This window comes from Acidovorax sp. GBBC 1281, from assembly GCF_028473645.1.
Lineage (GTDB): Bacteria > Pseudomonadota > Gammaproteobacteria > Burkholderiales > Burkholderiaceae_C > Paracidovorax.
In genome coordinates this window covers 2585734-2697807 of record NZ_CP097269.1, presented here as the reverse complement: position 1 = coordinate 2697807, position 112074 = coordinate 2585734, and the positions used below count along the sequence as shown (strand labels likewise).

The following is a 112074-nucleotide window of genomic DNA, read 5'->3' as shown; positions in this document are numbered from 1 at the left end:
TAACTCTACTGCACAATCAGCTTGCACAAAAGACATGTGTCCAGTTGAGGAGGGAAAAATGGGACAAGCGAAGCTCAAGCAACGTACCGCCTTTGCGCCAGAGTTGGTCGAAGAATGGGAGTCTGAAGATTGCGTCAATTTTGCGGTCGCCCTCGCACGGCTGACGGGTTGGCTGCTGCACGTGGACTGGTGGGTGCCATCGCTGGACCCTGACAACAATATCTCTCTTGAGCGGTGCAAGCCACTACGCGTTTATGTAGCTGACAATGGATTCGGCGTTTTTGACGTGCGAGGATTAAGGTCCGTGGATGACTTCAATGCCCGAACTATTCGTCCGTTGGCGGTGCGCCATGGACCTGGTGGGGTCAGAACGCGCTACTACGTTGAATCGAGGTTGGAATCACTACCCCTGCGCTTCCGCCCAGACTCAGCCAAAATTGAAAGTGCGGCCAAAGCCATTGAGGCCAATACTGCTTACCTCAATTCAATTCCAAAGAGGACGCCACCCTACATTCCAGCTGCTGATGCTGCTGACTACACTTTTGGGCGATGTGCTGCCTTCGCTGAAGCGCTGCGTGAACAAACAGGGTTGGACGCGGTAGCGTTGCTAGCAGTCCGCTTTAAACCAGGTTCTGAAGGCATGAGGTTCGGTAGTGATGGATTTTTCCACAGCTTGGTTCTGCATCCGGATGGGACAGGGGAAGACTGCTGGGGCAAAGCTCATGTTGATGACATTGCGGGTCGGTTTGGAGTGGCTGAATATCGACTCAGTCGCGAAGCGCATGTGAGTGCGGTGAGCAATCTGCAGCGAACCTCGACCGAGCGATACGAGGCCGCGTTTGCCAAAGCGAAAGAACTGATCCAGACCTATCGCCTGTAGCTTCCCGCCTAACGGTCTACCAACGGGGATATGTTGTCAATGCTTACCGAACAAACAACCGCACAAGTGGCGGCCTCAGTGGTCAAAGATGTGTATTCGGACGCCGTTGGACCTGCGATGCGAGAGTTCGGAAAAATTGGAGCCAATGATGCAAAGGTGGCGCACCTGATACTTTTCCCCCTGCAATACGGCGCCATGTTTCAAGACCGTCTGGCACAACGTTTACAACAGGCCGTGGACCGTGTTCCCCCAGCGCGCCGCATGGCTCCCCGGGAGTCCATTGCATTGCCAGTGGGTGAGCGCCTTCGCTATGAAGACGAAGGTATCAACCCCATTGCAGATTTGTACATAAACCTGCTGGCCCGCGCGATGGACAAAGAGCGCGTGGGCGAAGCACATCCAGCTTTCCTGTCCATCATTGGTCAACTAGCACCCGACGAACTACTCGTTCTTCGCCAACTTGAAGAACAGGAGTACAGAGTGTTTTTTCGGCTTGGCCCCGGAGAGCCTGCCCTATTGTTCTCCGAAGCATGCGCCAAGCTCGACGGTTCTGAGTTTTGGATTTCACACGTGGAAAGGCTGCGGCAGGCAGCGGTACGGCCTGAAGAACTCGCCCAGCCAATGCTTTTCCTCACTTTCTTTGAGCATTTGCAGAGCCTGGGATTGACTGAGTACACCAACATTCCCAGGCAAGCGCTTGACAACGTGGCGAGGCCGGGATTCGAGTATCACTGCATCAAGGCTTTGTTGCACAAATCGCGATGCTGATGCCCGTAGACTGACTGCGTGACAGAGACGAAGAACAGGCAGCGGAGCAAGTACCGCACGACGAACTGGAAGGCGTACAACGCGGCGCTGAAAGCGCGAGGCTCGTTGACGATGTGGCTAGATGAGGGCATGCAGTGGTTTGGCACGCCGACCGGCAGGCGTGGACGCAGCCGAACCTTCTCGGACGCAGCAATCCAGTTCTGCCTGAGCATCAAGTGCCTGTTCGGCCAGCCCTTGCGACAGGCGCTGGGCATGGTGCAGAGCCTGCTGCGGCTGGCAAAGCTGGACTGGCCGGTACCTGACTTCAGCACTGTTTGCCGGCGCCAAAAGACCTTGCAGGTCGAACTGAGCTACCAGCGAACCAACTCGCCGCTGCAGTTGCTGGTGGACAGCACCGGCATCAAGTTCCTGGGCGAAGGAGAGTGGAAACGCAAGAAGCATGGTGCTGAATACCGGCGCGAATGGCGCAAGGTCCATCTGAGCATCGACGCGCAGACGCTGGAAATACGCGCCATCGAGGTGACCAGCAACGCCATTGGGGATGCGCCGATGTTGCCCGGGTTGCTGGCTCAGATTCCCACTGACGAATCCATCGAAAGCGTCAGTGCCGATGGCGCCTACGACACGCGCGCCTGCCTGGACGCCATTGCCGAGCGGCACGCGATGGCGGTGATCCCGCCCCGCAAGAACGCCAGCCATTGGAAGAAGTCGAGTCCGGGCTCGGCGCATCGTAATGAGGCCATTCGGGCGTGCCAGCGCCTGGGTCGCGGCATTTGGAAGAAGTGGAGCGGCTACCACCGGCGCAGCCTTGTGGAGACGAAGATGCACTGCTTCAAGCGACTGGGCGAACGGGTGATCGCGCGCACGTTCGACCGCCAGGTTGTGGAGCTGCATGTCCGCGTGGCCTTGCTCAATCGGTTCAGTCAGATCGGCCGTCCTCACACCGTGTCGGTGACTGCTGTGGCATAGGTCCGTCTGGGGTTGGGGTCATGCCGTCTGCAATTCGATTTGTGCAACAGCGCCCTGCATCAAGCTCACTGACTTCGGGAAGCTTTTTCTCAATGCTTGTGTTCTGGAGGAATCGAAGGTGGTTTAGTCCCTAGCGGACCGTTGGGCATCACGCAAAACCGCCGCTGTCCTGAGGGCACTTCTCGCTGGCTCAACAGCTGCCCTTTTCACTAGCCTTCTGGCGCTTCCACGCCACGCTTTCTACGGGGAGACTTCTGCGCAGGCCTGAACTGTTCGACCAGTGCACGCAAAGTGTCAGCTTCAGCCTTGTGCTGTGCAGTTGCCTGAAGCATTGGCTTCGAGTAGTTTGGCGTGACAGTCCCGTTCGGTTTCCGCTAGCTTGCCGCGCAATTGATCCAGTTGTTTGTCAGCAAGCGCACGAGCGGTGCGCTCACGGTCAATCTCGCGAAGGGCCCGGTGCTCCGCGTCCGTAGCACGTTGGGCTGCTTCATCAATGGCTGCACGTCCCTTTTCCAACTCAGCGCTGAAATGCTGCCGGCTCTTGGATTGTTCCAGCTTTAGTTCACCCACCTGCCGGGATAGCGTCTCGCCACGTGCCGCGCTGCCGGCGTGCGCACGCCGCTCTTGCTCCAATTCTGCAGCCAGGTTCTGGAGCCTGCTTTCCAGCTCGGCACACTTGCTTTGCGTGGTCTGTAGTTGAGGGCAAGCCAGGATACGGCCAGTTTTGACTCATAAGCCTTTTGGTTATTAAAGCACCGTCATTTATTCCCTCTTGTATTGACGCGTCAACCATGACTCGCCAGAAGCCTGCTCACTTGACCTCTGGCGCTTCACCACCACGCTTTTTACGAGAAGATCTCTGCGTCGGTCTGAACTGCTCCACCAGTTCACGCAAGGTGCCAGCTTCGGCCTTGTGCTGTGCAACTGCCTGAAGAACTTGCTGTAGCTCGGCCGATTGCGCTTGGTGCGCCCTGGTGATTTCGGCCAAGGAGGCGCGAGCACCGTCTATCTCTGCCGCCAACCTGCTCTGTGCAGCATTGGCTTCAAGTAGTTTGGCGTGACAGTCCCGTTCGGTTTCCGCTAGTGTCCTGTCCCGTTAATTCGCAGGCACGATAGCTGCATGGTTTCGGGCCATCCTTGAGGTGCCGCCATGCCCAATGCAACGACCCGAACAGAAATTGCGCTTAGTGAAGTGGAGCGCGCGGAACTGACGTCCATGGCGCGATCACGTTCGCTGCCAGCGGCGTTGTCGCTCAGGGCGCGCATCGTGCTGACTTGCGAAGGCACAGATAAAGCCAGCACCGCGGTTGCGCAGGCTCTGGGGATCAGTCGTAGCACTGTCACCAAGTGGCGCGGGCGCTATGCGCGCCATCGCATTGCAGGGCTTTACGACGAGTTGCGCCCGGGTCGCCCCCGCACGGTAGATGACGAGCGTGTTGCTGAGTTGATTACCAAGACGTTGCACACCAAGCCTGCTGATGGGGGTACCCACTGGAGCACCCGCACGCTGGCCGCCGATACGGGCATCAGCAAGAGCACGGTGGCGCGCTATCTGCAGACCTTCAACCTCAAGCCGCACCGGGCCGACAGCTTCAAGCTGTCGACCGATCCGCTGTTCATCGAGAAGCTGCGCGACGTTGTGGGGCTGTACCTGAACCCACCTGACAACGCGCTGGTGCTGTGCGTGGACGAGAAGAGCCAATGCCAAGCTTTGGAGCGTACGCAGCCGATGCTGCCAATGGGGTTTGGCTATGTCGAAGGTGTCACGCACGACTACGTGCGCCACGGCACCACCACCTTGTTCGCGGCCCTGAACGTGATGAATGGCCAAGTGATCGCGCAGTGCCGGCCCCGGCATCGTCATCAAGAGTTCCTTGCCTTCCTGCGCGCCATCGACAAGGCAGTGCCCGACGAACTGGATGTGCACTGCATAGCTGATAACTACGCCAGCCACAAGCATCCAAAGGTGCGCGCTTGGTTGGCCGAGCGGCCTCGCTGGCACATGCACTTCGTTCCGACCTATTCAAGCTGGCTCAATCAGGTCGAGCGCTTCTTCTCGATCATCACCACGCGGGCAATCCGCCGTGGCTCGTTCACCAGCGTGAAGGATCTGATCAACAAGATCGACACATTCATCGCGAATTACAACCAGTCCTGCCAGCCGTTTACTTGGACAGCTACAGCAGACTCCATCCTCGAAAAACTCGCCAGACTATGCGGGCGAATTAACGGGACAGGACACTAGCTTGCCGCGCAATTGATCCAGTTGTTTGTCAGCAAGCGCACGAGCGGTGCGCTCACGGTCAATCTCGCGAAGGGCCCGGTGCTCCGCGTCCGTAGCACGTTGGGCTGCTTCATCAATGGCTGCACGTCCCTTTTCCAACTCAGCGCTGAAATGCTGCCGGCTCTTGGATTGTTCCAGCTTTAGTTCACCCACCTGCCGGGATAGCGTCTCGCCACGTGCCGCGCTGCCGGCGTGCGCACGCCGCTCTTGCTCCAATTCTGCAGCCAGGTTCTGGAGCCTGCTTTCCAGCTCGGCACACTTGCTTTGCGCGGTCTGTAGTTGTTCCTCCAGGGAACTGCTGTGTTGCTGAGTTTCATGCAGCTGCGCCTGTGCGCTCTGGGCTTCCGTGCGGGCCTCAACCCGCAGTGCCGCCAGATCCTCGCGCGCCAACTCGGTCGCTTGCGTCCACAACACGCTGACCGCCTGGCCAGCGGCCTGCTTCAGCGCATCGGGAAGGTCCGGGTGGTCTATTTCCACTCTCGCTTTGCCGCGCAGCTCTTCCCAGAACTTGGCCAGTGCTTCGGCCGGGGCGCTCATGGATCCTTTTCGCACGTGCTGATACAGCTTGCTCGCGGTGGGCGTGATGCCGTATCGGAAAAACAGCAAAGCGCAAACCTCACGGTACAGCGCTTTGGTATCGCTGAATCGCTCCCGCAGGGCCTCCACTTCGGCTTGGATGTTAGATTCCTTATTCATTTTAAAATAATACAACGTATAACGTATGAATCATTGAATTTATTTCTAATTTTTGGACATAATTAATCTAATGTCCATAGAATGCCGCCAATGAGCAGTTTGATCGTCGCAGCGCCAGTTTTTTCGCATCTTGAGCCTTTGGAGGGCTTGGTGCTCCCCCTTCATCTGTCTGGAGAGCGTGGACGCAATCGGGCTCAGGGCCTGCCTCAGGTCGCGGCCAATGACGATCGGTCGGCGGTTTTGGCTTGGCTGGCGCGCTACAAAGATTCCCCCGCCACTCTGGCCAGCTATCGCAAGGAGGCAGAAAGGCTGCTGCTTTGGTGTGTGCATCAGCACGGGAAGGCCCTGTCCGATCTGACCCATGAGGACTTTCTGGCCTACGAGTCCTTTTTGGAAGATCCCCAACCGGTTGGTCTATGGGTCATGCAGGTCGCTCAGAAGGCACCGAGGTCTTCGCCCCACTGGCGTCCGTTCGCCAAGCCGTTGGACCGGCAGAGCCAGCGCCAGGCACTGTCGATCCTCAATAGTCTCTTCAATTGGCTGGTTCAAGCCGGGTATCTCGCGGGTAATCCCCTTGCCTTGCGGCGCCGCAAGGCCGTGGTACGACCCACCAAGACCAGCAGGTTCCTGCCTCATGAGCACTGGGCGCAAGTGCGCGCAACGATTGAGTCTCTGTCAACCGGCACACCTCGCCTTGCCCTCCAGGCGGCCCGATACCGATGGCTCTTCACGCTTCTCTACATCGGGGGCCTGCGGATTTCTGAGGTCTGCAACAACTCCATGGGCGACTTTTACTGGCGCCGTGGCGCTGATGGACGTGAGCGCTGGTGGCTCGAAATTCGAGGCAAGGGAGAAAAAGCCAGAGTGATCCCAGCAACTGATGAGCTGATATCAGAGTTGATGCGATACCGCAAGGCGAACGACTTGGCCTCGCTTCCGCGCGAAGGCGACGCGCTTCCACTGCTTTTGCCGCTTATTGGTGGGGCCAAGCCTATGGGACGCAGTGCCGTGCATGAGCTTGTCAAGAGCGTCTTTCGAGATACCGCAACTCGCTTGCGGGCCCTCGGACCCGACCATGAGGCGGCAGCTGCCCATGTAGAGCAGGCCTCCGCACACTGGATACGCCATACGGCCGGCACCCACCAGAGCGACAACATGGATCTGAAAGCTGTGCGCGACAACCTTGGCCATGCAAACATCGCCACCACCAGCATCTATGTGCACACCGAAGATGATGCGCGCCACGATCTCACTTCCAGAGAACACAGGGTGGGATGGTCGTCGCCTTGAGTCTTGCGTTGCCTCTCACATGACCGACTCGCATCCAGCATGCATTTGTCCATAATATTGGACAAAATATTCAATTTTGAGTAAAACAGTGAACATATGAATTCACAGGAAAGCTCTTCCGTACTCCAGCGCCAATTGCTACTTCAGTTAGGCGACAGGCTGCGCCGTCTGCGCAAGGCGCGCAAGTTGAGCGCTGTAGAAATGGCCAGGCGTGTGGGGATTTCACGCACGACGCTCAGTGCCGTCGAGGCGGGTGATCCTGCTCCTTCCATCGGGACGTACTTGCGTGTCATGTCCGAGTTGGGCATTGGCGCAGATTTGGCCCTGCTGGCAGGTGATGTGATCCACCCGGCGCCGGCCGACTCGGCGGCAGCACGGTCGTTACGTAGCGCGCCTCAGGTGCAGGTGACGGTATCTACGGACAACACGCGTCATAACGCACAGGATTTGCAGAGCTTGGTGCTGCACGAGGAGGCGGTCAAGTACGTGCGCTCGCACCCGTTGCTGCTGCGGGAGGCAAAACAGACCCTCGATACGTGGCTCGGCTCCGGCAATCAGCGTTCTGCAGGCCTATGGTTGGAATGGAAGGACATTCTTGAACAGGGCAAATGGAGCAAGGCTTTGGGTAGGACCCGGCATGCCCAAGAGCTACGTCAGGCTTCGCCTCTGACGCCTGTACTGCCGACCGCTGAGCGTATGAGGATCCTTGCCGAAATCTCCAAACTCAAGAAAGGAATCGTGCTGGGCAAGGGGGCTCCAAGTTGAACCGCCACGAACTGGAGCACCTCATCCGCGCCAGCGCCACCATCACCAACGAATACGAGTTCGTGATTGTTGGAAGCCAGTCAATCCTGGGCCAGATTCCGTATCCAGAGCCTGAGTTCAAAATGTCGGCGGAAGCGGACATTTACCCGCGCAATGCCCCTGAGTTGGCCGACAAGATCGACGGGAACATTGGAGAAGGTTCAGAGTTTCACCGAGTCCATGGTTTCTACGCACAGGGAGTAGGCCCGGAGACAGCCGTCTTGCCCGAGGGATGGCAGACCCGTCTGTGGAAGATTCAGAACGGAAACACCGACAGCCGTATTGGTTGGTGCTTGGACGTCGTAGATCTGTTCTTGTCCAAGGCGGCAGCCGCACGCGAGAAGGATCAGATGTTCTGCCAGGCGTTGCTCAGGCATGGTCATGTCAAGACTCAGCAGGCTTTGGATCTGGTGGATGCAATGCCACTCACGAAGGATGAGTGCAAGCGCCTGACAACACGCATTCGGAGATGGAGCAAGAATCTGGGGTAGCCACCGTCCCTATAATTCACCCACGATGCCACGGCGCTTCATTGCGGTTCTGATTTTCCACTTTCTCCTGTGCGTGGGGTTTTCTGCTGCCGGTTTGAATCCGGCATTTACGCTCTCTCACGACCAAGGGCCGACTGAGCACAGTCTGAATGCTGGATCAGGGATCCCCGTCGCATTCTCCGATGCGGACGATCACGCCTTGATGGACGACAAGGGTGAACTTCCAGACCAGTTGGAGCCGCGCGCTCCGCTCACCTCGTACACTGCCAATCCTGTCGCCGCGGTCCCACTGCGCATAAACAAAGCGCCATCCGCGATCAAGGATCCCCCTCACAAACCGCCGAAGGTGTCAGGCCTCGTCGCTTGATCATCTGCGCGCGCAGGTAACGCGCGGGGCCACATGTCACACGGCCCCCTATGCCATTGGTCAGCTGCAACCACCTGGGCGTCGCCCCAGCGAATGCTTGCGCGCTGAATCAATCACCACTTCCGTTTGAATTCCCTCGGTACAGGCATTGCTGTTCACGCATGCATCTGTGGATGCGCCAGTACCTAACCTCAAAGAACTCCATCATGGAAATTGCCATACTTTTCGCCTTGATCCTCCTGAACGGATTGTTTGCCATGTCAGAGATCGCTCTGGTCACGGCCCGCAAAGTCCGGTTGCAAAAGCTGATTGATGAGGGCGATAGCGGCGCTGCCGCTGCCGTGAAGCTGGGTGAAGACCCCACGCGTTTTCTCTCCACCATCCAGATCGGCATCACGTCCATCGGCGTGCTCAACGGTATCGTCGGCGAGGCCGCGCTGGCTGCGCCGCTGGCATCGTGGCTCTACTCGCTGGGCATGCCCCAGCCCTACGGCAACTATGCCGCCACCGGCTTGGTGGTGGTACTGATCACGTACTTCTCGATCGTGGTGGGCGAACTGGTGCCCAAGCGCATCGGCCAGTCGTACCCCGAGACCTTTGCCCGCCTGGTGGCGCGGCCCATCAACTTCCTGGCGCTGGCGACCAAGCCGTTCGTGCTGCTGCTGTCCACGTCCACGCGCACGCTGCTGCGCCTCTTGGGCGTGAAGGAAACCAGCGGCAGCCCGGTGACCGAAGAAGAGATCCACGCCATGCTCGTGGAAGGCACGACGGCCGGTGTGATCGAGTCGCACGAGCACACCATGGTGCGCAACGTGTTCCGGCTGGACGACCGCCAGATCGGGTCGCTGATGGTGCCGCGCGGGGATGTGGTGTGTCTGGACATCGATGCCCCGTTTGAAGACAACCTCCGACGCATCGAAGAATCCGACCACGCGCGCTTCCCGGTCGTGCGCGGCGGCATGGCCAACATCCTGGGGGTGATCAACGCACGCCAGTGGCTGTCCCGCACCTTGCGCGACAAGGCGCGCGGCGGATTGGCCGACCAGCCGCTGCAGACGGCCCTGTACGTGCCTGAAACCATCACCGGCATGGAACTGCTGGATAACTTCCGCCTGTCGGACGTGCACATGGCGTTTGTGATCGACGAGTACGGCGAGGTGCAGGGCATCGTGACGCTGCAGGACCTCATCGAGGCCATTACCGGCGAGTTCCAGCCGCGCGACCCCGAGACCTCGTGGGCGCTGCAGCGCGAGGACGGCAGCTGGCTGCTGGACGGCCATATCCCCGTGCCAGAGCTGAAGGACCGCCTGAACCTGGACACGGTGCCCGAAGAAGAGCGCGGCCGCTACCACACGCTCAGCGGCATGGTGATGCTGCTCACTGGGTCCTTGCCAGGGGTGACGAACAGTGTGGAATGGGAAGGCTGGAAGCTGGAGGTGGTGGACATGGATGGCAAGACCATCGACAAAATTTTGGCCACACGCCTTTCCCAGAAAGATAGGTCCGATATCTCGCCGGGGACTCCATCGTGACGCTGCAGTGGGCCCGCGCTCACGCGCTGCCTGGCTCTTGCGGCGAATCGCCAACTCGCTGGCGTATTGCGTTCGCAGTGTTGGCGATGACCGCTGGAGCCGCCTGTATGGAGGGCTACCGCACTAGTGAAGCGGCGCCCTCGGCACATGCCTGTACGGTCTAGGTACACCAAGTACCGGATGTGGGTTTCTGGAAGGGAACCGCAGTCTGCGGCTATCATTGCGACCAGTTCTCAATCGCCTGCTAACCATTCAATGCGCCGACTGCTCGCAGTCATTTTGCTGCTCTCCTTCTTCTGCCAGGCCTTCGCAACGGCCCGCCAGACGGTCGCGTTCGACCATGAAGGAGGTTTTCAGGTGGCACACGCCGAGATGCATTTGGAAGGTGCCGCGCACCATCATGACGAAGATGGTGTGATGCACCAGGACGACTCCCAGGAGTCGATTCAGCACATGCTGGCAGAAGCAGGGCCAGGGACCGCAGCACTTTTTCACTTCCCCCAGCTGTCGCTTCCCCTCGACGGCTCGCCCGCACCGGCCGTCTCCGCCGAATCCGTCACCCCGTCCCCCTATCTGGACGGTTTGCGACGACCTCCCCGACTGATTTCCTGATCCACCCATAGCGCCTCGCTTTCCACACGAAAGCGAGGTTGTTCATCGGTGCGGTAGACCTTGTCGATCAGGCGCTTATGCGTCAACGATCCTGGTGTACCGCCTTTGATCGGTCAGGAATCACGTGATTTTTGTTCATTCCGGGCTTTCGGTGCGTTACGCCGCAGGCTGCGCTCTGAGTTGCGCCCTCGTTGGTGCTGCTTTTGCGCAGTCCAACACCGCCCCATTGCTTTCAACCACTGCATCGCCAGTGGCTCCCACACTGGCGCAAGCGGTGGAGGCCGCATGGCAGCGTGCCGCGCAGGCAAGAGAAGCCGAGGGCCAGACACAGAGGGCTGCTGCCGAGCGGTTAGCTATTTCCAGCCCGTGGGCGGCTCCCCCGGCACTGGAGTTGTCCTACCGAGATGACCGTTGGCAAACGTCGGCTGGACGCCGGGAGGCCGAGGTCGGCCTGGCTTGGCCACTGTGGTTGCCTGGACAGCGCACTGCCCGTGGCGCGGCTGTCAATGCGGACGTAGATCTGTCCCAAGCTGCCGTTCAAGCGGGGCGCTTGCATTTCGCCGGGCTGGTACGCGAAGCCGCCTGGGGCATTGCCGCCCAAAAGGCCGAGGCCGACCTGGCGGACGCCCAGGTGCGATCTCTGCAGGATATCTCCGAGGACGTGCGCCGCCGTGTCAAAGCGGGAGATCTGGCCCATGCGGATGGGCTTGCAGCCCAGTCAGAGGCACTGGCTGCGCAGTCCGCGCAGCTGACAGCTCGCCAACGCCTGAACGCCAGTGCGATGCAATGGACGACGCTGACAGGTTTGGCCCTGGTGCCTGACCTTGCGCAGGCCAATGCCTCACCAGACGCCGCCGCAGGCTCCTCCGATTCTCGGGAGTTTTCCGTTGAAACGCACCCAGACGCGCGTGTCGCGGCACTGGCGGTGGAACGTGCTCGCAAGCGACTGGATGTGGTGACCGCCACACGGCGCGATCCCCCTGAGCTTTTGCTGCGCATCCGGCAAGAAACCCCCGGCCGGGGCGAGTCGGCGCAAAACAGCATCGGGGTCGGTTTGCGGATTCCTCTGGGCACAGCGAGTCGGAACCAGCCGCTGCAGGCGGCTGCACTGAGCGAGCTGGACGTAGCGCTGACCACGAAACAGCGAACCGATGAGCGTCTGGCTGCTGACGCCGCGATGGCACAGGCTGCGGTGCACACGGCCGAGCAGCAATGGGAGGCTGATCGCCAGCGCTCGGTACTGCTGCGAGAGCGTGCCGCCCTCATCGACCGGTCTTTCAAGGCTGGAGAAACCCCGCTGCCGGAGTTGTTGCGCGCGTTCGCAGCCGCTACCCAGGCCGAGGCCAGTTTCGCGCGCCAGCAAGCGGCACTGGGCCTGGCCCGTGCCCGTCTCCAGCAATCTCTCGGAATCCTTCCATGAACCCCTTGAATCTATTCCCCTCCCGTTACCGCAGCCCATTGCTGGGTGCGGGCTTTGCCGTGCTGGTGCTGACAAACACGACTGCCTTCGCCTCACCAGGGGCACACGGGCCCAACGGCGAGCATCTGGATGCAGCCACCCAAGCAGGAGCCAACAGCGGCCCGGTGCCCAGTTTTGAGGCCCGCTCGGAGGCTTTCGAGTTGGTAGGCCGACTGCAGGGTGGAGAGCTTTCCATCCTGATCAACCGTTTTGCCACCAACGAACCCGTGCTCAACGCCACGGTTGAAGTGGAGAGCGGGAATCTCAAGGCGCCAGCCAAGTTCCATGCGGACATGGGGGACTACGCCATCGACGACGCCAACATGCTCAAGGCGCTGGCCGCGCCCGGCGATCACCCCATGGTGGTGAGCGTTCTCGCAGGCAATGACACCGACCTGCTGGATGGCACGCTCACCGTGGCAGGCGCAGCGACCGATGCCAACGGCCATGCTCACGATGACGGCCACGCCCACGGGCCGTCCCGCACCGTCTGGCTCGCTTTGGCGTTGGCCGTCCTGGCAGCTGTCGGTTGGTTCTTCGGGCGCAAGCCCAAGGCTGCAGGGACTTCGCCCCAGGGAGGCGCGCTGTGACCTATCCCCTTGCACAAACAAAGGCAACTGGCATGCGTTACGTCCTCGGCCTGTCCGCCATCGCGCTCATCACGGCGGTGTTTACATCGTCTGCCAGCGCGGCGCCGGGGGCTCATGGCCCCAATGGTGAACACCTGGACGCACCCACGGCGGTCAGTGCATCCGGGTTGATGCGTTTGCCGGACGGCAGTGTCAACGTTCCGATGCTCGCCCAGCGGCGCCTGGGCATCCGCACGCAACTGAGCCCGGAAACCCAGGCCGCAGCCACCATCGAGTTGCCAGGCCGGGTGGTCGTGGACCCCAATGCGAGCGGTCGTGTCCAGGCGGTCCATGGGGGACGCATCGAAGCGGGACCGCGTGGACTACCGGTTGCCGGACAGACCGTGCGGCAGGGCGAGGTGCTGGCCTATGTGGCCCACCACGCCGAGCCCTATGCCCTGGCCAACCAGCAGGCCCAGCAGGCCGAGTTGCGCAGTAGCCGGGAGCTGGCTGCACAGCGGGTGCAGCGGCTGCAGTCCCTTGAAGGCACGGTGCCGCGCAAGGAGATCGAGGCCGCACGTGCCGAGCTGCAGAGCCTCACGGCGCGCGAGAAGAGCATTGGAGCGAGCCTGGCCGCCCGAGAGCCCTTGCTGGCTCCGGTGTCCGGCGTGATTGCCAGGGCCGATGTGACCAAAGGCCAGGTGGTCGAGGCCCGCGAAGTCTTGTTCGAGGTGATTGACCCGGCACGCGTGCTGGTGGAGGCCACCACGGCCGACCCGGGCTTGCCCACGCGCACCGGCCAGGCCCACTTGCAAGGGGTGTCTGGCGTCAAGCTGCAGCTGATCGGCGCTGCGCGCAGCCTGCGTGATGGGGTCCTGCCGATGACTTTCAGGGCCGTCTCGGAGCCATCGGGCACAGCCTTGCCGCTGGCGGTCGGACAGCCCGTCACCGTCGTGGCCTCGCTGACCGAGCAGGTCAAGGGCTTTGTCCTGCCTGCGCAGGCCATCGTGCGCAACAGTGCCAACGAACCGGTGGTCTGGATCAAGTCCGGTGCGGAGCGCTACATTCCCCAGCCGGTGCAGTACCGGTCCCTGGACGCCGCCACGGTGGTCGTCACACAGGGCCTGGGTGCTGACAACCGCGTCGTGGTGCAAGGCGCACCGCTGATCGCACAGATCCGCTGAACGGAGCCCACGCCATGTTCAATTGGATCGTAAGGAACAGCCTTCACAACCGCCTGTTCGTCCTGGCGGTCGCGGCGCTGCTGATGGTCTATGGGGCCATCACCGCATGGCGCACGCCGGTCGATGTGTTTCCCGACCTCAACAAACCCTTGGTCACCGTACTGACGGAAGCCGGAGGTATGGCACCCGAAGAGGTCGAGCAACTGGTGACCTTCCCCCTGGAGACCGCGCTCAACGGCATGCCGGGTGTCACGCGGGTTCGCTCCACATCGGGGGTGGGCCTGTCCATTCTCTATGCCGAGTTCGATTGGGGGACCGACATCTACCGCAACCGCCAGCTCGTGGCCGAGCGCCTGGCGCTGGTGCGGGAGCAGCTCCCGGGAGGCATCACGCCGGTCATGGGGCCGGTGTCTTCCATCATGGGCGAAGTCATGCTCATCGCGCTGCCCTTGACGGCAGGCGATGGCAAAGCTGCTGCGGCAACGCCCATGCAGGCCCGCGAGTACGCGGACTTCGTGCTGCGCCCAAGACTGCTGTCGATCCCCGGGGTGTCCCAGGTCATCCCCATCGGGGGCGAGATGCGCCAGTTGCGGGTCGAGCCGGACACGGCGCGCATGGCGCAGTTCGGGGTGACGTTGACGCAGATCGAGCAGGCCCTTCGCGGCTTTGCCGGGAATGCGGGAGGCGGGTTCATCGACCTCAACAGCCGTGAATTCCTCATCCGCCACATCGGCCGTACCAGCCGCGTGGGGGACCTGCAGGGCGTGGCCGTGGCCTGGAAGGACGGCCGGGCCATCTTGCTGGAACAGGTGGCCAATGTCCGGTTCGCTGCAGCCATGAAGCGTGGCGATGCCGGATACAGCGGCGTGCCTGCCGTCATCGTCAGCGTGCAAAAGCAGCCAGCGGCCGATACCGTGAAGCTCACCCACGCCATCGAAGCGGCATTGGGGGATCTCAAACAAGGACTGCCTGTAGGGTTGGCCGCTCCGAAGGTGTTGTTTCGCCAGGCGGACTTCATCGAGGCGTCCATCGGAAATGTGACCGAGGCTTTGCGCGATGGCGCCATCATGGTGGCCATCGTGCTGTTCGCCTTCCTGCTGTCCGCACGAACCACGTTGATCTCGCTGGTGGCGATTCCCCTGTCGCTGGCCGTGACGGCCATGGTGTTCCGGCTCCTCGACCAGTCCATCAACGTCATGACCTTGGGCGGCCTGGCCATTGCCATTGGCGAACTGGTGGACGATGCGGTGGTGGACGTGGAGAACATCCTGCGCAGGCTCAAGCAAAACCGTGCCCAGGGCAATCCGCTGTCCATGCTGGAAGTCGTGCGCCGGGCAAGCGTCGAAGTCCGCTCGGGCATCGTCTACGCCACCGCCATCGTGGTGCTGGTGTTTGTGCCACTGTTTGCGCTGCCAGGCATCGAAGGTCGCTTGTTCACGCCTCTGGGCATCGCCTACATCGTGTCGGTGCTGGCATCGATGCTGGTCTCGATGACGGTGACACCTGTGCTGTGCCTTTACCTGTTGCCGGGGATGAAACGGTTGGACCACGGTGACAGTACCCTGGTCGCCTGGCTCAAACGGCGGGATGCGCAGGTGCTGGGGTGGTCGTTTCCACGCGCCAAGGTATTGATGGCAATTGCTGCCCTGGCAGTGGCTGCGACCGCTGCCAGTGTTCCGTTTTTTCCGCGCGCCTTCCTGCCGGCGTTCAATGAAGGCTCGCTGGTGCTGGGCATGGTGTTCAACCCGGGCACGGCGCTGGCGGAGGCCAATCGCATGGGAGCATTGGCCGAGACGCTGATCGCAGAGGTCCCTGAGGTCACCCAGGTCGGGCGCCGCACAGGGCGCGCCGAGCTGGATGAGCATGCCGAAGGCGTGCACTCTGCCGAGATCGATGTGGACCTGAAGCGGTCCACCCGGGACCGAGAGGCCGTGATGGCGGATATCCGGGCCCGCCTGGCCGTCCTTCCCGCCCAGGTGGCCATTGGCCAGCCTATCTCCCACCGCCTGGATCACCTCTTGTCAGGGGTGCGGGCGCAGATCACACTCAAGATCTTCGGCGACGACACGGACACCCTGCGTGGCCTGGCTGAGCAGATGCGCCAGGGACTCTCGGGCGTTCCAGGGGTCGTGGACCTGACGGTGGAAAAGCAGGTACTGATTCCCCAGATCACGGTACGGCTGGACCACCGCAAGGCCGCGCAGGTTGGCCTGTCTCCGGGCGAAGCCGTGCGGGTATTACAAGCGCTGACGGACGGTGCCCATGGTGCGCAGATCGTGGACGGCCTGCGCCGCTATGAACTGGTGCTGCGCCTGCCAGATGGCAAACGCAGCCCGCAGGATCTGGCGCGCACACTGATCGACACGCCAGCGGGGCAGATCCCGGTATCAGCCATCGCCACGGTCCAGGAAACCGATGGCCCCAACCAGATCGGCCGAGAAAACGGTCGTCGGCGCATCGTGGTCTATGCCAACACGGACGGCTCCGACATGGGCCGTGTCATTTCCGACATTCGTGCGGTGATGGCCAAGGCACCATTGCCACCAGGCACCTTCCTGAGTCTGGAGGGTCAGTTCCAGGCCCAGGAGCAAGCCATGCAACTGATCGTTGGCCTGTCGCTGGTGTCTTTGGCGATGATCTTTCTCGTTCTGTATGTGCGCTACAAGTCTGCGGTCCTGGCCGGAATCATCATGGCCAACATTCCGCTTGCGCTGATCGGTAGCGTGGCAGCGATGTGGCTCGCGGGAGTGAGCCTGTCCGTGGCCTCCATGGTGGGCTTCATCACGCTGGCGGGTATCGCCACGCGCAACGGGATTTTGAAGGTCAGCCACTACATCAACCTGTGCAAGTTCGAGGGTGAGACCTTCGGCCAGGCCATGATCGTGCGCGGCTCGCTGGAGCGGTTGACTCCGGTGCTGATGACCGCGCTGGTGGCGGCCTTTGCGCTGACCCCGCTGCTGCTGGCAGCTGATGCGCCTGGCAAGGAGATCCTGCACCCGGTGGCGGTCGTGATCTTTGGCGGGCTTGTCAGCTCGACCTTGCTGGATACCCTGCTCACGCCCGTGATGTTCTGGCTTTTCGGTGAAAGCGCCACCCAGCGATTGATTGAGGGCAGCGCGCCAGTTGAAATCGAAGCTCCAGGCCAGGAGGCCTTCTGATCGCAGGGCACAGATAAACGCCCTCCAACCTCTCGATAGGCCTTGGCGCGCTGCCTTTTGAAGCGCGCCGGTGAAACAAACCCAACCGAAGGAAACTCAAATGATCATGAAAAAACACTTCTCCCAACTGATGACTGCGGCCGCAATCGTGATGGCCTCTCTGGCCGGCACCTCGGCGGCCATGGCCCACGGTGCGGCAGAGCCCGCGCACGGCGGCGTGGTACAGACCGCCTCCGATCTGTCGTTTGAGCTGGTCGCCACGGGTGATGGCGCGGCCATCTACATCGTGAACCACGACGAGGATGCAGATGCCTCCAAGTTTGGCGGCAAGGTCACCGTGCTCAATGGCACCGAAAAGACTGAGGCGCCCCTGGCATCAGCGGGTGGCAACAAGCTGGAGGCCAAGGGCGTGAAGGTGGTCAAGGGAACAAAGGTGGTTGCACTGATCACGACCCACAGCAAAAAGACGGTCACTGTTCGATTCACGGTGAAGTAAGGCACGCATGGCACGCGAATCTCTGTCCCTGCCGGCTTTGCGAGGCGGGCTGCTGGCCTTGCTGGCCGCCGCTTTGTTCGGCATCAGCACCCCCATGGTCCAGCGGCTGGGTGCAGGGCTGGGAGCGTTCACGACGGCCGCGCTGCTGTATGCAGGGGCGGCTGTTGTCGGTGCCTTGTCCCTGCGAACGGCCGCCCACGAGGCCAGGTTGCAGAGATCCGATGCCTGGCGCCTCATCGCCATGGCAGGGTTCGGCGCCGCCCTGGGCCCTGTCGCCTTGTCCTGGGGCCTGCAACACACGAGCGGCGCCAGCGCATCGCTCATGCTCACGCTGGAAGCTCTGTTCACCGCCACGCTGGCGTGGTGGCTGTATAGCGAAACCATGGATCGCCGCGTTTGGGCCGCCATGCTTCTTTTGCTGGCAGGGGGTATGGCCTTGGTCATGGACCAGGGCCTGCAGGGCGGTACGCAGTTGCTCGGTCTGCTGGCCGTGCTGCTAGCCACCGTGGCCTGGGGCGTGGACAACACCCTGTCCCGGGGATTGGCCGAACGCGACCCCAGCCAGGTCGTGATGGCCAAGGCGTCGCTGGGAGCCGCTGCGACAGCCTGTCTTGCCATGGTGTCAGGAGAGCCTTTGCCTTCCCTGACGGCAGCTGTAGGGCTCTTTGCCGTGGGGGCCACGGGGTATGGCTTGAGTCTTCGGTTCTACCTTCTGGCGCAGCGGGCTTTTGGTGCGGCGCGGACTGGCTCCGTGTTCGCCTTTGCGCCTTTCATCGGTGCGGCTGTAGCGTTCGGCTTCGGTGAGCGATCTGCAGGGTGGTTGATGCTGCTCGGAGGGCTTTTGATGCTCGCGGGGGTGCTGCTGCATTTGGCCGAGAGCCACGGGCATGAACACACGCATGAGCCGATGGAGCATGAGCATGCCCACCGTCATGACGATGGACACCATTCGCATTCACATGAAGTGATGCCCACGGGTAGCCATAGCCATGTTCACTTCCACGAACCGGTGACCCATGCCCATCCCCATGCGCCGGATGTCCACCACCAGCACAGGCATTGAGCCGACCGGATGTGGCGAGACGCTCGTAAGGGAATCGTGATGGTGAAGAAAACGATGCCTTCGCTGGTTGCGGCGTTGGCATCCCTGATGATTTCGGGCTGCAGCACCCCGGTCTACGAGAATCGATTCGCTTGGAACGAAGGCTGGAGAATCGGCAAAGTGACCAAGTTGATCCCAGCAGATGCATTCTTGAAGATGGGCGCCTCTCGCTGCAGACAAATGGATCTCGGTCCCACCGACCAGGTTGCAGTCATCCGATGGCGGCAAATCACCCGAGCCCGTGGGCACTTCGCCAGAGTGGACCCGGGCTCTAGCATCGCCGTGGGCGACGAGGTTTACTTCAATGCCTCGGACTGCAACCAACCACAGATGGTCCGCAAGAGTCCCCATGGGCCCGAGACGGGACGCGACCTTAGACGCTGATGAGATCTTTCACCGGGCCTGTGGCGCCAAGCCGTTCCTGACCGTACCCGCGTACACCATGCTCCCCTGCATCACGGTACTGCAGTTCGTCCCCCATACGCACCACGTCAAAACAAACAGGGGACTCCTTGCTGATCTCGGGCAGCAAGAGGCACCGTTGATTGTTCTGTGCGCAACAGCGTCCACTGCGTGTGCGGCCATTATCCGAACGCTCCAGGCGGCCATCCAGACGGTAGTTATGCCCCCAGTGGCGCCCGTTGGTGACATGGTGCCCGCGCACCGTGGAGCGAATCTGCGCCGTCGTGAGTTTGGTTTCAGGAGGCGCTGCGCACGCCAAGGGCACCAGCATTCCGTACAGGAAATGCGCCCACAGCTCCCTGGTGAAGCGGCAAGGCCGCCGTGCATTACCCACGGTCATGCCGCCATGCTCGGGGGCCAACCATGGATTTCTGCGTGGCAGGATTGGCCCCAAGCATAGAGCGCGTCGTACATCACCACGCCATGCGCGATCATCTCGTGGTCATCATTTGGTAGTTCATGTGGTTCTCGTTCAGATGGCCGGGGTCAGGCGTGGGCAACCAGCGGGTAGACGGCCAGGCCAATCAAGGCGGCGGCAAGCACCACCGCAGGCTCGGGCAGCTTCTTGAACCGCCAGAGCACCGCGGCGCTGGCGAGAAACAGCGCAGCGGTGGTCAGGTCCACGATGGACCGCTGGCCCAGTACCACCACCGCGCCGGTAATCGCGCCCACGGCTGCGGCAGTGACGCCATCCACGAACGCGATCACGCCGGGGTGTTTCCCGTGCTTCTTGAAGTACGGCGCCGGGATCACGGTGAGCAGGTAGCAGGGCAGAAAGGTCGCAGCCGCAGCAACAACCGCGCCCCAAAATCCGCTCGTCAGGAAGCCGATGAACCCAGTGGTAATGACGACCGGTCCTGGGGTGATCATGGCCACGGCCACCGCATCCACGAACTGGCGGTCCGTCAGCCATGCGTACTCCTTGACCACGCCGCCGTACAGGAACGGCACGATGGCCAGGCCGCTGCCGAAGACGAAGGCGCCCGCATAGGTGAAGTACGCGGCAATCTGCCCCAGCTTGTGCCAATCGAGATTCTCCAGGCTGAGTGCCCCGGTGATAGGGGCGACCCACGCCATGCTGTGAAGCTGGCCGCCGGTGCGCTTCAAGGGGCCGCGCATAGCCCATACCAGAAGACCCGCGACCAAAAAGACCCAGATCACCTCGGACTGCGTGACGATGGTCACGCCTGCGCTCACCAGGTAGATGGCCCACAGCAGTCTGTCTTTGCCCACGCTCTTGGTGGTGAGCTTGTAGGCGCTCAAGGCAATGATGCCGATGACGGACGCGCCCACGCCGTAGAAAACCGCCTGCATCCAGGAGATGCCGCCGTAGGCCTTGTAGGCGGCACCCAGCGCAACCACCATCACGAACGACGGCAATACGAACGCCAGACCGACCAGCGTCGCGCCCCACAGGCGGAAATGCACATACCCCAGGTAGATGGCCAGCTGCGCCGCCAGGGGGCCCGGCATGAGCTGGGCCAGGGCCATGCCTTCCTTGTAGTCGGCGTCCGAAATCCAGCCGCGTTGCTCCACCAGATCGCGGTACATGTAGCCGACCAGTGCCACGGGGCCACCAAAGCCCAGCGTGCCCAGGCGCAGCATGTACAGCACCAGTTGCCACAGCGGGTAAACAGGAGCACCTGCAGCGCTGGCATCGGGCGCTTCCGCTACCTTGAGATCGTTCATGTTCATTCCTGAGGTGCTACGGTTTGCGGTGGGTCGAGAAATGCGCATGGAGCGAGTCCAAAACCCCACCCACATCGGTCAACAGGGCGTCGTCGTCCGGCCAGCGCTTGCGCGCACCGGCCAGCACGGCCTCGAAGCCGCTGGCTTCAGGTGTGGTGGTCCCCCCCACGTCCAGGGCATGCACCATGGAGCCCAGGCGCAACAGGCCGCGATCACCGTCCAGGCCAAAGCTCGCCAGCAGCACCTCAAACGTCACCCGGTCGCCCACGTGCGAGAAAGTCGCGCCGTCAAAATCAAAACCCAGCGCATCGGCGGGGCAGTCGGCCGGGGATTCCAGCCAAAGAAAGCGTGCGCTGGGGTCGATGAAGCGCTGGATGAGCCAGGCGCTCGCCACACGGTCTACCCACAGATGGCGGCGTGTTGCCCACAGGCGCCCCTGGTACTGCATTCGGTCACGCCGGGCAATACGGCCCGCTGCGGCCTGGGGTTCGCCGGGTAACTGGATGGATTCGACCGCGTTCGTGAAGTCCCGCCATTGGGCTTCGGCACGGATGGAGGATTCACCCGGAAAGAAGTCGATCTTGTGAATGGCCTCATAGGCGCGCGCGTGCCGACGTTGCAGACGCTGCAGCTCTACAGCGACTAGCGTGGGCAAAATCTGGCGGGCTTTTGCCAACTCATCCAGCCAGGGGGCGTAGTCGGCAGTGCGGTCAAACAGTGCTTGGTAGGCGGCTTGTTCGGCCATGTCCTGGGCATGCACGTGCAGCAGCCAGGCTTGCCCGCCTTCCTGCAGCGCCTCATCGGCCAGCGTTTGCAGCTGCGCTGCCTGTTCCGCTTTTGCGGGCAGCAGGTAGGCCCCGTCGCGCAAGGCGGCACAACCCAGTGCCTTGACGGCACGCCAAATCCGCATGCGCGCAGTGGCTGCTGCAGATGGGAGGCTGACGATGAAGGCCAGCCAAGAGTCAGAGGTGAGAGACATGGCGGCAGCTTAGTGCGCCGTCATGACTGCTGCAATGATGTAGCTATCTCTACAAAATATTGAACTACTAGGCAGTCCGACTAGCTGATTTCAGCTGACCTGGGAGGCTACGTGCGAGGCCTCATCGCGGCGGTCAACGCACCACGCGCATGATCACTGACATGCGCGTGTTCGTTTCCAACTCGCGCGTCGAAAACCGTCTGACTCACCAGAGGCCTCGCTTGTTCACGAGTACGGTGGACAGCGCTGCCAGTCTCTGCGTCTCCGTCAGAGCGTCGGTCGTCGCAAGCACCGGTGGCATCGGAAATCCGGCGACTTCATGGGTCCGCCTGAGCACCTGCTCCACCAAACTGGTTCGCGGAACAAAAACATAGCGCACTTCGCAATCCAGACCGTGAGCCAGGCGCGCCAGAGTGTTCAGCGTAATGCTTCCATTTGCCTCGGCTTGCTCCAGTTTGCGGGCCCCCTGGGCGGTCATACCCAAGCGCTCTCCCAGCGCTTTGGAACTCATGCCCAGTGCCAGCCGAATCGTCTTTGTCCAACCGCACCTGGGCGTGGCATTGCGCTGCAGCTTCGCAAAGTCGCAAAACTGCCGGTCAAGTTCAGCCAAGCGGGTGAGATCCAGGCGGTTTTTCAAGGGTCAAAAGATTGAGACAACAGGCTGGTTGCCTCCCCGAGCGCTTCGGGGCAACCGGATTCTTTCCATTGAGGGGGGCGCGCGCTTGGAATACAGAAATGGCCTTCCTACTCGGCTATCTTCGCACGCCACGGTCCTGAACAGGACCAATTGGTCTCATATTAACTGGAATGAACAATGATGCTGCGTTTGGAAAAAGCGACCCTCGGAAAATTTGGAGCAGAGGACATGCTGGGCCTGATCACATCACGCGGATGGGAAGCCATCTTGCCGGATGCGCTGGATGACAAACACCTCTTGTTGGTGTCAGACCAGTTCAGAGACCTTCTGTCTGGCGTGGATTGGAGCGGGGATCATGATCCCGCTCGTGCTGCCTTACCGCTCACTCTGTTGCTTCTGACCAAAGCGGGTGCCAAACGTTCGGGAGATAGTATGGAAGTGGGCTTGGAGACTCTGCAGGAAGCTCTGTGCTTGCTCAGCACTGCCGTTGATCGTGAGATCGTCAATCGGATGCTGCAACGCCAAGATGCCACGCCCATTGGCACCGGGCTGATACAAGGACTTCAAATACTGGTTCAGCACGCCAAGGAACAGGCAGCATCGGAATGCTACGCCTAGTCTGAAATGATGCCCTTGAAGTCCGCTTTGACGGTCTTGAGGAGTTCATTGACCACAATCGTGTCCAGGTCCGGGCAGTACGCGGCAGCGATCAATGTCAAAGGATGGATTTGCATCTGATCAGCCAACACCTCAATAGTGCGGATACTGGGCACTTGATGTCTCTGCTCGATGCGACTGATGTGGCGGCGGCTGGTGGCCAGCAACATGTCCTCCTGCACCAACCCCCTTGCAGCGCGCAATTGCTGCAGCGCCCGACCAAAGTCGGCTTGGGGTTGGACACGCTTTCGGGAAGACATCCACCCGATTTCCGTCCAATGAGACTAAAAAGACCACGACCAACTAGTCTCATTGGCACGCGAATTCGGTAGAAATTTCGTCCCTGTTGGAAATCTGTTTCTGAAGTCGCGCTGTGCCCATACTCTTCCTGGACTTTGATGGGGTCTTGCACCCAGAGCATTGCCATGCGTCCAAGCACTTTTGCTGTCTACCGATCCTGGAAGATGCGCTACGGCATGTACCAGGGTGCCGAATCGTGATCACCAGCACTTGGCGCCTGGAACAATCCTATGAGGATCTGCTGCAAAGGTTCTCTGCGGACATTGCCGCCATGATCGAAGGCATCACCCCCATATATTGCGATCTAGCGAACGTCCCGAATACGCTGGTGGGGTACGAGCGGGAAGCGGAGTGTCATGCCTGGCTTTGGGCCAACAATCTCCCGCATTGCAACTGGGTGGCCGTGGATGATCGATCGTGGCTCTATCGGCCGTTCTGCAAGTCGTTGTTTTTGGTCAGTGGGCGCACCGGGCTCACGCCCACGTCCGGATCACAACTGACGTCCCGCCTTCAATCCCTTTTGTGAAACATATCTCGGTCCAAAACCGGGGCAAGGGTCAAAATCCGAGCGGGGCACAACCCACATTCCGATTGATTGGGCGCGAGATGGGATCTCTTATTGATGGTGTGGCTAGCAGGAGAAGAGTTCGTTTGGACGCCGCATTCCGAACGTCCAGCTCTAACTCTACTTTCCGGTTTTGCACAAAAAAATGAAAACACGAAATGGCAGGCGCCGCTAAGTCATTGATTCATATAGAACAGCTTTCCGATTTTGCAAAGAAAAATAGAAACCGGAAATGCAACGGCTTTTTGGATTCAATTGGCCCGGGTTCGTTTTGCAGGTGTTTGCTCCCGCAGCAGCACGCTCGCATACCGCTCCACGCTGAAGCTCATCAAGCCCCGAAAATTGATGTGCCCGAAATGGACAGGCCCGATGCGTCGCAGCACATCTTCCTCGATGCGTTGACCACCGGACTTCAACCGATCCACGGTTTCCTGAAGCTTCATGGTGTTCCAGCCGATCACCATATTGGTCAGAAGTGCATGAGCACCGGAGATGGACCGGAGTTCGTCGCGGCGCCGACCGCGCTCGGCAGCGACGCGCCCATAGTAGATGGCGCGTTGCAGCAAGTGAACCGATTCGCCACGATTGAGAAGAGTATGGATCTCCCGTCGGAAGGCAGCGTTGGTGAAGTAGTCACACAGGAAAACGGAGCGAAGCAAGCGGCCGTACTGATCCAGGCAACTACGCACTTCATCTCCAGCCGCCGCGCTTCCATGGCGAGCCAGTGCCCAGGCCACACTGACGCGCCCGGACTTGATTGAGGCAATGAGCCGCATGGTCTGGTCCCAACCATCACGGATGGCTTTTTCGGAAATCGCGGGAATTGCCACTTTCTCCAGGCCCTCCGGCACCTTGATCGAGCGGGGCGTCCAGATTTTGCGATCTGGCAGGCCCGCCAGTTGCGGGCACAAATCGAACTTGAGCAGCTTGGCCACGCTCATGCCGGAATAGGTATAGCCGTGTGTATCTACGGCCAGAAGATCAACCTTGATCCGATCCTCGCTGTTGGAGTTGTAGGCGTCAATTCCATGCACAGCGGGAGCATCCTGGCGCGTCATCAGCACGATAGGCTGATCGAAGATGACGGGGTAGCTGCCCAGAATATGGGTGTAGATACCTGCGGCAGCGGTCTTTCTGCGAGGATCGGTTCGGGCAATAGACAGGTGACGGGTAGCGTCCAGAGCCATCATGTCTGAAGAGGCTTTTTTCCCGTCGCTCCACAGGTTGACGATTGCAAAGCGCTGCTGAAACGCAACCACGCTGTCGTTGGCCGCACGCAGGCGTCCAGGCGCTTCAAGCATGCGCATGGCGGCAGAAACGTGACTCACAGGAACGCCTGGAATCATGGAAGCTGCAGCTTTTGCGTCGATCTCGGTTCCGTGCGCCAACAAGCCTGTATACAGGGCTACAAGCTCCTGTGCCGTCTCAGGCTGGCGCCCCATCAGCATCGTGCTGACCTGGGTGCGACTATCGATCTCCAAGATGATGTCTGACAACTGTGTCGTTCCAATGATTTCGTTCAGGAACTGGTTCGTGCGGCGCAGCGCTGGCTCTTCCTCCATGGCCCTTATGGCCGGGATTCTGACCGAGCCGTCTTCATCGATTTCGAGCAAGCCTTTTTCTAGTCCGGCCTCGACATCCGCAAGTCCCGCTCGCAGCAATTCATACTGGAGAGCAAGAGCTTTTCTTGGGTCTAGCTCCAGGCCGTAGGCTTCGCACAGTGCTTGTTTGTCACGTTCCCATTCTTCCTGTGGGATCAGCAGACTCTCTTTGCTCTGGTATGTCGCACTGTGGTTCACATAAAAGCTACCGCCACGCAGACCTTTGCAAATGCGCCGCAGAGCGCACCCTTCAAAAGCGCGAAGAGCGGCTACGCGGTCTGGCCCCTCCAGCAGTGGCCGCCACTTGGATTCGACCAGCGACGTGTCAAAGTCACTCGGCAATTCTTTGGCTTCTGCCGCTTGCAAGGCCCGCAGTGCGGCAAGAAGCCTGCTGTCTGCATGCGCTGGATCCGCTTGCAGATCAAGGCAGGTCATCCCGGCCAGCAGATTCCGCACTTTCGTTGTCTGCTCCATCAGAGTTTCCCTGACGACCTCAGCATGGCTGACAGGAGGGAGCCCCAAGACACCCTCAGCAAGAGCCATGATGGCCGCCAGACGCTCCTCGGCGTTTATGTCAGTGTTGCCCGCTATGTTCCGCATCGATTCGATGGAGCTGCGGTACTCATGAGCGCGCTGCGCCTGTTTCGCTTGCACACGGGTAGATCCCAAACGAATGATGTCGCTGGTATGCCGGTTGTTGCGAAAGATAGCTTCGTCACTGAGTTCACCGAGCAAATGCTTGAGGAAACAGACAATCTCTACGGAGCGGGTGTCTTCAATTCGGCGGGCAGTCTCAGAGGGCGGCCTGTTCATCACTGCTTGGGCGAACGCGTGGATGCGACCGATGGAAAGCCCTTGCAAGTTCCACGAGTGGACGCCGAGCGCCTTCAGAGCTTCTATACGCGAGTTGACCTCTTTGAGGGCCTTCAAGCTGTGTTTGCCTGCTGATTGCTTGAGCCACTCAAGGACTGAAATTCCAGGGGACATGCTCTCCTCGTGCATGACCTTGAGAATTGCGCGAAGTCGTATAGGGGTTACTGCAGTCCGAATGGTGGCGAGCGCCAATTCCTCAATCACCCGGAAGGCCGACCGAGCACGGTCTTGAATGTGGCGCTTGCCGGGCAGGACAATCTTGTTGTCGAAAAGCCAGTGTTCGGCAGAGCTGAGGAGTTCATCCACCGAAGCGGCATCGATGGCTTGCTGGGAAAGTGCTGCTTGCAAACGCACCTCGGCGCCTGCATCGTAAGCCGCTAAGCCAAGTTTCTCTCGAACCCAGGCGCGGTGGTTGGCGAGCGTGCGATCAGCGTTCTGGTAAAGCGCCTTAAGAGAAGCTATCGCGGTGTTGCTGATGCGAAGCTGTTCACACAGCAAGCGCAGCATTGCCGGCGGCATCCTGAGTTTGCTGTCTGGCTCTCTGCCTGTAAGAGCCAGAAAGGAAAGTTGAACGGCCAGTCCCAAGTGGTAACGCTTGGCATAGTTGCTATCACGAATCTCCTTGACCAAACTGTCAGGCAGGCGACAGTGCAGTTGCACGTCATCATCGTTCAGGCCCGATGGAAGTTTCTCGAACCCAACGAATCTGTACCGGTAGCTCGACATCAGCGTCCTCCCCAATGCAGGAGACACTATAAAACGCTCCTAAGTCGTTGTCGCCAAGGAGTTTTTTGACTCAGGATTCCGATTTTGCACTGAAACCGAGATCACCCCCAGCGCACGGGAAAGCGCATCGTGTGCACGAGCGTCTTGGCTTCGGGAATCTCGATCTTCATCGGCGGCCTCGGTTGGTGCCGGGTGTGCGGAGCGGAACGCGCTGCAGACGGCCCGGCGAAGAATGGCGTCCACCAGCACAGCGTATCGCACGGTAGCTCCTGCACAGCGACCTTTTCCCAAACATGAGTAAGGCGGCCAAAGTCTGGACGGTCGCACGATCGGCTCACGCCTGAAACGCAGTACCCACGCGGTCTCGGAGCCTTATTCCGGGTGATCGGGCTGCCCCGAAAAACCTGAGCGGTAGGCGAGTAGCGCGTCCGGTTTAAAACTGAATAATCCTCAGAAAACGGAGCCCGGCGGCGTTGCCGGGCCACCGCCGTTTCTGGAAAGCCGCCTCCCATGTCCGAGATCCCCGCCTCCCCCGACCCCGCGCCCGCCGCAGCAGCCGCCGCCGCCACCCTCCCCGTGCGCAAGCTCGAAGTGGACCTGCAAAAGGGCTTCGCCCGCCACTGGCACGGCGGCGATGCCTTCCGCACGCAGTTCTTCAACGCGCTGTCGATGAGCTTTCCGGTGGGCGAGCAATTCTTCATCGATTCCGTGCGTGATGTCACGCCGCTGCTGGGCAACCCCCATGGGCCGCTGGCCACCCGCTTCCAGGCCCTGTTGCGCGGCTTCATCGGGCAGGAGGCCACGCACCGGCATCTGCACGGGCTCTACAACGCCGAACTGGAGCGCCAGGGCCTGCAGAACCACTGGCAGCACTGGGCGCGCGGACGCATCGCCCGCCTGCACCTGCGGACCAAGAATCCGCTGCACGCCCTGGCGGTGACCTGCGCCTACGAACACTTCACGGCCCTGCTGGCCGACGGTACGCTGCGCCATGCGCGCTGGCTCGATGGCGCCGACGCCACGCTGCAGACCGTGTGGCGCTGGCATGCCGCCGAGGAGACCGAGCACCGTGCCGTCGCCTTCGATCTCTACCGCGCCGCGGGCGGCAGCAACGCCTGGCGGGTGCGTTGGTACTTGTATGTGGCGCTGGTGTTCACCGTCGATGCGATGCGCCAGACGGTGCTCAACCTGCAGCGCGACGGCACGCTGTGGCGCCCCTCCACGGCCTGGAGTGCGCTGCGGTTCTTCTGGGGGCGCGATGGCGTGGCCTGGCGCTCGCTGCCGGCGCTGGTGCGCTACCTGCGCAGCGACTTCCACCCCGATCAGGAACACGCATCGCCCACGGCCGAGGCGCTGGCCCAGCAATGGCTGCAGGCGAACGCCGAGCGCTTTCGCGTGGTGGGGCGCAGCTGACCACCGTTACTATTATTTTGATAGCAAAATGCCCTAGTTCCCATTGCGCTGGAGGGCAATTTGGCTTGAAGCCCTGCAAAGGCTCACCGCGCGGGTGAACCGGCGAATTCGCCGCGCTGCAGCTGCGACACATCGTTGCCCCGCGCGTCCTTGGCGCCGAGGTCCGCGCCCTTGGCCGCCAGGGCCTGCAGCAGTTCGGTCCGCTGGAACAGGGCGGCGTACATGGCGGCGGTCTGGCCGGCGTTGTTGCGCTGATCGGGGGCGCAGTCGGCCTGCACCAGCCGCCGCGCGATCGCCACCTCGCCCTTGAAGATCGCGCCCATCAGGGCGGTGTTGCCGCGCAGGTCCTGCACGCAGGGGTCGGCACCGGCCTTGAGCAATTGCTCCACCACCTCGCGGTGCCCGTGGTAGGCCGCCAGGATGAGCGCGGTGTAGCCTTTTTCATCGCGGACATTGAGGTCGTAGCGGGCGGCGATGAACTCGCCGAGCATGTCACGCCGGCCCTCGCGGGCCGCGTCGAAGAAATAGCGGCGCAACTGCCGCTGGACCTGGGCCGGATCGGTCGAGGCTGCCGGCTCGGCGCCTGCCGAGGCTGCGGGTGGCGACGCGGGTGCCGCTGCCGCCGTGCCCGGGGCCGCGCTGGAGGCCGCACCCGCTGCGCCGGCCGCCATCGCGCCCGCACACAGCACTGCTAGCACCCAGGGGCACGATCGATGGGAAAGGGACATGCCGATCTCCTTGAAATGGGGGGACGGTCGTGGGAGGGGCACCGCCAGCGGCGCCCCTCGATGCAGCACGCGGGCGCCAGGACGGCCACCCCGTGCGCATCGCATGCCTCGCGTCAGTCTTGCAGCGCGGAGGCCAGTTGCTTCACGCGGGCCAGGTCGCCCTTGGCCACGCGGGCCACGCCCGTGCCGTACTCGGGATCGGCCTTGTACAGGAACGACAGGATGATGTGCTTGCTCTCGGCATCGGCGCCGGCCAGCGATTCGCCGAAGCTCTGGATCAGGTCCTCGCGGTCCTTCTTGCCGTAGCTGCGGTACAGATCACCAGCCTGCTTGAAGTTCTGCTCCTTGCCGATCTTGGCCTGCTGCGTGGTGCCGGACAGCGGCAACTGGCTGTAGCGCGCCGCCGAGACCTGCGGGCGGGGCTCCAGGCGGCTGGGCTCGTAGTTCACGCCGCTGGTGGTCTGGCCGAAGTTCAGCGTGCCGTCCTGGTTGCCGTTGTTCACGCCGACGCGGGGGCGGTTCACCGGCAGGCTCAGGCCGTTGGTGCCCACCCGGTACAGCTGCGTGTCGGCGTACGAGAACACGCGGCCCTGCAGCAGGCGGTCTTCCGAGGGCTCGATGCCCGGCACGACGTTGGCGGGCGCCATGGCGACCTGTTCGGTTTCCTGGAAGAAGTTGTCCACGTTCTTGTTCAGCACCATCTGGCCGATCTTGCGTTCAGGCACATCGGGCCAGATCTTGGTGGCGTCCAGCGCGTTGAACTCGAACTTGTTCAGGTCCTCGGGCTTGAGCACCTGCACGTACAGATCCCACTTGGGAAAATCGCCCTGCTTGATCGCATTGACCAGGTCGTTGGTCATGTGGCTGTAGTCCTTGGCCTGGACGGCGGCGACCTGCTTGGGATCCAGGTTCTTCAGCCCCTGCAGGCTCTTCCAGTGAAACTTCACGTAGTGCACCTGGCCCTGGCTGTTGACCAGCTTGTAGGCATGCACTCCGTTGCCGTCCATGAACCGGTAGCCGGCGGGCGTGCCCTCGTTCGAATACAGCAGCGTGAGCGTGCGCGTGGCCTCCGGCACGTGCGAGAAGAAGTCGAAGCGGCGGGAATCGTCGTCCAGGTTAGTGCGGGGGTCCGGCTTGAACGCGTGCACCATGTCTGGAAACTTGATGGCGTCGCGGATGAAGAAGGTGGGGAAGTTGTTGCCCACCAGATCCCAGTTGCCCTGGCTCGTGTAGAACTTGGTCGCGAAGCCGCGGGGGTCACGCAGCGTCTCGGGGGAATGGTTGCCGTGCACCACGGAAGAGAACCGCACGAACACCGGGGTGCGTTCGCCGGCGCTGAACACCTTGGCCTGGGTCAGCGAAGACAGGTCTTCCGTCGCCACGAACTCGCCGCGCACGCCGGTGCCGCGGGCATGCACGACGCGCTCGGGAATGCGCTCGCGATCGAAGCGCTGCAGCTTCTGGATCAGCTGCACGTCCTGCAGCAAGGTGGGGCCGTTCGGGCCGGCGGTCTGCGAATTCTGGTTGTCGCCCACCAGGGCGCCGTTGTCGCGCGTGAGGGCGGATTGGGCGAACGCCGCGGGCGCTACCAGCGCGCCTTGCAGCACCAGCGCTGCGGTGAAGATTTTTCTGGTTGTCATGGAAACTCCGCTCTAGTCGTTAAGGGAAGCGAATGATCCACGTGGCGGAATGTCGCTCACAAGGGGGGTTTGGCTATGGCCGCGATGAATATTGCCGATGGGCCCCTTACAACCCTTTGGATGGAGTGCAGTAAATGCCGGAAAGCGCGCGGACGCGCGCTATTAAAAAAATAGCAATCTACGAATCGAAACACCCCGCCGGTCGCTTTTTATTACATATCCGAAGCGCTTTCCGGGGTCTTTCGGTTAATTGCCGTGGCTTTGTTGCACAAACCGAATCGAGCGCGTTATGACCCCAGCCCCAGGCGCACTCATGCCACAGCCGCCACCGCGACGGTTTCAGGCCGTCCAAGCTGGCTGAACCGGTTCAGCAGCGCAACTCGGACATGCAGCTCAACCACCTGACGCTCAAACGTTCGTGCCATGACCCGCTCGCCCAAGCGCTTGAAGCAGTGCATCTTGGTCATTTGCGCCAGCAACTGCGGCAGCATGGGCGCATCTCCAATGGCGTTGCTGGTGACCTCGATGGCCCGGATCTCCAGTGTCTGAGCATCGATGCCCAAATGAACCTTACGCCATTCGCGCCGGTATTCGGCCCCGTGCCTTTTGCGCTTGCATTCACCTTCTCCCAGGAACTTAATGCCTGTGCTGTCCACCAGCAGGTGCAGCGGTGAGCTCCTCGGCTGGTAGTTCAGTTGGACTTGCAGATCCTTTTGGCGCCGACAGACCGTGCTGAAGTCAGGGACCGGCCAGTTCACCCCAGCCAGCTTGAGCAGGCTTTGGACCATGCCAAGCGCTTGGCGAAGGGGCTGACCAAACAGGCACTTGATGCTCAGACAGAACTGGATCGCGGCATCCGAGAACGTTTGGTTGCGACCGCGTTTGCCTTTGGGCTCAGCCAGCCACTGCATCCCCCTATCCAGCCACATCGTCAGCGATCCACGGGCCTTCAATGCCGCGTTGTACTGTGCCCAGTTTGTCGTGCGGTAGCGGGTCCGCATCTTCTTGCCTTCACTCATCTGGTCAGACTACCAGCGAGCTGCATCGCTTTGTGCAACAAAGCCGCTCCGACGCATCCGGCGCGTGAATGATTTTGAGCGTCTTGTCGGAAGACACCTCTTTCAGCCAGGTCCAGACCGCCTGGATGCGCGCCTGGTGCTTGGCCTCGGCGGGCATGCTCATCCAGAAGGTTCGCGTGAATCGGGCTTCTTCGGGCAGCACCCGGGCCAGCACCGGATCGCGGTCGGCCAGAAAGGCCGGGAGCACGGCCAACCCCGCGCCGGCGCGCACCGCTTCGTACTGCGCCGTGATGCTGGTGCTGCGAAACGCGAACCGCGCCGGACGGTGCAATGCGTCCAGAAACTGCAGTTCCTTGGTGAAGAGCAAATCGTCCACATAGCTCACGAAGGCATGGTGGCGCAGATCGTCCCGGGTCGAGACCAGCGGGCGACGGGCCAGGTACTCGCGCTGGCCGTACAGGTGCAACGTGTAGTCCGCCAGCTTGGCGACGATGACCGATCCCCGCGCGGGGCGCTCCAGCGAGATGACGATGTCTGCCTCGCGCCGGGACAGGTGCAGCATGCGCGGCAAGGCCAGCAGGTCGATGGTGAGGCCGGGGTTCTTCTGCGTGAGCCGTGCCAGGTGCGGCGCGAGGATGAGCGTGCCGAAGCCTTCCGTCGCGCCCACGCGCACCACCCCGGACAGGCCCGCCGCCGCATTCGCCGGGGCCGCGCGCTCCAGACCGAGCACGGCGGTTTCCATGGCCTCGACGGCGGGCAGCAGTTGCCGGCCCGCCTCCGTCAGGCGGTGCCCGCCGGCCTCGCGTGCGAACAGCGGTGCGCCCATCTGCTTTTCCAGCGACTGGATGCGGCGGGCCACCGTGGTGTGCTCCACGCCCGTGCGGCGTGCCGCGCCGGCCAGTGTGCCGGAGCGCGCCAGCTCCAGAAAGTAGCGCAGGTTGTCCCATTCCATTCGTGTGAGGCCCTCTCATCCATATGTTCTTCGTGGGGGCGCATGCTGATCGGCCAGCCGAAGCCTGTGCAAATTTGCAAACCCAAGGTGCACGCATGCGCCTTGTGCTGGCAATTTCGCACAGCTAGGATGCGCAGGCCACCGGGATTTGCCCGCGGTTGCGGCCCCGGCGCCCTGCCCGGCCGCCCGCTCAGGCCATTGTCCCGGCACCGCATGACAGACACACACAGGAGACAAGACACCATGGACGCATCCATCACCGCTCAAAAGGCCCCACAGGCCGCCCTGGCCCCCACCGTCAAGCTGCTGATCGGCGGCCAGTTCGTCGAGTCACAAACCACCCAGTGGCGCAATGTGGTGAACCCCGCCACGCAGGAAGTGCTGGCGCGCGTGCCCTTCGCCACGCCAGAGGAGATCAACGCCGCCGTCGCCTCAGGCAAGGAAGCCTTCAAGACCTGGAAGAAAACGGCCATCGGCGCGCGGGCGCGCATCTTTCTCAAGTACCAGCAGTTGATCCGCGAGAACATGGCCGAACTGGCCGCGATCCTGACGGCCGAGCAAGGCAAGACGCTGCCCGATGCCGAGGGCGATGTGTTCCGCGGCCTGGAGGTGGTGGAGCACGCGAGCGCCATCGGCAACCTGCAGCTGGGCGAGTTGGCCAACAACGTGGCCGGCGGCGTGGACACCTACACGCTGATGCAGCCGCTGGGCGTGTGCGCGGGCATCACCCCGTTCAACTTCCCCGCCATGATCCCCCTGTGGATGTTCCCCATGGCCATCGCCACGGGCAACACCTTCGTGCTCAAGCCCTCCGAGCAGGACCCCATGGTGACCATGCGCCTGTGCGAGCTGGCGCTGGAGGCCGGCGTACCCCCGGGCGTGCTGAACGTGGTGCACGGCGGCGAGGACGCGGTGAACGCCATCTGCGACCACCCGGACATCAAAGCGATCAGCTTCGTGGGCAGCACCAAGGTGGGCACGCACGTGTACAACCGCGCCAGCCTGAACGGCAAGCGCGTGCAATGCATGATGGGCGCGAAGAACCACGCCATCGTCATGCCCGACGCCAACAAGGAGCAGACGCTCAACGCCCTGGCCGGTGCCGCCTTCGGCGCCGCGGGCCAGCGCTGCATGGCGCTGTCGGTGGTGGTGCTGGTGGGCGAGGCCCAGCAGTGGATTCCCGACCTCGTCGCCAAGGCCAAGACGCTCAAGGTGAGCGGCGGCACCGACAAGGGCACCGACGTGGGCCCATTGGTCTCGTGCGCAGCGAAGGACCGGGTGGAAAGCCTGATCGAGCGCGGCATCGCCGATGGCGCAAAGCTGGAACTGGACGGCCGCAAGCCGCAGGTGGCGGGCTACGAAAAAGGCAACTTCGTCGGCCCCACGGTGTTCAGCGGCGTGAAGCCCGGCATGTCCATCTACGATCAGGAGGTCTTCGGCCCGGTGCTGTGCCTGGGCGCGGCGGCCGACATCGACGAAGCGATCGCCTTCATCAACGACAACCCGAACGGTAACGGCACGGCCATCTTCACGCAGTCGGGCGCGGCAGCCCGCAAGTTCCAGGAAGAGATCGACGTGGGCCAGGTGGGCATCAACGTGCCGATTCCCGTGCCCGTGCCGCTGTTCTCGTTCTCGGGCTCGCGCGCTTCCAAGCTGGGCGACCTGGGGCCGTACGGCAAGCAGGTCGTGCTGTTCTACACGCAGACCAAGACGGTCACGGCGCGCTGGTTCGACGACAGCACCATCTCGCACGGCGTGAACACCACCATCAGCCTGAAGTAGCCCGCTGGCGCGGGAGCGGCCGGCCGGGGCCGCGCGGTGCTACAACGCCAAGGATGCACATTCTCAAGATCACGACGAAACGGTGGGCGGCGCTCGCCTGGGGTAGCGGCGCGACCTGCGCCCTGCTGTTCAGCGCGGGGGCCCACGCCCAGGCGGGCGCACCCTGCCGGCCGGAGGGCACGGTGGCCGAGACCAATGCCTGCGCGGTGCAAACCTACCAGCAGGCGGACACGGCCATTGCGATTCTCTACAGCGACGTGATGCGCGCGCTGTCGGCCCACGAGCGGCCACAGCTGCGGCAAGAGCAGACCGCCTGGCAGCGCCAGCGCACCATGCTGTGCAAGCAGGGCACCCAGTCCACCGAGGGCCTGCCCGAGTGGCCGCGCCTGTACCACGCCTGCCTGACCGCCGAGACCGAGGCGCGCCGCCAGGGCTTGATGCGCTGGCTGACGCTGGACCATCCCTCCGCCAAGCCGTAACGCATCCGCCACCATCCACCCCGCCCCGCCCGCAACGAGACAAAGCAGAACAACGAACGACCGCCAGCGAGACCCGATCCATGGACTTTGAACTGACCGAAGAACAGCGCGCCTTCGCCGAGACGGCCCGCGACTTCGCGCGCGCCGAACTGGCGCCGCACGCGGCCCGCTGGGACGCCGAGGGCATCTTCCCTCGCGAGGCGATCGCCGCGGCCGGCGCCCTGGGCTTTTGCGGCCTGTACGCCCCCGAGAACGCGGGCGGCTTGGCCCTGCCCCGGCTCGACGCCACCCTGGTGTTCGAGGAAATGGCGGCGGTGGACCCCTCCACCACCGCCTTCATCACCATCCACAACATGGCCACCTGGATGCTCGGCACCTGGGCGACCGACGCCGTGCGCGACCGCTGGGGTCCCCTGCTGGCCAGCGGCGAGAAGCTCGCCTCGTACTGCCTGACCGAGCCCGGCGCGGGCTCGGACGCGGCCTCGCTCAAAACCCGGGCGGAGTTGGCAGGCGCTGAATACGTCATCAACGGCGCCAAGGCGTTCATCAGCGGTGCGGGCAGCACCGACGTGCTGGTGCTGATGGCCCGCACCGGCGACGCCGCATCGGGCGCGGCGGGCATCAGCGCCTTCGCGGTGCCGGCCGATGCGCCGGGCATCCAGTACGGCAAGAAGGAAGAGAAGATGGGCTGGAACAGCCAGCCCACCCGCACCATCAGCTTCGACAACGTGCGCATTCCGGCCGACCACCTGCTGGGGCGCGAGGGCGAGGGCTTCAAGATCGCCATGAAGGGCCTGGACGGCGGGCGCATCAACATCGCCACCTGCTCGGTGGGCGCGGCGCAGGGCGCGCTGGCCCAGGCGCAGCAGTACATGCAAGACCGCAAGCAGTTCGGCAAGCCCATCGCGAGCTTTCAGGCGCTGCAGTTCAAGCTGGCCGACATGGCAACCGAACTGGTGGCCGCGCGCCAGATGGTGCGGCTGGCGGCCTCCAAGCTGGATGCGGGCGCACGCGATGCCAGCACCTATTGCGCCATGGCCAAGCGCTTTGCGACCGATGCGGGCTTCAACGTGTGCAACGAGGCGCTGCAGCTGCACGGCGGCTACGGCTACATCCGCGAGTACCCGCTGGAGCGCCTGATGCGCGACGCGCGCGTGCACCAGATCCTGGAGGGCACGAACGAGATCATGCGGGTCATCATCGCGCGCCGCATGCTGGAGGGCGACGCGCCCGACGCCATCCGCTGACCGCATTCACTACCAATTTCATAGCAGCATGCCCTAGTACTTATTGCGCTAGAGGCCTGTTTCATTCAAAACCAAAGGAGACACTTCCATGAAGATCGCATTCATCGGCCTGGGCAACATGGGCGGCCCCATGGCGCTGAACCTGCACAAGGCGGGGCATGAGGTCCGCGCGTTCGACCTGTCCCAGCCGGCGCGCGACAAGCTGGCCGAAGGCGGCGTGGCCATTGCGGCCGATGCGGCGGCGGCCGTGCAGGGCGCCGAGGTGCTCATCAGCATGCTGCCCGCCAGCCAGCACGTGGAATCGCTGTACCTGGGCAACGGGCAGCAGCCCGGCCTGCTGCCGCTGCTGGCCGCCGGCACGCTGGTGATCGACTGCTCCACCATCGCCGCCGCCACCTCGCGCAAGGTGGCCGAGGCCGCCCAGGCGCGCGGCCTGGCGTTCATCGACGCGCCCGTCTCGGGCGGCACCGGCGGCGCCGTGGCCGGCACGCTGACCTTCATGGTGGGGGGCGATGCCGCCGACCTGGAGTGCGCCCGCCCCATCCTGGAAAAGATGGGCGCCAACCTGTTCCATGCCGGCGCCGTGGGCGCGGGGCAGACGGCCAAGATCTGCAACAACATGCTGCTGGGCATCCTGATGGCGGGCACCAGCGAGGCCATCGCCCTGGGCGTGGCCAACGGGCTGGACCCGAAGGTGCTGTCCGAGATCATGCGCCGCAGCTCGGGGGGCAACTGGGCCCTGGAAAAGTACAACCCCTACCCCGGCGTGATGGAAGCGGCCCCCGCCAGCAAGGGCTACGCGGGCGGCTTCGGCACCGACCTGATGCTCAAGGACCTGGGTCTGGCGCAGGAGAACGCCATGGCCGTGAAGGCCGCCACGCCGCTGGGCGGGCTGGCGCGCAGCCTGTATGCGGCGCACAGCCTGGCCGGCCAGGGGGCGCTGGATTTCTCCAGCATCATCCAGGCGGTGCAAAAGAAGGGCTGACCCGGGCGGCGGGGCAGCGACCAGCCCCGGGGCCTGCGCTCAACTGGCCTCAGTTGCGTGGCCGCAGCACCATGCGGTCGCGCCCGATCTCCACGTCGAAGTGCTGCAGGAAGTTCTGGCCCAGCAGCGCGTCCTCGTCGTCGTCGCCCGTATACCCCGTGCCCACGCGCAGGCCGGACACCGCCAGCGAGCGCACGGTGACCGAATCGGCCACCACCACGCGGCCCTGGCGCGTGCCGTTGGCGGTGCGGAACTGCGTCACTTCCCCGCCCGTGAGGCTGGCCTTGCGCGCGAGCGCATCGGTCACGCCCACCAGGCTGGCACCGGTGTCCACCATGAACATCACGGGCTGGCCGTTCACCGTGCCGGCCACGCGAAAGTGCCCGTCGCGGTGACGGGGGATCACCAGGGCGCCCTCCGCCGTCACGCTGGCGCCGCGGGGCTTCAGGTAGTGGTCCATGGCCACGTAAAGCACGCCCATCAATGCGAGCCAAAAGGCCAGGATGCCCCACATGCCCCGACGGGCCAGCGCGCGCGTGCGGCGCTCGCCGGGCACGTGTGCGTCTTCCACGTCGCCACCGCCCCGCAAGCCCAAGCGCTGGCGGTCTTCGCCATCCGATGCCATTCGTTGTCCTTCCGGAAATGTGCTTGGGGCGAGTATGGCCCAGGCACCGCACGTTGCCTCGCCGCGCCAGGCGCATCGCCGCCGTTGTCCTACGCCTTGCGGGCCCGCATGCGGTCATCCTCGGGCCTTCGCCCGCGGCACCGCCAGGGCACCGCGCGACCACGGTTGCAGCCACTGATCCACCCTTGGCGCCAGGGCCGCGCAACGCATCACACGACACCCGTCCCTGCCGCTTCCTTCACCATTCTTTTCGTCGATCCCGACGCACCCTTCTCAGGAGAATTCCATGGCCCCTCTTCTTTCCAGCCCATCCCGCGCTTCGTTCCAACGCCGCGGCACCCTCGCTGCCAGCACCGCCGCCGTGGCGGCCGCCCTGTTCCTGGCGGGCTGCGCCGGCAATGCCTCGGACAACTCCCGCACCGCCGTCGCCAAGACCCCCGTGCCGGGCCTGGAACGCGCCACCGCGACCGCACGCCTGGTCACGCCCGAAGGCGCACCGGCCGGCAATGCCGTCCTGACCGAAACCGCCGCGGGCGTGGAAGTGGCCATCCAGGTGCAGGGCCTGTCGCCGGGCAAGCACGGCTTTCACATCCATGCCAATGGCGCCTGCTCGCCCGGACCGGACGCCACCACCGGCCAGACCATCGCGTTCGGCGGTGCCGGCGGCCACTTCGATCCCGGCATGGCCAAAAAGCACGGCCATCCCGGCCAGCCCTCGCACGAGGCCCATGCGGGCGAACTGCCCAACATCACCGTGGGCGACGACGGCCGGGGCAGCGTGCGTTTCGTGAACGCCAACGTCTCGCTCACGCCGGGCAAGACCTCGGTGGTGGGCCGCTCACTGGTCGTGCACGAAAAGGAAGACGACTACACCACCAACCCTGCCGGCAATTCCGGTGGCCGGCTGCTGTGCGGCCTGATCCAGCCCGCACCGGCCAGCACCGTGGTGGGCGACAAGGCCGCCGCCCCCTCCCTGCTGGTCCGTTGATGCGCCGCGCGCGGCGCGCGGTGCCCCAGGCCGCTTTGTGGTGCTGCGCGCTGGCATCTGCCGGGTTCGCACGGGCCCAAAACCTTCCTCCGCAGGACCCGCCAACGGCCACGCTCCCGGCGGTGCAGGTGCCCGGCCAGGCCGAGGCGCAGCGCCGCTTCGATGCCGCGGCCAGCCACACCAGCGTGGCGGTCGATGCGTTCTCCACCCCCAGCCCGCTGGTGAACCTGTCCGAGCTGCTCGCGGCCCAGGCGGGCGTGGTGGCGCTGGACCGGCAGAACTACGCGCAGGACCTGCAGATCGCGGTGCGCGGCTTCGGTGCGCGCTCCACCTTCGGCGTGCGCGGGGTGCGCATCCTGGTGGACGGCATTCCGGCCACCATGCCGGACGGCCAGGGCCAGGCGGCCACCGCGCAACTGCAGTCGGCCTCGCAGGTCGAGGTGCTGCGCGGGCCGCTGGCCCAGCTCTACGGCAACGCGGCGGGCGGCGTGCTGCAGGTCACCACGCGGGAGCCGCGCGAAGGCGGCGGCGGCGCGTCGGTGGCGGCGGGCTCGTTCGGGCAGCGGCTGGTGGATGCGTCGCTCGACTTCGGCGACCGCACGCTCGGCGGGCTGGTCGACGTGTCGCACTTCGAAACCGACGGCGCGCGCGACCACAGCGCGGCGCGGCGCACGCACCTCAATGGCAAGCTGGTGGCCCGGCCCGATGCCGACACCCGGATCACCGCGTTGCTCAATCTCTACGACCAGCCCCTGGCGCAGGACCCGCTGGGCCTGACCCGGGCGCAGTTCGAGGCCGATCCTCGCCAGGCGCCGTCCGTGGCGACGGACTTCGGCACGCGCAAATCCGTGGCGCAAAACCAGTTCGGCGTGGTGGTGGAGCGGCAACTGGGCGCGGCCGACAGCGTTCAGGTGCGCGCCTATGGCGGCACGCGCACGCTCACGCAATTCCTGTCGTTCAGCGGCGCAGCGGCCAGCAGCGCAGGCGGCGTCGTGGACCTGGACCGCGACTACTACGGCCTGGGCATGGCCTGGACGCACACCGTGCGCCGCGCCTCCGGCCTGCCCCTGACCTGGACGCTGGGGCTGGACGCCGACCGCCTGTCCGAGCACCGCCAGGGCCTGGTCAACAACAACGGCACGCCCGGCGCGCTGCGGCGCGACGAGCAGGACCGCGCGGGCAACACCGATTGGTTCGCCCAGGTGGACGCCTGGCTCACACCCACCTGGCGCGCCGTGGCCGGGGTGCGCGCCAGCCGCGTGCGCGAGAGCGTCAACGACCGCTTCATCACCGCCGCGAACCCCGACGACAGCGGCCAGCGCACCTGGCGCCAGACCAGTCCCGTGCTGGGCCTGGTGTGGAGTGCCACCGACCAGCTCAACCTGTACGCCAACATCGGCCGCGGCTTCGAGACGCCCACCCTGGCCGAGATGGCCTACAGCACGGGCAACACCGGCCCCAACTACGGCCTGAACGCCTCGCGCAGCCGGCAGATGGAGGTCGGTGCCAAGTGGCAGGGAGCGGTGCACCGCATCGACGCGGCCTGGTTCGACGCGCAAAGCCGGGGCGAGATCGTGCCGGCGGCCACCGTGAACGGGCGCACCGTGTACCAGAACGCCGACCGGGTGCGTCGGCGCGGGCTGGAACTGGCCTGGAGCGCCCAGTCCGGCGCCTTCAAGCCGCGCGTGGCCTACACGTATCTCGATGCGTTCTTCGACAGTCCCTACGTCGTGGTGGGCGGCGCCACCGTGCCCTCGGGCAACCGGCTGCCGGGCACGGCGCGCCAGACCGTGCAACTGGCGCTGGACCACGCCCTGTCGCCTGCATGGCAATGGGGCGCGACGCTGGACGTGTCCGGCAAGGTGTACGCCAACGACGTGAACACCGAGGCCGCCGCCGGATTCGCCGTGGCCGGCCTGCGGGCGGGCTATGCCTTTCGCACCGGGGACACCCGCTGGCAGGCCTGGGCGCGGCTCGATAACCTGTTCGACCGCCGCTATGCGGGCTCGCTCATCGTGAACGACGGCAACGGGCGCTTCTTCGAGCCCGCGGCGGGACGGCGCATCATGGTGGGGCTGCGCGCGCAGTTCCTGTAGCCGCCCTGCCCGGGGCGCAGGGCCCAGGTCGGCTCAGCCGCCTTCGCACACCAGGCGCTGCTCGCCCAGGCCCGTGGCCCCCAGCCGCATCACGTCGCCCGGCCGCAGAAAGCGCGGTACGGGCTTCTTGCCCAGCCCCACGCCGGCCGGCGTGCCGGTGAGCACGATGTCGCCCGGCTCCAGCGTCATGAACTGGCTGATGTACGACAGCACCCGGGGCACCCCGAAGATGAAGTTGCGCGTGTTCCCGTCCTGCATGCGCTCGCCGTCCACCTCCAGCCACAGGCCGATGGCGTGCGGATCGGGCACCTCGTCGGCCGTCACGAGCCAGGGTCCGATGGGCGCGAACGTGTCGTAGGCCTTGCCTTTGTCCCACTGCCCGCCGCGCTCCATCTGGTAGCTGCGCTCGGACACGTCGTTGGCCAGCACGTAGCCCGCCACATGCTGCAGCGCGGCGTCTTCGGCCACATGCTGCGCGCGGGTGCCGATCACGATGCCCAGCTCCACCTCCCAGTCGGCCTTCAGCGCGCCAGGCGGGATGCGCACCGGGTCCGTGGGCCCGCTCAGCGCGGTGGTGGCTTTCATGAACAGCACGGGCTCGGCCGGCGCGGCCAGGCCCGCTTCGGCCGCATGGTCGGCGTAGTTGAGCCCCACGCACACGATCTTGCCCACGCCCGCCACCGGGCAGCCCAGGCGCTCCGATTCGGGCACCACGGGCAGGCGCGACGGGTCCAGCGCTGCGAGGGCGGCCAGGGTGCGGGGCGACAGCTGGGCGGGGCCGATGTCGGGCAGCAGCATGGACAGGTCCCTGACAATGCCTTGCGCATCGACGAGCCCGGCACGCTCCGCGCCCGGCTGGCCATATCGGATCAGTTTCAAGGTGTCTCCTACCGGTGGAAGTTTCCAGACGCGGAAGCGGGCGACGGGCGCCCGTCCGAAGCATCACGACCAGTAGTCGATCTCGTCCAGGCTGCGGGCGAACGCCCGCAGGTCCGGGACCTGCGAATACTCCACGTAGTAGAGGTACTCGTAGACCATCGCCTGTTGCGCGAGATCGGTCCAGCGGCCGCGCTGCGTCGTATCGTAAAGCGTCTGGAGCTTCCCGAGGTCGAAGGCCTCCTTGCCGCTCGATGCGGCCTGTGCCTTGGCGTCCTGCAGCCGCGCCGTCCGCTGCTGCTGCGCGCGCTCCCTGAGCTGCCGATGAAAAGCCAGGGCGACCTCGCCTTTGAGTTGGGTCATCTTCGATCCTGTCCATTCAGCGTGCAGTGGATTCCCAGCGCCTGGGACCACGACAGGCCGGCATATTTCTGCAAGGCTTCGCGAGCGGTCACGGCGATGGCGGCGGGCATGGCTTGGGTCAGTTGCCTGATCGTCTCGTCGTCGATCACCTGTTCGCCGATGTCGCTGGCGGGCAAGTCGGAGAGCGCCAAGATCTCGGCGTATTGGTCCGCGTCGTGGATGGTCAGCTCCCCGCTTGCAACGGTCGCGACGGGCGCCTTCTCGCCCGTCGCCGACGTGCCCATCAGGTGGTAGGTGCCGATCTGCGGCTTCGCCAGGAACTGATCGATGACGTCCAGGCGATTGCCGCGAATGGCGGAGTAGCCGGCGACGACGGCGGCATAGGGCGGACGCGGATCGTCCCCGTCGGGATCCCGTTGCAAGACACCGAGCAGCGAACGCTCCAGCGGCATGTCGATGTCGTACATCTCGACCTGGCGGCCGGTGTTCTCGGACAGTGCGATGTAGCTGGCGACTTCGTGCGCGCCGCCCAACCGTTTGTCGACCAGCATGCTGGCCGGCTTTCCGCTCGCCGTCTTCCCTGTGGCGATCTGGCGTTCCAGCCGGTCGGCGAGCACGCACGACTCCGCGTGCACGTTGGCCGGGGTCAGCCGGGGCTGGCCGGGCGCTTTCCTGAGCCGCGACTTGAACGCGTCCGGATTGATGCTGCCCCCGCCGCTTTCCTGCAGGGCGTCGGCGAGGGCCGGCACGGCCGATCGGGCCAGCCGGGTCTTTCCGGCGGCCGTGTTGCCGCGCAACGCGAACAGCGTCGGATCGCAGCCCAACCGCTCCACACATTCCGCGAAGACAGTGGCCTTGCGAAGGGAGTCGTCGATCAGCGCATCGTGCAGCTTGCGGCGCTTGGGCTGCCAGTGGGCGGGATCGGCCAGGTAGGCCCATCGCCCGGGCCCGACGGGCGGCAGCGTGCCGACCGTGAACATCTCCACGGAGCCGTTGGCGTACGCGCCATTGAAGGCCGCGGAATGGGAGGTTCGCCAGGCAGGCAGGCTCCGCAGCGCCGAGATCGCCGAGCGCACGGGAGAGAGAGTCCCTCGGCCTGCGCCCTGGGGGGCGGCCCTCAATGCCGGGGAGCCGCTATATCGTTTCGATGGGGAGTCCGTCGGCAGCGAGGGGCCCGATGGCGGTCTGGTGGGAGGTTGGCGCGGCACGTGCGCCCGAGCGGCAAGGCGATAAATCATTGGGCCGGCAAGTTAGCGGCTGTGACTCGGCGGCGCCTTCTCACACGCGAAGACGGGGCAGGTTCTGCGAAACCCTGCCCTACCCGTCAGCGCGGTGCCTGGGCGGCACACCGAGCCTCGCCCATCGCCAGGGCGGGCATCCGCCACGCGCCGTAATATCGGCCCCGAACCACCGCCCGCTCCCGGCCCCCTTCCGCCCCGAATCCGCCATGCCCCGCTCACCCACGCCCCCTGCCCCAGCCACGCTGCCGCCTGCAGCGGCCGAGCGGCCCCGCCCGGCCCATCTGGCCGACCTGTTCTGGTCGTTCACCCTCCTGGCGCTGCAGGGCTTCGGCGGCGTGCTGGCCGTCGTGCAGCGCGAGCTGGTGGACCGCAAGGGGTGGCTCACCAATGAGGAATTCCTCGAAGACTGGGCCGTGGCGCAGATCCTGCCGGGGCCGAACGTGGTCAACCTCGCCGTGGTGATTGGCGACCGCTATTTCGGGCTGCGTGGCGCCCTGGTGGCACTGGCGGGCATGCTGCTGTTTCCCTTGCTGCTGGTGCTGGCGCTGGCCGTGGTCTATGCGCAATTTTCCGGGCACGCCGCCGTGAGTGGCGCCTTGCGCGGCATGGGGGCGGTGGCGGCCGGCCTGGTCGGCGGCGTGGCGCTGCGGATGGCCGGGGCCTTGCGCACGCACCCCCTGGGCCCGGTGGCCGGCTGGGCCTTCGCGGCGGCGACCTTCGGCACCATGGCGCTGCTGCGCTGGCCGCTGGCCTGGGTGCTGCCCGTGGTGGGCGGCGCCGCGTGCGCTGTCACCTGGCGGAAGATCGCCCCATGACGCCGAGCGCCATGCTCGCCCTGCAGCCGGTGGGCTGGCTGAACCTGTTCCTCTACTACGCCTCGATCTCGCTGCTGGCGGTGGGTGGGGCCATTGCCGCCGCGCCCGACATGCACCGGTTCCTGGTGGAACGGCAGGGCTGGATCACCGATCTGCAGTTCAACGCCTCCATCGCCATCGCCCAGGCCGCGCCGGGGCCCAACGTGCTTTTCGTCGGCCTGCTGGGCTGGAACGTGGGCCTGAACGCCGGCGGGCCGGGCGCGGCGGGCTGGGCCGCGGCCACGTTGGGCATGGCGTTGAGCCTGGTGGGCATCATGCTGCCCAGCACCGTGCTGACCTGGCTGGCCACGCGCTGGGGCCACCGCAACAAGCACCGGCGCAGCGTGCGCGCCTTCAAGCAGGGGCTGGCGCCCGTGGTGATCGGCCTGCTGCTGGCCACCGCCTGGCTGCTGGGCAGCGTGCACCATGGCGCCGGCACCGACCTGCGCCTGTGGCTGCTGAGCGGCGCGTGCGCGCTGGTGGTGTGGCGCACGCGCCTTCACCTGCTGTGGCTGCTGGCTGCTGGCGGCGGGGGCGGTGCTGGGGGCGCTGGGCGTGGTGTGACCAGGCGCGCCCGTTGGGTGAACGGCCTGTCTTGCACCCACGGGGCGTGAAGATTCAGCGGTCGTCTTACCGCGCCGGGTGGCGTGTGCCGTAACAATGGCTTTGGCACCGTCGCCATCGGCGTTGGTCGGGCCTCCCCGGGCCTGCTGCCGCACCCCGTGTTCTTCGTGGCCCGATTCGCATCGGGCCTGTCTTTTCCGCAATCCAAGGAGTCCCCCATGCAATTTCGCCCCCTCGGCCGTTCGGGCCTGCAGGTTTCGCCACTGTGCTTCGGCGGCAACGTGTTCGGCTGGACGGTGGACGAGTCCACCACGTTCTCGCTGCTCGATGCCTGGGTGGACGCGGGCTTCAATTTCATCGACACCGCCGACGTGTACTCGCGCTGGGCGCCGGGGCACATGGGCGGCGAGTCCGAAGCCATGATCGGCCAGTGGCTCAAGCGCAGCGGCAAGCGCGACCGCATCGTGCTGGCCACCAAGGTGGGCAAGGACATGGGCCATGGCAAGGTGGGCCTGGGCGGCGACTACATCCGCCGCGCGGTGGACGACTCGCTGCGGCGCCTGCACACCGACGTGATCGACCTCTACCAGTCTCACGATGACGATGCCGGTACCCCGCTGGAGGAAACCCTGGGCACCTATGCCGACCTGATCCGCGAGGGCAAGGTGCGCGCGATCGGGGCTTCCAACCATTCCGCGCAGCGCCTGGCCGAGGCCCTGGACACCAGCGAACGCCTGGGCGTGCCGCGCTACGAAAGCCTGCAGCCGCTGTACAACCTGTACGACCGCGACGTGTTCGAGAAAGAGCTGCGTCCCCTGTGCCTGGAAAAGGGCGTGGGCGTGATCAACTTCTACGCGCTGGCCGCCGGCTTCCTGACCGGCAAGTACCGCAGCGCATCGGACGTGGACAAGAGCCCGCGCGGCGCCAAGGTGGTGCAGACCTACCTGAACGACCGGGGCCTGCGCATCCTGGCCGAACTCGACCAGGTGGCCGAGCGCTACGAGGTCACCCCCGGCCAGGTGGCGATCGCGTGGCAGATGGCGCAGCCCGGCATCACCGCGCCCATCGCCAGTGCATCGTCGCTGGAGCAACTGCAGGAACTGGTGCAGGCCGCCAGTCTGAAGCTGGATGCCGATGCGCTCGAATCGCTGAGCCAGGCCAGCGCCGAAGCGGCCTGAGGGGCCCCGGAGGCCATCAGGCGGGTTCGCCGACCGCCTCCTGGGTAGCGGACGCTCTGCCGCCGCCCTGCCCGCCTTCTTCCGCCACGGCCTGCAATCCCTGCCGATGCGCCACCAGCGCCTGCACGGTCGTGCACAGCAGACCGTGCGCCTGGGCGAACCGCGCCACGTCCGCACCGCGGGCCATGCTGCCGTCCGGATTCATCAGCTCGCACAGCACCCCGGCGGGTGCGCGGCCGGCCAGGCGCGCCAGGTCTACGGCCGACTCGGTGTGGCCGGTGCGCTCCAGCACCCCGCCCGGGCGTGCCACCAGCGGAAAGACATGGCCGGGGCTGACGATCTGGGGGGCTCCGCCCGGCGCCGGTACCTGCAGGGCGCAGCGGATGGTCTGCACCCGGTCGGCCGCCGACACGCCCGTGCTCACTCCATGGGCCGCCTCGATGGATTGCGTGAAGGCGGTGGCGAACGAGGACCGGTTGATCTCCACCATCGGCCGCAGGCCCAAGGCGCCCGCATGCCCGGGCGTGAGGCACAGGCAGACGATGCCGCTGCCCTCGCGGATCATCAGGGCCATGGTGGCCTCGGTCAGGTTGTCGGCCGCACAGATGAGGTCGGCCTCGTTCTCGCGGTCGGCATCGTCCATGACGAGCACGGGACGGCCCGCGGCGATGGCGGCGATGACCTCGGGCATGGGCGCCAGCTGCACGCCGTGATCGACGGCCACGGCCACAGGCGTGGAAGGGGAAGAGGAAAAGGAAGAAAAAACGGAAACGGCGGTGTTCATGAAACGCTCCTGGAAGGTGAGGAAACGCCTCAAGGCATGCAAGAAGCACCGGCGCACGCCCGAATGGCAGGCGCGCGCAGGCACCAGGGCGCACATGGCTGCGCACCCCATCTTCTTTCATCCGGACTGTGACCGTCGGCCCCAGACTGAACGGGCCAGGAACCGTGTTCCTTGGAGCCGCGTCGCACTGGGTCTGCTGACCTCCGCCCATCCCGAAGGACGCATGCGGAGCGCTCGCGGGCTCGCGGCGCGGGGAGACCTCCCGCACCACCTACCGCCGGTGGGGAATTCCACCCCGCCCTGAAGACCGGGCGATTATCGCGGCGCTGCCGCCGGTGGCGTGTCGCCTGCGGGGCGATCCCGGCCCAGCAGCAGGGGCAAGACTTCGGCCGACGGACCGCGCAGCACCGCATGGGCCGTGCCGTCGAGTTCGCTCGGCGCCGGGTTGACGATGACCACGCGCGCCCCGATGCGCCGGGCCATGTGGGCGAGGCCGGCCGCGGGATACACGGCGCCGGCCGTGCCCACGACCAGCATCAGGTCGCAGGCGCTGACCGCCTCCTCCGCTTGGCCGAGGATGTCGATCGGCAACGACTCGCCGAACCACACCACGGCCGGGCGCACGAGATTGCCGCAGGTGGCGCAGCGCGGCGGTGCGCCGGCCTCGGCGTGGGCCAGATCGCAGCAGCCGCGCGGATCGTCCAGCCAGCGGTTGCCGCGCAGCTCGCCGTGCAGGCACAGCACGCCCTCGCTGCCGGCCATCTGGTGCAGGCCATCCACGTTCTGCGTGACCAGCGTGAGGCGGCCGGGATGGCGCCGGGCAAAGTCCGCCAGCGCCCCGTGGCCCGCATTGGGCTGCACGCCCTGCAGCAGCGCGCGGCGGTGCTCGTACCACGCCCAGACACCCGCGGGATCGGCGCGAAAGCCGGGCTCGCTGGCCATGTCTTCAGGACGCACCTGCGCCCACAGCCCGGTCTGCGCATCGCGGAACGTGGGCACGCCAGACTCGGCGCTCACGCCCGCGCCGGTCAGCACCACGATGCGCTGCGCGGCGTGGACCCAGACGATGGCGGTGTTCAGGTCGCCCGAGCCGCTCCACGCGGCTTCGGAGGCTGGCACGGGCGGCATGGCGAAAAGACCGGGTTCAGACGGTGCGCTGGCGCAGGGCCTCGTACAGGCAGACTCCGCTGGCCACCGACACGTTCAGGCTCTCCACCGCGCCCTTCATGGGGATGGAGACCAGCTCGTCGCAGGTCTTGCGCGTGAGCTGGCGCATGCCGTCGCCCTCCGCGCCCAGCACCAGGGCCACGGGGCCTTTCAGGTCCACCTGGTAGATGGTCTTGGGCGCATCGTCGCTGGTGCCGATGCACCAGATGTTGCGTTCCTTGAGTTCGTTCAGGGTGCGCGCGAGGTTCGTCACCATGAAGTACGGCACCGTCTCGGCGGCGCCGCTGGCCACCTTGGCCACCGTGGCGTTCAGGCCCACCGCATGGTCCTTGGGCGCGATCACGGCCTGCGCGCCGGCGCCGTCGGCCACCCGCAGGCAGGCGCCCAGGTTGTGCGGATCGGTCACGCCGTCCAGCACCAGCAGCAGGGGCTGTGCGACACCGGAGGCTTCCAGGTCTTCGAGCAACTCGTCGAGCGAGGTGGCCAGGGCCACCGGCTCCACCCGCGCCGCCACACCCTGGTGGCCCTGGCTGCCTGCCAGCTTGGCGATGCGCGCGCTATCGGCTTCGATGAGGCGCGCGCCGGCGGCGTTGGCGCGGTCGAGGAACTGGCGCATGCGGGCATCGCGCCGCGTGGCTTCGTAGTAGATCTCGATGATGGATTGCGGCGCGGTCTTCAGGCGCACGCCGACGGCGTGGAAGCCGAAGAGGACTTTGGGGCTGGACATGCGGGGATTATCCGCGCCACGGGCCGAGCGCCCGATTGCTACACATTTGATAGCAAGCAAGGCATGCGATACCCCGGCACAGGGCCCAAACGACCGAAAACCCCGAAAACCTCAGGCCTCGGACACGCGCCCCGCGTCGATGGTGATGCGCCGCTCGCACTGCGCGGCGATGCCCCGGTCGTGCGTGACGAGCACGAGCGTGGTGCCCTGCTCGCGGTTCAACTCGAACATCAGCCGCATGATGGTCTCGCCCGTGGCGAAGTCCAGGCTGCCGGTGGGCTCGTCGGCCAGCAGCACGGCCGGCTCGACCACGAAGGCCCGCGCCAGCGCCACGCGCTGCTGCTCGCCGCCCGACAGCACCTTGGGGTAGTGCGACAGGCGCTGGCCCAGCCCCACGCGCCCCAGCATGTCGGCCGCGAGCTTGCGCGCGTCTCGGCGGTCGGCCAGCTCCAGCGGCAGCATGACGTTCTCCAGCGCAGTCAGGTTGCCCATGAGCTGGAAGCTCTGGAACACGAAGCCCACCTTCTGCGCACGCAGTGCGGCGCGGGCATCTTCGTCGATGGCGAACAGGTCCTGCCCATCCAGGCGCACGGTGCCGCGGGTGGGCGTATCGAGCCCCGCGATGATCGACAGCAGCGTGCTCTTACCCGAACCCGAGGCGCCCACGATGGCCGCGGTTTCCCTCGCAGCCAGCCGGAAATCGATATCCCGCAGAATGTCGAGGGTGCCGGTCGAGTCCGTCACCGACTTGTGCACGTGCTCCACGGCGATGATGGGGTGGGTGGGCAAGGAAGGAGTTTCCGACATGAAAGGTGCTTTGCTGTGAATCGAAATCTGTTGTACCGGCGTGACTTTATCGCGGCCCTGGCGGCCGGCGCGGCCGCAGGGCTTTGTGCCCCTGTTGCGCTGGCCGCTGCGGCGGCCAAGCCGGTCATCCTGGTGGTGGGCGATTCGCTGAGCGCCGAGTACGGATTGGCCCGCGGCACGGGCTGGGTGGCGCTGCTGGAAAAGAAGCTGGCCGAAGAGAAGATCGACGCCACGGTCGTGAACGCCAGCGTGAGTGGCGACACCACCTCGGGGGGCCGCTCCCGCCTGCCGGCCCTGCTGACCCAGCACCGGCCCAGCCATGTGGTGATCGAGCTGGGCGGCAACGACGCCTTGCGCGGGTTGCCGCTGCAGAACACCGCCGACAACCTGAAGGCCATGGCCCAGGCGGCCAAACAGTCGGGCGCCAAGGTCCTCATCGTGGGGATGCAGGTGCCGCCCAACTACGGCACCGATTACGCGAAACGTTTTGCCGGCACCTTCGCCAGCGTGGCCAAGGACACCCAGTCGGCGCTGGTGCCCTTCCTGCTCAAGGGCGTGGCCGATGCGGCCGACCCGACCGCCATGTTCCAGCCCGACCGCATCCACCCCAAGGCCGAGGCCCACCCGGCCATGCTGGCCAACGTGTGGCCTGAGCTGCGCAAGCTGCTGCGCTGACGGGCGGCGCCCTGGCGAGCCCGGTCGCCGGGCGGAGCGCCTGGACCTGGGCCGGCGGTGCGGCGGCTGAGGGCCGTTAAGGGATCAGGCCCCAGGCGCGTTGCCGTCGGCGGGCGGTGCGCTCTGCTGGCCGTCGTCCTGCGCGGGACCTTCGCGCGGGTCGTCCTTGCGGTGGGACTTGGCTTGCGCCTTCTCTTCTTTCTTCTTCTTCTTGGCGAGCTCGCGCTGGCGCTTTTCGTATCCGTAGTTGGGTGTTGCCAAGGTAGTACCTTCCTGAATTGAAGCGGTCAATGTAACAGCATGCCCTCACGGCCCCGGGTCTCCCGGCCGCTGCGCCGCACCGGGCGCAGCCACCGGACTCCCCAGGGCGTCAGGGTGCGGGAAAGGCATGCGCCAGGGCCTGCGCCAGATCGCGGCGAAGATCGGCTTCGGCCTCCAGCCCGATCGAAAAACGGACCACGGTGCCGGGCACGAGCTGCGGCGTCGGGCGGCTGCGCATGGTCGCCAGCTCGTACGGCACGACCAGGCTCATCGGTCCACCCCAGCTGTAGCCCAGCTTGAAATATTGCAGCCGGTCGCAGAAAGCGTCCACCTGCGCCTGGGAGTACCGGGGGTCGATCACCACGCTGAACAGACCCGCCGCGGCGCCCTCCCCGCCATCTGCCGCGCACAGCGCACGCCATTGGTCGTGTCCGGGCGATCCCTCCAGCGCGGGGTGCAGCACCTGGACCACCGCGGGCTGCCCCGCCATCCAGCGGGCGAGCGCGCGCGCCGCCACATCGTGGGCGCGGTAGCGCAGGCCGATGCTGGGCAGCGAGCGCAGCACGGATTCGACGTCGTTCGCGCCCACGCCCAGCCCCAGGCGCATGTGGCACAGCTTCATGCGCAGGTGCAGGGCCTGGTCGCGGGTGACGATGCTGCCCATGAGCACGTCGCCGCCGCCGCTGGGGTATTTGGTGAGCGCATGCACCGACACATCCACGCCCCACTGGCCGTCGCCCCGCAGGTCGAAGGGCGCGAACGCCAGACCCGCGCCCCAGGTGTTGTCCAGGGCGCAGACCACGCCGCGCTCGCGGCAGATGCGCACCTGCTCGACCAGGTCGGGGAACTCCAGGGTCACCGAGCCCGGCGCCTCCAGCCACACCAGGCGCGTGGCGGGGGTGATCCGGGCAGCGAGGTCGGCAGGGTTCATCGGGTCGTACAGCACGTGGCGGATGCCGTAGTGGGCCAGCTCCACCTCGGCCAGCGCCTTGTTCGGGCCATAGGCGTTGTCGGGAATGAGCACCTCGTCGCCGGCGCGCAGCAGCGCCAGCGAGACATTGGCGATGGCGGCGAGGCCGCTGGGCACCAGCAGGCACTGCTTGCCGCCCTCCAGTTCGCACAGGCGCTCTTCCAACTGGTAGCTGGTGGGGGTGCCGTGCAGGCCGTAGGTGTAGCTGGTCTTGTCCTTCCATTCGCGCGCGCGCATGGCCGCCACATTGGGGAAGATGACCGTGGAGGCCTTGTAGACCGCAGGCTGCGGCGCGGCGAAGCCCGCAGGGGGCACGTAGTCGTGGTGGACGATGCGGGTAGCGAGGTCGGCGGGTGAAGTCATGGGCGCCATGGTAGCGCCCAGCGCACCCGTCCAGGGTGGGCCGGGCGGCGCACGGTCGATGGCCCTGGCACCCGTGCCGGGTTGGCAGAAGCCGGGCCGGAGATCAGCCTGCGCTGGAGATGGTCAGCTGGTTGACCACCGAGTTCACGCCCTGCACGTTCTGGGCGATGTTCGTGGCGCGCTCGCTGGCCTGCTTGGATTTGACCGGACCGTTCAGCGTCACGATGCCGTTGCGGGTGTCCACGTCGATCTTGACGGCGCTCAGTTCCGCGTCCTGGGCCAGGCCAGCGGACACCTTGGCCGTGATGCCGGCATCGTCCATCACCGCGGCGGCGCGCTCGGCGGCCTGGCGGGTCGCATCGCCGGCTTCGTTGGCGGCGGCTTCCATCTTGCGCTGGGCGTCGGAGGCCACCTGTCCGCTCTTGGCCACGGCGGAGTCGATCTGCTGGCCCACTGTGCGGTCATCGGCCTTGTCGCAGGCGGCCAGCCCGAAAGCCAGCAGCGTGGCCGAAAGAATGCTCACCATCCGGTGGGAAGGGCTGTGGGGCGTGCGGGTTGCGTTCATGGGAGGCCTCCTTGCAGGAAATGGGGGGAATCTGGTGGGCACTTTAGGTTGGCGGCGCTGTGCACCCGGTGGGAAGGCGCCGAAGCTCGCGTAGGACAAGGCAGTCGAGATGCCGCTGGCGCCCGCCCGCCGCCGCGCGACAATCGCGGGATGCGCCTGCAGTCCCTTTCCCGATGGTTCCCTTTCCTGGCCTGGCCCCGTCCGGACCGCCACCTGATGCGGGGGGAGTTCTGGGCCGGAATGACGGTCGGCCTCATGCTGGTGCCCCAGGGGGTGGCCTATGCAGCGCTGGCGGGCATGCCGGTCATTACCGGCATCTACGCGTCGCTGGTGCCGGCGCTGATCGCGGTGCTGTGGAGTTCCTCCACCCGCCTGGGCGTGGGGCCCACCGCGCTGACCAGCCTGCTGATCGGCGCCTCGCTCACCGGGCTGGCAGAGCCCGGCAGCGCGCACTGGGTGGCGCTGGCCGCCTGGATGGCGCTGCTGTCGGGCCTGCTGCAGATGCTGCTGGGGGTGGCGCGGTTCGGCTGGCTGCTCAATCTGGTCACCTCGCCCGTGCTCAACGGCTTCACCCAGGCGGCGGCCCTGCTCATCCTTGCCTCCCAGTTGCCGGACCTGCTGGGGCTGCGCACCACCTGGAACGCGTTGGCCGTGTCGCCGTCGCTGCACCATTTCGACCTGACGGCAGCGGCATTCGGCCTGGGCAGCCTGGGGCTGCTGGTGGCCGCGCGGCGCTGGCGCGCCACGTTTCCGGCGGCCATCGTGATCGTCGGGCTGGCGGCCCTGGTCAGCTGGGCGATCGGCTATGCCGACCATGACGGCGCCGTGGTCGGCCACCTGCCCGCCGGGCTGCCCCAGCCCTACTGGCCCGGCTGGCTGTCGTGGGACGAGTTCGGCGCGCTGGTGCTGCCTGTGCTGGTGGTCACGCTCGTGAGCTTCCTGGAGACCGCCTCCAGTGCCAAGGTCGAGCACCAGCAGGGCGGCACGCGCTGGAACGAGAACCAGGACCTGATCGCGCACGGCCTGGCCAAGATGAGTTCGGGACTGTGCGGCAGCTTCGCCACGAGCGCGTCGTTCTCGCGCTCGGCGATCAACCTCTACGCGGGCGCCAAGAGCGGCTGGGCCACCCTTTTCGCCCTGGCGCTGGTGCTGGCGGTGCTGCTGTGGCTCACCCCGGCGCTGTACCACGTGCCCCATTCGGTGCTGGCGGCGGTAGTGGTGACGGCGGTGACCAGCCTCATCAAGCCCGGCACGCTGCTGCGGCTGTGGCGCGTGTCGCGGGTGGAGACGGTCATCGGCAGCGTCACCTTCGCGCTGACCCTGGCGACGGCGCCGCGCATGTACTGGGGCGTGCTGGTGGGCCTGGTGCTGAACCTGGGGCACTTTCTCTACCAGCGCCTGCACCCGCGCATCATCGAGGTGGCCCCCCACCCGGACGGCAGCCTGCGCGACCGCCACCTGTGGCTTTTGCCGCCCATCGCGCCGGGGCTTTTCGCCCTGCGGATGGATGCCGAGCTGGACTTCGCGTCCGCCGCGGCCCTGGAACGCCGCATCGCCGAGCACTGGGCCGCCCACCCGGAGATTCGGCACCTGTGCCTTTTTGCGCAACCCATCAACCGCATCGACGTGACGGGCGTGGAAACCTTCGCCCGCCTGCGCACGCTGGCCGCCTCCCGCGGGGGGCAACTGCACGTGAGCGGCATCAAGCTGCCGGTGGAACAGGTGCTGCGCCGCGCGGGGCTTCTGGAGGCGGGACCGGGTCTTGCGCTCTACCGCACCGATGCGCAGGCACTGGCGGTGTTGCAACAATTAACGGAATGAGCCAGGATCGCAGGGGTCAGAAGCCAACCCCGCTGCTACACTCGGTACATACTGTTTGTTGCATTTTGTGACTGAATCTGCGACCCCTCAATTCGTGAACCTGCGCGACCTGCGCCTGACGACAGCGCATGCGTTGGTTGCACAGGCCGCGGGCTCAGAAGCTGCTTTGCCCTCCGACACGCCGCTGCACTACCTGCAGGGCTTGATCGATGGCCTGTGCGAGCTGTCGCTCAAGGATCCCCTCACCGGGCTGGCCAACCGGCGCCACTTCCGCACCGTGCTGGAGCGCGAGATCGACCGCGTCACCCGCGCGGGCGAGGCGGCGCTGCTGCTCATGCTCGACATCGACAATTTCAAGCGGGTGAACGACACCTACGGCCATCTGGCCGGAGACATCGTGCTGCAGTCGGTGGCACGCACCCTGAACGGCTGCGTGCGCCCCATGGACACCCTGGCCCGGTACGGCGGCGAAGAGTTCGCCGTGGTGCTGCCGGCCTGTCAGGCGGGCTTCGGCCGCGTGGTGGCGGAACGCATCCGCCGCGCGATCGAGCGCACGCCGGTGCGCATCTCGCCCTCCGTCGATCTCAACGTCACCGTCAGCATCGGTGGGGCTTTCGCCCTGCAATGGATCCGCAGCACGACGCTCCTGTGGAGCGAGCGTGCCGACAGCCAGCTCTATAAAGCCAAGATGGCCGGCCGCAACCGCGTCAGCATCGAAGAACAGCCGGACAGCACCGTCAGTGCCGAAGAGAAGAGCCTGCTCTTCGGCCCGCTATACACTCCGTCGGGATGGGGCGATCTGCCACCGCCCATGGATTCCACAGGCAGCGCCTATTGAAAGCCCAGAGATGACCGACGCGCTGTCCCCGCAACCCACCACACCCGCCGGCCCCAACATGCCTGCGCGCACCGCTAGCCCGCCGCCTGGCGCCCGCATCATCGCCATCACGAGCGGCAAGGGCGGCGTGGGCAAGACTTTCGTTTCCGCCAACCTGGCGGCCGCCCTCACCCGCCGCGGCCACCGCGTGCTCGTGCTCGACGCCGACCTGGGCCTGGCCAACCTCGACGTGGTGCTGAACCTGCACCCCAAGGTGACGCTGCACGACGTGTTCACCGGCAAGGCCGACCTGGACGATGCCGTGATCGACGCGCCCGGCGGCTTTTCGGTCGTGCTGGCCGGCTCCGGCATGGTCGAGTACTCGCGCCTCACCCCCGAGGTGCGCAGCGAATTTTTGAACGTGATCCAGACGCTGGCACCGCGCTTCGACGTGATCCTGCTGGACACCGGCGCGGGCATCTCCGACGTGGTGCTGTTCTCGGTGTCGCTCGCGTCCGAGGTGCTGATCGTCGCCACGCCCGAGCCCACCTCCCTCACCGACGCCTATGCCGCGATCAAGGTGCTGGCCACACAGCAAAAGCGCCAGCACGTGCGCATGGTGGTCAACCAGGCCGCGCGCCCCGGCGACGGCCGCGCCATCACGAGCCAGCTGCAGCAGGTGCTCGACCGCTTCGTGAGCACCGAATCGGGCCGCTCCATGCGCTTGCTGCACATGGGCGACATCCCGGCCGACACGTCGGTGCGCGATGCCGTCATGCGGCGCCAGCTGCTGCTGATGCAGATGCCCGGCTGCCCCGCGGCGCTGGCCATTGCCCAGTTGGCCAACAAGATCGACACCGCGCTGCTCACCCCCGCCAGTTAGCCGAACGCCGGGGCCACGCCGTTGGCCGTCCGGCCCGCCTGCCATGCCCGAGTCCACCGTGAACGACGTTCTCAATATCTCCTGCTACCTGTTCGTGCCCCTGCCGGACGCGGCCGAGCTGCGCGACGTGCTGCACACGCGGGCCGAGGCGGCCCACCTCAAGGGCACCATCCTGCTGGCCGAGGAAGGCATCAACCTGTTCCTGGCCGGGCCGGCGACGGCGGTGCGCGGCTTCATCGATGCATTGAAGGCGGACGAACGCTTCGAACCCCTGGCCCCCAAGGAAAGCTGGTCGGCCACGCAGCCGTTTCGCAAGATGCTGGTGAAGGTCAAGCGCGAGATCATCCGCATGGACCACCCCACCATCCGCCCATCGAACGGCCGGGCGCCCGCGGTGGACGCGCCCACCCTGCACCGCTGGCTGGCGCAGGGGCACGACGACGGGGGCCGGCCGGTGGTGACGCTGGACACACGCAATGCCTTCGAGGTGGACCAGGGCACGTTCGACAACGCCATCGACTGGCGCATCGACAAGTTCACCGAGTTTCCGCCGGCGCTGCGCGAGCACAAGGCCGAGTTCGCCGGCAAGACGGTGGTGAGCTTCTGCACGGGCGGCATCCGCTGCGAAAAGGCCGCCATCCTGATGCGCGAGGAAGGCATCGAGAACGTCTACCAGCTCGAAGGCGGCATCCTCAAGTACTTCGAGGAAACCGACGGAGCGCACTACCACGGCGGCTGCTTCGTGTTCGACGAGCGCCGGGTGCTGGCGAACGACCTGTCGACGCAGCCGGAATCAGCCGCAGAGCCGAACGCTATCAAAATGTGAGCTACCGAGGCATGATTTCCTAGGGCATCGGGCTGTTTTGACCCAATGTTTCACTTCAGGGCTTGAAGCGCCGCTCCGGCAGCGGAATCCATTCGGTCTCGCCGGGCACGTGGCCCATGCGCTGGGCGTCCCAGTCGTCAGCGGCCTGCACGATGCGGTCCTTGCGGCTCGATACGAAATTCCACCAGATGTGGCGCGGGGCATCCAGCGCGTCGCCGCCGATGACCATCAGCCGCACCGCCCGGTCCGGCGCGCGCAGCGCGGCGCCGGCGCCCGTCTCCAGCACGGCCAGCGTGTGGTCCGCGAACGGCTCGCCGTCGAGCAGCAGGTCGCCGTCCACCGCATAGATCGCCATTTCCTGCGCCAGGGGCGGCAGGGTCAGCGCACCGCCGGCGGCCAATTGCACGTCGAGGTACAGCGTGGGCGACAGCGTCGCCACGGGCGAGGCCTGGCCGAACGCTTGGCCGATCAGCACGCGCACCGTGGCGCCCTCGTGCGACAGCTCGGGAATGTCGGCGGCCGGCGTGTGCACGAAGCTGGGTGCGTCGTCCTCGCTGGCCATCGGCAGCGCCGCCCACAGCTGGATGCCATGGTTCACGTAGCTGCGGTCGCGCAGCGCATCGGGCCGCCGCTCGGAATGCACGATGCCGCGCCCCGCAGTCATCCAGTTGATGGCACCGGGTTCGATCTGCTGCAGCGAGCCCAGGCTGTCCCGGTGCACGATGGCACCGTCGAACAGGTAGGTGACGGTGGCCAGGCCGATGTGCGGGTGGGGCCGCACGTCGTATTCGGACGCCGGCTCCACGGTCACCGGCCCGAAATGGTCGAAGAAGACGAAGGGCCCGACCGAGCGCCGCTGCAGCGATGGCAGCAGCCGGCGCACGGTGAATCCGCCGCCCAGGTCCTTGTCGTGCCCCTTCAGGATGGCCGGCCCGCTCATGGCATGCGCTCCACGGCGGTGGTGATCTCGGTGGTGACGCTGGTCATCAGCTTGTGCACCGGGCACTTGGCGGCCACGGCCTCCAGCTCCGCGATCTGGGCGTCGGTGAGATCGCCGCTCACCTGCAGGCGGGCCGCCAGGCGGTAGGTGCCGCTGCGCTCGGCCGAGGCGTCGCGGTCGATCACCGTGCGCACGTCGTCCACCGCCATTCCCTTTCGGCGCGCGTACCACAGCACGGTGAGCGCCTTGCACGCGCCGAGCGCGGCGTCGTACAGGTCGTGCGGATTGGGGCCGGTGTCATCGCCGTCCTCGGCCACGGTGCCGTCCACGACAAGGCGATGCCCGCGAACCGTCAGGGTCTGCGCCAGCGGTGCGCCGGCAATGCGCCGCAATTCGAGGGTCATGGGAAGGCTCCGGTGAGGGGCGGGATCGAGGGGGGATGGGCCGGCCAATCTATCAGCCGTGCAGGCGGCGCGCAATCTCCGCCACGCGTGCGCCGTACGACCGGCCCGTGTCCAGGTCGCCCTGGAGCATTTCCTGCACGCTGGCGTCGGAGGGCGACTGGGCCAGCACGCCGACCGAGCCGCCCAGGTTGTTCAGGTCGTTGCGGGTGGCGGCCTTGGAGTTGCTGGGCAGCAGGCCCAGGCTCACCCAGATGCCGCCGTGCTGCGACGCCAGGGTGTGCAGGTAGGCCAGCGTGCCCTGCTTGTCGCCGTTCAGGCTGGCGCTGTTGGTGAAGCCGCCGAACACCTTGTCCTGCCAGCTGCGGCCGAACCAGGCCTTGGAGGAGGCATCGGCGAATTTCTTGAACTGCCAGCTCGGGCCGCCCATGTACGTGGGGGTGCCGAACAGGATGCCATCGGCCGCCTGCAGGGTGTCCCAGCCGCCTTCGGGCAGGTTGCCATCGGCATCGATGGCGACGAGCTGCGCGTTCGCGCCTTCGGCCACGGCCTGGGCCAGGCGCTGCGTGTGGCCATAGCCGGAATGAAAGACCACTGCGATTTTTGCCATGATGAAGAACTCCTCGAACGGGTGGTTGGATGAAGAAAAAAGAGAGGGGACAGGGAGAGAAAGAAAACGAAAGTCGGCCGATTCTCAGGCCGCCAGGTCGAACACCAGCACTTCCGCCTGCGTGCCCTGCCCGAACGCCAGCAGGGGCTCGTGCTCGGCGAAGGCCGCATCGCCGGCCGCCAGGGCAAGCCCGTTGACCTGCAGCGCCCCGCGCACCAGTTGCACGTAGCCCTTGCGGCCAGGTGGCAGCGCCAGCGTGGCGGCCTCTGCCCCATCGAACAGGCCGGCGTACAGGCGGGCATCCGCATGGACGGTGAGCGAGCCGCACGCGCCGTCGGGCGAGGCCAGCAGCCGGAGCACGCCGCGCTTGTCCGCATCGGCGAAGGTCTTTTGCTCGTATTCGGGGGCGATGCCGCGGGCATCCGGCTCCAGCCAGATCTGCAGGAAATGGGTGGAGCGCCCGGGGGCATGGTTGAACTCGCTGTGCGTCACCCCGGTGCCGGCGCTCATGCGCTGCACGTCGCCCTGGGGAATGCCCCGCACGTTGCCCAAGCTGTCCTTGTGCGCCAGTTCGCCGCACAGCACGTAGCTCAGGATTTCCATGTCGCGGTGGCCGTGGGTGCCGAAGCCGGTGCCCGGCGCGATGCGGTCTTCGTTGACGACGCGCAGGCTGCCATAGCCCATGTAGCGGGGGTCGTAGTAGCCGGCGAACGAAAAGCTGTGGTACGACTGCAGCCAGCCATGGTCGGCATGGCCCCGGTCTTGGGATTTTCGGACGGTCAGCATGGGCGGCGGGTGTTCATTCGGTGCAGCGACTTTAGAAGCAGGGTTCGGCTTGCAAGCCCAAGCGGATTGAAGGCATCATTCAAAATCTTTGAAGCCCAGCCGCACCCACCATGCAAAACGCCCGCGATGCCCTGACCCCCGACAGCCTGGCGATGCTGCAGGTCATTGCCGACACCGGCAGCTTCGCCGCGGCGGCGCGGCGGCTGGGACTGGTGCCCAGCGCCCTCACCTACCGCGTGCGCCAGATCGAGGACGCGCTCGACGTGCTGCTGTTCGACCGCAGCGCGCGGCAGGCGCGCCCGACGGAGGCCGGCACCGAACTGCTGCGCGAAGGCGCGCGCCTGCTCGAAGAAGTGGACGCGGTGGCGCACCGCGTTCGCCGCGTCGCCACGGGCTGGGAGCCGCAGCTGACCATCAGCGTGGACGGCATCATCTCGCCCACCACCCTGCTGGAGCTGACCGAGGCGTTCTACGCCATGGAGCCACCCACGCGGCTCAAGCTGCGCACCGGCATCCTGTCGGGCACGCTGGAGATGCTGACCTCGGGCCGGGCCGACCTGGCCATCGGCGTGGCGGTCAACGCCTCCACCGTCTCCGGCCTGCAGCAGGAGACGATGGGAGAGGTGGAGTTTCTCTACGCCATCGCGCCCCACCACCCACTGGCCGCTGCACAGGAGCCCATCACCGACACCGTGCTGCGCATGCACCGCGCCGTGGCCGTGGCCGATTCCGCGCAGCGCGGCAGCGTCACCATGGGCCTGCTCGGGGGGCAGGATGTCTTCACCGTGGACAGCATGCAGGCCAAGCTGCAGGCGCAGCTGCGCGGGCTGGGCGGCGGGTTCATCCCAGAGCCCATGGCCCGGCCCTACCTGGAGGCGGGGCGCCTCGTGACACGCCGGGTGGCCCGCGCACGGCGCAATGTGCAGTTGCACTACGCCTGGGGCGGGCCCGGCCACAGCGCGCCGGGCCGGGCGCTGCAGTGGTGGCTGTCCCAACTGCAAAGCCCCGCCACGCGCAAGGCACTGCTCGAAAACCATCATCATTTCTAGCGCACGAAGCCACGCGGCCAAGGGCCGCGCGTGTAGAGTGGGCCTTGTTTCACTGCTCCTGAACTTCGCTTCCGAAAGGCCCGGCCCCATGCCCCCAGCACCTGCCCAACGATCCAAGCAACGGCTGCGACGCAGCCCCTCCACGGAGACCCCAGCCCCATCCCCCGAGCCTTCGGCACCGGCCCGCCGCTTCGCCGTCATCGGTGCCGGCATGGCGGGCATCGTGTGCGCTCGCACGCTGGTCCAGGCAGGCCATGAGGTCACGGTGTTCGAGAAGGCCCCCCATGCCGGCGGACGCACCACCACGCTGGACACGGCCTTCGGCAGCTTCGATGCCGGCGCACAGTATTTCACCGTGCGCGACTCGCGCTTCGAACGGGCCCTGGAAACCGTGCCCGGCCTGTGCCGGCCCTGGAGCGCCAACACCGTGCGCGTGCTCGACGCGGCAGGCCGCGTGGCCGCTGCGGCGCCACCGCCGGGCGAGCCCCACTGGGTCGCCAGCCCTGGCATGCAATCGCTGGTGGATGCCTGGTCGCGGCCGCTGTCGCTGGCCGGCCGCCTGCTCACCGGCTGCCGCGTGACCCGCATCGAACGCGACCCCATGGACGGCAAGCGCTGGCAACTGCGCACCGAGTCGCCCGATGGCGCGGCGCAGGTGCATGCGGGGTTCGACGCGGTGCTGCTCGCGCAGCCCTCCGTGCCGGCATTGGCGCTGCTGCAGGCCTCCGGCACCGCGTCGGGCACGACCGTCGCGCCATCGCTGCACGCACCGCTGGCCCAGGTCACCATCGCCCCCTGCTGGACCCTCATGCTGGCGTTTCCCCAGGCGGTGCGGCCGGGCCTGACCACGCTGGGGCCGCAGTGGAACGCGGCGCGCAGCACCCACCACCGCATCGCCTGGCTGGCGCGCGAGTCTTCCAAGCCCGGGCGCGGCCCGGTGGAGCGCTGGACCGTGCAGGCCAGTCCCGCGTGGTCGAGGGAGCACCTGGAGGACGGCGAAGCCCGGGTGCAGGCCAAGCTCACCAAAGCGTTCTCCGAAGTGACCGGCATCCGCGCCGAACCCGCGCACGCCGAGGTCTGCCGCTGGCGCTATGCGCAAACGCTCGCGCCGCTGGGCCGCTCGCACATGTGGGACGCCAAGGCCAGCATCGGCCTGTGCGGCGATTGGTGCCTGGGCCATCGCCTGGAAGACGCCTTCGTCTCCGGACTGGAACTCGCCCTCGCGGTGGCATGACGCTGGGCGCCCTCTCCCGATACATCGGCCGTTTCGCGCCGTCGCCCACGGGCCCGCTGCATGCGGGCTCGCTGGTGGCGGCGCTGGCCAGTTGGCTGGACGCGCGTTCGGCGCACGGGGGGCGCGGCGGGCAATGGCTGGTGCGCATCGAAGACGTCGACACTCCGCGCTGCGCGCCTGGGGCCGACGCCATCATCCTGTCCCAGTTGGCCGATTGCGGCCTGCTGCCGGATGGTCCGGTGATGCGGCAATCGGAGCGTGGCCTGCCGTACCAGCAAGCGCTGGACCGCCTGCTCGCCCAGGGCCGGGCCTACCCCTGCGCCTGTTCGCGCAGCGACATCGAGCAGGCCCAGGCCCGGCTCGGCCATGTGCGCCAACCCCATGTGGAGCTGCCCTACCCCGGCACCTGCCGTGGGGGGCTGCAGGGTCGGCCGGCGCGGTCCTGGCGGTTCCGCTCATCGGAAATCCAGAAAAAAAACCCTGCCCGTCCAGGGCCGTGCGAGCGCGATGCCGGGCCTTCGGTCTCGCGCGACGGCGTGGTCTGGGAAGACCGCCGGCTGGGCGTGCAATCGCAGGACGTGGCGAGCGCGGTGGGCGACTTCGTGCTGCGCCGCGCCGATGGTCTGTGGGCCTACCAGCTCGCCGTGGTGGTGGACGATGCCGACCAGGGCGTCACCCACGTGGTGCGGGGGGAAGACCTCGCCGACAACACGCCGAGACAGATCCTGCTGCAGCACGCCCTCGGCCTGGCCACGCCGCGCTACCTGCACACGCCGCTGGTGTATGCGCCCGACGGCGCCAAGCTCTCCAAGCAGCACGGCGCGCCGCCGGTGGACACGCGCGAACCCGTGAAGGCGCTGGCCGCCGCCGCGCACCAGCTCGGCCTGCCGCCGCTGGTGCGGCCAAACGACACCCCGGTCGGCCATGCGCTGGAGCTCTGGGCGCGGGCATGGTCCGGAATCTACAATCGCTCACCGTGACAGAAACGCAATTGCCCCTGGCCGATGCCGGCCCGACGAATCCCCCCGAGCAGCGCCCTGCGCGCGCGGGCGGCGGTGCCCCCGCCGACGTCCCCTATCCCAAGACCATCAAAAGCTATGTGCGCCGCGCAGGCCGCACCACCACTGGCCAGGCCAAGGCCTTCGAAGAGCTGGGCCCTCGCTTCGTGCTGGACTACGCACCCCAACCCATCGACGCCCCCGCCGTGTTCGGCCGCACCGCCCCGCTGGTGCTGGAGATCGGGTTCGGCATGGGCGAGGCCACCGCGCACATCGCCGGCGTGCGCCCGCAGGACAACTTCCTGTGCTGCGAGGTGCACGAGCCCGGCGTGGGCGCGCTGCTCAAACGCATCGGCGAGCAGGGCCTGACCAACATCCGCATCCTGCAGCACGACGCGGTCGAGGTCATCGACCACATGGTGCCGCCCGGCACACTGGATGGGGTCCACATCTTCTTTCCCGATCCGTGGCACAAGAAAAAGCACAACAAGCGCCGCCTGATCCAGCCGCCGCTGGTGGCCAAGCTGGCGGCCCGGCTCAAGCCGGGCGGCTACCTGCATTGCGCGACGGACTGGCAGCCGTACGCCGAACAGATGCTGGAGGTGCTGTCGGCCGAGCCCCAATTGGCCAATACCGCTGACGGCTACGCGCCGCAGCCCGACTACCGCCCCCTCACCAAGTTCGAAAACCGTGGCCTGCGCCTGGGGCACGGCGTATGGGACGTGGTGTTCGTGCGCCGAAGTTGACCGCATGACTGCAGAATCGACGCATCCATGAAGCCCATTCTCGACAACCTGGTCGAAATGACCGGCCACCGCGACCATCTTCGGCTGGAGGTGTCGGTGCTCTCCACGCTGCAGAAGCTGCCCGCGATCAAGGCAGTGCGTGCGCTCGAAATCTTCAAGGACGATGGCGTTCCGTACGTGCGGCCGCGCACATGGTGCGATCAGGGCCAGATGGTGTCGACCAACTCCGAAGCCGCGGCCGATTCCCGCCGCGAGCCCCTCACCCAATACGCCGCGCTGCACGAATGCATCTTGCAGAAGGAGCGGCGCGCGCTGCACTCGCTTCGCAAGGGCGAGCACACGCTGTGGATGCCGGTGTGGATGCACGACGAGGTGCACGCCTGCATCGAGGTGACGCAGTCGCGACCGTTCTCGGTGCACAAGCTGGACGTGATCCAGAGCGTCTTCTACGTCTACCAGAACTACCAGAGCCTGCTGGACTACAGCGAGCGCGATGCGCTCACGGGGCTGTTCAACCGCAAGACCTTCGACGAGCAGTTCGCGCGCCGCGCGGGCGTGTCCGGCAGCGTGCGCATCGCGGCCGACGAGATGCTCGCGGACGGAGACGGTGCCGATACCAGCGAGCCGCTGCAGCAGTGGCTGGCGGTGGTGGACATCGACCATTTCAAGCAGGTCAACGACCGCTTCGGCCACCTGTATGGCGACGAAGTGCTGATCCTGATCGCCAACATCCTGCGCTCGTCCTTCCGCAGCCACGACCGCATCTTCCGCTTCGGGGGCGAGGAGTTCGTGGTGCTGCTGCGCTCGACTACGCTGTCGACCGCGCACAAGGTGTTCAACCGCTTCCGCCTGGCGGTGCAGGAGTACAACTTTCCGCAGGTGGGCAGGGTCACCGTCAGCCTGGGCTTCGTGTGCACCGACCGCGGTGCGCCGGTCGAAATCCTGGGCCAAGCCGACCAGGCCCTCTACTTCGCCAAGGAAAACGGCCGCAACCGGGTGTGCTACTACGACGAACTGATCGACCAGGGGCACCTGCACACCAAGGTGTCCAACGACGACGTCGAACTGTTCTGACCGGTCGCCCCTGCGGCTGCCCAGACAACAAAGGCCCGCGATGCGGGCCTTTGTTTTTGCGGCGCCCTGAAAATCAGAGGCGTTCGCCCACCCAGCCTTGCACGGATGCCAGCGCCGCGGGCAATGCGGACGCATCGGTGCCACCGGCCATGGCCATGTCGGGCTTGCCGCCGCCCTTGCCGCCGACCTGTTGGGCCACGAAGTTGACCAGCTCGCCGGCCTTGACCTTGCCCACGCTGTCGGCGGTCACGCCGGCCGCCAACTGCACCTTGTCACCATCGACGGCCGCCAGCACGATCACGGCGGACTTGAGTTTGTCCTTTAGCTTGTCCATGGTGTCGCGCAGGGTCTTGGCATCCGCGCCGGGCAGTTGGGCCGCCAGCAGCTTCACGCCCTTGATGTCCACCGCCTGGGCGAGCATCTCGTCGCCCTGCGCCGAAGCGAGCTTGCCCTTGAGTGCGGCCACTTCACGCTCCAGCCCCTTCACCTGGTCCAGCGTCTGGCCGATGCGACCGCTCAGCTCGGCCACCGGTGCCTTCAGCACGCTGGCCGCGCGGGTCACGGTGTCTTCGAGCTGCTGCAGGTAGGCCAGTGCGTTGCTGCCGGTGACGGCTTCGATCCGCCGCACATCCGCCGCCACGCCGCCTTCGGCCACGACCTTGAACAGCCCGATGTCGCCGGTGCGCGCCACGTGCGTGCCGCCGCACAGTTCGCGGCTGGTGCCGATGTCCAGCACCCGCACGCTTTCGCCGTACTTCTCGCCGAACAGCATCATGGCGCCGGTCTTCTGGGCCGACTCGATGTCCATCACGCGGGCGCCGGTGGCGGTGTTGGCCAGGATTTCCTCGTTCACGCGGCGCTCGATCTCGCGGATCTGCGCATCGGTCACCGGGGCATTGTGGGCAAAGTCGAAACGCGTGCGCTCGGCGTTCACCAGCGAGCCCTTTTGCTGAACATGGCTGCCCAGCACTTCGCGCAGGGCCTTGTGCATCAGGTGGGTGACGGAGTGGTTGCGCATGGTGGCGGCGCGCAGCGCCGTGTCCACCTCGGCCGTCACGGTGTCGCCCACGTTCAGGGTGCCGGCTTCCAGGCTACCGTGGTGACCGAACACATCGGCCTTGATCTTGAGCGTGTCGGCCACCGCGAAGCGGGCCGAGCCGCTGGTGATGACGCCCTGGTCGCCCACCTGGCCGCCGCTTTCGGCGTAGAACGGCGTGGTGTCGAGCACCACGACGCCCTCCTGCCCCGAGCGCAGCGCGCCCACGCCGACGCCGTCCACATAGATGGCAGTGATCTTGGCGGTCTTCTCGGCCAGTTGCTCGTAGCCGGTGAAGCGGTTGACGTCGCCGGTGTACTCCAGCGCCTTGTCCATCTTGAACTTGCCGGCCGCGCGGGCCTGGGCCTTTTGCTTATTCATGGCTTCGGCGAAACCGGCCTCGTCCACGGTCACGCCGCGCTCGCGGCACACGTCGGCCGACAGGTCGAGCGGAAAGCCATAGGTGTCGTGCAGCTTGAAGGCCACGTCGCCGGGCAGCACCTTCGCGCCGCCGGCCAGGGCGGCGTCCAGGATTTCCATGCCGTTGGCCAGCGTCTCGAAGAAGCGTTCCTCTTCGGTCTTGAGCACGTCGGTGATGCGCTGCTCCTGCTCGCGCAGCTTGGGGTAGGCGTCGCCCATCTGCTGCGCCAGGTCCTTGACGAGCTTGTGGAAGAACGGCGTCTTCTGGCCCAGCTTGTAGCCATGGCGGATGGCGCGGCGCACGATGCGGCGCTCGACGTAGCCACGGCCTTCGTTGCTCGGCAGCACACCGTCCACGATGAGGAACGAGGTCGCGCGGATGTGGTCGGCGATCACCTTCAGCGACGGGTTGGACAGATCGGCCGTGTGCGTCTCGCGGCCTGCTGCCTTGATGAGCGCATCGAACAGATCGATCTGGTAGTTGCTGTGCACGTGCTGCAGGATGGCAGCCAGGCGCTCCAGGCCCATGCCCGTGTCCACACACGGTGCGGGCAGCGGCTTGACGGAGCCGTCCTCGGCCATGTCGAACTGCATGAACACGTTGTTCCAGATCTCGATGAAGCGGTCGCCGTCCTCGTCGGGGCTGCCGGGCGGGCCGCCGGGGATCTCGGGGCCGTGGTCGTAGAAGATTTCGCTGCAGGGGCCGCAGGGGCCCGTGTCGGCCATCATCCAGAAATTGTCGGACTTGTAGCGGCCGCCCTTGTTGTCGCCGATGCGGATCACGCGCTCGGGCGGCAGGCCGATCTCCTTCGTCCAGATGTCGTAGGCCTCGTCGTCCTCTTCGTAGACGGTGGCGAGCAGGCGTTCGGCCGGCAGCTGATAGACCTCGGTGAGCAGTTCCCAGGCCCACTTCAGCGATTCGCGCTTGAAGTAGTCGCCGAAGCTCCAGTTGCCCAGCATTTCGAAGAACGTGTGGTGGCGGGCCGTGTAGCCCACGTTCTCCAGGTCGTTGTGCTTGCCGCCCGCGCGCAGGCAGGCCTGGACGGAGGTGGCGCGCTGGTAGGGACGCTTATCGGTGCCCAGGAACACGTCCTTGAACTGCACCATGCCCGAGTTCGTGAACATCAGCGTCGGGTCGTTGCCCGGCACGAGCGGGCTCGACGGAACGATGGTGTGGCCCTTCGACGCGAAGAAGTCGAGGAAAGTCTTGCGGATGTCTGCGACGCTGGAAGTGGGCTGGCTCATCTTGGAATCTGGTGGGGTGCCGAGGTGCCTCAACGCATGTGAGGCCCATGAAGTCCCGGCGAGGGCTGGGGACGTCGATTATAGGTTTCGGGGCATGCCGAAGGGCGGCCCGCCCTATTGGGCAGCGCGGCGCCCGTCCAAGGCGTCGGAGATCGGCCCCGCCCTGTCCTGCGGGCCTTCCGCGCCCGGCCCCGCCAGGCGCGGCCTGCGGCTCAGCCGTCCGCGCGGTTCGTGTAGCTGGCGTTGCCCAGGCCCGTACCCACGGTCAGTACCGCCCAGTGCTTCACGTCAGTGGTGAAGGGCAGCTCCGACAGGCCCTGCACCACCGCATCGTTGTGCAGGCAGACCTGTGTGCGGCCCTGGCCGATGTAGGGCAGGCGCTCGCACAGGTCGCGCGGCAGGTGAAAGCGGATGCTCTCCCAGTTGCCCGGCAGGTTCTGCGTGCCGCCCGCCAACGACCCGTCTTCGCAGACCAGCCCCGGGCAGGCCACGCCGACGTAGGGCGCGAGGCGGATGTTTTCCTTCTCGGCATGGGCCACCAGGTCTTCCAGCATTTCCGCGATGCCTTCGACCAGTTCGTCGCGCTTGGGGGCGTCGTCGGCATGGCCCCACTTCTCGCGGATCAGCACCTCGGCCTTGGACATGTCGGGCGCGCTGTGCAGGTGGGTCTGCACGATGCCGCAGCGCACGTTGGTGCCGCCGATGTCCACGGCCAGGATGGCGTCGTAGCTTTGCAGCAGCGCCGGCGGGGCCAGGTGCACCCAGCCGATCAGGCCGCCCTCGTCCGCGTGGTGGTGCAGGGTGCGCAGTTCGACGGAGGTCTTTTCCTTCTTGAGGATTTCGGCGGCCCGGGCGATGGCCCGTTCGCCCACTTCGCTCTGGTGAAAGCCCCCGCCGATGATCACGCGCTTCACGCCGCGCCAGGTCTTGTGCTTGAGAAAGCACTGCACCACATGGGACAGCTGCAGCGCGTAGTCCTCCGAGGCGGCCTCGATGGCGCGGGCGGCGGTGCCGTCCTTTTCGAGCAGCTCGTCCAGGCGCTGCTTGCTGATATCGCGCGTGGGCTTGCTGCCCAGCGGGTCCTTGCCGGCCATGTCGGTGTAGAGCGTGCGCCAGGCATCGAGCATTTCGCGGAAGGCGGTGCGGCTGGCGTTGTCGCCCACGAACCCGTCGCCGTCGCGCAGTTCCAGGCTGTAGCCGTCGATGGTGACCGAGGCCAGGCGCAGGTCGCCGTGCGGCCCCAGCACGCACAGATCGCGCTGCGCCTTGATTTCCTTCTCGCTCATGGCCGGATCGGCGGATTTGTCTTTTTCTTTCTCTTTGTCTTTGGATGCCATGCGTTCCCTGAATCGGATGCGGGCCCGCGGCGCGGGCGACCCGCCGATGGTGGCTCGACAGAGCACTCCCCCTCCGTCAGCCAAGACGCCCTTTGTCGTCGGACGGCGCCGCGAGGCGCAACCGGTCCCCACACACTAAGAAGGCGTAATTTGCTATGAATTCAGTAGCAATACAGACATAAAATCCGCCGGCATCGGGGCCAAACACTTCAAGCATCAGCGGGCGGCCCGGCGCGCCCGCCATGCCTGCGCCCTCACCCCGCCCCAGACCGCCACGAACACCGCGGCCCCGAACACCCAGCCCGACAGCGCGCCGGCCATGCCTCCCGACAGCAAGGTGCCTACGGTGCATCCCAGCCCGGTCATCGCGCCCCAGCCCAGCAGCACGCTGCCGCCCAGTCCCCGCACGGCGTCGCGCCCGGTGGGCCAGCGCGGCGCGAACTGGCGGCTGGCCAGCGCCGCAATGAAGGCGCCCGCGACCAGTCCGCCGATCAGCACCGCGTTGGGCGTGAGCCAGGTCGCCTGCAGGGCCGTGGCGCATCCTGCCAGGCTGTCCAGGCCGTCGAGCCGGTCGGGGATCCACCCTTGCCCCTGCGCCAGCGAGCGGGCCGCGCTGCCCAGCGTCGCCGTGACACCAAGCGGCCGCATGCGCACGATCACGAAGGCACCGATGATCCCCACCGCCAACCCGCCCGCCCAGTACGGCCAGCGGCCCACCCACAATCGCCGCCATGCCTCGCGCAGGCCCGGCACGCCCGGGGGCGCGGCAGCGGCCCCGGGGGCCTCGCGGGCGAATCCGCGCCACAGCCAGGCGGCGATGGCCGCCAGCACGCCCAGTTGCAGCGCCAGCGCGCCGCCGTAGCCCAGGTGCGCCGGCAGCCACACGACCGGTGCGTCCGCCACGCTGGCGCTGTACAGCGGGTTCCAGGTGCGAAACCCCAGGATGAACCCGCCGGCCGACCCGATCAGTGCGAAAGGCGCGACGGGCGAGCCCTCCGCCAGCCGGTACCAGTGCGCGCTGATGCACGAGCCCGACACCACCATGCCGGCGCCGAACGCCAGGCCCGCGGCCACCAGGGCCATGCTCACCGGGCCGATGTGCATGTCCGCCGGCAATTGCCCGGCCGTGGGCACCGGCACCCAGCTGCCCAGTACGACGGTGTAGCCCACCGTGCCCACGGCCAGCGCCAGCACCAGGGCCAGCAGGCCGCGCGGGTTGCCGTCGGCGAACCAGTCGCGGGCATGGCAATAAAAGCAAAAGCGCGACCGCTGCAGCACCACGCCCAGCACCGCGCCCACCGCCAATGAGAAAGCCAGCGTGCGCCCGCCCGGCTGGGCCTGCAGCGCCAAGGCGGCAACCCCCACCGCGACCAGCAGTCCCCATGAAAACAGTCCCGCAACGCGCATGGCCAAAACCTCCGGACAAAAAAAAGCCCGCACACGGCGGGCTTGAAAAGAGACCCCCTACTGACAAACTGTTTTGGCCCGGCGTTACTTGGCGGCCCAGAGGGTGCCAGCCGGGTTGGTGATGGGCACGCCCACGGCGTTGCCGTATTCGGTCCACGAACCGTCGTAGTTGCGCACCTCGTAGCCCAGGATTTTGCTCAGCGCGAACCAGGTGTGGCTGGAGCGCTCGCCGATGCGGCAGTACGTGATGATCGGCTTGCTGCCGTCGATGCCAGCGGCGGCATAAAGCTTCTTCAATTCTTCGGCCGATTTGAACGTGCCGTCTTCGCGCACCGCCTGGCCCCACGGCACATTGGCCGCGCCGGGAATGTGGCCCGCGCGGACCGACAACTCGGGCACGCCGGCCGGGGCGAAGACCTTGCCGGTGTATTCGTCCGCCGAGCGGATGTCCACCAGCCGGGCATCGCTGCGCCCTTCGGCCACCGCCAGCGCGTCGGACAGCCGGGCCCGCAGCTGGGTGTTGACGCTGGCGACGCGGTAGGTGGTGGCTACGGGTTCGGGCACCCGGTTGTTCAGCGGCCGGTTCTCGGCCTCCCATTTCTTGCGGCCACCGTCCAGCAGCTTCACGTCCTTGACGCCGTAGATATCGAACACCCAGGCGCCCCAGGCAGCGAACCAGTTGCTGGTGTCGCCGTAGAGCACCACCGTGGTGTCCGGCGCCACGCCGGCCTTGGACAGCAGCGCCTCGAACGCCTCCTTGCCCACGATGTCGCGGCGCACCTTGTCGTTCAGGTCGGAATGCCAGGAGAAGTTGACCGCGCCGGGCACGTGGCTGCGCTCGTACAGGCCGGGGTTCACGCTGACCTCGATCACGCGGACCTTGGCGTTGTCCAGGTTCTGCGCCAGCCAGTCGGTGGTGACCAGCGGGCCCTGCGGCACCGGCGTGGCCGCGAAGGCGGTGCCGCACAGCGCGATGGCCGCGCCCAATGCCAGGGCATACAGGCCGTCGCGCCATGTCGGGAGGTGGCGTTGAAATCGCAGTGCTGCAGTCGTCATCCCTCGTCCTTTCGCTGGAGCGCCCACTGCGCCGTGCGGTGGGCTTGGAGCGAATCTATCGGGGCCGACGCGCTGGCCCAAGCGACAAGAACGCGTTTGGATATGCGCAAAACGGCAGGCCGGACAACGGAGGAGGTGCGTGGGCGCCATCGCCTTGCCCTGCGCGCGCACCGCTATGCTCGATGGCATGACGCACGCCCGTTTCCGCACCGCCATGGCCCCACGCACCCTGCCCCGTTCCGCAGGCCCGGCCGCCGGGCCGCGGCTGGGCTGGCACGGGGCCGTGATGGTGCTGGCGGGCCTCTGGCTGGCGAGCGCTGCCGTCACCGGCGAGGCCGCCGAGGATCGGCACCTGGGCCAGGAGCATGGCTGCATGGCCTGCCACGGCATGGTCCGCAAGCAGGTGGGGCCGGGGTTCGCGCAGATCGCCGAGCGCTACCGCAACGACCCGGAAGCGCCGGTCCGGCTGGCCGGCAAGATCCGCAACGGCAGCGTCGGCACCTGGGGCCGCGTGATCATGCCGCGCCAGGCGCGCATCACCGAGCCCGAGGCGCGGGCCCTCGCGCTGTGGGTGTTGTCGCAGCCTGCCCCGCCGCCCTGAGCGCTGGCGGGCCCGCTCTCGCCCGGCTCAGGGCGCGGGCGTCTTCATGGCGGCTTCCACCGCCTCGCGCGTGAGGGTGGGCACGAAGCTCTCGATGAAGCGGTAGGCATAGCCGCGCATCCAGCTGCCGCGCCGCAGGCCCAGGCGGGTCAGGTTGACCTCGAAGAGGTGGCGCGCGTCCAGCATGCGCAGGTGGCGGTCGCGGTCGGGGTCCACGGCGATGGAGGCGACGATCCCCACGCCCATGCCCAGTTCCACGTAGGTCTTGATCACATCGGCATCCATGGCGGTCAACACCACGTCGGGCGTCAGGCCCTCGCGCGAGAAGGCCTCGTCGATGTGCGCGCGGCCGGTGTAACCCAGCTCGTAGGTGATGATCGGAAAGCGCGCCAGTTGCTGCAGCGTGACGGGCTCGGCCTGCTCCAGCAGCGCATGCCCCGGCGGCACCACGATGCTGTGCGACCACCGGTAGCACGGCAGCGTGACCAGGCTGTCGTAACCGGCCAGCGCCTCGGTGGCCACGCCGATGTCGGCCTCGCCGGACAGCAGCATTTCGGCCACCTGGCGGGGCGAGCCCTGGTGCAGGTGCAGCGACACGTGGGGGTACAGCGCCCGGAAGTCGCGCACCACCTGGGGCAAGGCGTAGCGCGCCTGGGAGTGCGTGGCCGCCACGGACAGGCGCCCTTCCTGCGCGGCGCTGAAGTCCAGGCCGGCGCGCTTGAGGTTCTCGGCCTCCAGCAGCAGCCGCTCGACGATGGGAAGCAGCGTGGCGCCGGGCGGCGTGAGGCCCGTGAGGCGCTTGCCGGCGCGGGCGAAAATTTCAAGGCCCAGCTCTTCCTCCAGCTCGCGGATCTGGCGGCTCACGCCGGGTTGCGAGGTGTAGAGCATGGCGGCCACCTCGGTCAGGTTGAAGCCGCAGCGCACGGCCTCCCGCACGGAGCGCAGTTGCTGAAAGTTCATGCGCCGCCCCTTGCGGGCCAGGCGTCAGCCGATCGTGGAAGGCCTGGGGAAATGTCGGTTGCCACGGAGAGCGGTCGGATCACGGAGAACACCTTTCAGGGAAGCTGTCGCGATCTTAGGAGTCGGCCCTTCAAACCAGAAAGAATATATTTCCATGACTTAGGATCAAAAACATCTAATGATCCATGTCAGTCCGACACCCGACGCCGCAGCAGCGCCATCACGAACAGGGCCCCGATGCCCGCCGTGACGATGCCCACCGGCAACTCCTGCGAGCCCAGCAGCGTGCGTGCCACCAGATCGCTCGCCAGCAGCAAGCCCGCCCCAAGCACCCCGGCCAACGGCAGGAACGCAGCATGCAGGGGCCCCGACAGCCGCCGCGCCAGGTGCGGCACCATCAGGCCGACGAAGCCGATCACCCCGGCCAGCGCCACGCAGCAGGCCGTCGCCACTGCGGCCACCACGAAGGCCTGCGTGCGCAGCCGCTCGGGCGCGATGCCCAGGCTGTGGGCCGTGTCGTCGCCGGCCAGCAGCGCATCCAGCGCGCGGTGGCGGCGCCAGACGAACACCATGGGCACGGCCAGCCCCAGGCATGCCAGCCACAGGTTGTCCCACCGCGCCAGCCCCAGGCCGCCGAGCGACCAGAAGACCACGGCATGCGCCGCGCGCTGGTCGCCTGCAAAGACCAGCCCGTGCGTCAGCGCGCCGAATAAAAACGACACCGCCAACCCGGCCAGCACGGTCTGCGCGGGCCCCTGCCCGCCGGCGCGCCGCACCAGCAGCAGCACGGCGCCCGCCGCCACCGCGGCCCCGGCGAACGTGGCGGCCGGCAAGGTCCAGGCGCCCAGCCATTCGCCGGTCAACGTGATGACGGCCACGGCGCCCGTGGAAGCCCCCGAGGACAGGCCGAACAGAAACGGATCGGCCAGGTCGTTGCGCGTGGTGCTTTGCAACAGGCCGCCCACCAGGGCCAGCGTGGCGCCCACCAGCAGCGCCAGCACCACGCGCGGCAGGCGCAGGTCGCGCACGATGGCCTGCGCCATGTCACCCGCGGGCGCGCCGAACGCCCCGGCCCAGGGTCCCGCCAGTGCCACGGCCGCCTCGCGCCACGACACGGGCGCACTGCCCGCGGTGAGCGACGCCATGACCAGCAGCACCAGGGCCAGCGCGATCCCCACTGGGGCCGCGCGGCGCAGCGCGACCCGCAGAGGCACCGCGCTGCGCCGCGCGGTACGGGCATCCGCCCCCGGCGGCGTCATGGTGCCTGCCTCAGGGCGCGGGCCAGCTTTTCGATGGCGTCGATGTTGGCGGGCCCGGGCGTCAACTCGGCATAGCGCAGCGTGACGAAGCGGCGCTGGCGCACGGCGTCGGTCAGCCGCATGGCCGGGTGGGCCTGCAGGAGGCGCTGAAGGTGTTCCGGGCCCTGGCCGTTCTGGTAGTCCAGCAGCACGATGACCTGCGGGTTGCTCGCCGCGACCGTCTCCCAGGCGCTGGTTCCCCAGCTCATGGGGACATCGCCCAGCACGTTGCGCCCGCCCGCGGCCTCGATCAGGGCCGTGGGCATGGCGGCGCGGCCCGCGGTGAAGGGCTTGTCCTCGCCCGAGTCGTAGACAAACACGCGTGGCGGCTGCGGCAGCGGCGACCGGATCGCGGCCCGGACCCGCTCGCGCCATTGCGCGATGAGCCGCTCGGCCTCGGCACGGCGGCCGAAAACGGTGCCCAGGCGCAGCAGGTCGCCGTACAGCAGGTCCATCGTGGCGCGCGGTTTGTCGCCGAGCGTGTGCGCGCAGCTTTCGGTCAGGATCAGCGTCTGGATGCCGTGCGGCGCCAGGGTGGCCGGGGTCACCTCGCCCCCGGGCTGCATGCCGTAATACCAACCGGCGAAGAACAGATCGGGCTTGGCGGCCAGCAGCGTTTCCAGCGTGGGGTACTTGGGGGCCAGCTCCGGAATGGCCCCCAGGCTGCGCAGGAACGCCGCATCGGTCTTGTACCAGCCGGTGATGCCCGTCACGCCCACCATGGACGACTGCAGCCCGAGCGCCATCGCCATCTCGACCATGTTCAGGTCATGCACGACCATGCGCTTGGGCGGCGCGGCGATGCGCAGCGTGTCGCCGCAGTTGGGCACGGTGACGGGGAACCCCGGCACCGCACCCGCGCCCTGCGCCAGCGCGGGGCCCGCGCCGCACAGCACGCCGGCCACCGCCAGCGCCAGGGATCGGCCGGCAGCCCACCGCCGCAGCGCGCGCCTCATGCCGCCACCTTGCGCTCGAACGACCACAGCGTGCCGCCATGGCGCGGGTGCCGCGTGTGAACCAGTTCCATGCCGAACACGCCGGCCACGCGGTCGGCGCTCAGCGCCTCATCGGGCGGGCCGTCGGCCACCAGGGCGCCGCGGTCCAGCATCCACACCCGGTCGGCGAACGAAGGCACCAGGCCCAGCTCGTGCAGCGCGGCCACCACCGTGATGCCGAGCCCGCGTACCAGGGCCAGCAGGTCGGCACGTGCCGCGAGGTCGAGGTGGTTGGTGGGCTCGTCCAGCAGCAGCAGCGCGGGCTGCTGCGCCAGGGCGCGGGCCAGGTGCACGCGCTGGCGCTCGCCGCCCGACAGGGTGGACAGCGCCCGATGCGCCAGGGAGTCGACCGCGCAGGTGTGCAGGGCCTCGTCCACCGCCCGCGCGTGCTCCGCGCGGCCGGCATGGTGCTGGTGGGGCAGCCGCCCGAGGGCGACGTAATCGTGCACGCGGAACGCGAGGTCGGCGGTTTCGGTCTGCCCCAGCACGGCGATGTGCCGCGCACGCTCGGGCGCCGGCCAGGCGGCCAGGTCGTGCCCGAGCACGCTCACCCGGCCCTCGGTGGGCACGGCCCGCGCGCCCAGCAGCCTCAAAAGCGTGCTCTTGCCCGCGCCGTTGGGGCCGACCAGGGCCACGCATTCGCCGCGGGCCGCGCTGGCGTTCACACCGTGCAGCAGCGGGCGCCCCTGCGGGGTGCGAAAGCCCAGGCCCTCGGCCCGCAGCAGCGCCTGCATGTCACAGCGTCCAGCGCAGGGCCAGCTCGAAGCTGCGCGGCGCGCCCAGCAGGATCTGGTCCGGGTAGAACGGATCGGCCCAGGCCGCGTACACGCGGTTGGTCAGGTTGCGCCCGCGCAGGGTCAGCTGCACGCCGCGGGCCACGTCCACGGCCACGGCGGCATCCAGCGCGGTGTAGGCTGCCAGCCGCACGGTGTTCGCATCGCTGTGGAACCGCTCGCCCACATGCCGCAGCGAGGCCGATAACTGCACCGGAACGCCGGCCACGAACCGGTAGCCCACGCCGGCATTGGCCACCACGCGCGGGGCGTTGGGCGGCGTGTTGCCGGAAAGAGAGCCGCCACCGGCCAGCGCGTAGTCCTGGTAGCGCGCGCGGTTCAGCGCCAGGTTGGACCACAGGCTCCAGTGCGCATCGGGCCGCAGCGCCACCGAGGCCTCGGCGCCCCGCGACTGCAAGGCCCCCGCCACGGCCAGCGACTGCCCGCCCTGCGCGGCATAGACGTTGCGGCGCTCGGTGTCGTACACCGCGAAGGTCCATTCGCCGCGGTCCTGCCAGAACGACTGCTTGACCCCGGCCTCCACGTTGCGCGTGCGGGTCAGGTCCAGCGGCTGCGTGCCGCGCAGCAGGAACAGGTTGTTGGCCGCCACGTCGGCGCCCGTGGCGTACTGGCCATACACGGTGGTGCCGGCGGCTGGGGTCCAGGTCAGGCCGACGCGCCCCGTGGTCGGGTGCCAGGCCTTGTCGAACGGAAAGCCGGAGCGCGGCGCACCGGCGGCATCGGTGGAGGTGCGTGACAGCTCGATGGATTCGTGCCGCAGTCCGCCGAGCAGCATCCAGCCCGGCGCCACCGAGAACCGGTCTTCCAGCGCGAGCACCGTGTTGCGCACGCCGCTCGTCTGCCATTGCCGGGTGAGCGGGCCGTAGGTGCCGCGATCGGGGTTCACCAGGCTCACGCTGTCGCCGGGGAAGTTGGCCGCGCCGGGGCGGGTCAGGTCAAGGTCGCTGTATTCGAGCGCCACCACCCAGCGGTTATCGCGGCCGGCGATCTGGCCGTCCCACTGCAGCTCGGTCTTCTGGCCCACCGAGGTCTGGTCCTGGGCCACGTAGAAGCGCTCGCGGTCCACCAGGCCGGTGCCGGCGTTGAACGCGGCGATCTCGTTGTTGAACCAGGTGCGCGTGGCCGTGTAGCGGTAGATCTGCGTGCGCAGCGTGAAGGCGCTGTCGATGCGCCAGTCCATGCCGGTGCGCAGCCAGGTTTCGCGCGCGTCGTTGCGGTTGTCCAGCACGTTGTAATTGGTGCGCAGCGTGCGCCGGTCGATCGCGACCGGGCCGAGCGCGCTGCCGTTGAAGCCCGACGTGTAGGTGCCGGACACCACGCCGCCCTCGGGCTCGATGCCGGGCGCGGCGGCGGAAACCAGCGGCGTTCCCCAATAGCTGCTGCCCCGGTCGCGCTTGACCTCGGCCGCCACGAAGAACTTGAGGCCGGGGCGCACATGCCAGTCCAGCCCGCCCGACAGGTGGCGGTTGTGCTGATGGGTGCCTTGCACGGGGCCGTCGCTGTCCGAGCCGCTCAGGTCGATGCGGTAATCCAGGTCCTTCCAGGCGGTGGTGCCGCCGGAACCCAGGCGGACGCGGCGCTCGCCGAACGAGCCGGCCGCCGTCTCGACCTCGGTCTGGACCGGGCCGCGGTGCGGCGCGCGGGTGACGAAATTCACCGCCCCGCCCGAGGCGCCCTCGCCCGACATCAGGGAGGCCGCGCCTTTCAGGAATTCGATGCGCTCCAGGTTGGCGGTGTCCATGACGCGCGAGGTCATGTTGGGCGGACCGATCTTGATGCCGTTGTAGAGCGTGTTGATCTGGCTGTTGGCAAAGCCGCGCATCGAAAACGCACTGGGCTCGGCCGGAAAGTCCCCGGCCGTCACGCCCACGGCGGCCTGGGCCGCTTCGGTGACGGTGCGCAACCCGCGTTCGCCCAGCACTTGGCGCGAGACCACGTCGATGGACGCAGGCGTTTCGCGCACCGACAGGCCCAGGCGGGACGCACCCTCGGCCGGCTGGTCCAGCGCGCCTGGCGTGGCATGCTCCTTCACGACCACCGTGGGCAGCGCGGCGGTGCTGCCGCCCTCCTGGGCCATGGCGCCGGGCGCGGACAGCGCCAGCAAAGGGGTCAACCAGAGGGAAGCTGTCGGGCAGAGCGGTCGCATGATGGGATGGAAAAAGACAGGGAGCGGCCGCTGAGAGCGAGGCCGGCGTGGACGGTGGAAAAAGGCAGGCCCCGATGCGCGCGAGCCGTGCGGATGCCAAGGCCGCCGGCGGCCGGGGCAGAGCGCCACGGCGGGATCACAGGGAAAGGTGCCGCAGTTTAAAAGGGGATGAGGGTGGCCGAAGGTGAATTTATTTACTACTGCAACTGAGTTGCAACAGCGAATTCTAGACCCAATAACGCAACTTATATGCGTTATTAAAAACTTCCATGCCCTGTGCCTGAACAAAGCCCAAAGGCGAGCCGCCCTTCTCCGGGCCGGCACAGTGCATGCCGGCCACGTGGCCGTCCCCCTTTCTCTCAATGGGCGACGACCGACTCCGCCAGGGGCAGGCGCCAGCGTTCCTCGATTCGGGCGTCATCGGCGCGGTAGCCCAGTGCCACGACGAGCGGGATGACGGTGCCGCGCGGCAGTCCCAGCAGCTTGGCGACGGCGGATGCGGAGAAGCCCTCCATGGGGCACGAGTCGATGCCTTTCGCCGCCGCGGCCAGCAGCAGGGTCTGGGCCGCGAAGATCGCATTGCGGGCGGCCCACTGGCGGCCGCCGATGTGCCCCACCGGCAGCAGCGACAGCGTGGGGCGCACCCAGGCGGCCAGCAGCAGCCACGGCGACCACAGCACCGACGAGCCCGTACCCAGGATCCGCTGGAACATGCCGATCTGCTTGCGGTAATAGGCCTTCGATTCCGGCCCCAGCCCGGTCGATCGTTCGACATGGTCGAGCTGCGCCTGGGCGGTGCGCCGCCCGATGGCGGGACTGGCGGCGAAGACGACGAAATCCGCGGCCGATGCCGCCGCCTTCTGCCCGTTGCAGGCCTGTGCGAGGCGGGCTTTCACGGCCGGGGTGCGAACCCAGTGCAGCTCGTAGGGCTGCATGTTTCCGCTGGACGGGGCGAAGGTGGCCTCGCGCAGCAGGGCCCGGACATCCGCTTCCGGAATCGGTGTGGGCCGGAATCGACGGATCGCCCGGCGAAAGCGGTTGGCGGCTTGGAAGGCATCCCAGGGATGCAGCAGGTCTTGTGTTTTCATGCTTTAAATCGTAAGTTAAAGCTTTTATTTCCGAAACTCGCGTTCCCATGCCGTCCCCGCGCAAAAGCAAAACCGCTGCCACGCCCCGCAAAATCCCGGTCCAGGCGCGCTCGCGCGCCACCGTGGATGCCATCATGCAAGCCGCGACTTACATTTTGACCAAGGTGGGCTGGGCAGGATTCACCACGAATGCCATCGCAGAGCGCGCGGGCGTGAACATCGGCTCGCTCTACCAGTTCTTTCCGAACAAGGAGGCGGTGATCGCGGAACTGCAGCGGCGGCATGCCGTCGAGACGCGCTCCGACCTGCGCAAGGCGCTGCAGGTCCTGCCGGAGCAGCCCTCCCTGCGAAAGGCGCTGACGGTGGTCGTCGAAATGATCGTGGAGGAGCACCGCGCCGCGCCCGCCGTGCACAAAGCCATCTACGACGAACTGCCCCGCACGGTACGCGGCCTGGAAGAAGACAAGCACCAGCTGCGCGGGGAATTCCTGGAGGTGATCCGGCCGCTCATGCAGAACGTGCCGGACCCGGACCTGGCGACCTACCTGGTGGGCGTGGCCGCGCATGCGGTCGTGCACACCGTGACCGCGGAGCGGCCGAAGTTACTCGGCGACCCCCGCTTCGCCCCGGAGCTGGTCACCTTGCTGGAGAACTACCTGTGCCGCACCGCGCCTTCGCAGCGGGACGAAAACGCCTGAGGCAGCCGCTTCGCTTCGCCGCGCCGGGCGTGCGCCCTACCAGCGCCGGCCCAGCGGCAGGTAGCGCAGGATGCTGGCCAGGCCCTGGCGCCCGCTGGCGGCCCGCACCAGCAGCGCACTGCCCAGCGCAGAGCCGACGGTGCGCCGCAAGGGCGAGGGGCTGCGGCGCGAGGCCAGCAGCAGCGCGGCGCCCGCGCCCAGCACCAGCCAGTGCTCGCCCTGGAAGCCAGGGCGCCGGTCGTCGTACCGCTGGAGCCGCTTGAATGATTCGATGGGAGAAGGATTCATGGGAGTGCCTCGTTGGAACAGGCCTCGACGCTACCGAGGCACCGCACGCAACGGTGTCGGAAAGTGCCCGCACGGATGAAGGCGGACACGCCGGGCGCCCGTACCGCAGCGCGCGCCCACCGGGATCGCCCCGCCATGAAAAAGGCGGCCCGCAAGCCGCCTTCCAAAACAGATGCTACTATTTTTATAGCACAATGCCCTAGTGAATCATGCGCCGGAGCCGTTTTTGGCCCCGATGCCCTTCACAGCTTGGCGATCGACACCTCGGTGGATTTGACCAACGCCACGACGTCGGAGCCCACGACCAGGCTCAGTTCATCGACCGAGCGCGTCGTGATGACGGAGGTGACGATGCCCCAGGGCGTCTCGACATCGACCTCGGACACGACGTCGCCGCGGACGATCTCGCGCACTTTGCCCTTGAATTGATTGCGCACGTTGATGGCTTGGATGGACATGGTTTTCTCCTTGAAAAGTCCGGGAACGGAAAACGGTGGGATCGAAAATCAGGGAACGGAACGATGGAAGGCGGCGCTTCAGACCGCCCAGCGCAGCCCGTGCGCGGGAATGCCGGGCCAGGCCGGATCGGCCGGCGGGTCGGCGTCGGGCTTTTGCAGCACGCGGTCGAGGATGCGTTTTTCGATGGCGGCAAAGGCGGCATCGCCCTGCGAGCGCGGGCGGGCCAGGTCGATGCGCTCGTCCAGCGCGATGCGGCCGTCTTCGATCAGCACCACGCGGTCGGCCAGGGCCACGGCCTCCTGCACGTCGTGGGTGACGAGCAGCGCCGTGAAGCGATGGCGCTGCCACAGCCCCTCGATGAGGCGGTGCATCTCGATGCGGGTGAGCGCATCCAGCGCGCCCAGCGGCTCATCGAGCAGCAGCAGGCGCGGCTGGTGCACCAGGGCGCGCGCCAGGGCCACGCGCTGGCGCTGCCCGCCCGACAGCCGGGCCGGCCATTCGCCCTCGCGGTCGGCCAGGCCCACCTGCGCCAGCACCTCGCGGCCCCGCGCCTGCGCGGCCTTGGGCAGGCCGATCGTCACGTTGTCGAGCACCCGGCGCCAGGGCAGCAGCCGGGCTTCCTGGAACATGATGCGCGTGTCGTCGTGCAGGCCGGCCACGGCCTGGCCGTCAGTGGTGAGCGTGCCGCTGCTGGCGGCCTCCAGCCCGGCCACCAGCCGCAGCAAGGTGCTCTTGCCGCAGCCGCTGCGGCCCACGATGGCGATGAATTCGCCGGGTTCGATTTCCAGCTGCGCGTTGCGCAGCACGTCGCGCTGGCCGTAGCGCTTGGACAGGCCGCGCGCCTGCAGGCGCACGCCGCCGCTGGCGGGGGATGCAGAAGAGGAAGGTCGGGCGTCAGGCATGGGGTCAGGCTCCGGGCTTGAACAAGGGAACGGCCAGGGCATCCACCCGGCGCGGGATCAGCTTCTCGGCAAAGAAGGCATCGGCGATGCGCTGCTGCTCGGCCAGTCCTTCGGGCACCACGGGCCGCACGGAATAGCTGCGGCGGCCGTTGGCCTGCTCGATGACGGCCGCATCCAGGCCCCACACGGGCGCCAGCAGCGCGGCGGCCTCCCTGGGGTAGGCCTTGGTCCAGCGGCCGGCCTTTTCCAGTTCGGCATACAGGGTGCGCAGCACGTCGGGCCGCGCCTGGGCGAACCGGGTGCTGGCCAGGTAGTAGCGCTGGTACGACGCCAGGCCGGTGCCGTCGGCCAGCACCCGGGCGCCGGACTGCTGCCGCGCGGCCGCGAGGAACGGGTCCCACACCACCCAGGCATCGATAGCGCCACGCTCGAAGGCGGCCCGGCCGTCGGCGGGCGTGAGGTAGGCCGGCTCGATGTCCCTGAACGACAGGCCGGCTTTTTCCAGCGCGGCGATCAGCAGGTAGTGCGCGCCCGCCGCCTTGGCGAAGCCGACCTTCTTGCCCTTGAGCTCGGCCACGGTCTTGAGCGGCGAGTCCGCCCGCACCAGGATGGCCTGGGCCGTGGGCGACGGTGCCTCCTGTGCCACGAAGGTCACGCGGGCCCCGGCGGCCTGGGCGAACACCGGCACGGTGTCGGCCACGTCGGCGCTGAAGTCCAGGTTGTCGAGGTTGAGCGCCTCCAGCAGCGGCAGGCCGCTCGTGAACTCGTGCCACACGGGCTGCACACCCAGCGGCGCGAGCTGCTTTTCCAGCGTGCCCTGCACTTTCAGCAGCGCGGTCAGCGTGGACGACTTCTGGTAGCCGATGCGCACCACGGACGGCGCAGCGCCTTGTGCGGCGGCCAGCCCGGTGCCGCCCAGCGTGGCCGTGGCGGCCAGCGCCGCCAGCACCGTGCGGCGATTGGGGGAATGGGAAAAGGTCATGGGCGGTTTCTTTCTTTCGGTCAAGCGCACGGCGGACGGGTTCAGGACTTGGCCTGGTAGCCAGGGTGCCAGCGCAGCCACCAGTGCTCCAGCCCGCGGGCGAACACATCGGCCAGCTTGCCGAGCAGCGCATACAGCAGGATGCCCACCAGCACGATGTCGGTCTGCAGGAACTCGCGGGCGTTCATGGTCAGGTAGCCGATGCCGGCCTGGGCCGAAATCGTCTCGGCCACGATCAGGATCACCCACATCAGCCCCAGCGAAAAGCGCAGGCCCACCAGGATGGACGAAAGTGCGCCGGGCAGGATGATTTCGCGGTACAGCTGCCAGCGCGACAGGCCGTAGGTGCGGCCCATCTCGATCAGGCCCGGGTCCACGTTGCGGATGCCGTGGAAGGTGTTCAGGTAGATCGGGAAGAACACCGACACGCTGATGAGGAACAGCTTGGCCGACTCGTCGATGCCAAACCACAGGATCACCAGCGGAATGAGCGCCAGCGCCGGGATGTTGCGCACCATCTGGATGGTGGAGTCGAGCAGCGTCTCGGCCAGCCGCAGCGAGCCGGTGAGCAGCCCCAGCACCAGCCCCAGGCCGCCGCCGATCGCCAGGCCCGCCAGGGCACGGCTGGCGCTCACCTTCACATGGGTCCACAGCTCGCCCGATTCGGTGAGCGTCCACGCGGCCTTGACCACGTCCAGCGGCGCCGGCAGCACGCGGGTGGACAGCCACCCCAGGGCGGACGCCACCTGCCACAGCGCGATCAGCGCGACCGGCACCAGCCAGGGCAGCAGGCGGCGCCATACGGCGGCCACCAGCTGCACCAGCGGCGCAGGCAAGGCGCCCGCCGGGCCTTCGGGCGACTCGGGCAGGGGCGAGACCTGCAGCTCTCGTACCGTATCGGTCATGCGTCGTACCTCGGTTCGTTGTCGGGTTCGAGGAACTCCAGCTGGTTGCCCGCCGGGTCCTTCACATAAAAGCGCAGGTAGCCGGGCAGCGCCCGGTTCTCCACCAGCGGCAGCTCGGCCTGCAGCAGCCGCCCGCGCAGCTCGGGCAGGTTCTCCACTTCGAACGCCAGGTGGGACACGGCAGGCGCCGGCTGCCAGCGTTCGGTGGGCACCAGCTCGATGCGCTGCGCGCCCGCGGCAAAGCGCAGGATGCTGCCGATGGGGTGGATCAATTCCGGCAGCCCCAGCAGCGTGCTGTAGAAGTTGCGGATCTGGCCCTCGGCGCCCGCCGGAAAGGCCAGTTGCACATGGTTGATGGAATGGATCGCCATGGTCTGCCCCGCCGCTCAGCTTTGCGACGCGCGCGGCGCGTACTGGTTGCCCACGACCTCGCCGAATGGCCCGCCGGGCGCGCCGCCCGCGAGCTTTTCCTGCAACGCCAGCGGCAGCAGCGGAAACACCAGCTCGGCAAAGCGGTACGCCTCTTCGAGGTGCGGGTAGCCCGACATGACGAAGGTGTCGATCCCCAAGGCGGCGTACTCCTTGATGCGGTCAGCCACGGTCTGCGGATCGCCCACCAGGGCCGTGCCCGCCCCGCCGCGCACCAGGCCCACGCCGGCCCACAGGTTGGGGCTGATCTCCAGGTCGGCCCGGGAGCGCCTGGCCCCGCCCGCATGCAGAGCGGCCATGCGGCGCTGCCCCTCGGAGTCCATGCGCGCGAACACGGCCTGGGCCTGCACCACGGTTTCGTCCTTCACGCGGCTGATGAGGCTCTCGGCCGCGGCCCAGGCCTCGGCATCGGTCTCGCGCACGATCACGTGCAGGCGGATGCCGAACTTCACCGTGCGGCCCAGCCGCGCGGCCTTCTCGCGCACATCAGCCACTTTCTTGGCCACTTCGGCGGGCGGCTCGCCCCAGGTCAGGTAGGCCTCCACCTGTTCGGCGGCCAGATCGTGCGCGGCGGCCGAGGAGCCGCCGAAGTACACCGGCGGATACGGCTTTTGCAGCGGCGGGAACAGCAGCTTGGCGCCCTTGACCGAGAGGTGCTTGCCCTCGTAGTCGAAGGTGCCGCCGTCGTGGCTGCGCGTGAGGATCTCGCGCCAGATGCGGATGAATTCAGCCGACTGCTCGTAGCGCGCCGCATGGTCGAGGAACACGCCGTCGCCTTCCAGCTCGACCTGGTCGCCGCCCGTCACCAGGTTGATCAGCAGCCGCCCGCCCGAGAGCCGGTCGAACGTGGCCGCCATGCGCGCGGCCAGGCTGGGCTGGTGCAGGCCCGGCCGCACGGCCACCAGGAACTTGAGGCGGCGCGTCACCGCCACCAGGCTGGAGGCCACCACCCACGGGTCTTCGCACGAGCGCCCGGTGGGAATGAGCACGCCTTCGTAGCCCAGGCTATCGGCCGCGACGGCCACCTGCTTCACGTAGTCGTGGCTGAGCTGGCGCGCGCCTTCGGTGGTGCCCAGGTAGCGGCTGTCGCCATGGGTGGGAATGAACCAGAACACTTGCATGCGATGACCTCGTCGTCGTTCAGTAGGAAATGGCGAAAAATGGCGCCCGCGCCACGGCCCGGCGCCGGCGAGCAGCCCGGGGTGCCGGGGCGAGCGCCAGCACGCGGGCGCTTTCGCGCGGCGCTGCCAGGCCCCAGGCCTGGGCGGTCACGCCCAGCACCCGGCGCACGCGCACCTGCAAAGGGGTTGGGAAAGGTGCGGACATGGGTGCACCCTTTCAGAGCAGGTCCACCGGAGCGGCGTCCTGCAGGTTGAGCTTGCGGGGGATGAGCTTCAGGTCGAAGAAGGTGTCGGCGATCACCTGCTGCTCGGCCAGGATGTCGCGCGACACCAGCGAGGTGCCGTAGCCCGCCCGGCCCACGAACAGCTCGGTGACGGCGCGGTCCAGCCCCAGCACGGTGGACAGCTCCGCCGCGGCCTCGGCCTTGTGCGCGGCGATCCACTTGTCGATGGCGTCCACCTCCTGGATGGCGATGCGCAGCACGTCGGCGTTCCTGGCGGAATAGTCGCGCGAGGAAAAGTAATAGGCGCGGTTGTTCGCCACGCCCGTGGCATCGGCCAGCACGCGGGCCTGCAGCGTCTTTTGCGCGGAGGCGAGGAACGGGTCCCAGATCACCCAGGCGTCCACGGCGCCTTTCTCGAAGGCCGCCCGCGCATCGGGCGGCGCAAGGAAGACCGGCTGCACATCGCGGTAGTGCAGGCCGTGCTTTTCCAGCACCTTGACCAGCAGGTAGTGCACGTTCGAGCCCTTGTTGAGCGCGACGCGAAGACCCTTCAGTTCGGCCACGCTCTGGATCGCCGAGCCTTTGGGCACGACGACCGCCTCCAGCTGCGGGCGCGGCACCGTGGCCCCTACGTACACCAGCGGCGCGCCGGCAGCCTGGGCGAAGATGGGGGGCGCCTCGCCCACGTCGCCGAAGTCGATCGAGCCGACGTTCAGCGCCTCCAGTTGCACCGGGCCGGCATTGAACTCGGTCCAGGTCACCTTCACGCCCAAAGGCGCCAGGCGTTTTTCCAGCGTGCCACGGGCCTTGAGCAGCGACAGCCAGCCCTTTTGGTGGCCCACACGCAGGACGCGGTCGCCCTTTTGGGCAAAAGCGGGCGGCAGGCCGGTGGCCAGCACGGTGCCGAGGCCGGAAACCACCATCCGGCGGCGCAGGGAAGAGAAATTCGAAGTCATGCGATCGGTCTTTCTGGCGAGGTCCACCGGGTGCGGGCGGCGATGCAGCGGCCTGCCCGCGGCGAGCGGGTTCTCAAAAAATGGGGAAGGCTTGGGGAGGCGCGGACGGCGGGGGCCGACCCACAGGCCGGCGCCGCCCGGGGCGCATCAGACGCTACATCGCACCTGGGAGAAATGCACCGGCGCGAACCGCGTGGCCTGGGCCGGCGCGGGCCGCAGGGTTTCGGTGATGAGCACGTTCACGGCGTCGTCCAGCCGGGAGGAAACGTCGTGCCCCACCTCGTAGGCGCCCTCGGGCGTGAGCGTGACCTGGGCATCGGTGGCGTAGATGCCCGGCAGGATGTGCTTGGCACCCAGCGACTGCAGCACCGGCCGCAGTGCGTAGTCCAGCGCTAGCATGTGGTGGGCGCTGCCGCCGGTGGCCAGCGGCAGCACGGTCTTGCCCTTGAGCGCCGTCTGCGGCAGCAGGTCGAGAAAGACCTTGAGCACGCCGCTGTAGGCCGCTTTGTAGACGGGCGTCGCCACCACCAGCACGCTGGCCTCGGCCACACTGTCCACCGCGTGGGCGATGGAGCGGTGGCCCGTGTCCGCCAGCAGCAGCGCCTGGGGCGACAGGTCGCGGATGTGCAGGCGCTGCACCAGCGCACCGCGCACCGAAAGGCGCTGCGACACGGTATCCAGCAGGGCGGCGGAGCGGGAACGCTCCGAGGGGCTGCCGGCGATCAGGAGGACGGACATGGAATGGGGCTTTCTAGCGCGGGCGGATTGGCAAGAGCGCCGTCGTCTTCACTTCTTGGTGTAGATCTGGTCGAAGCTGCCGCCATCGGCGAAGTGCGCCTTGTCGGCCTTCGCCCAGCCGCCGAAGGCCTGGTCGATGGTCACCAGCGTGAGCTTGGGGAACTGCTTGTCGTACTTGGCCTTGGCCTTGTCGCCCGTGGGGCGGTAGAAGTTCTTGCCGGCGATGTCCTGGCCTTCGTCGGAATACAGGTACTTGAGGTATTCCTCGGCGACGGCGCGGGTGCCCTTCTTGTCCACGTTCTTGTCCACCACCGCCACGCTGGGCTCGGCCAGGATGGACAGCGACGGCACGACGATCTCGAATTTCTCGGGACCGAACTCCTTCAGCGCCAGGAAGGCTTCGTTCTCCCAGGCCAGCAGCACGTCGCCCACGCCGCGCTGCACGAAGGTGATGGTGGAGCCGCGGGCGCCGGTGTCCAGCACGGGCACATTGCTGTACAGCTTGGCGACGAAGTCCTTGGCCTGCGCATCGCCGCCGTACTTGCGCTTGGCGAATTCCCAGGCGGCCAGGTAGTTCCAGCGGGCGCCGCCGGAGGTCTTGGGGTTGGGGGTGATCACCTGCACGCCGGGCTTGGCCAGGTCGTCCCAGTCCTTCAGGCCCTTGGGATTGCCCTTCTTCACCAGGAACACGATGGTCGAGGTGTAGGGAGCCGAATTGTGCGGCAGGCGTTTTTGCCAGTCGGCCTTGACGAGGCCGCCGTGCGTGACGAGCGCATCGATGTCGCCGCCCAGGGCCAGCGTGGCCACGTCGGCATCGATGCCGTCGATGATTGAGCGCGCCTGCTTGCCGGAGCCGCCGTGCGATTGCTTGATCGCCAGGTCCTGCCCGCTCTTGGCTTTCCAGTGCTTGGCGAACGCCTGGTTGTATTCGACGTAGAGTTCCCGGGTGGGGTCGTAGGACACGTTCAGGAACTGCACCGGCTGGGCCAGCGACGGCAAAGCCGTCAGGGCCATACCGGCCAGCAGGGCGGCGGCGAGAGGAAACTTGATAAAGTCGCGGCGAACGTTCATGAGAGGCTTTCTTTTGTGGAATGCGGTCCGGTGCAAATCACCGATGCAACGCATTCTGAAAGTCCCTCTTCAAAACTGGAACTACTGAAATTTCAGTTTTAAATACCCAAAACATCTAAACCATCCTTCCAGGACCCTTCCCCATGGCACGTACCGTTCAATGCATCAAACTCGGCAAGGAAGCCGAAGGCCTCGACTTTCCCCCCTACCCCGGTGACCTGGGCAAGCGCATCTGGGAGAGCGTCAGCAAGGAAGCCTGGGCCGCCTGGCTCAAGCACCAGACGATGCTGGTGAACGAAAACCGCCTGAACCTGGCTGACGCCCGCGCCCGCCAGTACCTGGCCCGGCAGATGGAGCAGCACTTCTTCGGCGAAGGCGCCGACGCCGCCCAGGGCTACGTGCCGCCCAGCGCGTGAACCGCCGGGAATGAACCCGGCGCGGTTCATGCCGGAGCCCATCGACTGGCTGGCGGACGGCACCCCCTACAGCCTGCGGTTCGGTGACCGCTACCACAGTGAAAACGGCGGCCTGGACCAGGCGCGCCGCGTGTTCCTGCACGGCTGCGGCCTACCGCAGGCCTGGGCCGGCCAGCCGCGCTGGCGCATCCTGGAGACCGGCTTCGGCCTGGGACTGAACTTCCTAGTGACCTGGGCGGCCTGGCGCAGCGACCCCGATCGCCCCGCCCTGCTGCACTTCGCCTCATGCGAAGCCCACCCCGTGGTGGCCGCCGACCTGCTGCGCGCCACCCGTGCCCATCCCGACCTCGCGCCCCTGGCGCAGCAGCTGCACGACCAGTTCTGGGGGCTGCTGCCGGGCGTGCACCGCCTGTCGTTCGAGCAGGGCCGCGTACTGCTCACACTCTATGTGGGCGATGCCCAGGCCATGCTGCGCCAGCAGATGCCGACAGCCGATTCGGTCTACCTGGACGGTTTCAGCCCGCAGCGCAACCCCGACCTCTGGAGCGAACACACCCTGAAGGCCGTGGCGCGCTGCTGCCGGCGGGGCACGCGGCTTGCGACCTGGACCATCGCGCGGGCGGTGCGCGACACACTCGCGCAGTGCGGCTTCACCGTGACCAAGGTGCCCGGCGTGCCCCCGAAGCGCGACAACCTGCAGGCCACGTTCGATCCGGCCTGGGAACCCCGGGCGGCGCGCAACGCCCCGCCGCCGCTGGAAGTGGCGGCGGCGTCCGAATGCCTGGTGATCGGCGCGGGCCTGGCCGGCGCCTCGGTGGCCGCGAGCCTGGCGCGGCGCGGGTGGAAGGTGCGGGTGCTGGACCGCGCCGACGCGCCCGCGCGTGGCGCCTCCGGCCTGCCCGCCGGCCTGTTCGCCCCCCATATGTCGCCCGACGACAGCGTGCTGTCGCGCCTGTCGCGCAGCGGGGTGCGCACCACGCTGCAGGCGCTTTCGGCCCTGCCGGTGGGCGAAGCCTGGAACCCCTGCGGCGTGCTGGAGCACCGCGTGGACGGCAGCCCGGGGGTACCGCCGGCCTGGGCCGGCGGGAGCGGCAGCGAATGGAGCCGCCCCGCCGACGCCGACGCGCTGCGGCAGGCCGGGCTGCCGCACGGCACCACGGCCTGCTGGCATGCCCGCGCCGGCTGGGTGCGCCCGGCGCGGCTGGTGCAGGCCTTGCTGAGCCACCCGGCCATCGCATGGCAGGGCGGCGCACAGGTCGCGCGGTTGCGCCGCGTGCCGGCCGGCGAGGACGGAAAGAGCGACGGCAAGAGCGACGACACTGGGCCGGCGGGCTGGCAAGCCATCGATGCGCAGGGCCAGGTGCTGGCCGAGGCCCCGTACGCCTTCGTGGCTGCCGGGCCCGGCAGCATGCCGCTGCTGGAGCACCGCTGGACCCTGCAGCCGCTGCGCGGCCAGGTGTCGTGGGCCGAAGAAGGCGAAGGCACCGCGGGCTGGCCGCCCTTCCCGGTCAACGGCAACGGCAGCCTCGTGCCCCACATTCCTGGGCCGGAGGGCGCGAACGGCGCCCGGCGCTGGTACGCCGGCTCCACCTTCGAACGCCACGCCACCGAGCTTCCGCCCAGCAGCGCCGACGAGGCGGCCGCCCACGCCACCAACTGGAAAAAGCTGCGCACCTTGCTGCCGGCCGTGGCGGACCAGTTGGCGCCCGCCTTCGGCCAGCCCCAAGCGGCCCAAACGGACCGAGTGCCCGGCAAACAAATCCCCCCCGTTTCGGTCTGGGCCGGCCTGCGCTGCGCCTCGCCCGACCGCCTGCCGATTGCCGGCCCGGTGGACCCGCACGCCCTGCCCGGGCTCTGGGTGTGCACCGCGATGGGTGCGCGCGGAATCACGCTGGCGCCGCTGTGCGGCGAACTGGTCGCCGCCCGGCTGCATGGCGAACCCTTGCCGCTGGACGCCCGCCTGGCCCAAGCGCTGGGCACGGAACGGCTGTGAACCTGGACTGACCCGCGGGCCGGGCAGAAACGGCGCCCAACCCCTTATCGCCGTTTTTCGCCGTCCGCCCCCTGCCAACCCGCGCCAGCCTTGAGGAATATGCTTATCCGCATAACGGCCTCACAAAACAATCGTTTGTTTCCATAAAGACTCCCACTACATTCGCCCGCATGCATGATTTGGCATTCGTTTTCGCGGGCTTCGCGGTGGGCTTGATCGTCGGCCTCACCGGGGTGGGTGGCGGCTCGCTGATGACGCCGATCCTGATCTTCTTCTTCGGCGTGAAGCCGCACCTGGCCATCGGTACCGACCTGCTGTTCGCCGCCTTCACCAAGATGGGCGGCACCGTCAGCTTGGCGCGCCAGCGGCTCGTGCCCTGGAAGGTGGTGGGCCTGCTGTGCGCCGGCAGCGTGCCGGCGGCGCTGCTGTCGCTGTGGGCCCTCCAGGTGATGGGGCCCAGCAGCAGCACCGCCCAGCGCATCATGACGACCACGCTCGGCGCCGCCCTGCTGCTGACCGCCGCGGCCATGCTGTACAAGGCCTTCGTGTTTTCTGCCGCCCGCCAGGCAGCCGACCGGGCGGCGCGCGCCGATGCCGGCGAAGACGCCGCACGGCCGCGCCACTGGAGCCTGCCGGTGCTGCTGGGCGCCGTGATCGGCACGCTGGTCACCTTCACCTCCGTGGGCGCGGGCGCCATCGGCGTGACGGTGCTGCTGATGGTGTTTCCCCTGCTGCCGTTGCCGCGCATCATCGCGGCCGACATTGCCTACGCCGTGCCGCTGACCCTGGTGGCGGGCCTGGGGCATGCGTCGCTCGGCTCCGTGGACTGGCCGCTTCTGGTCCAATTGCTGGCGGGATCGCTGCCAGGCATCTGGCTGGGCTCGCGCCTCGTATCCCGCGCGCCGGAGCGGTTGATCCGCTCGGCCCTTTCCGTGCTGCTCGCCTGGGCGGGCGCCAAACTGGTTTTGATCTGAGTGACCCACGATGTACCAATACACAGACTTCGACCGCGAATTCATCCGGCTGCGCGCTGAGCAGTACCGCGACCAACTCGAACGCTTCCAGGCCGGCAAGCTTTCGGGCGACGAATTCAAGCCCCTGCGCCTGCAAAACGGCTGGTACGTGCAGCGCTACGCGCCCATGCTGCGCGTGGCCGTGCCCTACGGCGAGCTGTCCAGCACCCAGCTGCGCGTGCTGGCCAAGGTGGCCCGCGAGTACGACCAGCCCGATGCGGCCCTGCTGGCCGAGGCCCAGGCCACGCAGGAAAAGCTGGGCGACATCCCCCTGCACGACGGCCGGCGCATCGGCACGCAGCTGAAGTACGGCTACGGCCACTTCACCACGCGCACCAACGTGCAGTACAACTGGATTCCGCTGGACAAGAGCGCCGATGTGATGGACCTGCTGGCGTCCGTGCAGCTGCACGGCATCCAGACCAGCGGCAACTGCATCCGCAACATCACCAGCGACGCGCTGGCCGGCATCGCCGCCGACGAGATCGCCGACCCGCGCCCGTTCTGCGAAATCCTGCGCCAGTGGAGCACGCTGCACCCCGAGTTCGCCTTCCTGCCGCGCAAGTTCAAGATCTCGCTCAACGGCGCACTGGAAGACCGCGCCGCCCTCGGCTGGTACGACGTGGGCCTGCAGCTGCACAAGAACGATGCCGGCGAGTTGGGCTTTCGCGTGCGCGCCGGTGGCGGCATGGGCCGCACGCCGGTCATCAGCCCGGTGCTGCGCGAGTTCCTGCCCTGGAACCAGCTCATGAACTACCTGGAAGCCGTGATCCGCGTCTACAACCGCTACGGCCGCCGAGACAACGCCTGGAAGGCGCGCATCAAGATCCTCGTCAAGTCCGAAGGCCAGACCTACATCGACCAGGTGGAGGAGGAGTTCCGGCAGATCGTCGAGATCGAAGGCGGCCCGCACACCATCACCCAGGCCGAGCTGGACCGCGTGACCGCCGCGTTCCGCGAACCCGAGTTGGACCTGCGCCCGGCCGACGCCGAAGCCGAGACTGTGGCCCTGCTGCGCACCGCCGCCGAGAACGACCAGGACTTCGGCCGCTGGCTCACGCGCAACGTGATGCCGCACCGCCACCCGCAGCTGCGCGCCGTGGTGCTGTCGTTCAAGCGCCTGGGTTACGCGCCCGGCGACGCCACCGCCGAGCAGATGGAAGCCGCTGCCGACCTGGCCGACCGCTTCTCGGGCGGCGAGGCGCGTGTGACGCACGAGCAGAATCTGCTGCTGCCCTGGGTGCGCCGCGACCAGTTGCCCGAGCTGTACAAGGCCGCCAAGGCGCTTGGCCTGGCCAAGCCCAACATCGGCCTGCTGACCGACATGATCGCCTGCCCCGGCGGCGACTTCTGCTCGCTGGCCAACGCCCGCTCGCTGCCCATCGCCGAAGCCATCACCGAGCGCTACCAGGACCTGGACGAGCTGTGGGACCTGGGCGAGATCGACCTGCACATCAGCGGCTGCATCAACAGCTGCGGCCACCACCACAGCGGCCACATCGGCATCCTGGGCGTGGATAAAGACGGCAAGGAGTGGTACCAGATCACCCTGGGCGGCGCCGACGGCACGAACCTGTCGGGTCCGGCCATTCCCGGCAAGATCATCGGCCCGTCGTTCAGCGCCAGCGAAGTGCCCGGCGTGATCGAGGCGCTGCTGGCCACCTACCGCACCGAGCGCCTGCCCGTGGTGGACGCCGCCCACGGCCCCCGGCACGAGAACTTCATCGACACCGTGCGCCGCGTGGGCATCGAGCCTTTCAAGGCCGCTGCCAACGCCGCGCGCCACCCGGCCGAAGTCCTCTCCGCCTGACATCCGCCGACGTCCTCAAGCCCCATCGAATTACTATGAAAATAATAGCTGCCAGCGCACACAGCACCAGCGCAGAAGGCCAAAAAGTCCTTGAACTGGCCAACGACGCCGACCCGCTCGCGCAAGACCTTGCAGGCATCGAGCGCATCGATCTGCACTTTCCGAAATTCACCGACGGCCGCGCATTCAGCCAGGCCCGCCTGCTGCGCCAGCGCCTGAAGTTCGCGGGCGAGATCCGCGCCACGGGCGAGGTGCTCATCGACCAGTTGGTGCAGATGGCCCGCTGCGGCTTCGACGTGGCCGTGCTGCGCGAGGGCGTGGACATGGCCGACGCGCAGCGCCAGCTGGACCGCTTCCACGCCTTCTACCAGGGCGACGTGACGCACCCGCTGCCGCATTTCCGCGACGCCGCCTGACGCGACGCCCCCCGCCCTGCACACCGAAGCCCCCAACGAGATCCCCGCATGAATGCCCGCACCGAATCCCATGTGCTGAGCCACCTCAGCAACCGCCACCTGGACGCGCTGGAAGAAGAAACCATCTTCATCCTGCGCGAGGTGGCCGCCGCCTTCGAGCGCCCCGCCCTGCTGTTTTCGGGCGGCAAGGATTCGCTGGTGATGCTGCGGTGCGCCGAGAAGGCTTTCGGCGCAGGGCGCATTCCCTACCCGCTGCTGATGATCGACACCGGCCACAACTTCCCCGAGGTGACGGACTTCCGCGACTTCCGGGCGAAGGAACTGGGGGCCGAGTTGATCGTGCGCAGCGTGGAAGACTCGATGGCGCGCGGCACCGTGCGCCTCGCGCATCCGGGCGAGAGCCGCAACGTGCACCAGTCGGTCACGCTGCTGGAGGCCATCGAGGAATTCCGCTTCGACGCGCTGATCGGCGGCGCCCGCCGCGACGAGGAAAAGGCCCGCGCCAAGGAGCGCATCTTCTCGCACCGCGACAGCTTCGGCCAATGGCAACCCAAGGCCCAGCGGCCCGAGCTGTGGACGCTGTTCAACACACGGCTGGCGCCGGGCGAGCACTTTCGCGTGTTCCCGATCAGCAACTGGACCGAACTCGACGTGTGGCAGTACATCGACCGCGAGCAGATCGCCCTGCCCTCGCTCTACTACACCCACAAGCGCCAGGTGGTGGAGCGCAAGGGCCTGCTCGTGCCCGTGACCGACCTCACCCCGCCGCGCGACGGCGAAACGGTGGAGACGCGCGACGTGCGCTTTCGCACCGTGGGCGACATCACCTGCACCTGCCCGGTGGAGAGCCCGGCCGCCACGGCCGCCGACATCGTGATCGAGACCCTGGCGGCCGATGTGAGCGAGCGCGGCGCCACGCGCATGGACGACAAGACCTCCGACGCCTCGATGGAAAAGCGCAAGAAAGACGGGTACTTCTGATGACCACCACTACCAATTCGATAGCAGAGCAGGCAATCAATCCGCCGGCATCGGGCCAAAACGATGCCATCTCTGCACTGAAGTTCATCACCTGCGGCTCGGTCGACGACGGCAAGAGCACCCTCATCGGCCGCCTGCTGGTGGACAGCAAGGCCGTGCTGCAGGACCACCTGGCCGGCGTGCAGCGCCAGGGCGAGACCGACCTGGCCCTGCTGACCGACGGCCTGTCGGCCGAACGCGAGCAGGGCATCACCATCGACGTGGCCTACCGCTATTTCGCCACCGAAGAGCGCAAGTTCATCATCGGCGATGCGCCGGGCCACGAGCAGTACACGCGCAACATGGTCACGGCCGCCAGCAGCGCCGACGCGGCCGTGGTGCTGGTCGATGCCACCAAGCTCGACTGGAAGAACCCCGGCCTCGAACTGCTGGTGCAAACGCGCCGCCACTCCCTGCTGGTGCACCTGCTGCGCGTGCATTCGCTGGTGTTCGCGGTGAACAAGCTCGATGCAGTGCAAGACCCGGCACTCGCCTTCCGCCACATCCGCGATGCGCTCGGCGCGTTCGCACAGGCCGCCGGCATCGCCGCGCGGGCGACGGTGCCGGTGTCCGCCCTCAAGGGCTGGAACGTGGTGGATGCGCACCCCGGCTGGTGCGGCTACGAAGGCCCGAGCCTGCTGCAGATCCTGGAGCGCCTGCCCAACACGCCCACCGACGTCGCGCTGCCGCTGGCTTTCCCGGTGCAGTGGGTCGAGAAATTCTCGTCCTCCGCCGACACCTCCCAGGGCCGCCGCGTGTTCTGGGGCCGCGTGGCGGCAGGCGCCGTGGCGCCGGGCACGGCCGTGCAGGTGTTCCCGAGCGGCCAGCAGGCCACCGTGGCCCAGGTGCTGGACCACGCACGCCGCCCCGTGGGCGTGCCGGCCGGCCAGAGCGCGGGCATCGTGCTCGACCGCGAGGTGGACGTGTCGCGCGGCGACTGGATCCTGGCCGCACCGCAGGCCGCCGCCGTGGCCGCCGACGATTTCGACACCCCGGCATCGACGCCCTCCTGGCCCGGCCGGCGCGAGTTGCGCGCCACCGTGGCCTGGATGGACGACGAGCCCCTGGTCGCCGGCCGCGTGTACTGGGCGCTGCACGGCCACCGCTGGGTCAAGGCCAAGGTGCAGCGCGTGGTGCACAAGCTCAACATCCACACGCTGGCCGAAGAAGACGCCGCCCAGCTCGACCCCAATGCCATCGGCCACGTGGACCTGCTGCTGCAGGAGCCCCTGCCCGCCGCGCCGTTCACCCAGGCGCGCGTGCTGGGCTCGCTGATCCTGGTGGATACCGCCAGCCACAAGACCGCTGGCGCGGTGCTCGTGAACGCCCCGGCGGCCTGACCGGAGGCGCCGAATCCTTGCCGTTGCAGGGGCGGCCCCCGGGCCGCTCCCTGAAACGCCCTAAAATCGCGGGTTACCCCCGATCCAACGACAACTCCTGCCATGACTCACGTCGTCTCCGAAAACTGCATCAAGTGCAAGTACACCGACTGTGTGGACGTGTGCCCCGTGGACTGCTTCCGCGAAGGCCCCAACTTCCTCGTGATCGACCCCGATGAATGCATCGACTGCGCCGTGTGCATTCCCGAGTGCCCGGCCAACGCCATCTTTGCCGAGGAAGACCTGCCCCCGGACCAGATCGCCTTCATCAAGATCAACGCCGACCTGTCGCCCCAATTCAAGAGCATCACCAAGCGCAAGGCGCCCCTGCCCGACGCCGACGAATGGAACGGCAAGCCCGGCAAGGTGGCCGACCTGATCCGCTGAAGCAGACAGGCCCCCGACGCCCCGTGAAGACCGAAGCGCCCCCATCCACCCCGATGGCCATCGAGACGGATGCCGCCGTCATCGGCGCGGGGCCGGTCGGGCTGTTCCAGGTGTTCCAGCTCGGGTTGCAGGGCATTGCAGCCCACGTGATCGATGCGCTGCCCCACGTGGGCGGCCAGTGCGCCGAGCTGTACGGCGACAAACCCATCTACGACATTCCCGGCATTCCCGTCTGCACCGGGCGCGAACTCGTCGCGTTGCTGCAGCGGCAGATCACCCCGTTCCCACCCACCCTGCACCTGGGCCAGCGTGTTGCCACGCTCGCGCCGCAGCCCGACGGGCGGCTTTTGCTGCAGACCACGGCCGGCACCGCGCTGCTGGCGCGCACGGTCTTCATCGCCGCGGGCGTGGGCGCGTTCGTGCCGCGCGCCGTCAAGGCCGAAGGCATCGATCGCTTCGAAGGCACGCAACTGCATTACCACGAGGATGCGGCCGACACCGCCGGCCGGCATGTAGTCGTGCATGGCGGCGAAGACACCGCCGTGGCCCGCGCCATCGCCTGCGCCCAACCGGGGCCGCACGCCGCCGCCAGCGTGACCCTGCTGCACCGGCGCGATGCCTTCCAGGCGCCGCCCGAGGCCCTGGCCCAGCTGCAGGCCCTGCGCGACGCTGGCCGCATCACGGTGGTGGCCGGGCAGATCGTCGGCATCGAGGTGCAGCAGGACCGCCTGGCCGCGCTGCAACTGATCGACCCGGACGGGCAGCCGCGACCGTTGCCGCTCGACGTGCTAATCGCCTGCCTCGGCATCTCGCCACGCCTGGGCGCCATCGCCGACTGGGGCCTGGCGATGGAGCGCAAGCAGCTCGTGGTCGATACCGCCACGTTCCGCACGGCCATCCCCGGCATCCATGCGGTGGGCGACATCAACACCTACCCCGGCAAGCGCAAGCTGATCCTGTGCGGCTTCCACGAAGCCACGCTGGCGGCCTTCGGCGCGGCGGAATATCTGTCCGGCACGCCCGTGGCGTTGCAGTACACCACCACCAGCGCCCGGCTGCACGAGCGGCTGGGAGTGGCGGTGCCGATGGCCTCGGCACCGCCCTAGAATCGCGGCTTCGCCAAGGGTGCCGCCGACCGGCCCCCGTCTGAGACTTTCCCCTTGAATCGGCCGGGGTCATCCTCGCGCAGGCCATTCGCCTCCCGCCGCCACGCCCACCGCATGCCGTCCCGGCGTGCCTTGGGGCCAGCCCGTGCCGCGACCCTGCTGTGCCTGCCATCCACGGAGCTTCCATGCCGCCCTCCTCGCCCCCTGCGCCCGCCAACGACGCGCTGATCCCCATCGCGCCCGACCGCCGCGTCTTCCGTTTCGGCGACCATGCCTCGCTGTGGTTCAGCCTGGGCGTGGGACTGCTGGTGATGCAGGTCGGCGCCTATCTGATGCCCGCGTTGAGCCCGCGCGAGGCGCTGGCGGCCATCGTGGCCGGATCGCTGATCGGCGCCGGCCTGCTGGGCTGGGTGGCCAAGATCGGCTGCGACAGCGGCCTGGCGAGCGCCGGACTGATGCATGCCGTCTACGGGCGCGCGTTCGCGGGCCTGCCCATCGGGCTCAACATCGTGCAGCTCGCGGGCTGGGGCGCGTTCGAGCTGGTGGTGATGCGCGATGCCACGGTGGCCATCGGCCGGCAGGCCGGCGCCATGGGCGGGGCCCACTGGCCGGTGCTGGCCACGCTGCTGTGGGGCGGCGTGGTGATGCTGCTGCTCAGCGGCTCGATGGTGCAGTTGGTGCGCCGGCTCATCGCGCGCGTGGCGCTGCCCCTGGTGGTGCTGTCGCTGCTGTGGCTGAGCTGGCAGTTCGTGTCGCTGGCGCAGGCCCAGGGCTTCGCCACGCTGTGGACGCGCCCCGGCGCGGGCGGCATGGGCGTGCTACCGGCGCTGGACCTCGTGATCGCCATGCCCATCTCCTGGCTGCCGCTGGTGGCCGACTACGCGCGCCACGGCACGTCCGGCCGGTCCGCGCTGCGCGGCACCTGGCTGGGCTACGCGCTGGCCAACCTGTGGTGCTATGCGCTCGGCGTGCTGGTGGCGCTCACGCTGCCCAGCCAGGACCTGGTGACCGCGCTGCTGCTGGCCCAGGGCGGGCTGATCGCGCTGTCGCTCATCCTGATCGACGAGGTGGACAACGCCTATGGCGATGCGTATTCGGGCGCGGTCTCGGCCCACAGCCTGCTGCCGCGCTGGGGCGTGCGTCGCTGGGGCATGGCCATGGCGGCGCTGTGCACGGCGCTCGCCCTGGTGCTGCCGATGCACAGCCTGGAGCCGTTCCTGCTGCTGCTCAGCTCGGTGTTCGTGCCGCTGTTCGGCGTCATCCTGGGCCGGCTGGCGTTCGGCGCGCCGGTGCAGCAGGCCCTGGCAAAGGCGCGGCAGGTGGAATGGCTGCCCGTCGGCCTCTGGATCGCGGGCATCGCCTGCTACCACGGGCTGCCGCGGGTGCTGCCGGCGCTGGGCGCGGCGCTGACCCACGCCTGCGGCGCACACGGCCGGTTTGAATGGCCGCGTGGTGGTTTGAGGCAGAAATCGGGCTCCAGCACAATCAAGTCGCCGGCATATAGCTATCATTTTCATAGCATGCCCAACCAGCCTTGGTCGGTGAGGGATGGGCAGGCAGCGCCCCTGCGCGGTCAGCCATGCACGATGCGCTGCGCCACCGGGCTGTGCCCATGGTTCAGCGGCCCGTGGCCCCGGCCGGTGTGCACATCGGCGCCCGCGGCGATGGCCGCCAGGATGTAGGCGCGGGCATGCTCCACGGCCTGCACGAGCGGCTCGCCGAGCGCCAGGTGCGCGGCGATCGCGGACGACAGCGTGCAGCCCGTTCCGTGCCCGTTGTGCGTGGCGATGCGGGCCGACTGCAGCCGGTGGTACAGGCCCTGCGGCCCGGCCAGCACGTCGATCACCCAGTCGCCCGGCAGGTGGCCGCCCTTGAGCAACACGGCCGGCGCGCCGAGCGCCAGCAGGTCCCGCGCCGCAGCGTCCAGCGCATCCGCGCCGTCCACCACCCGGCCCAGCAGCAAGCCCGCTTCGTCGAGGTTGGGCGTGACCAGCGTGGCGAGCGGGAACAAGGCCTCGACCAGCACGCCCACCGTTTCTTGCGCGATGAGCCGGTCACCGCTGGTGGCGACCATCACCGGGTCCAGCACCACGTGCGGCAGGCGGTGGCGGCGGATGGCATCGGCCACCACGCGCACCACCTCGGGCGAATGCAGCATGCCGATCTTCACGGCATCCACGCCGATGTCCTCCACCACCGCATCGATCTGCTGGCGCAGCATGTCCGGCGGCACGCCGTGGATGGCGCGCACGCCCTGCGTGTTCTGCGCGGTCAGGGCGGTGATGGCGGTCATGCCGTAGCAGCCCAGGGCGCTGAAGGTTTTCAGGTCGGCCTGGATGCCCGCTCCGCCGCCGCTGTCCGATCCGGCGATCGACAGCACGCGTGCGTAGCGGCGGACGGCCGGCGGCGAGAGGGTCTCAGTGTTCATGGGCAAAAATTATGGCCCATGCGCCAGGTCAAACCGGCGGGCGCGGTCACTGTGCTGTAATCCCTGCACGGACGAAACAGGGGTGTCCCGCCCATGGCGCGCGACTGAGAACATACCCTGGGGCCTGGCGGCCACACCACCGCCCCGCGTGCCCCGCGACCTGATCCAGGTCATGCTGGCGTGGGGAGTTTCATCGGCGGAGCCTTCCCGTTTTGTCCCCCTGTTGGCTTGCAGACAGACGGACCCGATGCGCCCCCCTCTTCTTTCCCCTTCCTCGCCCTCCTCCCTTGCCATTTTGGGCGCCGGCCTCATGGGCCGGTTGCTGGCCGTGGAGCTGGCCCACCAGGGCCATGCGGTCACGGTCTACGACGCCGCCGGGCCCGATGCGCAAGGCGCCGCGGCGCGCATCGCCGCGGCCATGCTGGCACCGTTGGCGGAGTCCGCGGTGACCGAGCCCGGCGTGGTGCGCATGGGCCACTACGCGCTCACGCGCTGGCCCCAGTTGCTGGCCCGCCTGAACGGGCCCGTGTTCTTTCAGCAGGAGGGCACGCTGATCCTGTGGCACCGCCAGGACGCGCCTGAGGCCGCCCGGCTGCGCGGACAGCTCGAACGCACCACGGCCGTGCTGCCCGAACTGCCGGCTTTGCAGGTGCTCGACAGCGCCGGCGTGCAGGCGCACGAGCCCGCCGTGGGCCAGCGCTTCGCCCAAGGGCTGTATCTGCCCGGCGAGGGCCAGCTGGACAACCGGCAACTGCTGGCCGCGCTGGAAGCCAGCTTCGCCGGCCTGGGCATCGAGGCCCATTGGCACTGCCCGCGCGCACCGTCGGACTTTTCGCCCGGCACGCCTGGCCAGCCCGACTGGGTGATCGACTGCCGGGGCCTGGGCGCCCGCCCACAGTGGAGCGCGCTGCGCGGCGTGCGCGGCGAAGTCGTGCGCGTGCATGCGCCCGAGGTGACCCTGCGGCGGCCGACCCGCCTGGTGCACCCGCGCTACCCGATCTACATCGCTCCCAAGGAAGACCACCTGTTCGTGATCGGCGCGACCGAGATCGAATCGGACGACCTGTCCCCTGCCAGCGTGCGCTCCACGCTAGAACTGCTGAGCGCGGCCTACGCGGTGCATTCGGGCTTTGCCGAGGCCCGCATCCTCGAAGTGGCCACGCAATGCCGCCCGACCCTGCCCGACAACCTGCCCGCCCTCCGCCAGGTGCGCCCGCGCGTGCTGGAGGTCAACGGCCTGTACCGCCATGGCTTCATGATCGCCCCGGCCATCCTCGACGCCGTCATGGAATGGTTGAACCAGGGACAATCGGCACTGGCCTCCCGTTTCGATTTGGCCCTGCACCTCGACGAAGAGGCGGCCCTTTCCCCATGAACATCACCATCAACCAGACCGCCGCGACCCTGCCGGAGACGGCCACCGTGGCCGACGCGCTCGCCGCCATCGCCGCGCGCCCGCCCTTCGCGGTGGCCGTGAACACCGTTTTCGTTCCCAACACCCAGTACCACCTGCGCCAGCTCGCCGCGGGCGACCGGGTGGAAGTGATCTCGCCCGTGACGGGCGGCTGAGCGCCATGCATTCCCCTTCCAACCCTTCCCACGACAACGACGACGCCGATCCGCTGGTCCTGTACGGCCAGCGCTTTTCCAGCCGCCTGCTGCTGGGCACCGCCCGCTACCCCTCCCCCAGCGTGCTCGAAGCCGCCGTGCAGCGCGCCCGGCCCGCGATGGTGACCGCCTCGCTGCGGCGCCAGGGCAGCAACGCCGCCGAAACCGGCAGCGGTTTCTGGGAGCTGCTGCGGCGCCTGGAGGTGCCCGTGCTGCCCAACACCGCCGGCTGCCACAGCGTGCAGGAGGCCATCACCACCGCGCAGATGGCGCGCGAGGTGTTCGGCACGCCCTGGATCAAGCTGGAGCTGATCGGCGACGACTACACGCTGCAGCCCGACACGCTGAACTTGGTCGATGCCGCCTCGCAGCTGATCCGCGACGGCTTCCAGGTGCTGCCCTACTGCACCGAGGACCTCGTGCTCTGCCAGCGCCTCGTTGACGTGGGCTGCCAGGCGGTGATGCCCTGGGCCGCGCCCATCGGCACCGGCCGCGGCCCCGTCAACCCCTACGCGCTGCAACTGCTGCGCGAGCGCCTGGACGTGCCCATGTTGGTGGACGCCGGCCTGGGCCTGCCCTCGCATGCCTGCCAGGTGATGGAATGGGGCTACGATGGCGTGCTGCTCAATACCGCCGTGGCCCTGGCGCAAGACCCGGTGGCCATGGCCTGCGCCTTCGCCGACGCGGTGCAGGCCGGCCGCACCGCCCGACGCGCGGGCGCCATGGCCGCGCAGGAAGCCGCCCAGCCGAGCACCCCGGTGCTGGGCACCCCTTTCTGGCACCACGACCATGGCTGAAATGCTGCACGGAACCGCTTCGGGGCACGCCGCATCGGTGCGCGCCATCCTGGCCGCGCATGGCGCCGCCTTCGCCGACTTCCCGTCCCAACCGGCCCCCGTGCCGCTGTCGGGCGGCCCGGTGTACCGCGCGGCGCTGGAGGCCTGCAGCGCATTGGGTTTCATCGCCAGCGATGCCGAGTGCCTCGCCCGGGCCTGGCAGGCGCAGACGGACCGCACCGGCAGCTTCGACGCCGCGCAGTGGCCCGATGCCCCCCAAGACTTCGGCCTGCAGCCGCTGCCGCACCGCCAGCCCTTCCCCGCCTGCCCCGAGCGGCTGGGCCTCTATGCAGTGCTGCCCGATGCGCAATGGGTGGGCCGCATGGCCCGTGCCGGCGTACCCACCGTGCAGCTGCGCTACAAGACGGACGACGCACAAACCATCGCGCAGGAAGTGCGGGCCGCCGTGGACGCCGTGCGTGGCACGCATGCCCTGCTGTTCATCAACGACCACTGGCAGGCCGCCATCGACGCGGGCGCCTACGGCGTGCACCTGGGCCAGGAAGACCTGGATGCGCTGGTGCCCGCGCAGCTGCAGGCCATCCGCGACGCCAGCCTGCGCCTGGGGGTCAGCACCCACGGCTATGCGGAAATGGTGCGCGCCGATGCCGCGGCGCCCAGCTACGTGGCCATGGGGGCGGTGTTTCCCACCACACTCAAGAAGATGGCCACCGTGCCCCAGGGGGTGGCACGCCTGGCCGGCTACGCCCGCCTGATGCGGCACTACCCGATGGTCGCCATCGGCGGCATCGGGGCGCCGCAGTTCGGCGAGGTGCTGGCCACGGGCGTGGGCTCGATCGCCGTCGTGCGGGCGCTCGTCAATGCCGACGATCCGGAAGCCGCGGCGCAGGATCTGATGGCCCGCATGGCCGGTTGACACCGGCCACGCCTGGCAGGCGCGCCGCCACGGCAGCAAGCCGCAACGCACGGCATGCCCGCATCGAAAAAGGCCCCGAAGGGCCTTTTTTTACGTCACTTGTCCGTGCGCTGCTTTCGCTCCAGCTCTTCCAGCTCCAGCCGCAGTTCCATCTTGTCGTTGTCCATGCCGAAGCCGACCGGTTGCCCGGCAGACGGCGGCGCGGTGACGGGCACTGGGGGCAGCTCGCTCAGCGTAAGCGGCGGCGGATCCGTCAGGTCGATGTCCAGCATGGCCTCGGAAATCGGCTTGGGGGCCAGCGGCGCCGGGATCGACTCCCAGGAGAACCCGGCAGACAGCGAGTCCAGCGATTGCAGCTCCTGCTCCCGGCGCGCGGAGAGGCTGTCCACACCGAAGGCGCTGGCGGAAGGCAATTCCGGCTCGGGCTCGATTTCCAGCGGCGGTGGCGTGAGGGGTGTGGTGCGGGTGCGTGGCGGCGGAGCACCGCGGGCATTGGCCGGCGTGGTCTGCGCGATGGCCAGCAACAGCAACAGATCGTCGTAGGCCGCCAGATCGAACGGCGACGCGATGGCGTCTTCGCCGCGACGGAACAGGCAGCCTTCGAGGGTTTCCAGCACTTCGGGGGCCGACCATTCGGCTTCGATGGCTGCCAACGCTTCCATGTAGCTCTCCAGCGTCAGGCCCGTCCGGTGGAACGAGGAGAACTCCGGCACCTGCGCATTGAATTGCGCCTGGAACTGGGCCCGCAGCTGATTGAAGCTCTCCACCCGGCTGAGCGTGTGATATAGGCGCAGCAACTCCAGGTAGGCGAAGGGCGAGGTCTCTCCATGCTCGGCAATGTGGCGCTTGAGCACGCCGATGGCCTGGTCATGCTCGCCCACCGACACGAAGAAGTCGGCCTGCTGCTGGATGTCGAACAGGTCCTCCGGGTGCACGATGGGCGCGGCCCGGACAGCGGATGGCGGCGGCACCAAGGACACGGGCGGCACGGGGGCAGGCGGCGCCAGGGGCGCGGGCGCGCTGCGCAACGAGGGTTCAGTGCGGCGCATCACTGGCGGCGGAGCGCGCTCGGGCAAGGTGGCGGCGCGCGGCGCGGGCTTGGCGGGTGCCGGGGCCGGCATCGGTGCAGGCACGGGCACGGGCACCGCCACAGGGGCCGGGGGCACGACCGGCTCGGGCATGCCCGCCCAATCGTCTGCCGCCTGCGGCGCGGTCTGGAGGGACTCGCGCCCTGCCGGCCCATCCACCACCGCGCCGGCTACGGGGCCGTTGCCGCCACTGGCAGCGACGGCATGGCTCCAGGACAGCGCCGACTGGCGGCGTGCGCGCGCCCAGATCCAGGCAGCCAATCCCAGGGCCAGAACCAGCAAGGCCAGCAACCCGTAAACCACCGTGGCAGAAAACCGCTCGGTCTCGGCGGCTTCCAGCTGCTGCTTGAGCTGGGCGGCGGCCGCGCGCTCGGAGGTGGCCTGGGCACGCTGCGCTGCCACCTCGGCTTCGAGCTTGCCGGTGCGGGCCGCGGACTGCTGCAGTTCTTCCACCGGCGTGTTGAGGGCCTTCCACAGGGCGGCGGCTTCGGTGCGCTGTGGGCTGGCATCGGTGGCAGTGGGCGCGGCCATCTCCGGTGCCGCACGCAGCGGCAACGGGGCATCGAGCCACACATCCAGGGGCTCCATCACCAGGCGGGGGCGCTCAACGGGCGCCGGCTGCTGCGGGCTGGTGAACACCCCGCGGCCCGAGGCGGGCGTGGCGGGGGCCGCCGCAGCACGGGGTGCGGGGGCATTCGCGGCAGGGGCCCGTGGGGGACGGGGCGCCGCCGCGGGCCTGCGTGGGGCTGCATCGGTGGTGGCTGCGGCGGAAGTCCGCCCCTCACCCGTTGCAGCCGCGCCGTCGCCTGCCAGCCCGGCACCTGTGGCCGGTGCCGTGCGAGGCCGCGCCAATTGGCCCAGGTCCACGGGGCGGGAGGTGCCAGCCGCCGATTCGGGCAACTGCGCAAAAAAAGTGTAGTTTCGTGTAACACCGCCGCGACATCCCGCGGTGAGCTTGGCGGTGAGAATGGGTTCGTCGGCCGACACATTGGCCTGCACGCGCACGGCGGCGGATCGGCCGGCCGAGGCGGGTATTGGCGTCACCCGCACCTTGGAGTCCGGTACCGGCGTCTCGCCGGAAACCAGCCGGGCCGCCACGCAGGAAGATTCGATGTCCGTGCCCGGGTCGGGCTGCACCTCGAACACCAGATCCACCGGAGCGCCCAGCACCACGGCGCCGCGGCTCGCGCCCAGCGAAAGTGCCGTGGCGCTGCAGGCAACCATCGACAAACTTGCACCAAGAATCGCGTTACTTATTTTCACAACAGTTTCTTTTTTGTTCGGCCCATTCTGGCACATAAGTACTCCCCAATACGCCGCCGCCATAATGCGCCCCATGACCAGCAACCCATTTTCCTTCGTGGGCATCATAGGCACCGGTGCCATGGGCCAGGGCATTGCCCAGATGGCGGCACAGGCCGGCAGCAATGTTCTTCTATTTGATGCCAAGCCTAACTCAGCAGGCGAAGCGATTGACCATATCAAGCAGCAATGGCTGCGCCTCGTAGGCAAGGGCCGCATTACCGAAAGCCAGGCCGGCGACTGGCAGGCGCGTTTGACGGCGGTGTCCTCGCTGGAAGGTCTGGCGCAATGCGACCTGATCGTCGAAGCCATTGTGGAACGGCTCGACGCCAAGCAGTCGCTTTTTGCACAGATGGAGCGCATTGTCGCCACAGATACCGTGCTGGCAAGCAACACGTCGTCGCTTTCGGTGACGGCCATTGGTGCGGCGCTGCAACACCCCCAGCGTCTGGCGGGTTTCCATTTCTTCAATCCCGTGCCGCTGATGAAGGTGGTGGAAGTCATCGCCGGCCTGCGCACGGACCCCGCCGTGTGCGAGCGGCTCGCCGCGCACGCCCGCTGCATGGGCCACACCCCGGTGCAGGCGCAGGACACGCCGGGCTTCATCGTCAACCATGCGGGACGGGGCTACGGCACCGAAGCGCTGCGGATCGTGAGCGAGGGCATTGCCGATTTCGCCACGGTGGACCGCATCCTGCGCGACCAGGTCGGCTTCAAATTGGGCCCCTTCGAGCTCATGGACCTGACCGCGCTCGACGTGTCGCACCCGGTCATGGAGTCGGTGTACCACCAGTATTTCGAGGAACCCCGCTACCGCCCCAGCGTGATCACCGCCCAGCGCCTGGCCGGCGGCATGCTCGGCAGGAAGACCGGCGAAGGCTTCTTCCGCTATGCCGACGGCGTGGCGCAGGTGCCCGCGGAGCCGGCCGCGCCGGTCGTGGACCACATACCGCCGGTCTGGGTGTCTCCCCGCGCCGCGCGGCGGGCCGAGCTGTACCAGTTGCTCAAGGACCTGGGCGCGCAGATCGAGACCGGCACCTCGCCCTCTCCCAACGCGATCACGCTGGTGGCGCCCCTGGGGTTCGACATCACCACGGTGGCCGTGGTGGAGCGGCTCGACCCCGCCCGCACCCTGGGCATCGACATGCTGGTGGAAGACGCCACCACCAGGCGCCGCGTGCTGGCCACCAACCCCGCCACGCGTGTGGACATCCGCAACGCGGCCCACGCGCTGTTCGCCCGCGACGGCAAGCCGGTGAGCGTGATCCGCGACAGCGGCGGCTTCGTCACGCAGCGCGTGGTGGCCACCATCGTGAACATCGCCAGCGACATCTGCCAGCAGGGCATCTGCAGCCCGGCCGACCTGGAAACGGCGGTCACGCTGGGCCTGGGGTATCCGCTCGGGCCGCTTGCGATGGGCAATCGCTGGGGGCCGACCAACATCCTCGAAGTGCTGTTCAACATGCAGACCGTGTATGGCGACACGCGCTACCGGCCCAGCCCGTGGCTGCGCCGGCGCGGCGCGATCGGGCTCAGCCTGCTGCACGAAGAAGAGTGAACCCACCGACCTTCCCTGCGGGCCGGCGCATCGCCGGTCCCACCCGCCTCTTTTTTACCTAAAGCGCCCATGCCCGCCCAACTCCAGAGCACCAGCCACGGCCAGACCCTCGTGCTGACCATCCGCCACCCGGAAATGCGCAACGCGCTCGATCCATCCATCTGCGCGGCAGGCATCGAAGCCCTGAACGGCACCGAGCGCAGCGCGGAGGTCCGCAGCGTGGTCATCACCGGCGCCGACGGCACGTTCTGCGCGGGCGGCAACCTGCAGCGGCTGCTGGCGCGGCGCCAGGAAGATGCCGAGTCGCAGGCGCAGGGCGTGGAAGCGCTGCACCACTGGATCGAAACCATTCGCGCCTACCCCAAGCCGGTGATCGCCGCTGTCGAGGGCGCAGCGGCCGGCGCTGGATTTTCGCTGGCGCTGGCCTGTGACCTCATCGTGGCGGCGCGCAACGCGACCTTCACCATGGCCTACAGCAGCATCGCGTTGTCGCCCGACGGTGGCGCAAGCTGGAGCCTCGCCAACGCCGTGCCGCGCCAACTGGCCAGCGAAATGCTCATGGGCGGCGGCAAGGTGGAGGCCGAACGCCTGCACGCCCTGGGCGTGGTCAACCGGCTGTCGCAGGCCGGCTCGGCCCTGGCCTGCGCGCTGGAGCTGGCAGACACCCTGAACGCACGCGCCCCCAATGCGCTGGCCAGCATCAAGGAACTGATCAGCGAGGCCCCGCAGAACACGCTGACCGCGCAGCTGGCCCAGGAGCGCCAGCACTTCGTGCGCAACCTGCAGCACCCCAACGCGGGTGAAGGCATTTCCGCCTTTCTGGAAAAGCGCCCAGCGCGCTATTAATAAGATAGCAACCAGGGCATATAAAACGCCGGCATCGGGCATTTCGCCTCGAATCGCCGCCCCTGAGCTCCACCATCGTCTTGCGCCGGCCCATCACGGCCGCGTCGCGGCGTGATCGTGCGCGTGTGCCAGACACGCAGGCGACAGCCCCGGGACAACGAGCAGCAGGCGCCCCGGTCCCGGGCGCGACAATGAAAGCGATACCAGTCACCCAAAAGACAGACCAATGGACGACCCCATTCTTACCATCGAAGAACGTGAAGCGATCAATACCGGTCGCTGGTTCTCTTCCCTCTCCCCTTCTCTGCGGCACGACATTCTCCGATGCGCGTACGTCAAACGCTTCAAGGACGGCGGCCTGATCGCCGCCCGCGGCGATCCGCCCGAGGAATGGATCGCGTGCGCTCGCGGCGCGGTACGGGTGAGCTCCACCTCCATCTCGGGCAAGCAGATCACGCTGACCTACGTGGAGCCCGGCATCTGGTTCGGCGACGTGGCGATCTTCGACGGGGACCGCCGCACGCACGATGCCTATGCTCATGGCGACACGACCATCCTGTGCGTGGCCAAGGCCGACTTCCGCAAGATCCTCAGCGCGCATGTGGAGTTCTACGAAGCCATGCTGCGCCTGCATGCGCGGCGCATCCGCCAGCTCTACGGCCTGGTGGAAGACCTCAACACCCTGCCCCTGCGCGCGCGGCTGGCCAAGCAGTTGCTGCACCTGGTGCGCAGCTACGGCATTCCCAGCCTCTCGGACGGGCGCGAGATGCGCATCGGCCTGCAACTGGCGCAGGAAGAGCTGGCGCAACTGCTGGGCGCCTCGCGCCAGCGCGTGAACCAGGAACTCAAATCGATGGAGCGCGAGGACGCCATCCGCATCGAGCCGGGCGGCCTCGTGGTGCGTGACCGCGAAGCCCTGATGCGCATCGCAGAAACCGACAACTGACCACCCCGCCGGCCTCCCACCTCCACCGCATTCCATGAGCAACTACGACCACTTCATCGGCACCCGGCCCGTCTCCGACCAGCATGCGTTCGACACCCGGGCCCTGAGCGACTGGCTGGGCCGGAACCTGGAGGGGTTCGCCGGACCGCTGGCGGTGGAGATGTTCAAAGGCGGCCAGTCCAACCCCACCTACAAGCTCCTGACCCCTGGCCGCAGCTACGTGATGCGCGCCAAGCCCGGGCCGGTCGCCAAGCTGCTGCCATCGGCCCATGCGATCGAGCGCGAGTTCGCGGTGATGAGCGGCCTGGCCGGCACCGACGTGCCCGTGCCGCGCATGCATGTGCTGTGCGAGGACGAGTCGGTGATCGGCCGGGCGTTCTACGTGATGGAGTTCATGGAAGGCCGCGTGCTGTGGGACCAGTCGCTGCCCGGCCTGCAACCGGCCGAGCGCGGCGCCATCTACGATGAGATGAACCGAGTGATCTCGGCACTGCACACGGTGCGTTTCGCCGACCGGGGCCTGGCCGGCTACGGCAAGCCGGGCAATTACTTCGACCGGCAGATCGGCCGCTGGAGCAAGCAGTACGTTGCCTCCATCACCCAGCCCATCGAGGCAATGGACCGGCTCATGGAATGGCTGCCCGCGCACATTCCAGAAAGCGCGCGCGACGAGAACCGCGTGTCCATCGTGCATGGCGACTTCCGGCTCGACAACCTGATGTTCCACCCCACCGAGAACCGCGTGATCGCGGTGCTGGACTGGGAGCTGTCCACCCTGGGGCATCCGCTGGCCGATTTCAGCTACCACTGCATGGCCTGGCACATCCCGCCGGGCATGTTCCGCGGCATCGCGGGGCTGGACATCGCGGCACTGGGCATTCCGGACGAGGCCGACTACATCCGCCGCTATTGCGAGCGCACCGGCTTCACCACGCCCGAGGCGCTGCGCGCCGACTGGAACTTCTACCTGGCCTACAACCTGTTCCGCCTGGCTTCGATCCTGCAAGGCATCGCCAAGCGGGTCGAGGCCGGCACCGCCTCCAGCGCCCAGGCACGCACCTCGGGCGAAGGCGCCCGGCCCCTGGCCCAGATGGCCTGGGGGTTTGCCCAGCGCATGTGAAACCACGGCCGGCGGTGCGGCACCGCCGGCCTGCCCCCAAGCCTTTCAACCGGAGGATCGCGATGGATTTTGACTACTCACCGAAGACCCAGGACCTGCAGGCGCGCCTGCGGCAGTTCATGGACGACCACATCTACCCTTCGGAGCCCGCCTATGCCGCCGAGCTGGCGGCCAACACCGCCACCGGCAAGCGCTGGACGGCACTGAACACCATCGAGCAGCTCAAGCCCAAGGCCCGCGCCGCCGGGCTGTGGAATCTGTTCCTGCCGGTGGACAGCGCCGCCGCATCGGGCTATGACGGCGCCGGGCTGACCAACCAGGAATACGCGCCGCTGGCCGAGATCATGGGCCGCGTGCCGTGGGCCAGCGAGGTGTTCAACTGCTCCGCGCCCGACACCGGCAACATGGAGACCATCGCCCGCTACGGCAGCGAGGAGAACAAGGCGCGCTGGCTCAAGCCGCTGCTGGAGGGGCAGATCCGCTCGGCCTTCGCCATGACCGAGCCCGACGTGGCCTCCAGCGACGCGACCAACATCGAGACGCGCATCGAGCGCCAGGGCGACGAATACGTCATCAACGGCCGCAAATGGTGGATCTCGGGGGCGGCGGACCCGCGATGCGCGGTGTTCATCACCATGGGCAAGAGCGATCCGGAAGCGGCCCGCCACTCCCAGCAGAGCATGGTGCTGGTGCCGGCCGACACGCCCGGCATCCGCGTCCTGCGCCCACTGAACGTGTTCGGCTACGACGACGCGCCCCACGGCCACGTGGAGATGGTGTTCGAGAACGTGCGCGTGCCCGCCTCCAACATCCTGCTGGGCGAGGGCCGCGGCTTCGAGATCGCCCAGGGCCGCCTGGGCCCGGGCCGCATCCACCACTGCATGCGGCTCATCGGCCTGGCCGAACGCGCGCTCGAGCTGATGTGCCGCCGCGCCAGCAGCCGCGTCGCCTTCGGCAAGCCGGTCTCGCAGCAGACGGTGACGCAGGAACGCATCGCCGAGGCCCGCTGCAAGATCGACATGGCCCGCCTGCTCACTTTGAAAGCGGCGTGGCTGATGGACGTGGCCGGCAACAAGGTCGCACGCACCGAGATCGCCATGATCAAGGTGGTCGCGCCCAGCATGGCCTGCCAGGTGATCGACTGGGCCATGCAGGTGCATGGCGGCGGCGGCATGTGCGACGACTTTCCGCTGGCCTATGCCTATGCCAACGCGCGCACCCTGCGCTTTGCCGATGGCCCGGACGAGGTGCACCGCAACGCCATCGCCAAGTGGGAACTGGGCAAGTACGGAACCTACGGCAGCAGCGTGGAGCCGCCCATCACGCGCGGCTGCTGACAGCCTGCCGGCCCCTGCCCTGCTAGTTTCTGCCGGCCTGGGGCAGGTGCTGCAGGGCGCCGCGGGCCGCCTCGTGCAGCAGCACCACCGCATCGGCCAGCGTCTGCAGGTGGTCTCCCGGGTATTCGATGCGCAGCGACACCTTGCCGCGCGCCACCATCAGCATCAGCGGCGGCGCTTTCGGCGCGCGCGTACCCGCTTCGTCGGGTTCGCCCTGGGCCGGCAGCAGCATCTCCAGCAGATGGGACACCATGGACGGCTGCACCCAGCGCTTGGCGTGCAGTCCACCCTCGCCCACCACCGCAAAGTGCTGCCAGAAAGGCAGCGGCACGCCGGGCCACGCCATCTCCTCGAACATGGCGAGCCAGCGCACTTCTTCGGGCAGGTCTCCCGGCAACGAGGTCTGCAGCGTGTCGGTGAAGGCACCGTAGGCTTCGCGCTCCAGCGCCTCCTTGAGCGGGCGGGAGACCAGCATCAGCGCCACGTCGGGCTCCACGCCCACATCGATGCGCGCGCGCAGTTCCGTGCCCCGCAGGTAGTGGCGCTGCGGCGCCCCGCACTCCAGGCGCCACGTGCGCCCTTCGTACTGACCCCGCATCAGGAACCCGCCCGGCTCCGCGGTTCGCGAGAAAGCCAGGCCCTGCGCAGCCGCCCACTGCTCGGTGTCCTGCAGCGACACGGGGCGCGGAGGATCGTCGGGGCGTGGGCCCAAGGCGAAGGCTTTGCGAAAGCGCTCGAACATGGTGTG

The 112074-nt window shown here is 67.3% G+C and carries 110 protein-coding genes, 1 pseudogene and 1 riboswitch (1 of these 112 only partly in view); of the genes and pseudogenes, 58 read left to right on the top strand and 53 right to left on the bottom strand.

The features are described 5' to 3' along the window. The 3 genes in view from M5C96_RS12515 to M5C96_RS12505 are tightly spaced (at most 39 nt apart) and all read left to right on the top strand, a layout consistent with a single transcriptional unit that may run on beyond the window. Positions 1-880 carry the 3' portion of a hypothetical protein gene (locus M5C96_RS12515; RefSeq protein WP_272569415.1) on the top strand. Its footprint begins 26 nt before the window's first position, so only the last 880 of its 906 coding nucleotides appear in the window; the start codon falls outside the window, past its left edge; the stop codon is at positions 878-880. Positions 881-919: 39 nt separating this feature from the next. After that, entirely contained in the window at positions 920-1648 is a 729-nt protein-coding gene (locus M5C96_RS12510; protein WP_272569414.1) for an Abi-alpha family protein, read from the top strand. A gap of 18 nt (positions 1649-1666) precedes the next feature. Then, positions 1667-2617, top strand: coding sequence for an IS5 family transposase (locus M5C96_RS12505; RefSeq protein ID WP_272563915.1), 951 nt, complete (start codon positions 1667-1669; stop codon positions 2615-2617). Positions 2618-2917: 300 nt separating this feature from the next. On the opposite strand, the gene M5C96_RS12500 is transcribed toward M5C96_RS12505, so the two are convergent. Together M5C96_RS12500 and M5C96_RS12495 are read right to left on the bottom strand one after the other, a co-directional pair. Next, a complete protein-coding gene (locus tag M5C96_RS12500) occupies positions 2918-3250 on the bottom strand; it encodes a hypothetical protein (protein ID WP_272569413.1) in 333 nt (110 codons plus the stop codon). A gap of 178 nt (positions 3251-3428) precedes the next feature. Next, positions 3429-3605, bottom strand: coding sequence for a hypothetical protein (locus tag M5C96_RS12495; RefSeq protein WP_272569412.1), 177 nt, complete (start codon positions 3603-3605; stop codon positions 3429-3431). 162 nt (positions 3606-3767) lie between these two features. Between M5C96_RS12495 and M5C96_RS12490 the strand changes: the two genes are divergently transcribed. Continuing rightward, a complete protein-coding gene (locus M5C96_RS12490) occupies positions 3768-4862 on the top strand; it encodes an IS630 family transposase (RefSeq protein ID WP_272563777.1) in 1095 nt (364 codons plus the stop codon). On the opposite strand, the gene M5C96_RS12485 is transcribed toward M5C96_RS12490, so the two are convergent. Further along, a complete protein-coding gene (locus M5C96_RS12485; RefSeq protein WP_272569411.1) occupies positions 4830-5597 on the bottom strand; it encodes a DNA-binding protein in 768 nt (255 codons plus the stop codon). The two genes, M5C96_RS12490 and M5C96_RS12485, sit on opposite strands and share 33 nt — an antisense overlap. Positions 5598-5687: 90 nt before the next feature. Here M5C96_RS12485 and M5C96_RS12480 point away from each other — a divergent pair, with 90 nt between their 5' ends. The 11 genes from M5C96_RS12480 (at position 5688) to M5C96_RS12430 (ending at position 18622) form a co-directional block, all read left to right on the top strand. Further along, positions 5688-6887, top strand: coding sequence for a tyrosine-type recombinase/integrase (locus M5C96_RS12480; protein WP_272569410.1), 1200 nt, complete (start codon positions 5688-5690; stop codon positions 6885-6887). A 96-nt stretch (positions 6888-6983) separates the two neighbouring features. Further along, complete coding sequence (locus M5C96_RS12475; protein ID WP_272569409.1) at positions 6984-7652, top strand: helix-turn-helix transcriptional regulator; 669 nt, start codon at positions 6984-6986, stop codon at positions 7650-7652. Further along, entirely contained in the window at positions 7649-8182 is a 534-nt protein-coding gene (locus tag M5C96_RS12470) for a DUF6036 family nucleotidyltransferase (protein WP_272569408.1), read from the top strand. The genes M5C96_RS12475 and M5C96_RS12470 overlap by 4 nt, the downstream gene beginning before the upstream one ends. A gap of 573 nt (positions 8183-8755) precedes the next feature. Further along, on the top strand, positions 8756-10081 hold the full coding sequence (locus M5C96_RS12465; RefSeq protein ID WP_272569407.1) for a hemolysin family protein: 1326 nt from the start codon (positions 8756-8758) through the stop codon (positions 10079-10081). Between the two features lie 255 nt (positions 10082-10336). Next, positions 10337-10693, top strand: coding sequence for a hypothetical protein (locus M5C96_RS12460; RefSeq protein ID WP_272569405.1), 357 nt, complete (start codon positions 10337-10339; stop codon positions 10691-10693). 124 nt (positions 10694-10817) lie between these two features. Beyond that, positions 10818-12113 (top strand): TolC family protein, encoded by a 1296-nt coding sequence (locus M5C96_RS12455; protein ID WP_336297898.1) that lies wholly within the window; start codon positions 10818-10820, stop codon positions 12111-12113. Beyond that, positions 12110-12742, top strand: a complete 633-nt coding sequence (locus M5C96_RS12450; RefSeq protein WP_272569404.1) for a hypothetical protein — start codon at positions 12110-12112, stop codon at positions 12740-12742. The genes M5C96_RS12455 and M5C96_RS12450 overlap by 4 nt, the downstream gene beginning before the upstream one ends. Before the next feature lie 32 nt (positions 12743-12774). Then, on the top strand, positions 12775-13905 hold the full coding sequence (locus tag M5C96_RS12445) for an efflux RND transporter periplasmic adaptor subunit (RefSeq protein WP_272569403.1): 1131 nt from the start codon (positions 12775-12777) through the stop codon (positions 13903-13905). Positions 13906-13919: 14 nt separating this feature from the next. Then, entirely contained in the window at positions 13920-17063 is a 3144-nt protein-coding gene (locus M5C96_RS12440) for an efflux RND transporter permease subunit (RefSeq protein WP_272569402.1), read from the top strand. Between the two features lie 100 nt (positions 17064-17163). Then, entirely contained in the window at positions 17164-17559 is a 396-nt protein-coding gene (locus M5C96_RS12435) for a hypothetical protein (RefSeq protein WP_442867378.1), read from the top strand. Between the two features lie 7 nt (positions 17560-17566). After that, the gene (locus M5C96_RS12430) at positions 17567-18622 is read left to right on the top strand and encodes a DMT family transporter (protein WP_272569401.1); all 1056 of its coding nucleotides are present in this window, start codon (positions 17567-17569) and stop codon (positions 18620-18622) included. A 412-nt stretch (positions 18623-19034) separates the two neighbouring features. Here the strand turns inward: M5C96_RS12430 and M5C96_RS12425 are convergent, their stop codons facing one another. The 5 genes and pseudogenes from M5C96_RS12425 to M5C96_RS12405 all read right to left on the bottom strand — a co-directional run bounded on the left by M5C96_RS12425 (position 19035) and on the right by M5C96_RS12405 (position 22428). After that, positions 19035-19463 carry a hypothetical protein gene (locus M5C96_RS12425; protein WP_272569400.1) on the bottom strand — a complete coding sequence of 143 codons (429 nt, stop codon included), beginning with the start codon at positions 19461-19463 and terminating at the stop codon, positions 19035-19037. After that, positions 19460-19570 (bottom strand): annotated as a pseudogene (locus tag M5C96_RS12420) (chromate resistance protein ChrB domain-containing protein); the annotation flags it as partial. The pseudogene M5C96_RS12420 and the gene M5C96_RS12425, both read right to left, overlap by 4 nt. A gap of 39 nt (positions 19571-19609) precedes the next feature. Next, positions 19610-20812 (bottom strand): chromate transporter, encoded by a 1203-nt coding sequence (locus M5C96_RS12415; protein ID WP_272569398.1) that lies wholly within the window; start codon positions 20810-20812, stop codon positions 19610-19612. Between the two features lie 16 nt (positions 20813-20828). Continuing rightward, a complete protein-coding gene (locus tag M5C96_RS12410) occupies positions 20829-21791 on the bottom strand; it encodes a chromate resistance protein ChrB domain-containing protein (protein WP_272569397.1) in 963 nt (320 codons plus the stop codon). 205 nt (positions 21792-21996) lie between these two features. Next, positions 21997-22428 carry a helix-turn-helix domain-containing protein gene (locus M5C96_RS12405; RefSeq protein WP_272569395.1) on the bottom strand — a complete coding sequence of 144 codons (432 nt, stop codon included), beginning with the start codon at positions 22426-22428 and terminating at the stop codon, positions 21997-21999. Positions 22429-22605: 177 nt separating this feature from the next. Here M5C96_RS12405 and M5C96_RS12400 point away from each other — a divergent pair, with 177 nt between their 5' ends. After that, on the top strand, positions 22606-23046 hold the full coding sequence (locus M5C96_RS12400) for a hypothetical protein (protein ID WP_272569393.1): 441 nt from the start codon (positions 22606-22608) through the stop codon (positions 23044-23046). Here the strand turns inward: M5C96_RS12400 and M5C96_RS12395 are convergent. Further along, positions 23043-23345, bottom strand: coding sequence for a helix-turn-helix domain-containing protein (locus M5C96_RS12395; protein WP_272569391.1), 303 nt, complete (start codon positions 23343-23345; stop codon positions 23043-23045). The genes M5C96_RS12400 and M5C96_RS12395 overlap by 4 nt on opposite strands. Before the next feature lie 113 nt (positions 23346-23458). On the opposite strand from M5C96_RS12395, the gene M5C96_RS12390 reads away from it, so the two are divergent. Further along, positions 23459-23911, top strand: coding sequence for an HAD domain-containing protein (locus M5C96_RS12390; protein ID WP_272569390.1), 453 nt, complete (start codon positions 23459-23461; stop codon positions 23909-23911). Positions 23912-24201: 290 nt separating this feature from the next. On the opposite strand, the gene M5C96_RS12385 is transcribed toward M5C96_RS12390, so the two are convergent. Then, entirely contained in the window at positions 24202-27150 is a 2949-nt protein-coding gene (locus M5C96_RS12385; protein WP_272569389.1) for a Tn3 family transposase, read from the bottom strand. 510 nt (positions 27151-27660) lie between these two features. On the opposite strand from M5C96_RS12385, the gene M5C96_RS12380 reads away from it, so the two are divergent. Continuing rightward, the gene (locus tag M5C96_RS12380) at positions 27661-28563 is read left to right on the top strand and encodes a metal-dependent hydrolase (protein ID WP_272569388.1); all 903 of its coding nucleotides are present in this window, start codon (positions 27661-27663) and stop codon (positions 28561-28563) included. An 83-nt stretch (positions 28564-28646) separates the two neighbouring features. Here the strand turns inward: M5C96_RS12380 and M5C96_RS12375 are convergent, their stop codons facing one another. The 4 genes from M5C96_RS12375 to M5C96_RS12360 form a co-directional block, all read right to left on the bottom strand. Then, entirely contained in the window at positions 28647-29291 is a 645-nt protein-coding gene (locus M5C96_RS12375) for an ankyrin repeat domain-containing protein (protein WP_272569386.1), read from the bottom strand. A gap of 113 nt (positions 29292-29404) precedes the next feature. Next, positions 29405-30931, bottom strand: coding sequence for a catalase KatB (gene katB, locus M5C96_RS12370; protein WP_272569385.1), 1527 nt, complete (start codon positions 30929-30931; stop codon positions 29405-29407). Positions 30932-31242: 311 nt separating this feature from the next. Continuing rightward, positions 31243-31950 carry an IS5 family transposase gene (locus M5C96_RS12365; protein ID WP_272563731.1) on the bottom strand — a complete coding sequence of 236 codons (708 nt, stop codon included), beginning with the start codon at positions 31948-31950 and terminating at the stop codon, positions 31243-31245. Positions 31951-31954: 4 nt separating this feature from the next. Further along, the gene (locus M5C96_RS12360) at positions 31955-32902 is read right to left on the bottom strand and encodes a LysR family transcriptional regulator (RefSeq protein WP_272569383.1); all 948 of its coding nucleotides are present in this window, start codon (positions 32900-32902) and stop codon (positions 31955-31957) included. A gap of 243 nt (positions 32903-33145) precedes the next feature. Between M5C96_RS12360 and M5C96_RS12355 the strand changes: the two genes are divergently transcribed. The 4 genes from M5C96_RS12355 (at position 33146) to mmsB (ending at position 37395) form a co-directional block, all read left to right on the top strand. Then, positions 33146-34684 (top strand): CoA-acylating methylmalonate-semialdehyde dehydrogenase, encoded by a 1539-nt coding sequence (locus tag M5C96_RS12355; RefSeq protein WP_272569382.1) that lies wholly within the window; start codon positions 33146-33148, stop codon positions 34682-34684. A gap of 53 nt (positions 34685-34737) precedes the next feature. After that, positions 34738-35163, top strand: a complete 426-nt coding sequence (locus M5C96_RS12350) for a lysozyme inhibitor LprI family protein (protein WP_272569381.1) — start codon at positions 34738-34740, stop codon at positions 35161-35163. An 80-nt stretch (positions 35164-35243) separates the two neighbouring features. After that, on the top strand, positions 35244-36410 hold the full coding sequence (locus M5C96_RS12345) for an acyl-CoA dehydrogenase family protein (protein ID WP_272569380.1): 1167 nt from the start codon (positions 35244-35246) through the stop codon (positions 36408-36410). An 88-nt stretch (positions 36411-36498) separates the two neighbouring features. After that, entirely contained in the window at positions 36499-37395 is an 897-nt protein-coding gene (gene mmsB, locus M5C96_RS12340) for a 3-hydroxyisobutyrate dehydrogenase (protein ID WP_272569379.1), read from the top strand. A gap of 49 nt (positions 37396-37444) precedes the next feature. Here mmsB and M5C96_RS12335 read toward each other — a convergent pair whose 3' ends face one another. After that, on the bottom strand, positions 37445-38020 hold the full coding sequence (locus tag M5C96_RS12335; RefSeq protein ID WP_272569378.1) for a retropepsin-like aspartic protease family protein: 576 nt from the start codon (positions 38018-38020) through the stop codon (positions 37445-37447). 286 nt (positions 38021-38306) lie between these two features. Between M5C96_RS12335 and M5C96_RS12330 the strand changes: the two genes are divergently transcribed. Beyond that, complete coding sequence (locus tag M5C96_RS12330) at positions 38307-39008, top strand: superoxide dismutase family protein (protein WP_272569377.1); 702 nt, start codon at positions 38307-38309, stop codon at positions 39006-39008. After that, on the top strand, positions 39008-41104 hold the full coding sequence (locus M5C96_RS12325; protein WP_442867388.1) for a TonB-dependent receptor family protein: 2097 nt from the start codon (positions 39008-39010) through the stop codon (positions 41102-41104). The genes M5C96_RS12330 and M5C96_RS12325 overlap by 1 nt, the downstream gene beginning before the upstream one ends. A 33-nt stretch (positions 41105-41137) precedes the next feature. Here M5C96_RS12325 and M5C96_RS12320 read toward each other — a convergent pair whose 3' ends face one another. The 3 genes from M5C96_RS12320 to xopAJ form a co-directional block, all read right to left on the bottom strand. Beyond that, positions 41138-41983 (bottom strand): fumarylacetoacetate hydrolase family protein, encoded by an 846-nt coding sequence (locus M5C96_RS12320; RefSeq protein WP_272569375.1) that lies wholly within the window; start codon positions 41981-41983, stop codon positions 41138-41140. 63 nt (positions 41984-42046) lie between these two features. Then, the gene (locus M5C96_RS12315; RefSeq protein WP_272569374.1) at positions 42047-42343 is read right to left on the bottom strand and encodes a hypothetical protein; all 297 of its coding nucleotides are present in this window, start codon (positions 42341-42343) and stop codon (positions 42047-42049) included. Then, positions 42340-43419, bottom strand: coding sequence for a XopAJ/AvrRxo1 family type III secretion system effector zeta toxin (gene xopAJ, locus M5C96_RS12310; protein WP_272569373.1), 1080 nt, complete (start codon positions 43417-43419; stop codon positions 42340-42342). Before xopAJ ends, M5C96_RS12315 begins: the two co-directional genes overlap by 4 nt. A gap of 371 nt (positions 43420-43790) precedes the next feature. Between xopAJ and M5C96_RS12305 the strand changes: the two genes are divergently transcribed. The 3 genes from M5C96_RS12305 (at position 43791) to M5C96_RS12295 (ending at position 46180) form a co-directional block, all read left to right on the top strand. Beyond that, a complete protein-coding gene (locus M5C96_RS12305; RefSeq protein ID WP_272569371.1) occupies positions 43791-44399 on the top strand; it encodes a chromate transporter in 609 nt (202 codons plus the stop codon). Beyond that, entirely contained in the window at positions 44396-45052 is a 657-nt protein-coding gene (locus M5C96_RS12300) for a chromate transporter (RefSeq protein WP_272569370.1), read from the top strand. The genes M5C96_RS12305 and M5C96_RS12300 overlap by 4 nt, the downstream gene beginning before the upstream one ends. A gap of 168 nt (positions 45053-45220) precedes the next feature. Further along, a complete protein-coding gene (locus M5C96_RS12295) occupies positions 45221-46180 on the top strand; it encodes an aldo/keto reductase (protein ID WP_272569369.1) in 960 nt (319 codons plus the stop codon). Between the two features lie 16 nt (positions 46181-46196). On the opposite strand, the gene ribB is transcribed toward M5C96_RS12295, so the two are convergent. From ribB to M5C96_RS12275, 4 genes are all read right to left on the bottom strand, one after another. Continuing rightward, complete coding sequence (ribB, locus tag M5C96_RS12290; RefSeq protein ID WP_272569697.1) at positions 46197-46871, bottom strand: 3,4-dihydroxy-2-butanone-4-phosphate synthase; 675 nt, start codon at positions 46869-46871, stop codon at positions 46197-46199. A gap of 198 nt (positions 46872-47069) precedes the next feature. After that, positions 47070-47276, bottom strand: a riboswitch (FMN riboswitch). 3 nt (positions 47277-47279) lie between these two features. Next, complete coding sequence (locus tag M5C96_RS12285; RefSeq protein WP_272569368.1) at positions 47280-48092, bottom strand: SIR2 family NAD-dependent protein deacylase; 813 nt, start codon at positions 48090-48092, stop codon at positions 47280-47282. A 16-nt stretch (positions 48093-48108) separates the two neighbouring features. Next, positions 48109-48858 (bottom strand): 23S rRNA (guanosine(2251)-2'-O)-methyltransferase RlmB, encoded by a 750-nt coding sequence (gene rlmB / locus M5C96_RS12280; protein ID WP_272552603.1) that lies wholly within the window; start codon positions 48856-48858, stop codon positions 48109-48111. A 111-nt stretch (positions 48859-48969) separates the two neighbouring features. Then, positions 48970-49665, bottom strand: coding sequence for an ABC transporter ATP-binding protein (locus tag M5C96_RS12275; protein ID WP_272569367.1), 696 nt, complete (start codon positions 49663-49665; stop codon positions 48970-48972). Between the two features lie 15 nt (positions 49666-49680). Between M5C96_RS12275 and M5C96_RS12270 the strand changes: the two genes are divergently transcribed. Continuing rightward, a complete protein-coding gene (locus tag M5C96_RS12270; protein WP_272569366.1) occupies positions 49681-50340 on the top strand; it encodes an arylesterase in 660 nt (219 codons plus the stop codon). A gap of 84 nt (positions 50341-50424) precedes the next feature. Here the strand turns inward: M5C96_RS12270 and M5C96_RS12265 are convergent, their stop codons facing one another. The 3 genes from M5C96_RS12265 to M5C96_RS12255 form a co-directional block, all read right to left on the bottom strand. Continuing rightward, positions 50425-50601, bottom strand: coding sequence for a hypothetical protein (locus M5C96_RS12265; RefSeq protein WP_272569365.1), 177 nt, complete (start codon positions 50599-50601; stop codon positions 50425-50427). 109 nt (positions 50602-50710) lie between these two features. Continuing rightward, complete coding sequence (locus M5C96_RS12260; RefSeq protein ID WP_272569364.1) at positions 50711-51934, bottom strand: PLP-dependent transferase; 1224 nt, start codon at positions 51932-51934, stop codon at positions 50711-50713. Positions 51935-52037: 103 nt separating this feature from the next. After that, a complete protein-coding gene (locus tag M5C96_RS12255) occupies positions 52038-52499 on the bottom strand; it encodes a BON domain-containing protein (protein WP_272569363.1) in 462 nt (153 codons plus the stop codon). A 150-nt stretch (positions 52500-52649) separates the two neighbouring features. Between M5C96_RS12255 and M5C96_RS12250 the strand changes: the two genes are divergently transcribed. The 4 genes from M5C96_RS12250 to M5C96_RS12235 are packed head-to-tail and all read left to right on the top strand — an operon-like array spanning position 52650 to position 56846. After that, a complete protein-coding gene (locus M5C96_RS12250) occupies positions 52650-54320 on the top strand; it encodes a SulP family inorganic anion transporter (RefSeq protein ID WP_272569362.1) in 1671 nt (556 codons plus the stop codon). A gap of 55 nt (positions 54321-54375) precedes the next feature. Beyond that, the gene (locus tag M5C96_RS12245; protein WP_372588176.1) at positions 54376-55158 is read left to right on the top strand and encodes a GGDEF domain-containing protein; all 783 of its coding nucleotides are present in this window, start codon (positions 54376-54378) and stop codon (positions 55156-55158) included. 10 nt (positions 55159-55168) lie between these two features. Continuing rightward, positions 55169-56020 carry a MinD/ParA family protein gene (locus tag M5C96_RS12240; RefSeq protein ID WP_272569360.1) on the top strand — a complete coding sequence of 284 codons (852 nt, stop codon included), beginning with the start codon at positions 55169-55171 and terminating at the stop codon, positions 56018-56020. Positions 56021-56063: 43 nt separating this feature from the next. Continuing rightward, on the top strand, positions 56064-56846 hold the full coding sequence (locus tag M5C96_RS12235; protein ID WP_272569358.1) for a sulfurtransferase: 783 nt from the start codon (positions 56064-56066) through the stop codon (positions 56844-56846). A gap of 55 nt (positions 56847-56901) precedes the next feature. Here M5C96_RS12235 and M5C96_RS12230 read toward each other — a convergent pair whose 3' ends face one another. From M5C96_RS12230 to M5C96_RS12215, 4 genes are all read right to left on the bottom strand, one after another. After that, on the bottom strand, positions 56902-57786 hold the full coding sequence (locus M5C96_RS12230) for a pirin family protein (RefSeq protein WP_272569356.1): 885 nt from the start codon (positions 57784-57786) through the stop codon (positions 56902-56904). Continuing rightward, entirely contained in the window at positions 57783-58190 is a 408-nt protein-coding gene (locus M5C96_RS12225) for an OsmC family protein (RefSeq protein ID WP_272569354.1), read from the bottom strand. The genes M5C96_RS12230 and M5C96_RS12225 overlap by 4 nt, the downstream gene beginning before the upstream one ends. A 52-nt stretch (positions 58191-58242) precedes the next feature. Further along, the gene (locus M5C96_RS12220; RefSeq protein ID WP_272569353.1) at positions 58243-58797 is read right to left on the bottom strand and encodes a flavodoxin family protein; all 555 of its coding nucleotides are present in this window, start codon (positions 58795-58797) and stop codon (positions 58243-58245) included. Between the two features lie 84 nt (positions 58798-58881). Then, positions 58882-59583 (bottom strand): pirin family protein, encoded by a 702-nt coding sequence (locus tag M5C96_RS12215; RefSeq protein ID WP_272569352.1) that lies wholly within the window; start codon positions 59581-59583, stop codon positions 58882-58884. Between the two features lie 110 nt (positions 59584-59693). Here M5C96_RS12215 and M5C96_RS12210 point away from each other — a divergent pair, with 110 nt between their 5' ends. The 5 genes from M5C96_RS12210 (at position 59694) to M5C96_RS12190 (ending at position 64684) form a co-directional block, all read left to right on the top strand. Next, the gene (locus tag M5C96_RS12210; protein ID WP_272569350.1) at positions 59694-60632 is read left to right on the top strand and encodes a LysR family transcriptional regulator; all 939 of its coding nucleotides are present in this window, start codon (positions 59694-59696) and stop codon (positions 60630-60632) included. 211 nt (positions 60633-60843) lie between these two features. After that, the gene (locus M5C96_RS12205; protein WP_272569695.1) at positions 60844-61866 is read left to right on the top strand and encodes an NAD(P)/FAD-dependent oxidoreductase; all 1023 of its coding nucleotides are present in this window, start codon (positions 60844-60846) and stop codon (positions 61864-61866) included. Beyond that, on the top strand, positions 61863-62846 hold the full coding sequence (gene gluQRS, locus M5C96_RS12200) for a tRNA glutamyl-Q(34) synthetase GluQRS (protein ID WP_272569349.1): 984 nt from the start codon (positions 61863-61865) through the stop codon (positions 62844-62846). The genes M5C96_RS12205 and gluQRS overlap by 4 nt, the downstream gene beginning before the upstream one ends. Next, a complete protein-coding gene (trmB, locus tag M5C96_RS12195) occupies positions 62816-63610 on the top strand; it encodes a tRNA (guanosine(46)-N7)-methyltransferase TrmB (RefSeq protein ID WP_272569348.1) in 795 nt (264 codons plus the stop codon). Before gluQRS ends, trmB begins: the two co-directional genes overlap by 31 nt. Before the next feature lie 27 nt (positions 63611-63637). After that, positions 63638-64684: a GGDEF domain-containing protein gene (locus M5C96_RS12190; protein WP_272569346.1), complete on the top strand. Its 1047-nt coding sequence runs from the start codon at positions 63638-63640 to the stop codon at positions 64682-64684. Positions 64685-64757: 73 nt separating this feature from the next. Here the strand turns inward: M5C96_RS12190 and alaS are convergent, their stop codons facing one another. From alaS to M5C96_RS12170, 4 genes are all read right to left on the bottom strand, one after another. Next, entirely contained in the window at positions 64758-67385 is a 2628-nt protein-coding gene (gene alaS / locus M5C96_RS12185) for an alanine--tRNA ligase (RefSeq protein WP_272569345.1), read from the bottom strand. A 212-nt stretch (positions 67386-67597) separates the two neighbouring features. After that, positions 67598-68722, bottom strand: coding sequence for an ROK family protein (locus tag M5C96_RS12180; protein ID WP_272569344.1), 1125 nt, complete (start codon positions 68720-68722; stop codon positions 67598-67600). A gap of 216 nt (positions 68723-68938) precedes the next feature. Beyond that, complete coding sequence (locus M5C96_RS12175; protein ID WP_272569343.1) at positions 68939-70129, bottom strand: YeeE/YedE family protein; 1191 nt, start codon at positions 70127-70129, stop codon at positions 68939-68941. An 84-nt stretch (positions 70130-70213) separates the two neighbouring features. Then, positions 70214-71185 carry a sulfurtransferase gene (locus M5C96_RS12170; protein ID WP_272569341.1) on the bottom strand — a complete coding sequence of 324 codons (972 nt, stop codon included), beginning with the start codon at positions 71183-71185 and terminating at the stop codon, positions 70214-70216. Between the two features lie 187 nt (positions 71186-71372). On the opposite strand from M5C96_RS12170, the gene M5C96_RS12165 reads away from it, so the two are divergent. Continuing rightward, positions 71373-71786 (top strand): c-type cytochrome, encoded by a 414-nt coding sequence (locus tag M5C96_RS12165; RefSeq protein ID WP_336297897.1) that lies wholly within the window; start codon positions 71373-71375, stop codon positions 71784-71786. Between the two features lie 27 nt (positions 71787-71813). Here M5C96_RS12165 and M5C96_RS12160 read toward each other — a convergent pair whose 3' ends face one another. The 6 genes from M5C96_RS12160 to M5C96_RS12135 form a co-directional block, all read right to left on the bottom strand. Beyond that, positions 71814-72746, bottom strand: a complete 933-nt coding sequence (locus M5C96_RS12160) for a CysB family HTH-type transcriptional regulator (RefSeq protein ID WP_272569340.1) — start codon at positions 72744-72746, stop codon at positions 71814-71816. Positions 72747-72934: 188 nt separating this feature from the next. Further along, positions 72935-74005 carry a FecCD family ABC transporter permease gene (locus tag M5C96_RS12155; protein ID WP_272569339.1) on the bottom strand — a complete coding sequence of 357 codons (1071 nt, stop codon included), beginning with the start codon at positions 74003-74005 and terminating at the stop codon, positions 72935-72937. Further along, the gene (locus tag M5C96_RS12150) at positions 74002-75000 is read right to left on the bottom strand and encodes an ABC transporter substrate-binding protein (protein WP_272569338.1); all 999 of its coding nucleotides are present in this window, start codon (positions 74998-75000) and stop codon (positions 74002-74004) included. The genes M5C96_RS12155 and M5C96_RS12150 overlap by 4 nt, the downstream gene beginning before the upstream one ends. Beyond that, a complete protein-coding gene (locus M5C96_RS12145; protein WP_272569337.1) occupies positions 74997-75773 on the bottom strand; it encodes an ABC transporter ATP-binding protein in 777 nt (258 codons plus the stop codon). Before M5C96_RS12145 ends, M5C96_RS12150 begins: the two co-directional genes overlap by 4 nt. Before the next feature lies 1 nt (position 75774). Continuing rightward, the gene (locus M5C96_RS12140) at positions 75775-77946 is read right to left on the bottom strand and encodes a TonB-dependent receptor (RefSeq protein WP_272569336.1); all 2172 of its coding nucleotides are present in this window, start codon (positions 77944-77946) and stop codon (positions 75775-75777) included. 392 nt (positions 77947-78338) lie between these two features. Further along, complete coding sequence (locus M5C96_RS12135; protein WP_272569335.1) at positions 78339-79067, bottom strand: nitroreductase family protein; 729 nt, start codon at positions 79065-79067, stop codon at positions 78339-78341. Between the two features lie 134 nt (positions 79068-79201). Here M5C96_RS12135 and M5C96_RS12130 point away from each other — a divergent pair, with 134 nt between their 5' ends. After that, a complete protein-coding gene (locus M5C96_RS12130; RefSeq protein ID WP_272569334.1) occupies positions 79202-79765 on the top strand; it encodes a TetR/AcrR family transcriptional regulator in 564 nt (187 codons plus the stop codon). Between the two features lie 36 nt (positions 79766-79801). On the opposite strand, the gene M5C96_RS12125 is transcribed toward M5C96_RS12130, so the two are convergent. The 11 genes from M5C96_RS12125 to M5C96_RS12075 form a co-directional block, all read right to left on the bottom strand. Further along, positions 79802-80053, bottom strand: coding sequence for a hypothetical protein (locus tag M5C96_RS12125; protein WP_272569333.1), 252 nt, complete (start codon positions 80051-80053; stop codon positions 79802-79804). A gap of 242 nt (positions 80054-80295) precedes the next feature. Next, positions 80296-80511, bottom strand: coding sequence for a TOBE domain-containing protein (locus tag M5C96_RS12120; protein ID WP_092743710.1), 216 nt, complete (start codon positions 80509-80511; stop codon positions 80296-80298). A 78-nt stretch (positions 80512-80589) separates the two neighbouring features. Next, complete coding sequence (locus tag M5C96_RS12115; RefSeq protein WP_272569332.1) at positions 80590-81414, bottom strand: ATP-binding cassette domain-containing protein; 825 nt, start codon at positions 81412-81414, stop codon at positions 80590-80592. A 4-nt stretch (positions 81415-81418) separates the two neighbouring features. Beyond that, positions 81419-82396 carry an aliphatic sulfonate ABC transporter substrate-binding protein gene (locus M5C96_RS12110; protein ID WP_272569331.1) on the bottom strand — a complete coding sequence of 326 codons (978 nt, stop codon included), beginning with the start codon at positions 82394-82396 and terminating at the stop codon, positions 81419-81421. 41 nt (positions 82397-82437) lie between these two features. Next, on the bottom strand, positions 82438-83301 hold the full coding sequence (ssuC, locus tag M5C96_RS12105) for an aliphatic sulfonate ABC transporter permease SsuC (protein WP_272569330.1): 864 nt from the start codon (positions 83299-83301) through the stop codon (positions 82438-82440). After that, positions 83298-83672, bottom strand: a complete 375-nt coding sequence (locus tag M5C96_RS12100; protein WP_272569329.1) for a VOC family protein — start codon at positions 83670-83672, stop codon at positions 83298-83300. Before M5C96_RS12100 ends, ssuC begins: the two co-directional genes overlap by 4 nt. A 15-nt stretch (positions 83673-83687) precedes the next feature. Further along, a complete protein-coding gene (gene ssuD, locus M5C96_RS12095; RefSeq protein ID WP_272569328.1) occupies positions 83688-84851 on the bottom strand; it encodes an FMNH2-dependent alkanesulfonate monooxygenase in 1164 nt (387 codons plus the stop codon). 19 nt (positions 84852-84870) lie between these two features. Continuing rightward, positions 84871-85056, bottom strand: coding sequence for a hypothetical protein (locus M5C96_RS12090; protein WP_272569327.1), 186 nt, complete (start codon positions 85054-85056; stop codon positions 84871-84873). 12 nt (positions 85057-85068) lie between these two features. Beyond that, complete coding sequence (locus tag M5C96_RS12085) at positions 85069-86031, bottom strand: sulfonate ABC transporter substrate-binding protein (RefSeq protein ID WP_272569326.1); 963 nt, start codon at positions 86029-86031, stop codon at positions 85069-85071. A gap of 147 nt (positions 86032-86178) precedes the next feature. Further along, entirely contained in the window at positions 86179-86769 is a 591-nt protein-coding gene (ssuE, locus tag M5C96_RS12080) for an NADPH-dependent FMN reductase (RefSeq protein ID WP_272569325.1), read from the bottom strand. A gap of 48 nt (positions 86770-86817) precedes the next feature. After that, the gene (locus tag M5C96_RS12075; protein WP_272569324.1) at positions 86818-87840 is read right to left on the bottom strand and encodes a sulfate ABC transporter substrate-binding protein; all 1023 of its coding nucleotides are present in this window, start codon (positions 87838-87840) and stop codon (positions 86818-86820) included. A 143-nt stretch (positions 87841-87983) separates the two neighbouring features. Between M5C96_RS12075 and M5C96_RS12070 the strand changes: the two genes are divergently transcribed. The 10 genes from M5C96_RS12070 (at position 87984) to M5C96_RS12025 (ending at position 99062) form a co-directional block, all read left to right on the top strand. Further along, complete coding sequence (locus tag M5C96_RS12070) at positions 87984-88256, top strand: oxidative damage protection protein (RefSeq protein ID WP_092743728.1); 273 nt, start codon at positions 87984-87986, stop codon at positions 88254-88256. 28 nt (positions 88257-88284) lie between these two features. Further along, positions 88285-90249 (top strand): FAD-dependent 5-carboxymethylaminomethyl-2-thiouridine(34) oxidoreductase MnmC, encoded by a 1965-nt coding sequence (gene mnmC / locus M5C96_RS12065; RefSeq protein ID WP_272569322.1) that lies wholly within the window; start codon positions 88285-88287, stop codon positions 90247-90249. 170 nt (positions 90250-90419) lie between these two features. Beyond that, positions 90420-91223, top strand: a complete 804-nt coding sequence (locus tag M5C96_RS12060) for a sulfite exporter TauE/SafE family protein (RefSeq protein ID WP_272569321.1) — start codon at positions 90420-90422, stop codon at positions 91221-91223. Between the two features lie 10 nt (positions 91224-91233). Continuing rightward, positions 91234-93072, top strand: a complete 1839-nt coding sequence (locus M5C96_RS12055; RefSeq protein ID WP_272569320.1) for a nitrite/sulfite reductase — start codon at positions 91234-91236, stop codon at positions 93070-93072. Between the two features lie 35 nt (positions 93073-93107). Then, positions 93108-93488, top strand: a complete 381-nt coding sequence (locus tag M5C96_RS12050; protein WP_272569319.1) for a DUF934 domain-containing protein — start codon at positions 93108-93110, stop codon at positions 93486-93488. Positions 93489-93536: 48 nt separating this feature from the next. Then, positions 93537-94469 carry a sulfate adenylyltransferase subunit CysD gene (gene cysD, locus M5C96_RS12045; RefSeq protein ID WP_272569318.1) on the top strand — a complete coding sequence of 311 codons (933 nt, stop codon included), beginning with the start codon at positions 93537-93539 and terminating at the stop codon, positions 94467-94469. Continuing rightward, on the top strand, positions 94469-95848 hold the full coding sequence (locus tag M5C96_RS12040; RefSeq protein WP_272569317.1) for a sulfate adenylyltransferase subunit 1: 1380 nt from the start codon (positions 94469-94471) through the stop codon (positions 95846-95848). The genes cysD and M5C96_RS12040 overlap by 1 nt, the downstream gene beginning before the upstream one ends. Positions 95849-95950: 102 nt before the next feature. After that, positions 95951-96274 carry a ferredoxin FdxA gene (gene fdxA / locus M5C96_RS12035; protein ID WP_092743740.1) on the top strand — a complete coding sequence of 108 codons (324 nt, stop codon included), beginning with the start codon at positions 95951-95953 and terminating at the stop codon, positions 96272-96274. A gap of 53 nt (positions 96275-96327) precedes the next feature. Then, the gene (locus M5C96_RS12030) at positions 96328-97380 is read left to right on the top strand and encodes an NAD(P)/FAD-dependent oxidoreductase (protein WP_272569316.1); all 1053 of its coding nucleotides are present in this window, start codon (positions 96328-96330) and stop codon (positions 97378-97380) included. Positions 97381-97565: 185 nt separating this feature from the next. Next, positions 97566-99062: a purine-cytosine permease family protein gene (locus tag M5C96_RS12025; RefSeq protein ID WP_272569315.1), complete on the top strand. Its 1497-nt coding sequence runs from the start codon at positions 97566-97568 to the stop codon at positions 99060-99062. Here the strand turns inward: M5C96_RS12025 and thiD are convergent. Then, positions 98954-99808 (bottom strand): bifunctional hydroxymethylpyrimidine kinase/phosphomethylpyrimidine kinase, encoded by an 855-nt coding sequence (gene thiD / locus M5C96_RS12020; RefSeq protein WP_272569314.1) that lies wholly within the window; start codon positions 99806-99808, stop codon positions 98954-98956. The two genes, M5C96_RS12025 and thiD, sit on opposite strands and share 109 nt — an antisense overlap. Before the next feature lie 310 nt (positions 99809-100118). Between thiD and M5C96_RS12015 the strand changes: the two genes are divergently transcribed. The 4 genes from M5C96_RS12015 to M5C96_RS12000 are packed head-to-tail and all read left to right on the top strand — an operon-like array spanning position 100119 to position 103129. Next, positions 100119-101183: an FAD-dependent oxidoreductase gene (locus M5C96_RS12015; protein WP_272569313.1), complete on the top strand. Its 1065-nt coding sequence runs from the start codon at positions 100119-100121 to the stop codon at positions 101181-101183. Then, positions 101180-101377, top strand: coding sequence for a sulfur carrier protein ThiS (thiS, locus tag M5C96_RS12010; RefSeq protein ID WP_272569312.1), 198 nt, complete (start codon positions 101180-101182; stop codon positions 101375-101377). Before M5C96_RS12015 ends, thiS begins: the two co-directional genes overlap by 4 nt. Before the next feature lie 5 nt (positions 101378-101382). Next, positions 101383-102213: a thiazole synthase gene (locus M5C96_RS12005; protein WP_272569311.1), complete on the top strand. Its 831-nt coding sequence runs from the start codon at positions 101383-101385 to the stop codon at positions 102211-102213. Next, positions 102206-103129: a thiamine phosphate synthase gene (locus M5C96_RS12000; protein WP_272569310.1), complete on the top strand. Its 924-nt coding sequence runs from the start codon at positions 102206-102208 to the stop codon at positions 103127-103129. The genes M5C96_RS12005 and M5C96_RS12000 overlap by 8 nt, the downstream gene beginning before the upstream one ends. Before the next feature lie 95 nt (positions 103130-103224). Here the strand turns inward: M5C96_RS12000 and M5C96_RS11995 are convergent, their stop codons facing one another. Then, positions 103225-105441, bottom strand: a complete 2217-nt coding sequence (locus M5C96_RS11995; RefSeq protein WP_272569309.1) for a hypothetical protein — start codon at positions 105439-105441, stop codon at positions 103225-103227. 112 nt (positions 105442-105553) lie between these two features. Between M5C96_RS11995 and M5C96_RS11990 the strand changes: the two genes are divergently transcribed. The 5 genes from M5C96_RS11990 (at position 105554) to M5C96_RS11970 (ending at position 111326) form a co-directional block, all read left to right on the top strand. Further along, positions 105554-107077 carry a 3-hydroxyacyl-CoA dehydrogenase gene (locus M5C96_RS11990; protein WP_272569308.1) on the top strand — a complete coding sequence of 508 codons (1524 nt, stop codon included), beginning with the start codon at positions 105554-105556 and terminating at the stop codon, positions 107075-107077. A gap of 69 nt (positions 107078-107146) precedes the next feature. Further along, entirely contained in the window at positions 107147-107923 is a 777-nt protein-coding gene (locus tag M5C96_RS11985; RefSeq protein ID WP_272569307.1) for an oxepin-CoA hydrolase, alternative type, read from the top strand. 226 nt (positions 107924-108149) lie between these two features. Next, on the top strand, positions 108150-108869 hold the full coding sequence (locus tag M5C96_RS11980; protein WP_092743762.1) for a Crp/Fnr family transcriptional regulator: 720 nt from the start codon (positions 108150-108152) through the stop codon (positions 108867-108869). Positions 108870-108903: 34 nt separating this feature from the next. Continuing rightward, positions 108904-109989 carry a phosphotransferase gene (locus M5C96_RS11975; RefSeq protein ID WP_272569306.1) on the top strand — a complete coding sequence of 362 codons (1086 nt, stop codon included), beginning with the start codon at positions 108904-108906 and terminating at the stop codon, positions 109987-109989. A gap of 62 nt (positions 109990-110051) precedes the next feature. Next, positions 110052-111326: an acyl-CoA dehydrogenase family protein gene (locus M5C96_RS11970; protein ID WP_272569305.1), complete on the top strand. Its 1275-nt coding sequence runs from the start codon at positions 110052-110054 to the stop codon at positions 111324-111326. 22 nt (positions 111327-111348) lie between these two features. Here M5C96_RS11970 and M5C96_RS11965 read toward each other — a convergent pair whose 3' ends face one another. Next, a complete protein-coding gene (locus M5C96_RS11965; protein ID WP_272569303.1) occupies positions 111349-112068 on the bottom strand; it encodes a hypothetical protein in 720 nt (239 codons plus the stop codon). Positions 112069-112074: the final 6 nt, after the last annotated feature.

Coding starts and splice junctions, on each gene's coding strand:
- M5C96_RS12510 (WP_272569414.1), top strand. CDS start 920: ATGCTTACCGAACAAACAACCGCACAAGTGGCGGCCTCAGTGGTCAAA.
- M5C96_RS12490 (WP_272563777.1), top strand. CDS start 3,768: ATGCCCAATGCAACGACCCGAACAGAAATTGCGCTTAGTGAAGTGGAG.
- M5C96_RS12485 (WP_272569411.1), bottom strand. CDS start 5,597: ATGAATAAGGAATCTAACATCCAAGCCGAAGTGGAGGCCCTGCGGGAG.
- M5C96_RS12480 (WP_272569410.1), top strand. CDS start 5,688: ATGAGCAGTTTGATCGTCGCAGCGCCAGTTTTTTCGCATCTTGAGCCT.
- M5C96_RS12475 (WP_272569409.1), top strand. CDS start 6,984: ATGAATTCACAGGAAAGCTCTTCCGTACTCCAGCGCCAATTGCTACTT.
- M5C96_RS12465 (WP_272569407.1), top strand. CDS start 8,756: ATGGAAATTGCCATACTTTTCGCCTTGATCCTCCTGAACGGATTGTTT.
- M5C96_RS12460 (WP_272569405.1), top strand. CDS start 10,337: ATGCGCCGACTGCTCGCAGTCATTTTGCTGCTCTCCTTCTTCTGCCAG.
- M5C96_RS12450 (WP_272569404.1), top strand. CDS start 12,110: ATGAACCCCTTGAATCTATTCCCCTCCCGTTACCGCAGCCCATTGCTG.
- M5C96_RS12445 (WP_272569403.1), top strand. CDS start 12,775: ATGCGTTACGTCCTCGGCCTGTCCGCCATCGCGCTCATCACGGCGGTG.
- M5C96_RS12440 (WP_272569402.1), top strand. CDS start 13,920: ATGTTCAATTGGATCGTAAGGAACAGCCTTCACAACCGCCTGTTCGTC.
- M5C96_RS12435 (WP_442867378.1), top strand. CDS start 17,164: ATGATCATGAAAAAACACTTCTCCCAACTGATGACTGCGGCCGCAATC.
- M5C96_RS12430 (WP_272569401.1), top strand. CDS start 17,567: ATGGCACGCGAATCTCTGTCCCTGCCGGCTTTGCGAGGCGGGCTGCTG.
- M5C96_RS12425 (WP_272569400.1), bottom strand. CDS start 19,463: ATGACCGTGGGTAATGCACGGCGGCCTTGCCGCTTCACCAGGGAGCTG.
- M5C96_RS12415 (WP_272569398.1), bottom strand. CDS start 20,812: ATGAACGATCTCAAGGTAGCGGAAGCGCCCGATGCCAGCGCTGCAGGT.
- M5C96_RS12410 (WP_272569397.1), bottom strand. CDS start 21,791: ATGTCTCTCACCTCTGACTCTTGGCTGGCCTTCATCGTCAGCCTCCCA.
- M5C96_RS12400 (WP_272569393.1), top strand. CDS start 22,606: ATGATGCTGCGTTTGGAAAAAGCGACCCTCGGAAAATTTGGAGCAGAG.
- M5C96_RS12395 (WP_272569391.1), bottom strand. CDS start 23,345: ATGTCTTCCCGAAAGCGTGTCCAACCCCAAGCCGACTTTGGTCGGGCG.
- M5C96_RS12385 (WP_272569389.1), bottom strand. CDS start 27,150: ATGTCGAGCTACCGGTACAGATTCGTTGGGTTCGAGAAACTTCCATCG.
- M5C96_RS12380 (WP_272569388.1), top strand. CDS start 27,661: ATGTCCGAGATCCCCGCCTCCCCCGACCCCGCGCCCGCCGCAGCAGCC.
- M5C96_RS12375 (WP_272569386.1), bottom strand. CDS start 29,291: ATGTCCCTTTCCCATCGATCGTGCCCCTGGGTGCTAGCAGTGCTGTGT.
- katB (WP_272569385.1), bottom strand. CDS start 30,931: ATGACAACCAGAAAAATCTTCACCGCAGCGCTGGTGCTGCAAGGCGCG.
- M5C96_RS12365 (WP_272563731.1), bottom strand. CDS start 31,950: ATGAGTGAAGGCAAGAAGATGCGGACCCGCTACCGCACGACAAACTGG.
- M5C96_RS12360 (WP_272569383.1), bottom strand. CDS start 32,902: ATGGAATGGGACAACCTGCGCTACTTTCTGGAGCTGGCGCGCTCCGGC.
- M5C96_RS12355 (WP_272569382.1), top strand. CDS start 33,146: ATGGACGCATCCATCACCGCTCAAAAGGCCCCACAGGCCGCCCTGGCC.
- M5C96_RS12350 (WP_272569381.1), top strand. CDS start 34,738: ATGCACATTCTCAAGATCACGACGAAACGGTGGGCGGCGCTCGCCTGG.
- M5C96_RS12345 (WP_272569380.1), top strand. CDS start 35,244: ATGGACTTTGAACTGACCGAAGAACAGCGCGCCTTCGCCGAGACGGCC.
- mmsB (WP_272569379.1), top strand. CDS start 36,499: ATGAAGATCGCATTCATCGGCCTGGGCAACATGGGCGGCCCCATGGCG.
- M5C96_RS12335 (WP_272569378.1), bottom strand. CDS start 38,020: ATGGCATCGGATGGCGAAGACCGCCAGCGCTTGGGCTTGCGGGGCGGT.
- M5C96_RS12330 (WP_272569377.1), top strand. CDS start 38,307: ATGGCCCCTCTTCTTTCCAGCCCATCCCGCGCTTCGTTCCAACGCCGC.
- M5C96_RS12325 (WP_442867388.1), top strand. CDS start 39,008: ATGCGCCGCGCGCGGCGCGCGGTGCCCCAGGCCGCTTTGTGGTGCTGC.
- M5C96_RS12315 (WP_272569374.1), bottom strand. CDS start 42,343: ATGACCCAACTCAAAGGCGAGGTCGCCCTGGCTTTTCATCGGCAGCTC.
- M5C96_RS12305 (WP_272569371.1), top strand. CDS start 43,791: ATGCCCCGCTCACCCACGCCCCCTGCCCCAGCCACGCTGCCGCCTGCA.
- M5C96_RS12300 (WP_272569370.1), top strand. CDS start 44,396: ATGACGCCGAGCGCCATGCTCGCCCTGCAGCCGGTGGGCTGGCTGAAC.
- M5C96_RS12295 (WP_272569369.1), top strand. CDS start 45,221: ATGCAATTTCGCCCCCTCGGCCGTTCGGGCCTGCAGGTTTCGCCACTG.
- ribB (WP_272569697.1), bottom strand. CDS start 46,871: ATGCCCGAGGTCATCGCCGCCATCGCCGCGGGCCGTCCCGTGCTCGTC.
- M5C96_RS12285 (WP_272569368.1), bottom strand. CDS start 48,092: ATGCCGCCCGTGCCAGCCTCCGAAGCCGCGTGGAGCGGCTCGGGCGAC.
- rlmB (WP_272552603.1), bottom strand. CDS start 48,858: ATGTCCAGCCCCAAAGTCCTCTTCGGCTTCCACGCCGTCGGCGTGCGC.
- M5C96_RS12275 (WP_272569367.1), bottom strand. CDS start 49,665: ATGTCGGAAACTCCTTCCTTGCCCACCCACCCCATCATCGCCGTGGAG.
- M5C96_RS12260 (WP_272569364.1), bottom strand. CDS start 51,934: ATGACTTCACCCGCCGACCTCGCTACCCGCATCGTCCACCACGACTAC.
- M5C96_RS12255 (WP_272569363.1), bottom strand. CDS start 52,499: ATGAACGCAACCCGCACGCCCCACAGCCCTTCCCACCGGATGGTGAGC.
- M5C96_RS12250 (WP_272569362.1), top strand. CDS start 52,650: ATGCGCCTGCAGTCCCTTTCCCGATGGTTCCCTTTCCTGGCCTGGCCC.
- M5C96_RS12240 (WP_272569360.1), top strand. CDS start 55,169: ATGACCGACGCGCTGTCCCCGCAACCCACCACACCCGCCGGCCCCAAC.
- M5C96_RS12235 (WP_272569358.1), top strand. CDS start 56,064: ATGCCCGAGTCCACCGTGAACGACGTTCTCAATATCTCCTGCTACCTG.
- M5C96_RS12230 (WP_272569356.1), bottom strand. CDS start 57,786: ATGAGCGGGCCGGCCATCCTGAAGGGGCACGACAAGGACCTGGGCGGC.
- M5C96_RS12225 (WP_272569354.1), bottom strand. CDS start 58,190: ATGACCCTCGAATTGCGGCGCATTGCCGGCGCACCGCTGGCGCAGACC.
- M5C96_RS12220 (WP_272569353.1), bottom strand. CDS start 58,797: ATGGCAAAAATCGCAGTGGTCTTTCATTCCGGCTATGGCCACACGCAG.
- M5C96_RS12215 (WP_272569352.1), bottom strand. CDS start 59,583: ATGCTGACCGTCCGAAAATCCCAAGACCGGGGCCATGCCGACCATGGC.
- M5C96_RS12210 (WP_272569350.1), top strand. CDS start 59,694: ATGCAAAACGCCCGCGATGCCCTGACCCCCGACAGCCTGGCGATGCTG.
- M5C96_RS12205 (WP_272569695.1), top strand. CDS start 60,844: ATGGCGGGCATCGTGTGCGCTCGCACGCTGGTCCAGGCAGGCCATGAG.
- gluQRS (WP_272569349.1), top strand. CDS start 61,863: ATGACGCTGGGCGCCCTCTCCCGATACATCGGCCGTTTCGCGCCGTCG.
- trmB (WP_272569348.1), top strand. CDS start 62,816: ATGGTCCGGAATCTACAATCGCTCACCGTGACAGAAACGCAATTGCCC.
- M5C96_RS12190 (WP_272569346.1), top strand. CDS start 63,638: ATGAAGCCCATTCTCGACAACCTGGTCGAAATGACCGGCCACCGCGAC.
- alaS (WP_272569345.1), bottom strand. CDS start 67,385: ATGAGCCAGCCCACTTCCAGCGTCGCAGACATCCGCAAGACTTTCCTC.
- M5C96_RS12180 (WP_272569344.1), bottom strand. CDS start 68,722: ATGGCATCCAAAGACAAAGAGAAAGAAAAAGACAAATCCGCCGATCCG.
- M5C96_RS12175 (WP_272569343.1), bottom strand. CDS start 70,129: ATGCGCGTTGCGGGACTGTTTTCATGGGGACTGCTGGTCGCGGTGGGG.
- M5C96_RS12170 (WP_272569341.1), bottom strand. CDS start 71,185: ATGACGACTGCAGCACTGCGATTTCAACGCCACCTCCCGACATGGCGC.
- M5C96_RS12165 (WP_336297897.1), top strand. CDS start 71,373: ATGACGCACGCCCGTTTCCGCACCGCCATGGCCCCACGCACCCTGCCC.
- M5C96_RS12160 (WP_272569340.1), bottom strand. CDS start 72,746: ATGAACTTTCAGCAACTGCGCTCCGTGCGGGAGGCCGTGCGCTGCGGC.
- M5C96_RS12155 (WP_272569339.1), bottom strand. CDS start 74,005: ATGACGCCGCCGGGGGCGGATGCCCGTACCGCGCGGCGCAGCGCGGTG.
- M5C96_RS12150 (WP_272569338.1), bottom strand. CDS start 75,000: ATGAGGCGCGCGCTGCGGCGGTGGGCTGCCGGCCGATCCCTGGCGCTG.
- M5C96_RS12145 (WP_272569337.1), bottom strand. CDS start 75,773: ATGCAGGCGCTGCTGCGGGCCGAGGGCCTGGGCTTTCGCACCCCGCAG.
- M5C96_RS12135 (WP_272569335.1), bottom strand. CDS start 79,067: ATGAAAACACAAGACCTGCTGCATCCCTGGGATGCCTTCCAAGCCGCC.
- M5C96_RS12130 (WP_272569334.1), top strand. CDS start 79,202: ATGCAAGCCGCGACTTACATTTTGACCAAGGTGGGCTGGGCAGGATTC.
- M5C96_RS12125 (WP_272569333.1), bottom strand. CDS start 80,053: ATGAATCCTTCTCCCATCGAATCATTCAAGCGGCTCCAGCGGTACGAC.
- M5C96_RS12120 (WP_092743710.1), bottom strand. CDS start 80,511: ATGTCCATCCAAGCCATCAACGTGCGCAATCAATTCAAGGGCAAAGTG.
- M5C96_RS12115 (WP_272569332.1), bottom strand. CDS start 81,414: ATGCCTGACGCCCGACCTTCCTCTTCTGCATCCCCCGCCAGCGGCGGC.
- M5C96_RS12110 (WP_272569331.1), bottom strand. CDS start 82,396: ATGACCTTTTCCCATTCCCCCAATCGCCGCACGGTGCTGGCGGCGCTG.
- ssuC (WP_272569330.1), bottom strand. CDS start 83,301: ATGACCGATACGGTACGAGAGCTGCAGGTCTCGCCCCTGCCCGAGTCG.
- M5C96_RS12100 (WP_272569329.1), bottom strand. CDS start 83,672: ATGGCGATCCATTCCATCAACCATGTGCAACTGGCCTTTCCGGCGGGC.
- ssuD (WP_272569328.1), bottom strand. CDS start 84,851: ATGCAAGTGTTCTGGTTCATTCCCACCCATGGCGACAGCCGCTACCTG.
- M5C96_RS12090 (WP_272569327.1), bottom strand. CDS start 85,056: ATGTCCGCACCTTTCCCAACCCCTTTGCAGGTGCGCGTGCGCCGGGTG.
- M5C96_RS12085 (WP_272569326.1), bottom strand. CDS start 86,031: ATGACTTCGAATTTCTCTTCCCTGCGCCGCCGGATGGTGGTTTCCGGC.
- ssuE (WP_272569325.1), bottom strand. CDS start 86,769: ATGTCCGTCCTCCTGATCGCCGGCAGCCCCTCGGAGCGTTCCCGCTCC.
- M5C96_RS12075 (WP_272569324.1), bottom strand. CDS start 87,840: ATGAACGTTCGCCGCGACTTTATCAAGTTTCCTCTCGCCGCCGCCCTG.
- M5C96_RS12070 (WP_092743728.1), top strand. CDS start 87,984: ATGGCACGTACCGTTCAATGCATCAAACTCGGCAAGGAAGCCGAAGGC.
- mnmC (WP_272569322.1), top strand. CDS start 88,285: ATGCCGGAGCCCATCGACTGGCTGGCGGACGGCACCCCCTACAGCCTG.
- M5C96_RS12060 (WP_272569321.1), top strand. CDS start 90,420: ATGCATGATTTGGCATTCGTTTTCGCGGGCTTCGCGGTGGGCTTGATC.
- M5C96_RS12055 (WP_272569320.1), top strand. CDS start 91,234: ATGTACCAATACACAGACTTCGACCGCGAATTCATCCGGCTGCGCGCT.
- M5C96_RS12050 (WP_272569319.1), top strand. CDS start 93,108: ATGAAAATAATAGCTGCCAGCGCACACAGCACCAGCGCAGAAGGCCAA.
- cysD (WP_272569318.1), top strand. CDS start 93,537: ATGAATGCCCGCACCGAATCCCATGTGCTGAGCCACCTCAGCAACCGC.
- M5C96_RS12040 (WP_272569317.1), top strand. CDS start 94,469: ATGACCACCACTACCAATTCGATAGCAGAGCAGGCAATCAATCCGCCG.
- fdxA (WP_092743740.1), top strand. CDS start 95,951: ATGACTCACGTCGTCTCCGAAAACTGCATCAAGTGCAAGTACACCGAC.
- M5C96_RS12030 (WP_272569316.1), top strand. CDS start 96,328: ATGGCCATCGAGACGGATGCCGCCGTCATCGGCGCGGGGCCGGTCGGG.
- M5C96_RS12025 (WP_272569315.1), top strand. CDS start 97,566: ATGCCGCCCTCCTCGCCCCCTGCGCCCGCCAACGACGCGCTGATCCCC.
- thiD (WP_272569314.1), bottom strand. CDS start 99,808: ATGAACACTGAGACCCTCTCGCCGCCGGCCGTCCGCCGCTACGCACGC.
- M5C96_RS12015 (WP_272569313.1), top strand. CDS start 100,119: ATGGGCCGGTTGCTGGCCGTGGAGCTGGCCCACCAGGGCCATGCGGTC.
- thiS (WP_272569312.1), top strand. CDS start 101,180: ATGAACATCACCATCAACCAGACCGCCGCGACCCTGCCGGAGACGGCC.
- M5C96_RS12005 (WP_272569311.1), top strand. CDS start 101,383: ATGCATTCCCCTTCCAACCCTTCCCACGACAACGACGACGCCGATCCG.
- M5C96_RS12000 (WP_272569310.1), top strand. CDS start 102,206: ATGGCTGAAATGCTGCACGGAACCGCTTCGGGGCACGCCGCATCGGTG.
- M5C96_RS11995 (WP_272569309.1), bottom strand. CDS start 105,441: ATGGTTGCCTGCAGCGCCACGGCACTTTCGCTGGGCGCGAGCCGCGGC.
- M5C96_RS11990 (WP_272569308.1), top strand. CDS start 105,554: ATGACCAGCAACCCATTTTCCTTCGTGGGCATCATAGGCACCGGTGCC.
- M5C96_RS11985 (WP_272569307.1), top strand. CDS start 107,147: ATGCCCGCCCAACTCCAGAGCACCAGCCACGGCCAGACCCTCGTGCTG.
- M5C96_RS11980 (WP_092743762.1), top strand. CDS start 108,150: ATGGACGACCCCATTCTTACCATCGAAGAACGTGAAGCGATCAATACC.
- M5C96_RS11975 (WP_272569306.1), top strand. CDS start 108,904: ATGAGCAACTACGACCACTTCATCGGCACCCGGCCCGTCTCCGACCAG.
- M5C96_RS11970 (WP_272569305.1), top strand. CDS start 110,052: ATGGATTTTGACTACTCACCGAAGACCCAGGACCTGCAGGCGCGCCTG.
- M5C96_RS11965 (WP_272569303.1), bottom strand. CDS start 112,068: ATGTTCGAGCGCTTTCGCAAAGCCTTCGCCTTGGGCCCACGCCCCGAC.